Raw genomic sequence first — 109,436 nt, 5'->3', positions numbered from 1 at the left:
GGTGCTGCTCGGCGGCTTCCTTCATCTTCTGCAGGATGAAGGCCGAGACCTGCTGGGGCGAATAGTCCTTGCCATGGGCGCGAACCCAGGCGTCGCCGTTGCCGCCCTTGACGATCTCATAGGGCACCATGCCCTTGTCCTTCGCCACGACGGGGTCAGCGAAGTTGCGGCCGATGAGGCGCTTGATCGCGAAGAGGGTGTTGGTCGGGTTCGTGACGGCCTGGCGCTTGGCGGGCTGGCCCACCAGCTTCTCGCCGTCATCCATGAAAGCCACGACCGAAGGCGTAGTCCGCGCGCCTTCGGCGTTCTCGATCACTTTCGGCGTCTTGCCGTCCATGATGGCCACGCACGAGTTGGTCGTGCCGAGGTCAATGCCGATGATCTTGCTCATAGCCTAAGTCTTGCTCGCTCCATGTTGGCGGACGCCGCGGGTGGGCCTTCTAGAGAAGCGCCCGAGGAAAAGCGACGGCCCCGGTTCGATTAAGGTCCCGCTGCCGTTCCGCTTTCCGTTCACGGAACCCAGCAGTCGAGAGCCGATATGGGAGAAGTTGGGCCCGCTGCAAGGGTGAATGTCCGTAATCCCGGTGGGGACAAACCGTCACGGCGTGAACCACCAGCTCCTCAGGGCTTCATAGCGCTGCGAGGCGAACGGCGGTTTGCGCCCTGTCAAAAGCTCATCCTGCCGCTGCAGAACGAAGTGATGCTCGACCAGGCTGGCCTGCTGCTCGATGTTCATTTCGGGAAACGCCTGGCGGTCCAGATCGTAGCGATAGGCCGCCTCGCTGTCGCCGGCGCGCAGCTTGGCCAGCGGCAGGATCACGCCCCGTTGAGCCTGCCAGACGTGGGTCATCTCGTGGATAAAAGTGGCCTGATCGGACAGGCGCCCCTGCGAAAAGTCGGTCAACGACTGCGCCACTGGATAGACGATGCCGGCCGATCCCGGCGTGAAGGGGCGGGGAAAGACCGGCTGAGCCAGGATCCGCACCCGCTCGGGCCGGATCCCTGCGCCGAAGACCTGCCGCACAAGCGCCTGCTCAGCCGCCGTCAGCCATCTCAGCGCGAGTGGATTCATGCGTGCGGGAGGCATGGGCGGTTGACGTCCAGCGGCGCTGTGCTTCGGTTGCGGTCCACAACATCACCGCAACCGACGTCCGAGGAAACCGCCCATGGTCACCCTGACCCGCCCCGATGGCACCCAGCCGCAAGACCTGCACCTGTCGCGGCGCGGGCTGACCCTGGCGCTGACCGGCGGCTATGCGCTGGCCGCCTGGTCGGCCGAGGCCCAGCCGGTGAAGACCGACGGCGCCGGCCTCGTGACCGAGACGGTCCAGATCAAGGCGCCCGACCGCGAAATCCCAGCCTTCGTGGCCCGGCCGGCCAAGGCCGGGAAGCATCCCTGCGTCGTGCTGATCTCCGAGATCTTCGGCCTGCACGAATACATCCGCGACACGGCGCGCCGGCTGGCCAAGGCGGGCTACGTCACCATCGCCCCCGACTTCTTCGTCCGGGCCGGCGATCCGTCGACGATGACTGACTTCCCGGCGATCATGAAGATCGTCGCCACCGCAACCGACGCCCAGGTGACCGGCGACATCGGCGCCGCACTGGCCTGGCTGAAGGCTCAGAAGTTCGCGGACACCAAGCGCATCGCCATTACCGGCTACTGCTGGGGTGGAGCGGTGACCTGGGAGGGCGTGGCGCGGTTCGCGGAGTTCAAGTGCGGGGTGGCCTGGTACGGTCGCCTATCCGGCGGCATGTCGCCCAATGACGCCAGCAACAAGAACCCGCTGGACCTCGTCGGCGAGCTCAAGGCGCCGGTGCTCGGCCTTTATGCCGAGAAGGACAGCGGCATCCCGCTGAGCGACGTCGAGAAGATGCAGGCGGCGCTGAAGGCGGCCGGCAAGACGAAGAGCAGCATCACCGTCTACCCTGGCGCCCAGCATGGCTTCCACGCGGACTACCGCCCCTCATACAACAAGGAGGCTGCGACCGACGCCTGGGCCAAGATGCTGGCCTTCTTCAAGGCCAACGGGGTCTAGGACTGCCCTTCCCCCTGAGGGGGCAGGGCGCAGGATCAGAACACCGGCTCTTCCACCTTCGGCGGCGGGGGAGCCGGCGCCGCGGGCTCGACCTTGGCGGCGGCGGGCGGCGCGACCGGAACGATAGCTTCTGGGCCGGCCGGCGCCCCCTTGGCAGCCTCGGCCTTGGCCAACGCATCCGCCTCGGCCTTGGCCTTCTTCTCGGCTTCCAGCGCGGCTTTCTCTTCCTCAGTCAGCTCTTCCGGCTCGGGCGCGCCGGCAAGGCGCTCGTCGACCAACGGTGTGGCCTCGGTGGCCTCGAGGACCGCGGCGCTGGCGGCCTGCGGGCCTTCGCCCGGCAGCCGGCCTCGGGGCGGCGCGGTAAACGCGGCGAGCGCGAAGGCGCCCAGCCAGACCAAGCCCAGGCCGGTGGCGACAACCTGCAGGACGGGACGGGGCATGGACCAGTTCATGGGCGGAACCTAGTCGCCTATCGCGGCGCAAGGAAGGCTTCCCTCTCTTGAGGGGGCGCGGAAAAAATCACGGTAAACGCGGGATTAACGATCCCAAGGCCAGACATGTGGGGTTCGACAGGCGTGGGGTGATTTGGGTATGGCGCGGGTGGCGCGGAAAACCGGTGGGGAGCTGTTTCTCCACATCGCCAGGCTGACCTGGGGCCACCCGGCGACGGCCCGGCTGCGCGGCGGTGTGACGGCCGCCTTTGGTGTCGCGCTCGCCGCCGCCTTTGCTACATACAACGCCGCCGATCCCAGCCTGAACGCCGCCGGCCCGGGCGCACCGGCCAACGCCCTGGGCGGCGCCGGCGCCGTCATGGCAGATATCGGGATCCAGTCGCTGGGCGTCGTGGCCGGGCTGGCCGCCCTGCTGGTGGTGACCTGCGGCCTGGCCCGCGTAGCCGATCCCGAGCCGGATCAGAGCCGCGGTCGCCTGCGCCTGCGGGCCGCCATCGGAACGCTGGGCCTGCTGGCGCTGGCGGGCGCGCTGGCCTGGGCGCCGACGCCCGCCGCTTGGCCGCTGGCCAAGGGCCTGGGAGGCTTCTGGGGCGATGCGCTGCTGAACGGGTTCGCGGGGCTGATCGAATATGCCCGCCTGCCCAGCGGCACGCCGATCGCCGGCGCCGTGTTTTCCGTGGCCGGCGTGATCGCCTATGGCTACGGCCTGGGTCTGAGCCGCGTCGACGTCCGCGGTCTGGCCGACGGATTGACCCACGCGCTTGCCCCGAAGCCCAAGCTGAAAGCCGCCAAGCCCGAAACCAAAGCCGCCAAGGTGGCCCGCCGCGGCAAGACGCCGGACCCGGTGATTCCGGACGCCGCCCTGGACGATGACGCCGCCGCCGCCATGCCGGCGCCCATCATTTCGGCTGAGGCCCCGACGCTGCAGGTCAAAGCCCCCAAGGCCGCGCCGAAAGAGAGCGCCCGCGAGGCCAAGGAGAAACAGGGCGCGTTCGCCTTCGCCCAGGAGGGCGGCTTCCAGCTGCCCGAGCTGGCGATGCTGACCAAGGCGCCGCCGCGCGCGGCGCAGTACGATGAGGGCGCGCTGCGCCAGAACGCCCAGTTGCTGGAAAGCGTGCTGGCCGAGTTCGGCGTCCGCGGCCAGGTGGACCAGATCCGCCCGGGCCCCGTTGTCACCCTCTACGAACTCGTGCCCGCAGCCGGCGTGAAGTCGGCCCGCGTCGTGGCCCTGGCCGACGACATCGCGCGCTCCATGAGCGTGGCCTCGGCCCGCGTCTCGGTGGTGCCCGGCCGCAACGCCATCGGCATCGAGCTGCCCAATCAGCGGCGCGAGACCGTCTATCTGCGCGACCTGCTGGCCGCTTCCGAGTACGAGCGCGGCGGCCAGACCCTGCCCATGGCCCTGGGCGAGAGCATCGGCGGTGAGCCCTACATCGCCGACCTGGCCAAGATGCCCCACCTGCTGATCGCCGGCACCACCGGCTCGGGAAAGTCGGTGGGCGTGAACGCCATGATTCTCTCGATCCTCTACCGCCTGCCGCCCGAGCAGTGCCGGATGATCATGATCGACCCGAAGATGCTGGAGCTCAGCGTCTACGACGGCATCCCGCACCTGCTGGCGCCCGTCGTCACCGATCCGAAGAAGGCCATCGTCGCGCTCAAGTGGACCGTGCGCGAGATGGAGGACCGCTATCGCCGCATGTCGAAGATCGGGGTCCGCAACGTCGCCAGCTTCAACGAGCGCGCCCGCGAGGCCCTGGCCAAGGGCGAGCACTTCGAGCGGACCGTGCAGACCGGCTTCGACGAGGCCGGCCGCGCCACCTACGAGAGCGAGAAGATCCGGCCCGAGCCGATGCCCTACCTGGTGGTGATCATCGACGAGGTCGCCGACCTGATGATGGTGGCCGGCAAGGACATCGAGGGCGCCGTCCAGCGCCTGGCCCAGATGGCTCGCGCCGCCGGCATCCACCTGATCATGGCCACTCAGCGCCCGTCGGTGGACGTCATCACGGGCACCATCAAGGCCAACTTCCCGACCCGGATCAGCTTCCAGGTCACCTCGAAGATCGACAGCCGCACCATCCTGGGCGAGCAGGGCGCCGAGCAGCTGTTGGGCCAGGGCGACATGCTCTACATGGCCGGCGGCGGACGGATCACCCGCCTGCACGGCCCGTTCGTATCGGACGGCGAGGTCGAGGCGGTGGCCAAGTTCCTGCGCGACCAGGGCACGCCCAGCTACCTCGAAGAAGTCACCGCCGGCGGCGATGATGAGGACGGTGGCGGCGACGAGGGCGGCTTTGGCGGCGGAGACGAGAGCAACGACCTCTATGACCGCGCCGTCGCCGTGGTCACCCGCGACGGCAAGGCCTCCACCAGCTACATCCAGCGACGCCTGCAGATCGGCTACAACCGCGCCGCTTCGCTGATGGAGCGCATGGAGCAGGAAGGCGTGGTGGGCCCGGCCAACCACGCGGGGAAGCGCGAGATCCTGGTCAGCGCGGCGCCATGAGGCGCTATTTCGACCGACACCCGCCCGGCTTGTAGCCCGTCGTCATCGGGTCTGGTTTCTTCGGGAGCGGCTTGCCCGACCCCCTGTAGCGCTCCTGGCTCGAGCCCAGCCCCATCTTGCCCGGCGTCTGCTCCGTCAGGCCGCTCTCGCCGGAGCGGATGCGTGCGATCGAATCGCGCAGCAGGGCGGCGGTTTCGAAATCGCCGGCGTCGGCGGCTTCGCGCATGCGGCGCTCCAGATCGTCGATCATGGACATCGGAACGTCTCCCCAAGCTTCGGCGTTGCCCCGCCCTGTCTCAGCCCTATTGCCGCCGTTCAGGTGCGGTAGGGTATGCGCACGTTACGGAGACCTCATGACCCTATCCCGACGCAGCCTGACCCTCGCCCTCGCCGCCGCGTCCCTCGTCGCAACGCCGGCGTTGGCGCAAGCGCCTCTGAGCGCCGCCGACAAGGCGCTGGTCGATCGCGCCGTGGCCTATCTCGAAGGCCTGACCGAGGCCAAGGGGAGATTCATCCAGACCGATCACCGCGGCCGCGCCACGACCGGCACGCTCTACATGAAGCGGCCCGGCAAGGCGCGCTTCGCCTATGACGCGCCGTCGGGCCTGTTGGTGGTCTCGGACGGCGGCGTAGTGTCGGTGCAGGACAAGCGGCTGAAGACGTTCGATCAGTATCCGCTGGGCGCCACGCCGCTTTCGTTGTTCCTGGCCCGCACCATCCGGCTGGACCGCGGGGTCACCATCAGCCGCGTCCAGCGCCTGGCCGATGGCTTCACCATCACGGCCCGCGACGGCAAGAAGGAGACGGCCGGTCAGATCGCGCTGACGTTCACCGACGCCCCTCTTGCACTTACAGGCTGGACGGTTACTGATGCGCAAGGACGACCTACACGTGTGCAACTCCAGGGTCTGGAGCGGGCCGCGGGCCTCGACAAGTCGCTGTTCGTCCTGAAGGACCCCCGCCCGAAGAACCCCGGCCGCGGCAAAGTCTGACGCCGATCAGGTGTTGCCCTTGCGACACAGGCAATAGCTTACGCGAAATCCCTTTGACAAACTGTCGTAGTGTTGCGATATTGCCACTACGTCGACGACATACCGGTTATGTCGTCGAGTCCGTGCCGGAACCTATCCCCTCCCGGCGGCGGCATGAGAGACAACTTACACGGCCCGGGCGCACGCCAAGCGCCCGGGCTTTCTTTCGTTTAAGGAGGCGTCATGCGCCTTCGAATCTGCACCTGGAACGTCAACTCGGTCCGCCTGCGCGCCGAACAGGCCGCCCGCTTCGTCGCGGAACAGGCGCCTGATGTCCTGTGCCTCCAGGAGATCAAGTGCCGCGAGCACGAGTTTCCGGTGAACGCGTTCAAGGACATGGGCCTCCCCCATATCCGGATCGCGGGGCAGAAGGGCTGGCACGGCGTGGCGATCGCCTCACGCCTCCCGATCGAGGACGCTCAGCCCCTGGACGCCTGCCGCGAGGGCCACGCCCGCTGCGTGGCGGCGAAGGTGGCGGGCGTCGACATCCACAACTTCTACATCCCGGCCGGCGGCGACATTCCCGACCGAGAGGCCAATCCCAAGTTCGACCACAAGCTCGACTTCTACGAGAAGCTGACGGCAGGGCTGAAGACGCGCGACCCGAAGGCGCCGCTGGCCATAGTAGGCGACCTGAACGTGGCGCCCGGCGAGTTCGACGTCTGGAACCACAGGTACATGTCGAAGGTGGTCAGCCACACGCCGGCGGAGATCGAGGCGTTCCGCGCCATGGAGGCCTCGATCGGCCTGATCGATCTGACGCGAGCCACGTCGCCAGAGCCCACCAAGATCGCGTCGTGGTGGAGCTATCGCGCCAAGGATTTCCGTCAGTCAAACCGCGGCCTGCGGCTGGATCACATTCTGGTGTCTCCCGGCCTGCGGGAGGCGGCCTGGCGCCTGGGCGCGCCGGCCAGCCGGGTGCATGAGGATGTACGAGGCTGGGAACGGCCGAGCGACCACGCGCCGGTGTCGGCTGACCTGGCGCTGTAACCCCTCCGGGCGCTAAGGCGCCAGCTTGTACCCGCCGGCCTCGGTGAGGAGCAGGCGCGCGTTCGCGGGGTCGGGCTCGATCTTCTGACGCAGGCGGTAGACGTGGGTCTCGAGGGTGTGGGTGGTGACGCCGGCGTTGTAGCCCCACACCTCAGCCAGGAGCTCCTCTCGCGACACGGCCTTCTCGCCGGCGCGGTAGAGGTACTTCAGGATGTTGGTCTCTTTTTCGGTCAGCCGGATCTTCTTGGCCTTCTCGTCCACCAGCAGCTTGGCGGCGGGACGGAATTCATAGGCGCCCAGGCGGAACACCGCACCCTCGGAGTGTTCATAGTCGCGCAGCAAGGCGCGGATGCGGGCCAGCAGCACGGCGAACTTGTAGGGCTTGGTGACATAGTCGTTGGCGCCGCTGTCGAACCCCTTGATCTCGTCGGCGTCGGTATCGGCCGCCGTCAGCATGATGACCGGGGTCGCCACGCCGTCCTGGCGCATGCGCTTGCAGGCCTCGCGGCCGTCCATGTCAGGCAGGTCGACGTCCAGCAGGATCAGGTCAGGCTTGGCCTCGCGCGCCATGCGTACGCCCTCACCGGCGGTCTCGGCTTCCACCGTGTCGAAGTTCTCGGCCTGCAGTTGCTCGGCGATCGCGCCGCGAAGGTCCTGGTCGTCGTCGACGATGAGGAGGGTCTTGCGTTGAGCCATAAGCGGCAACAAACACCATGTGTTGGGTTCGCGGCAAAAGGTTTCGCCAAAATGCGGTTCGCTGGAACGTGATCTTCGTGGCGACGTCGGACGGCTGGCTGGATATCGGCGAGCGCCGCGTCCGCTGTGCGCTGGGCCCTGCGGGCGTCATTCCGGCCTCGGCGAAGCGCGAGGGCGACGGCGCCTCGCCCGCCGGAGTCTGGCCGATCCGCGAGGTCTGGTACCGGCCTGACCGAGGCCCCCCGCCCGCCTGCGAAGTTCGCGTCCACGCCATGACCCCCGACGACGGCTGGTGCGATGACCCCGCCGACCCGGCCTACAACACCCACGTCACGCTGCCCTATGCCGCCAGCCATGAGCGGCTGTGGCGCGAGGACGGAGTCTACGACATCGTGGTCGTGCTGGGTCACAACGACGATCCGCCCGTCCCGGGCCTGGGCTCGGCCATCTTCCTGCACATCTGCCGCCCGGGCTTCTCGCCGACAGAGGGCTGCGTCGCCATCGAACGGCCCGATCTGGAGGAGCTGCTCGACCGGGTCCGCCCCGGCGACGCGGTGGAGATCCGAAAGGTCGCGTGACCCATCCGCCGGCCCCCCAAACGTCCAGAACGGGGGCCGAGGCTGAACGCTCTAGCTGCGCGCGCCGAACACCGCCGAACCCACCCGCACGCTGGTGGCGCCGAAGCGGATGGCGGTCTCAAAGTCGCCGCTCATGCCCATCGAGAGCTTCGCAAGTCCGTTGCGCGCGGCGATCTTGCGCAGCAGGGCGAAGTGGGGCCCCGGCGGCTCGTCGGCGGGCGGGATGCACATCAGGCCCTCGATCGTCAGGCCGTACGTCGCGCGCGCCGCGGTGATGAAGGCGTCGGCGTCCATGGGAAGAATCCCGGCCTTCTGCGGCTCCTCGCCTGTATTCACCTGGACGTAGAGGCGCGGGGCGCGACCCTGCTTCTGGACCTCGTCGGCGAGACTGCGGGCCAGCTTCTCGCGATCCAGGCTTTCGATGACATCGAAGAAGGCGACGGCCTCCCGCGACTTGTTGCTCTGGAGCGGCCCGATCAGATGCAGCGTCAAGCCATCCGCCTTGCCGTCCCAGCGCGCCATAGCCTCCTGCACCCGGTTCTCGCCGAACACCCGCTGGCCTGCGGCCAGCACGGGCTCGATCGCGTCCCAGGGCTGGGTCTTGGAGACCGCGACCAGGGTCACATCGGCCGGATCGCGGCCGGCGGCTTGCGCGGCGCGGGTGATCCGGGCCACGACGTCGAGATAACCTTCGGCGGTGGGAGCGGCGGACATCTCGGCTTTCTGGACCCTGGAACGGACAGCCCGGCTCTTACCGGCGCGGCGGGGCCTACGGAAGGCCCTGCCCGCGCTGCTGTTCTTTACCGACCCGGTGCGCACGCCGGATCCAGAGGCCATCGCCGCGCGGCTGCCCGCAGGCTCGGCCATCGTCTATCGCCATTTCGGAGCGCCCGACGGCGAGGCCCGGGCCCGACGCCTGCTGGCCATCGCCCGTCAGCGGAAGTTGAAGCTGCTGATCGGCGCCGACGCGGCCCTGGCGGTGAAGGTCGGCGCCCACGGGGTGCACCTGCCCGAGCGCCAGGCCCATCGGGCGGGGCCGCTGAAGCGGGCGCACCCAGGGTGGATCGTCACCAGCGCGGCGCACGATCTGACTGCGGCGCGGCGCGGCGCGGCCGACGCGGTGGTGATCTCGGTCGTGTTTCCCTCGAAGAGCCCCTCGGCTGCCGGCGTGCGGGCCTTGGGTCCCGTCCGCCTGGCCGCCCTGGTCCGCGCTGCAGGACGGCCCGCCTATGCCCTGGGTGGCGTGGACAACAAAAAAGCCCGCCGCCTCATCGACGCGGGCCTGATCGGTCTGGCGGCCGTGGACGGCCTTAGAACTTGAAGCGGGTCTCGAGCCGCACCTTCGGCTGGTCGGCCGGGCGCGCGGCGTTGCGCTGGGGGGTCAGGTCCTGCTCGCCCAGCGAGACGGCGCCGCCGACCCGCACAGACGGCGTGATGCGGAAGTAGGCGCCGGCCGAGACGTCGTTGGGCATGACGGCGCGGCTGTCGGGCTGCTGCACGTCGAGGGTGAGGCCGAAGCGACCGCGGCTCGCATCCCACTTCATCGACCGGCCCGAGTTGGGCGCGGCGGCGGCAGGCTCGGAGCGAACGGTGAAATCGACGGACTTCGCGGGCTTATCAGCCGCCCAGGCGCCGCCGGCCGCCGCGCTGAGAAGCGCGGTCGCCAGGAGAACGACGCTGATGCGACGAGTGGACATCTCAGCCCTATATGGCCCCAACGGTCACCAATTGCGACCAAGCGTGAGTAAACGTGATCGCGATTGCCAGTCGATTAAGGCCCGCAAACTTCCCGGGTCAACGGGACTCTAGGGATACGGGTTCACGTTGTGACAAGTTGCGTGACGGGTGTGACCCGCCGGCCACGCGATTCCTGTTTGGCGACCAACACGGCGTTGTTATAGAGGCAACCGGCGCGGGGCGGCGCCGTGGCGCGTGCTCGTGTCGCGGATAACGATTTGAGAGGGTGTAGATGCCGTTTTTGCGCGGTAACCGGATGCGTGGCCTGATCCTCGCGGCCACGGCGGTCAGCGTCATGGGCCTGTCGGCCTGTGGCAGCATCCCCAACCCTCTGGGCGGCGGGAAGAACGCCAAGGTGCGAGCCTCGGGCGACAACGCTGCGGCCATCGGCGTCAACGGCTACCTGTGGCGCGCCACGCTGGACACGCTGTCGTTCATGCCGCTGCAGTCGGCCGACCCCTACGGCGGCGTCATCGTCACCGACTGGTACACCAACCCGGAAAAGCCCGACGAGCGCTTCAAGTGCACCGTCTACATCCTGGATTCGCGCCTGCGCGCCGACGGCCTGAACGTGGCCGTCTTCAAGCAGAGCCGCGACGGCTCCGGGAACTGGGTGGATGCGCCTACCGCCGGCCAGACCGAGACCGATATCGAGAACTCGATCCTGACCCGCGCGCGCCAGCTTCGACTTTCGAACATCAAGGGCTGATCCCAGCCACCTGTTCGTTTGTCGACGCGCCGTGTCGAGGCCGTTGACCGGAAGTCCAACTCCAGTCCAAAGGCCCCGATATGGCCCGCTACAATCCCAAAGAGACCGAACCCAAGTGGCGCGAGGCGTGGACCGCCGTCGACGCCTTCCACGCCGTCGCGGACAGGTCCAAGCCCAAGTACTACGTGCTGGAGATGTTCCCGTACCCGTCGGGACGCCTGCACATGGGCCACGTGCGCAACTACTCGATGGGCGACGTCATCGCCCGCTACAAGCGCGCCCGTGGCTTCTCGGTGCTGCATCCCATGGGCTGGGACGCCTTCGGCCTGCCCGCCGAGAACGCCGCCATGGAGCGCGGGGTCGATCCCAAGGCGTGGACCTACGAGAACATCGCCCGCATGCGGGACGAGCTGAAGCAGCTGGGCCTGTCGATCGACTGGTCCCGCGAGTTCGCCACCTGCGATGTGGAATACTATGGCAAGCAGCAGGCCTGGTTCCTGGACCTGTTCGAGCGCGGGCTGATCTACCGCAAGGAAAGCACCGTCAACTGGGACCCGGTCGACCAGACCGTGCTGGCCAACGAGCAGGTGGTCGACGGTCGTGGCTGGCGATCCGGCGCCCTGGTCGAGAAGCGCAAGCTGAACCAGTGGTCGATGCGCATCACCGACTACGCCGACCAGTTGACCGACGACCTGGCGACCCTGGCCCGCTGGCCCGACAAGGTCCGCGTGATGCAGGAGAACTGGATCGGCCGCTCCAAGGGGTTGAAGTTCCGGTTCCACTTCGCGAACACCCGCGCGGGCGAAGAAGTCGAGGACGCCCGGGCGGGCGGGCCCGCCGGCTTCTCCGACGGCCTGGAGGTCTACACCACGCGGCCAGACACCCTGTATGGCGCGAGCTTCGTAGGCGTGGCGGCCGACCACCCGCTGGCCCAGGCCGTCGCCGCCAAGGATCCGGCCGCCGCCGCCTTCATCGAGGAATGCCGCCGCGGCGCCGCCACCGAGGCTCAGATCGAGACGGCGGAGAAGAAGGGCTACGACACCGGCCTGAGGGTGAAGCACCCGTTCGATCCGAGCTGGGAGCTGCCGGTCTGGATCGCGAACTTCATCCTGATGGACTACGGCACGGGCGCCATCTTCGCCTGCCCGGCCCACGATCAGCGCGACCTGGACTTCTGCCGCAAGTACGATCTGCCGGTGAAGCCGGTGGTGCTGCCGCCCGGCGCCGATCCGGCGACCTTCGAGGTGGGCGATGAGGCCTACACGGGCCCCGGCGTGATCTACAATTCCCAGTTCCTGGACGGCCTGGACATCGAGGCGGCGAAAGCCGCGGCGATCGACAAGATCGAGGGTCAGGACGACGGCGAGGGCGCAACGGTGTTCCGCCTGCGCGACTGGGGGGTCTCGCGCCAGCGCGCCTGGGGCTGCCCTATCCCGGTGGTGCACTGCCCGACGGACGGCGTCGTTCCGTTGCCGAAAGCCGCCCTGCCGGTCGCTCACCCCGTCGACATCGAGTTCGGCAAGTCGGGCAACGCGCTGGAGCGCCACCCCACCTGGAAGCACACGACCTGTCCGAAGTGCGGCGGCCCGGCGACGCGCGAGACCGACACGCTGGACACCTTCGTGGACTCCAGCTGGTACTTCGCCCGCTTCGCCAACCCGTGGGCGGCTGAGCCGATCGACAAGGCCGACGCCGACTACTGGCTGCCGGTCGACCAGTACATTGGCGGCATCGAGCACGCGGTGCTGCACCTGCTGTACGCCCGCTTCATCACCAAGGCCCTGGCCGACACAGGCCAGCTGAGCGTCCGCGAGCCGTTCGCGGGTCTGTTCACCCAGGGGATGGTCACCCACGAGACCTATCGCCGGCAGAACGGTGAGTGGATCGAGCCCAAGGAAGTCGAGATCGTCACCGAGGGGAACACCCGCCGTGCGACGCTGGGCGCCAACGGCGAGCCGTTGGTGATCGGCGACATCGAGAAGATGTCGAAGTCCAAGAAGAACACCGTGGCGCCCGAGGAGATCTTCGACGTCTACGGCGTGGACGCCGCGCGCCTGTTCGTGCTGAGCGACAGCCCGGCCGAGCGCGACGTGCAGTGGACGACCGGCGGCGTGCAGGGTTCGTGGCGGTTCGTGAACCGTGTCTGGGACGAGTTCGACAGCCAGCCCGAGACGGCGAGCACGTCCGAGCCGGACGCCGAGCTGCGCCGCGCCACCCATAAGCTGATCAAGCAGGTGACCGAGGCCATCGACGGCTTCCGCTTCAACTCGGGCATCGCCCGTCTGTACGAGTTCCTGAACCTGCTGAAGGCGAACCCGGCCAAGGGCGCGGCGCCCGCCATTCTGGCCGCCCGCCAGGAAGCGCTGTCCGCGTTCGCGCGGCTGATCGCCCCCTTTACACCCCACCTGGCCGAGGAATGCTGGGCGCGAATCGGCGGCGAGGGGATGGTGGTGGCCGCGCCCTGGCCCAACTTCGATCCGGCCCTGACCGAGGACGCGACCAAGGTTCTGCCCGTGCAGGTCAACGGCAAGCGCCGCGGAGAGATTTCCGCTCCGGCCGGGGCCGAACCCGCCGACGTGGAGAAGCTGGTGATGGCCGATCCCGAGATCGCCGCGAAACTGGAAGGCCTGACGATCCGCAAGATCATTGTGGTCAAGGACCGGATCGTGAATATCGTGGCCGCATGAAGCGTCTGGTGATCCTCGCGGCGGCAGCGACCGCCCTGGCCCTCGGCGGCTGCGCGGGCTTCCAGCCCCTCTATGCCCAGCCCGAGGTGGTGAAGAACCTGGCCGCCATCCAGGTGAACGCGCCGTCGGGCCGCACCGGCTATCTGATCCGGCAGCACCTGGACGACGCTTTCGCCAAGGACCATGCGGCGACACCGGCCTACGCCATGGACCTCCAGCTTGGTGAGGCGCGCTACCCCCGTGGCGTGCGGATCGACAACGTCGCCACCCGCTACGAGTACGTTCTGACGGCCAACTACATCTTGAAATCCCTGCCGTCGGGCGCGCTGGCCAAGCGCGGCTCGGTGCGGGTCGAGCTCACCTACGATAGCGCCGACCAGCCCTACGCCTCGATCTCGGCCCAGCAGGACGCACAGGACCGCGCCGCCGACGAGGCGGCCCGCCGCATCGAGCTGGAGCTTGCCGTCTGGCTCGCGAACGGGGCCAAGGTCGCCCAGCGTTAGATGATCCTCAGCAAGCGCCCCGACATCGAGCGCTTCCTGGGCCGGCCTGATCCCGCGATCCGCGCCGTGCTGATCTATGGCCGCGACATCGGGGTGGTGCGCGACCGCGGCCATCAGCTGGCCGCCAAGATCGTCCCGAATCCCGACGATCCCTTCGACGTGGCCCTGCTGACCGAGCAGGATCTGGCCGACGACGGCGGCCGCCTGGAGGGTGAGCTGGCCGCCCAGTCGCTGATGGGCGGCCGTCGCCTGGTTCGGCTGCGGATGACCGCCGAGAAGCCCGCGGCCGACAAGTTGGCCGCCGAGGCCCTGGATCGCCACGCCAAGGGCGAGCTCAATCCCGACGCCTTCTTCCTCATCGAGGCCGGCAATCTGGGCCGCGAGTCGGCTATGCGGAAAGTGGCCGAGAAGGCCAACGCCGCCGCCGCCATCCCCTGCTACGAGGACGAACCCGGCGATGTGGCGCGCCTGGTGCGCGACCTGCTGGCGAAGGACGGCGTCTCGCTGAACGCCGATGCGCTGCAGGTGTTCGTCCAACGCCTGCCCAAGGAACGCGGTGTCGCGCGCCAGGAGATCGAGCGGCTGGCGCTGTACCTGGGCCCCGGCAGCGGCGCGACCGCGACCCCGGCTGACCTGGAGCCTTTCCTGGGCGTCGAGCCGGAGTCCTCGCTGTTCGACGCCGCATCCGACGCCTTCGGGGGTAAGCTGGGGGAGGCCCAGGCGGGATTGCGGCGCGCCGCTCAGGAAGGCGAGAGCGGCCCCGCCGCCGTGCGCGCCATCGGAATGCACCTTGGCAAGCTCCGCCGCACGCTGACTCTCATCAAGGCCGGCGCCGGGCCGCAGGAAGCGGCCAAGGCGTCGGGCGTGTTCTGGAAGCAGGAACGCGAGTTCCTGCGACAGATCCGCAGCTGGAGCCTGGAGGAGCTCGACCGCATCCAGCCTCAGGTTCTGGACGCCGACCGCGCGTGCAAAACCGCCGGTTCACCGGACCGCCTGATCGCGGAACGGCTGGCGCTGACGATCGCGAGCCGCGCCAGACGATTGGGGCTCTGACACCCGCCTTTCTTGTGGGCAGGGGTGACAGCGGGGCGCTTTGCGCTACGTTCCATACCCTAGCTTTGAATTCGCGCGCAGACGCGGGGTGGTGGTGGGAGGCGTCGAATGCTCAGGGCAATCTTTGCCGCTGTAGCGCTGATCGCAGCGCCGGCGGCGGCGGCCGATCAGGCCCCGCGGCCGGTCACGACCTACAAGGCGCCGCGCGCCGGCGACGGCCACGCGAGCCTCGAGGGCGTCTGGACGAACAGCTCGATGACCCGCCTTGAGCGTAATCCGCGGTTTGGGAAGGACCTGGCGCTGACCGAGGCCGACGTCGCCAGGATCGAAGGCCGCAACAGAAAGCTGATCGAACTGGGCGACAAGCCTACCGATCCCAACGCCAAGGTCACCGATCTGCCGGCTGATTGCTCGGGGGGCCGCGGCGTCGACTGCAACTACAACGCCGCCTGGACCGATCCCGGATCGACGGTGATGCGGGTCGCGGGCCAGCCCCGCAGTGGCTACATCACCTCGACGCCCGATGGCCGCGTCCCGATGCGCAAGGACATCGAGGTCAGCCCTTTCGGTCGCCGCCTGCCGCCCGGCCTGGAAATCAACGACAACCCCGAGAGTCGCTCCCCGGGCGAGCGCTGCCTTCTTTCGTTCGGCAACTCCTCGGGACCGGTCATGGTCCCGGGGCTGTACAACAACACCTACCAGTTCGTGCAGACGAAGGACGCGGTCGCGATCCTGGTCGAGATGGTTCACGACGTCCGCATCGTGCGGCTGAACGCCAAGCACCGCACCGATGGCGTCCGGCCCTGGTTGGGCGACTCGATCGGCTGGTGGGAGGGCGACACCCTGGTGGTGGAGACGACCGCGTATCACCCGCAGCAGATTTTCCGCGGCGCGTCGGAGAACCTCAAGGTGACCGAGCGGTTCACCCCGGTAGGGCCGGAACGCATGCACTACGGCTTCTGGGTCGAGGATCCGACAGTCTTCTCCCAGCCCTGGGGCGGCGAGTACGAGTTCAGCCGGATCAGCGGCCAGCTGTACGAATACGCCTGCCACGAAGGCAACTACGGGCTGGCCAACATCCTCTCCGGGGCTCGCGAGGAGGAACGCTCAGGCGTGAAGACGGCCCCCACCAACGTCGACCAACGCGCCGCGCAGGGCGGTGAGGAAGAAGAAGAGGGCAACTAGATCCCTGATCCCGACTCGAGTCGAAGCGGCCCAGGAGTCCGGGTCGTCCATCCACATATGTAGATTTAGCCGCGATTTGGGCTATAGAGCCGGCGATCCTTCGGCAGCTCGGAGCTGCAGCCGCTGTGGCGCTTGACGTGCTCGCGCTGGTAGCCCGCCGGCCTCGGTGAGGCGGATAGCCGCCGCGTTCCAGGTCTGGATGATCAGTCGCAGGCGGTGGTGCTCGCGCTGCGTGCACAGAAGCAGATCGCCGGATAACCGGTGACTCATGATACAAGACCGCGCTCAGCTCGGCCTTGTTGTGGACTTGGTCGCGATCCCCCGGCTCCGGGCGCTCGGTCGAACCGGGTAATACTTCATTCGGCCCGCCAACCGCCTCGCGACCCGATCAGGTCACAGGCGGGTCAGGCGCCGGCAGATCTCATCCAGCTGCTCCAGCGTGGCGTACTTGATCTTCACCTCGCCGACGCCGCCGCGATCGACAACCTCGACGCCCATTCCGAGCGCCTCCTCGAGATCGCCTTCCAGCGCCGCGGTGTCCGCATCCTTGGGCGGCCTCCGCGGACCGGACGCCTTCTTCGATGGCTTTCCGGGATTGTCGCGGGCCAGAGCTTCGGTCTCGCGAACCGACAGGCCCTCGGACACGACCCGGTCAGCCAAGGCGCCGGCGTCGTCGGTCGACAGCAGCGCGCGGGCGTGGCCAGCGGTCAGCCGTCCCGCAATCAGGTGCTCCTGAACGCTCTCGGGCAGCTGGGTCAGGCGCATCGTGTTGGCGACGTGACTGCGCGACTTGCCGACTCGCTTGGCCGCCTCGTCCTGGGTGATCTTCATCACGTTCATCAGCGAGGCGTAGGCGCGCGCCTCTTCGATGGCGTTCAGATCCTCGCGCTGGACATTCTCGATGATCGCGATCTCGAACGCCTCGGCGTCTTCAAGTTCGCGCACCAGCGCCGGCAGCGCCTTGAGCCCCGCCAGTTGCGAGGCGCGCCAGCGGCGCTCGCCGGCCACGATCTCGTACTCGCCCTCGCGGCGCGATGGGCGCAGCAGCACCGGCTGGAGCACGCCCTTGTCGCGGATCGACTCGGCCAGCTCGGCCAATTCCGCTTCGGCGAAATTGCGGCGCGGCTGGTCGGGGTTGGCATGGATCAGCTCGATCGGGATCTCGCGCACGCCCGTCGCCGGATCGCCCGCATGGGTGATCTCTTCGGCCTCGCCCAGGAGCGCCGACAGGCCGCGCCCGAGTCCTCTGCGGTTCTCCGCCATCAGTTCAATTCCAGCTGGCCGCGCGCCGCCGGAGCAGGGCGCGACTCCGTGCCCGACGCGCGGACTTGTTCAAGCATCATAGCAACGCCCCTTCGGGCGTTGAGGCGCGGCGTTTGCGTTCGCGCAGCACCACCTCGCGGGCCAGCTTCAGGTAGGCCTGACTGCCCGCGCACTTCAGATCGTAGACCAGGGCCGGCTTGCCGAACGACGGCGCCTCGGAGACGCGGACGTTGCGGGGGATCACTGTCTCGTAGACGGCCTCGCCGAAATGGCCGCGCACATCAGTGGCCACCTGGCCCGACAGGGCGTTGCGGCGATCGTACATGGTCAGCACCACGCCCTGCAGCTCCAGCGCCGGGTTCAGGCTGCCGCGCACCAGGTCGATGGTGCGCATGAGCTGGCTGAGACCTTCCAGGGCGAAGAACTCGCACTGCAGCGGCACCAGCACCGCATCGGCCGCGGCCATGGCGTTGACGGTGAGCAGGTTCAGCGACGGCGGGCAGTCGATGAGGACGTACGTATAGCTGCGGGCGTCCCGCAGGGGGCTCAGCGCATCGCGCAGCTTGAACGATCGGCGGGCCTGTTGGCCCAGCTCGAGTTCCACGCCCGAGAGGTCGGGGTCGGACGGCGTCAGATCGAGGCCTGGCACCGACGTCTTCACCACCGCGTCCAGCAGCGGCTTCTCGCCCATGAGGACGTCGTACAGGGTGTTCTTGCGCAGGGCCCGGCCGACGCCCAGGCCGGTGGAGGCATTGCCCTGCGGATCGGAGTCGATCAGCAGCACCTTCTCGCCGACCGCCGCCAGCGCGGTGCCCAGGTTGATGGCGGTCGTCGTCTTGCCGACCCCGCCCTTCTGGTTGGCGACGACGAGCACGCGTAGTCCGCGGTCAGACTTTACGGGCACGCCCCAGCCTCCTCACACGCACGATGCGACCTCGCTCGTCGCTGAGAGACGGAATGACGTCCGCCTCATACTCCCAATATCTTGCGGCCTCAGACATGTCAGCCACTACATCTTGTCCCTTCAGGAACAAGCCCTGCGCACCCGCCAACAAGTATGGCCGGGCATACCCCAACAGTCTGTGAAGAGGCGCGCAAGCCCGCGCGGTGACGATGTCCACAGTGAGCGAGAGGTTCTCCGCCCTTTCGTTGTGGACCGTGGCGGGCAGATCGAGTTCGGCGACCACATCAGCGAGGAAGCGGCAGCGCTTGGCCATGCTCTCGACGAGGTGGATGTGCACGCCGTCCCTGCCCTTGCCGAGGATCGCCAGCACCAGGCCGGGGAAGCCGGCGCCGGCGCCCAGGTCGGCCCAGGTCAGGGCGTTGGGGGCGAGGCGCAGCAGCTGGGCCGAGTCCCAGGCGTGGCGGTTCCAGAAGTCGGGGATGGTGGCGGGGCCGACGAGGTTCATGACCTCGTTGCCAGCCGTCAGCAACTCGAGGAAGCGGCCGAGGTCGGCCACCTGCTCGGGCGTGGCCTTGGCCGCCTTCGCGAAGCTCTGCGCGTCGGTGACCGCCACCTTCAGGCCGCGCGCCGGCGGACATGGGCGAGCAGGGCCGTGAGCGCGCCGGGGGTCACGCCCTCAATGCGGGCGGCCTGGCCCAGGGTGAGCGGGCGGACGGCGGCCAGCTTCTCCCGGACTTCGTTCGAGAGGCCACCGATGGCGGCGTAGTCGAGGCTCGCCGGCAGACGCAGGTCTTCGTCGCGGCGGAAGGCCTCGGCGTCGGCGGCCTGGCGGTCGAGGTAGCCTGCATACGAGGCGTCGATCTCGATCTGCTCACGCACGGCCGACGCCCAGTCGCCGATCCGGGGCCAGATGCGGGCGAGGTCGTCGAAGCTGATCGTGGGGTAGGCCAGCAGTTCGAGCACGTTGCGGCGCTGCCCGTCGGCCTTCACCGGCAGGCCGGCCTTCGCGGCGGCGGCGGGCGTAAGCGTCAGCGCGTGCGCCATGGCGCGGGCCTCGGCGAGTTGACCATGTTTGACTTGCCACACGTCCCGGCGTTTCGCGCCGACCACGCCGAGGTCGACGCCCTTGCCGGTCAGGCGCTGGTCGGCGTTGTCGGCGCGCAGCGTCAGGCGGAACTCGGCGCGGCTGGTGAACATTCGATAGGGCTCGGTGACGCCTCGGGTCACGAGGTCGTCGATGAGCACGCCGATGTAGGCTTCGTCGCGGGCGAACTGGGCCGGCTCGGCGCCCGAGGCCGCGCGGGCCGCGTTGAGGCCGGCGACCAGCCCCTGCGCCGCGGCCTCCTCGTAGCCGGTGGTGCCGTTGATCTGGCCGGCCAGGTAGAGGCCGGCGAGGCGCTTGATCTCAAGCGTCGGATAGAGCTCGCGCGGATCGACGTAGTCGTACTCGATCGCGTAGCCGTGGCGTTTCACGTGGACGTTCTCGAGCCCCGGGATTGTGCGCAGGAACAGGTCCTGGGTCTCGGCCGAGACCGAGGTGGAGATGCCGTTCGGATAGACCGTCGTGTCATCGAGGCCCTCGGGTTCGAGGAAGATCTGGTGACTGGTCTTGTCGGCGAAGCGGACGACCTTGTCCTCGATCGACGGGCAGTAGCGCGGGCCGCGACCCGTGGCGCGGCCGCCGTAGACGGCGCTCTCGCCCAGGCGCTCGGCGATGATCCGGTGGGTCTCGGCGGTGGTGTAGGTGATGCCGCAGGCGATCTGCGGGACGATGATACGGTCGGTCAGGAACGAGAACGGGATCGGCTCGGCGTCGGCGTCCTGCATCTCCAGGCGGTCCCAGGCGATGGTCGCGCCATCGAGGCGGGCCGGTGTGCCGGTCTTGAGGCGGCCCATCCTGGCGCCCAGGGCGTAGAGCCGGTCGGAGAGGCCGATGGCTGGGGCGTCCCCGATGCGGCCGGCGGGGATGCGCAGCTCGCCCTGATGGATTACGCCCTTCAGGAAGGTGCCGGTGGTCAGGACCACGCGGCCGGCGGCATAGGTCTCGCCGCTGGCGCCCACGACGCCGGTGACCCGGCCGTTGTCGACGTTGAGGTCCTCGACCGCCTCGGCCTTGATCGTGAGGTTCGCGGTGGCGGCGAGCTCGGCCTGCATGGCCTCGCGGTAGAGCCTGCGGTCGATCTGGCTGCGCGGTCCGCGCACCGCGGCGCCCTTCGAGCGGTTGAGCATGCGGAACTGGATGCCGGACACGTCGGCCAGGCGGCCCATGACGCCGTCGAGGGCGTCGATCTCGCGGACCAGGTGGCCCTTGCCCAGGCCGCCGATGGCCGGGTTGCAGCTCATCTCGCCGATGGTCTCGACCTTGTGGGTGAGCAGCAGGGTGCGCGCGCCGAACCGGGCCGAGGCCGCGGCGGCTTCACATCCGGCGTGTCCGCCGCCGATGACGATAACGTCCCAGGTGGTCATGGTGGGCGGCATATAGGGGAAATGGCCCGCGGTTTCACGTGAAACAGTTGGGGGTGTGTGGGCGGGGCGTCAGGCACGGTAGGAGCGGAGGCCCCCTCCACCGCTTCGCGGTCCCCCTCCCCCTGCGGGGGAGGAACTGGGCGATTTCCCTCCCCTTTATGGGGAGGGTGGCGAGGCGAAGCCGAGAAGGGTGGGGACGTCACGATCCTTCCCGACCTCAGCACTCCGGCCCCCACTTCCCCACCCTGGCCGCTGCGCGGCCTGTCCCTCCCCACAAGGGGGAGGGAAATCACTTGCCGATGCAGAAGGTGGAGAAGATGCGGCCGAGGACCTGCTCGGGGTCGATGCGGCCGGTGATGCGGTCGAGAGCGCGGGCGGCGAGGCGGACGTCTTCGGCGGCGAGTTCCAGGTGTTCGTCCTGCCCCAGCGCGTGGCGGAGGCGGTCGGCGGCCTCGCTGAGGAGTTCCTGGTGCCGCAGACGGGTGGCGGCGGGGGGCTCGGCGCCGGCCAGGGCGTCGACGACGCGTTCTTCCAGGGTCGATTTCAGCCAGGCCAGGTCGCCGGGGCCCTTGGAGGTCATCTCAGCCGTACCGAGGCCCAGGCGTCTTGCCTGCTGCGCGGCCCAGGCGCCTATCGCCCCGGACGGCAGGTCGCGCTTGGTGATCAGACAGAGGTCTCCAGCGCGAAGTTCCATCGGGACCTGAATGGCCGCGTCGCTGGAGCCGTCCACCAGCCAGAGCCGCAGGTCGGCGCCGGCGGCCCAGGCCCGGGCGCGACGCACGCCTTCGGCCTCGATCTCGTCGCCGGTCTCGCGCAGGCCGGCGGTGTCGGCGAGCAAGGCCTTGTAGCCGGCCAGCACCATCGGAACCTCGATGATGTCACGGGTGGTCCCCGGCGTGGCGGTGACGATGGCCGCCTCGCGCCCGGCGAGCGCGTTCAGCAGCGTGCTCTTGCCGGCGTTGGGCGCGCCAATCAGGGCGATCCGGTACCCCTCCCGCACGCGCTCGCCCCGCTCGGCGTCGGCCGCGGCCTGCTCGAGTTCGGCCACCAGTCGCTCCAGGGCGGGCCGTGCGCGGGCCGCGACGTCCTGCGGCACCTCCTCGTCGGGAAAGTCGACCGCGGCCTCCAGCATGGCCAGGGCCTCGACCAGCATGTCGCTCCACCGCGCATGGACCTGGGACAGGCGCCCGCCCAGCTGGTCCAGCGCCTGGCGCCGCTGGGCGTCGGTTTCGGCGTCGACCAGATCGGCGACGCCCTCGGCCTGGGCCAGGTCGAGCTTGCCATTCTCGAAGGCGCGCCGCGTGAACTCGCCGGGCTCGGCCAGCCGCAGCCCCTGCCCTGCCAGCGCGTTCAGCAGCGCCGTCATGACGGCCGCGCCGCCGTGCACGTGAAACTCGACCACGTCCTCGCCCGTGTAGCTCTCGGGCCCTTCGAAGAAGAGGATCAGGGCGCGGTCGATCTCATCGCCGCTCTCGTCCTGCAGGGCCCGCAGGGTCGCGCGTCGCGCGGGCGGAACGCCGCCGCACAGGGCGTCCAGCGCCTCGCGGGTCCTGGGCCCCGACACGCGCACCACCGCCACCGCCGCCCGGCCCGCCGCCGTGGCCGGCGCGTAGATGGTGTCGGTCATTTCCGGGTGGTGGTCGCCGCTTCCATGAACTTGCGGAACTGCTCCTGCGCCCCGGTCCCGAAGGACATCCAGTTCTTCATGAAGTCCTCGGGGTTGAGCATGTTGATGTTGGCGTCGATGCGCTTGGACATCTCGCTGACCAGGTGCTCGTTCAACCCGCTCACGTCCGGCAGACCCATGAACCGCCGGGCCTCCTCGGGGGTGCAATCCACCTCGATGGTCATCTTCATGACAAATGGCCCTTTCTATCGTGACCCACATATGGCCGTGACCCGGGCCATTGCGCTAGAGCGTTCGGCGACAGACATGGCGTAAGCGCCCCCTCTACCGCTTCGCGGCCCCCCTCCCCCCGCTGGCATGGGGGAGGACCTTGAGCGGTGGGGGCGGTTGCAGACCACAGCTAAGAGGATGGGATGATGGGCGAGCGTATCAGGATCCAGACGCCGGACGGCGAGTTCTCGGCCTATGTGGCGCGGCCCAAGGCCGAGAAGGCCCCCGCCGTGATCGTGATCCAGGAGATCTTCGGCGTGAACCAGGTGATGCGCGACATCACCGACGGGCTGGCCGCCCAGGGCTATCTGGCTGTCTGTCCCGACCTCTTCTGGCGGATCGAGCCCGACATCGACATCACCGACCAGTCCGAGGCCGAGTGGAAGCGGGCGTTCGAGCTGTTCAACGCCTTCGACACCGACCTGGGCGTGAAGGACATCCAGGCGACGATCAAGGCGGCCCGCGCCGACCGCCAGGCCAACGGCAAGGTGGGCGCCGTTGGCTTCTGTCTGGGCGGCAAGCTGGCCTACCTGACGGCGACCCGAACCGATGCGGACGCGGCGGTCTCGTACTATGGCGTGGGTATCGAGACCCTGACAGCCGAGGCCGAGAAGCTGACGCGGCCGCTTCTGATGCACATCGCGGAGGAGGATGCGTTCGTGCCGAAGGAGGCGCAGGCCATCATTCAGCAGGCGCTCAAGGATCATCCGCAGATCGAGATCCAAACGTATCCGGGCCGCGATCATGCCTTCGCCCGCGTGGGCGGTGAGCATTATCATGAGGCCGATGCGAAGCTGGCCGGCGGCCGGACCCTGCAATTCTTCCAGAGGACGATCGGCTGATGCGCGCGGTTCGGTTTGAGAAGACGGGCGGACCCGAGGTCCTCGAGGTCGTCGAGGTGGATACGCCCGAGCCGAAGGCTGGCCAGGTGCGGGTCCGCCACGAAGCCATTGGGCTCAACTTCATCGACACCTACCACCGCACCGGGCTCTACCCCGTGAAACTGCCCTGTATTCCGGGCGGCGAGGCGGCCGGTGTGGTCGAGGCGGTCGGCGATGGCGTGACCCGGCTGAAGGCCGGCGATCGTATCGCCTACACCGGCGGGTTCGGCGCTTATGCCGAGGCAAACGTGGTGCAGGCCGACCGGGCCGTGAAGCTGCCGGAGGGCATCGACACGCGGACGGCCGCGGCGATCCTGCTGAAGGGCATGACCACCGAGGCCCTGATCCGCCGGACCTATCCGGTGAAGGCGGGCGACACGGTGCTGGTGCACGCGGCTGTCGGCGGCGTGGGCCAGATCATGACCCAGTGGCTCAAGGCCCTGGGCGCCGAGGTGATCGCCACGGTGGGGTCCGAGGCCAAGGCGGCGAAGGCGCGCGAACTCGGCGCCGACCACGTCATCCTCTACCGCGACCAGGGCGTGGCCGCCGAGGTCCGCCGGATCACCGGCGGCAAGGGCGTGCCGGTGGCCTATGATGCGGTCGGCAAGGACACTTTCGAAGGGACGCTGAGCAGCCTGGCGCGGCGAGGCCTGTTCGTCAGCTTCGGCAACGCCTCGGGCCCGGTTCCGCCGTTCCCGCCCGCCCGGCTCGCGGCCGGGGGATCGCTGTACCTGACCCGTCCCACCCTGTTCGACTACATCGTCACGCCCGAGGAGCTGGACGCCTCGGCCGCCGCGGTGTTCGAGGTCGTGATGTCAGGCAAGGTGAAGATCGAGATCGGCCAGACCTTCACTTTGACCGACGCCCGGAAGGCGCACGAGGCGCTCGAGGGCCGCGCGACGGTTGGGGCGAGCTTGCTGATTCCGTAGGCCGTAGTTGCTGGGGTCGCGCGGCGGGGAGGAAGCCCCTCCACCACTTCGTGGTCCCCCTCCCCCTGCGGGGGAGGAACTCGGGGCGCAAACGGCAAGCGCCCGGCGAGCGGGTGTTTCACGTGAAACAGTGGAGCTAGTCATACCGGTAGAGCCGGTGATTCGTCCCCCCGGTATGGCCAAGTCAAGCTGCGGCGCGCCGTCGCACGGCGCCTCTGTCGCGCACGGGGACGGCCAAGGATACCGCCACCGCGGCTAAATTCGCGACAGGGCCAATTTCGGTTCTCCGCCACTGATTCTATTCAACTTTTTCGAGGCTGTAAGCACGCCGGTATGCGGGCCGCAGACGTAAGCCGTCGCGATAGGCCTTCACGCGCGCCGTCAGAAGGTCGCCCAAGCCTAGATGGCTCGACAAGGTGATGACGAACCCGATCGACAGGTCGGCGAGCGTGAAACGGTCCGCGACCAGGAATGCGCGGCCGTCGCCCAGGCGCCGCTCGATCACGTCCAGCCGATCGGCGAACTGCTGGCGCGCGTGTTCGAGGATCCACGGGTCGCGCGCTCCGAACCGCCGGGCCCAGGCCTGCGGCGGCTGTAGCGTCGCCTCGCCGAACTGGGCGATCTGAAGATAGTCCCAGTAGCCGGCATCGCCGGGGTCGAGGTGCAGGTCGCCGCCGAACGTGCGGCTGATGTACTCGCAGATGGCGAGGCTCTCGATCAGGCGGACATCGCCATGCTCGAGCAGCGGCACGGTGCCGGCCGGGTTCAGCTTGCGGAAGTCCGGATCGTCACCCGGCGGCCAGGGGATCTCGACCAGCCTGTAGGGCGCGCCCACCTCCTCGCAGGCCCACACCACCCGCTGATGCCGCGCCGCACCGGAGCCGTAGATGGTGAGCATGATGGTGGTCTCCCTGAGCGGGAGTGGGCGATGAGGGTGGCGGGGCGTCAATGGCCAGTTGGGGACGACTTCCCCACAATGGCTGTCATCCCGGTTTGGGCGCAGCCCAAGACCGGGACCCAACCCGCCCGTGCTCTACGCTGTCGGAAGCTGGCTCTTACCCCTGGCGCCCCCCACCAAAAGACGGAGCACCTGATGGTTGGGTCCCGGTCTTCGCCTGCGGCGAAACCGGGATGACAGCCTGTATTAAGCGTGACGCCTGCGAAGGCGTTACGTGTTCATCGACTGGAAGAAGTCGTCGTTGTTCTTCGACTGTCGCAGCTTATCCAGCAGGAACTCGATCGCGTCCTGGGCGCCCATCGGATTGAGAATCCGCCGCAGGATGTAGGTCTTCTGCAGGTTGGTCTTCTCGGTGATGAGCTCTTCCTTGCGGGTGCCGGACTTGAGCACGTCGATCGCGGGATAGATGCGCTTGTCGGCGACCTTGCGGTCGAGGACGATTTCCGAGTTACCGGTGCCCTTGAACTCTTCGAAGATGACTTCGTCCATCCGCGAGCCGGTATCGATCAGCGCCGTGGCGATGATGGTCAGCGAGCCTCCCTCCTCGATGTTCCGCGCCGCGCCGAAGAAGCGTTTGGGGCGCTGCAGGGCGTTGGCGTCGACACCGCCGGTCAGCACCTTGCCCGAAGACGGCACCACGGTGTTGTAGGCGCGGCCCAGGCGGGTGACCGAGTCCAAAAGGATCACGACGTCGCGCTTGTGCTCGACCAGGCGCTTGGCCTTTTCGATGACCATTTCGGCCACCTGCACGTGGCGGGTCGCCGGCTCGTCGAAGGTGGAGGAGATGACCTCGCCCTTCACGGTGCGCTGCATGTCGGTCACTTCTTCCGGGCGCTCGTCGATCAGCAGAACGATGAGGTAGCACTCGGGGTGGTTGGTCTCGATCGACTTGGCGATGTTCTGCAGCATCACCGTCTTGCCGACGCGCGGCGGGGCGGTGATCAGGCAGCGCTGGCCCTTGCCGAGCGGGGCGACGATGTCGATGACGCGGCCCGAGCGGTCCTTCAGCGTGGGATCCTGGATTTCCATCGTCAGGCGCTGGTCGGGATAGAGCGGCGTCAGGTTGTCGAACATCACCTTGTGGCGGACGTTCTCGGGCGCCTCGAAGTTGATCTGGCGCACGTTCACCAGGGCGAAGTAGCGCTCGCCCTCGCGCGGCGCGCGGACGGCGCCGACGACGGTGTCGCCGGTGCGCAGGCCGAACTTCCGGATCTGCGAGGGGCTGACGTAGACGTCGTCCGGGCCCGGCAGGTAGTTGGCTTCGGGCGAGCGCAGGAAGCCGAAGCCGTCCTGCACCACTTCCAGCGTGCCCGAGCCCTCGATCTCGACACCCTCTTCGGCGAGGGTCTTGAGGATCGCGAACATCATGTCCTGCTTGCGCATGGAGTTCGCGGATTCGACCTCCATCTGCTCGGCGAAGGCCAGCAGGTCGGCGGACGATTTGTCCTTCAGCTCCTGCAGCGACATGCGGGTGAGGCCCATGGCGGCGATCGCCTTGGCGGCCTGGCTGGGCTCTTCCGGCTCGTCGTCGCCCTCGGCGTCGGCGGTCGCGGCATCCTCGCCTTCAACCTCGACGACGCTGGTGTCGGGCGTCTCGGCTTCGGCCTCGGGGGTTTCGATGTCGTCGGCGGGGGTATCTTGGGTTTCGTCAGTCATTTGATTTCACTTGAGATTGACGCACGCCAAGACGGAGTCCCGGCGCGGTCTGGAAACGATGTGGGCGCTGGGCAGCGCCGATGTGGTTTCGTGGAGACCGGTGGATCTGCGGGCGAAGGCTGGCAGGACCGGTGAAAGGCGGGGCGCGCCGGAGCCCGACGCGTAGGTGAGGGGAACCACGGATGGGGGTGTGGGTCAAGCGATCCGACCCCGCTCCCTAGGGAAGGACCTATCGCGCCCAGAACTGGAGGGTGACGGCGAGCACAGCCACAACCGCGGCCAGGAACGGCAGCTCGTTGGTGGCGCGCCAGAACTTGGCGGTCTTGGGGCGCTGGCCGGCCAGGAACTTCTTATACGAGCCGGCGAGGAAGCCATGCCAGCCCGAGAGGAAGATCACCGCGGCAAGCTTCACCGACATCCACGGCTGGCCCAGGAACGCCCAGCCTTCGCTTGCGCCGTAGACGTGCCAGAGGATCAGGCTGACACCGAGGATCCAGGTGAGGATCATCGCCGGATTGATGATGATCTTCAGGAGCTTACGCTCCCAGACCAGGAAGTGGGCGTCGAATTCGCTGCCGGCCGGCGCGGTCTCGGTGTGGTAGGCGTAGAGCCGGGGCAGGTACATCATCCCCGCCATCCAGGCGATCACCGCGATGATGTGCAGCCCGCGCAGCAGGTCGAAGCTGAGGAATTCCGGCCAGCTCATTTCGCGCCCCCTTTGCACGGGCATTTGCCATGCGTCGCGGGACAGCGCCAAGCGCCGTGGGGCTGGACCCCCTCACGCGGCAGGGCCGCCGTCACGGCCTTGGCCAGCTCGCCAATGAAGGCCGGCTGCACGCCGGGGGTCCGGGCGCGGAGGTAGGGCGCGACGTTGTGAGTCTGGGCGAGCTCGGCGTACTCGTGGTCCAGCTCGACCAGGGTCTCCACATGCTCGGAGACGAAGGCGATGGGCGAGACGATCACCCCCTTGCCGTCGCGGCCTGCCGCCAGGATCGCGGTCTCGGTGGATGGCTCCAGCCACCTGAGGCGCCCCACCCGGCTCTGGAAGCAGACCTGCCAGTCGGCAAGCTCGGGCAGGCGGGCGGCGACCGCGGCGGCCGTAGCCTCGATCTGCGCCTGGTAGGGATCGCCACCGTCGACCACCTGCTGCGGCAGGCCGTGGGCCGAGAACAGCAGGCGCACATTGGCGGGCTTTCCGGCCGCTTCCCAGACCTTGCGGATCTCGGTGGCGTGGGCGTCGGCGACCCCGTCCGAGGTGGGGTAGCAGCAGACGGTGCGGGTGCGGCCGGGGCCGCTGTAGACCTCTTCCCACTCCTTCACCGACGAGCCGGTCGTGGTGGTGGAAAACTGTGGATACAGCGGCAGCAGGACAATCTCGTCCGGCGCGTAGGCGGCGACCTCGCGGGCCGTCTCGGCGGCGAACGGCTTCCAGTAACGCATGGCGATGAAGACGCGGGCCTCGTGGCCCTGGGCCTTGAGCTCCGCTTCCAGCGCTTTCGCTTGGGCCTCAGTCTCGGGCAGCAGCGGCGAACGGCCCCCCATGATGGCGTAGTTGGCCTGGGCGGGCTTGTTGCGGGTGGTCGAGATCAGGGCGGCCAGCGGGTAGCGGGCCAGCGCCGGCAGCTGGATGATCGCCGGGTCGCGGAACAGGTTGAACAGGAACGGCCGCACAGCCTTCAGGCTGTCGGGTCCGCCCAGGTTGAAGAGAACGACGGCGAGCTTCACGCGGCGGCCATCGCTGTGGCTTTCTTCCCCGTCACGCGCTCAACGACGCGGGCGATGTGCTCGATGGGGGTGTCGGGCATGACGCCGTGGCCCAGGTTGAAGATGTAGGGTCCGCCCGACCACTGCTCGAGCAGGGTGTCGACCCGAGCGTCTAGCGCCGGACCGCCCGCGAGCAGCAGCAGATTGTCGAGCGCGCCCTGGATCGCCTGGCCGCCGGCCTGGATCCTGCGGCCCAGCGCGGCGCTGGCCTGGGTGTCGAGGGCGACGGCCTGGACGGGGACCTCGGCGGCGTAGCGTTCCACCAGGGCGCCGGCGCTGCGGGGGAAGCCAATGAAGGGCGTGTCGACGCCGGCGGCGCGAACCTTCTCGATGATGCGCCGGTGCGGGCCGATCACGATGCGTTCGAAGACGTCCTCGGCCAGGTTGTCAGCCCAGCTCTCGAACAGCTTCAGCACCTGGGCGCCGGATTTCGACTGCATGACGAGGTAGCGGGCGGTCGCCTCGACCAGGACATCCAGCAGGGCGTCGAGCTCGTCGGCGTGACGGTAGGCGTAGGTGCGGGCGGCCTCGCGCTGGGAGCCGCGGCCCTCCAGCATGTAGGTGGCCACGGTCCAGGGGGCGCCGGCGAACCCGATCAGGGCGCGGTCGGGCTCCAACTCGGCGCGGACCCGGCTCAGGGTCTCGCCGATGTTGGACAGCTTGGCGGTAGACCCGTCGATGGCGTCCTGCAGATCGCCGATGCGGGGCAGCGGGCCCAGCCGGGGGCCTTCGCCGGCCTCGAACCAGACCTCCTGGCCCAGGGCCTGGGGGATCAGCAGGATGTCGGCGAAGACGATGGCTGCGTCCATCGGGAAGCGGCGCATGGGCTGCATCGTCGCCTCGGCCGCCTTCTCGGGATCGAAGCAGAACGAGATGAAGTCGCTGGTCGTCGCCCGCAGCGCCCGGTACTCGGGCAGCGACCGACCGGCTTGGCGCATGAACCACACCGGCGGGCGATCCAGGGTCTCTCCGGCCAGGGTGCGCAGGAGGCGGGGCGTCTCGGTCGTCATTGGCCCCTTAAAGCCCCTTGGCCCGCAAGGCTCAAGCCCGCCCGGGAAGACCTTCTTCTCTTCTAACCAAAAGGAATCTTGAAAGGATGGAAGCAGGAGAGGTTAGGCCTGCCGACAGTGGGGAAAAGATTGACAATCCCTTGACGGCCAACAGCTCGCCCACAGGCCGTCCCAGGTTTGCGACGTGGGTGTGAAAGGCCTGTGAGTCCCGGGGACAGACAGCTTGCAGGCTTGAAGCCATTGGATTTTGGCCGGGCCGGGGCGGGAACAGTCCCGGGCGCCGCCGGCGATGTCCCGGCATTCCCCGAGCGCGCCCGCGAAACGGCGCCCCGGCGGATCAGGCTGGGGGTTAATGAGAGGTTAACGCCACGAACTGTCCTCGTGTTTCCTTTGCGTCGCGCTCGACGGCCGGCGCGGCGCTCTCTATCCCCATCGCGAGACACAGCCGCTAAACAGACGTCCACAGGTTTCGTCCCCAAGGATATTTTCGGAGCCCGTCCGCTTGCCGAACTCAGCACCGCCCAGGCTCGCCACCTACTTCCATGTCCACCTGGTCTCGGACTCGACCGGTGAGACGCTGAACGCCATGGCGCGCGCCGTCTGCGCCCGGTTCGAGAACGTGCTGCCCATCGAGCACATCTACGCCCTCGTCCGCTCGCAGCGACAGCTGGACCGGGCTCTGGGCGACATCGAGGAGGCGCCGGGCATCGTTCTGCACACCATTGTGGACGACCAGCTGCGTGCAGCGCTGGAGGAGGGCTGCCGGCGGATGGACATGCCATGCTTGCCGGCCCTGGATCCGCTGGTAGCGGCGATGCAGCGCTACCTGGGGGCGGCCACGACCACCCGGGTGGGCGCGCACCTGCGGCTGGACAACGACTACTTCAACCGCATGGACGCCCTGAACTACGCCATTGGCCACGACGACGGCCAGGGCGGGCAGGATCTGGATCAGGCCGACGTGGTGCTGCTGGGCGTGTCGCGGACGTCGAAGACGCCGACCTGTATCTACCTGGCGCACCGGGGCATCCGGGCGGCGAACGTGCCGCTGGTGCCGGGCCGGCCGCTGCCGGAAAAGCTGATGACGCTTAAGAACGCGCTGATCGTGGGCCTGCTGATCTCGCCCGACCGGCTGATCCAGATCCGGCGCAACCGCCTGCTCAGCCTGAAAGAAAACCGCGATACCAGCTACACCGAGCAGGAAGCGGTGCGGGAAGAGATCATCGCGGCGCGGCGTCTGTACGAGCGCAACAACTGGCCCACCATCGATGTGACCCGCCGCTCGGTCGAGGAAACGGCCGCTGCGGTCTTGAACCTGCTGCACAAGGGGCACGGCCAGGTCGAGGTGCTGGGGTGAGCCTGATCCTGGCGTCGAAGAGCGCGGCCCGGCGCGCGGTGCTGGACGGCGCTGGCGTCCGCTACGAGGCGCGCGTGGCCGGTGTCGACGAGGATGCGGTGAAGACCTCGCTCCTCGCCGAGGGCGCTGGCCCCCGCGAGATCGCCGATGCGCTGGCCGAGCTGAAGGCGATCCGGGTGTCCGCGGGGCGGCCCGACTTCGTGATCGGCTCGGACCAGACGCTGGACCTGGACGGTCAGCTCTATGACAAGGCCGAGAGCGTGGAGGCGGCCCGCGAGCGCCTGAGGTTGCTGCGCGGCCGGACCCACAAGCTGCACTCGGCGGTGGTGGTGGCCAAAGAGGGCGCGCCGATCTGGCGCGAGATCGTCACCGCCAGCCTGACGATGCGCGACTTCTCCGACGCCTTCCTCGAGGAGTATCTGGCGCAGGAGGGGGAGCACGCGCTGGGGTCGGTGGGCTGCTACCGTCTGGAGGGTCCTGGCGCGCAACTGTTCTCGAAGATCGAGGGTGACTACTTCGCCATCCTGGGGCTGCCGCTCATGGGCCTGCTGGCTCTGCTGCGCCGCCATGGGGAGCTGGCGGAATGATCACCGGAAAGACGGTGGTCGCCGGCGTGGTCGGCCACCCGGTCAGCCACTCCATGTCGCCGCGCCTGCACAACGCCTGGCTCGCGGCCGCGGGGATCGACGGGGTCTATGTGCCGTTCGCGCCAGGCGCCCACGGATTTCAGCGGCTGGTCGAGGGCTTCCGCGGCGGGGCGATCCGGGGGGTGAACGTCACCCTGCCCTTCAAGGAGCAGGCGCTGAAACTGGCCGACCGGCGGACCGACCTGGCCGAGCGGGCGGCGGCGGCGAACCTGCTGCTGTTCGAACCCGACGGCCGCATCCTGGCGGACAACACCGACGGCGTGGGCTTGATGCGGGCCTTCGCGCTCCAGGCGCCGAAGTGGAGCGCCGATCGGGGACCGGTGACGGTGGTGGGCGCCGGCGGGGCGGCCCGGGGGGCGGTGGCGGCGCTGCTCGCGGCAGGGGCGCCCAAGGTGTTCGTGGTCAACCGGACGCTGGAGAAGGCCGAGGCCATCGCCCAGGCGCTGGGGCCGCAGGTGAAGCCGCTGCCGCTGCTGCACGCGGTGGGCGCGCTGCGGGACTCGACGGCGGTGATCAACGCCACGTCGGCCGGCGTGGGCGCCGGGACCGGGTTGGACCTGCCGCTGGAGGCGACGCCAGACGGCTGCGTGGTCATGGACATGTTCTACAAGCCGGTGGTGACGCCGTTCCTGGAACAGGCCCAGGGCCTGGGCCGGCCGATCGTCGACGGGCTGCAGATGCTGATCGGCCAGGCCGAGCCGTCGTTCGAGGCGTTTTTCGGAGCGTGGCCGCCGGCCGAAGTGGATGTGCGGGCGCTGGCGCTGGAGGCTATTGGGCAATGAAGATCATCGGCCTGACGGGCTCGATCGGGATGGGCAAGTCCACGACCGCGGCGATGTTCCGCGAGGCGGGGATCCCGGTCTATGACGCCGACGCCGAGGTGCATAAGGCCTACGACGTGGGCGGGGCGGCGGTGGAACCGGTGGGCGCGGCGTTCCCGGGCGTCGTGAAGGACGGCAAGGTCGACCGCGAGGAGCTGCGCAAGCGCGTGCTGGGCAATCCCGAAGCGCTGAAGGTGTTGAACGGCATCGTCCACCCCATCGTGGGCCGGGCGCGGGCGGCGGTGTTCGAGGAGGCCGAGAAGGCCGGGGCCGACATGGTGGTCCTGGACGTGCCGCTGATCTTCGAGACCGGCGGCGAGAAGAACATGCACAAGGTGATCGTGGTGTCAGCCCCGGCCGAGATGCAGCGGGCCCGCGTGCTGGCGCGGGAGGGCATGACGCCCGAACGCCTGGACGCGATCCTGGCCCAGCAGACGCCCGACGCCGAAAAGCGGGCGCGCGCCGATTATGTGGTCGACACGGGCCAGGGCCTGGACGCGGCGCGCGCGCAGGTGACGAAGATCATCGAGGACCTGCGGCGGACGTGAGCGGCCTGTAGTCCGCGCGTCAGGGCCCCAGCCTGAACGGCACCGTCCGGCGTTCGTGCTGCGGCACGCTGAGGCGGCGGTCCACCGGCGGGAAGGCGCGCTGGGCGCAGTTGTCGCGTTCGCAGATGCGGCAGCTGGTCCCGATCGGGGCCGCCGGACCCTTCAGGTCCAGGCCTTCGGAATAGACCAGCTCGTGGGCGTGCTCGATCTCGCAGCCGAAGCCCAGGACGTAGCGGCGGTCGGGCGTCAGGTAGCTTTCGGACCGCTTCACCACCGCGCGCGCCACGCACAGGTAGCGGACGTTGTCGGGCATGGCCGCCACCTGCACCAGGAACCGGTCAGGGGAGGCCACCGCGTCGTGGACGTTCCACAAGGGGCATGCGCCCCCGAAGCGGGCGAAGCGGAAGCGGGTGGCGCTGTGGCGCTTGGTGATGTTGCCGGCATAGTCCAGCCGCACGAAGTACATCGGCACGCCCCGCTGGCCGGGTCGCTGCAGGGTCGACAGCCGGTGGCACACCTGCTCGAGGCTGGCTCCGAACAGCGCGGCCAGCTGCTCCACGTCGTGGCGAAGCTCGCGCGCGGAAGCCGAAAAGCGGCGGTAGGGCGTGAGAAGCGCGCCGGCCGCATAGTTGCCCAGGCCCACGCGACAGACATCCACCGCCTCGCGGCTCTTGAACCTCGCCTGGCCGAGCTCGTGCTCGATAAGGTCGGACAGGTTGGCCACCGTCACGTGGAAGGCCATCTGGAATGCCCGGGTGGCCGCCGGCTGACTGGCGTTGATCCACAGCTCATGGGTGGCCGGGTCGTAGCGGCGCATCACGTCGCCCAGCGCCGCGTAGCGCACCCGCACGCCCAGGCGCTCGCGCAGGTACATCTCCATCAGCATGTCGGGCGAACCGGACGCGTCGAGGCCGATCTCCTGGGCCAGGTCCTCGGCCGCATGGTCCAGGCTGTCGACGTAGTTGTCCTTGAAGTGGAAGAAGTCGCGAACCTCTTCGTAGGGCAGGAGCGAGCTGGCGGCCGTGGCCTCGTCCAGCGACACGGCCTCTTCGGTCAGCTTCAGGCGCTCGCCCAGACGGTGGTTGGCGCGGTGCAGGTCCAGGAAGCGCCGGGCCAGGGCCGGCGACTGCTGGGCCACCTGGCGCAGCTCGGACAGGGGGATCGGGTCGTCCCCGGCCACGTCGGCCACCGCCTCGCGCAGGTCGGCGATCAGGCGCTGGTCGTCATCCGCTTCGAAGGTCGACGCAGGAACGCCGAACGTCTCGATCAGCCCCATCAGCACACGGTCGGTGACGGGCCGCTGGTTGGCCTCGATCTGCGAAAGATAGCTGACCGAGATGCCGAGCCGGCGGGCGCAGGACTCCAGCCGCCACCCGTGCCGCGCCCTCAGCGCCCGCACCTTCGGCCCCACAAATAGCTTGTAGCGCATTTTGCAATTTCACAAACGAGGGTCGGCGGGAGGCCAATTCTTCGCACGCTTTTCCTTGTCGCGCGAAGGAAAACGAGGCTCCCTCCCGGTCGCGCCTCACGGAACGTGATCCTTCTCAGCTCCACAACGCAACTTTGCGGACCTGTGGATGGATCGACCGGCGAAGGCGTGAGGAACGCTCCAACGGACAGGACCCATGACTGTCGAGAACATCCATCATCTGCCCCGCCTCGGCATGGCCGGCGCCATGCGCCTTTTCGGCCTGACGGCCCGCGCCCTGCGTTTCTATGAGGAGAAGGGACTGGTCGAGGCCCGCCGCGACCGGCTGAACGCCCGCTTCTATGACCCGGCGGCGCGCCGGCGGCTGGAGTGGATTTCGCGCCTGCGCAAGGCGGGCGTCTCGCTGCCCGATATCGAGGAAGTGCTGCACGCCGAGGACGAAGGCGCCAGCGGCCGCGAATGCGCCATGCGCAAGCTGGAGGCCCGCCGCGAGGCGCTGGCCGCCGAGATGGGCCGCCTGGACCAGGCGCTGACCGAGTTCAAGTCGGCCCCGGCCGCCCCCTCGGCCCCGCGCCGCCTGGGCGTGACGGCGCAAGCCTAGGCACACCACCGATTGTCATCCCGGTTTCGCCGCGAGGCGAAGACCGGGACCCAACCGTCGGGCGCTCTGCGTTTGCCAGGGCGCCCTCGGCGTTGGGCCACCTACTTCAACACCGAGCACGAGCAGGTTGGGTCCCGGTCTTTGGCTGCGCCAAAACCGGGATGACAGCGGTTGTGTGCGCCTAGACTAGTGGCGGAAGACGCGAACGCCGGTGAAGACCATGGCGATGCCGCGCTCGTCCGCCGCCTCGATCACCTTGTCGTCGCCGATGGAGCCGCCTGGCTGGATCACCGCCGTGCAACCGGCGTCGGCCGCCTGGATCAGCCCGTCCGGGAACGGGAAGAAAGCTTCCGACGCGCAGGCCGAGCCCTTCAGGTCCAGCCCGAAGTCCGCCGCCCGCAGCGCGGCGATCCGCGCCGAGTCCTTGCGGTTCATCTGGCCCGCGCCGACGCCCAGGGTCTGGCCGTCGCGGGCGTAGACGATGGCGTTCGACTTCACGTGCTTGGCGATCGTGAAGGCGAACAGCATGTCGCGGATCTCGGCCTCGGTGGGCGCGCGCTTGGTGACCACCTTGAGGTCTGCCGCAGTCAGGCGCGCCGTGTCGCGGCCCTGGACCAGGAAGCCGCCCGAGACCGACTTGAACGTCTCGCCGGGGGCCATGGGGTCGGGCAGGCCGCCGGTGACGAGAAGGCGCACGTTCTTCTTCTTGCGGAACAGCGCGATGGCGTCCTCGTCAGCCTCCGGCGCGATCACCACCTCGGTGAAGATCTCCAGCGCCTTGGCCGCGGTGGCCGCATCGAGGCGGCTGTTCAGCGCCACGATGCCGCCGAACGCGCTGGTGGGGTCGCAGGCCAGGGCCCGCTCGTAGGCTTCCAGCAGCGAGGCGCCGGTGGCCACGCCGCACGGGTTGGCGTGCTTGATGATGGCGCAGGCGGGGCCGGCGGTGGGATCGAACTCGGCGATCAGCTCGAAGGCGGCGTCGGTGTCGTTGATGTTGTTGTAGCTGAGCTCCTTGCCCTGCAGCTGGGTGGCCGTGGCCACGCCGATCCGCGGGTTGGGGAAGCGGTAGAAGCTGGCCGCCTGATGCGGGTTCTCGCCATAGCGCATGGTCTGAGCCAGCTCGCCGGCGATCGACTTGCGGGCCGGCGCGGTCTCGCCCAGCTGCTGGGCGAACCAGGCCGAGATGGCGGAATCGTACGAGGCCGTGCGTCCATAGGCGCGGGCGGCGAGGCGCTTGCGGAGCGCCAGCGAGGTGGCGCCGCCTTCCGCCAGTTCGGCCAGCACCTCGGCCATGTCGGCCGGATCGGTGCAGATGGCGACGTAGCCGTGGTTCTTGGCCGCTGAGCGGATCATCGCCGGGCCGCCGATGTCGATGTTCTCGACGCAGGCAGCGTAGTCGCCGCCCGCGGCCACCGTCGCCTCGAACGGGTAGAGGTTCACGTAGACCAGATCGATCGCGCCGATGCCGTGCTCGTCCATCGCCTGCTTGTGGGCCGGCGCGTCGCGCACGCCCAGCAGGCCGCCGTGGACGATGGGGTGCAGGGTCTTCACCCGCCCGTCCATCATCTCGGGGAAGCCGGTGAGGTCGGAGACGTCCTTCACCGGCAGGCCGGCGTCGGCGATGGCCTTGCGGGTGCCGCCGGTGGAGACCAGTTCGACGCCCAGGGCGGCGAGCTGCTTGGCGGCGTCGACCAGGCCGGTCTTGTCCGAGACCGACAGCAGGGCGCGGCGGACGATGACCTTGTCGGGGGCGGGCGGGAAATCGGGGGCTGCGGGCACGGCATTCTCCTCTGAAGTTCCAAGAGAAATGCCCAGGCGCGCGGCGGAGTATGGTCGCCGCGCTCCCCGGTGGTCGCCCACCTCTAGTCGCCAGTCACGCGGGATGGCGGCGGATTAGGCTGCAGCGGGCAGCGGGTCAATGTCCCGCCGCCTCTCCCGGCGGGAAAGGCTCAGACACTTGCGGGTTCAGCTACCCCTCGCCTCGCCAGATGGCTGGCGCGCAGGCGCAAGCTTCCATCGCACCCGGGCGCCGGAATCGGCCCGCCGTTGGCCCGTCATCACCAGCTGCGATCCGGGCCGACCGCGCCGCGCCAGGGGCTCCACGACGATGTCGAGCGCGTCGTTGCGCAGGATCCAGCCGTCGCTCACGCCCTCGACCCGCAGGAGCACGCTGCGCCGGTCCTGGCTGACCAGGGCGCGCACACCCGGCGCCAGGGGAAAGCGCACAGTATAGGGCACGAAGTGGCGGCCGTCGGGACCCTGGGCCTTGGCGGTCGGGGTCAGCCGATCCTCGCCGCGCAGCTCGCCGGCGCGTAGATCGAGATAGAGCCGGCGCTGATGCATCAGCCCGTGGCGACGCATCCAGCCGTGGTGTGCCAGATCCAGCCACAGCGCCTCCGGCGCCTCGTGGCGCTGGACATCGACGGCGGCGTCACAATCCACCAGGCGCGCGCCGAGGGCGCGCCCCGCAAAACCGCTCAGGAAACGACCGAGGCCGGCGTCACCCACCTCGACGGTGGCGCCGCCGGCCAGCGCCCGTCCCGTCCCGCTGATCAGGCGGTGGCCGGCCACCAGCACCTCGACGCCCAGCGGCTGGACCGCCGCGGTCTGCGACCAGGGCCCGGCCGGCGGCGGCGCGACATCCACCATCACCTGCAGCCCGCGCGAGTCCAGCCGCTGGACGCCGCCAAGTTCCGTGGGGGTAGGCCGGTCCCCGGTCTCGTCCTGGGCGCGGGCGGCGGCGACATAGGGCGCGGTGCGCGGACGACCGCCGTGGAAGGTGGCCAGGGCTCCGTCGGCCAGGGTGGCGAAGCGGACACCGGCGGCCAGCCGGTCGATCGCCCGCTGCACCGCATCGGGCGCGGCCTGGCCCTTCTGGATCAGCGCGTCATCCAGCGTCTGCAGGTCGAACAACAGGTCCAGCGCCAGGTCGGCCCGGCGGGTGGCGTGGCCGCCGTCCGGAAGGACAGAGACGTCCAGCGCGCGCGACAGGCGCGTCAGCGCGCGGGCGAGCAGCTTGCGCCCGGCCGGGCCGCGCAGCGCGGCGCCCGCCACGGCGGCGGCCACGCTGCGCTGGGCGCTCTCGGCCACGTCGCCGGGGAACAGGAGGTCGCGGGCCTGGCGGGCGAGGTCCGCCGCGAGCTGGGCCGTCTCGGCCTCGGACGCGCGGGCGGCCAGCAGCGGCCCGGCGCAGGCGAGATTGTAGACCCGACGCGCCATCACCTGCGGCGCCCAGGCGAAGCTGTTCCACTTGCCGAAGAGACGGCGCCATTCCAGCACCAGCCTCAACGCCTCGGCGGCGCCTTCGGGACCCGTGGCGATCAGATGCGGCAGCCAGTCGAACCGGTGCAGCGCCTCGGCGAAACCCCGGCTGGGACTGGGGCGGTCCCAGGGGTCGCCGCGCACGCCCACCGCCAGCGACTGGCCCGCCAGCACGAACGCGCCGGCCAGGATCGCCTCTCCGGTGTCGCGGTCGGCGGGGCGGTAGTCGCGGGCCTGGATGCCGAAGCCGTCAGGTCGCGGGCCGCCGGTCACCCATCGGTAGGGGCGCGAGGCGCGCCATTCCTCGGACAGGGCGCGGCCGGTCGCGACGGCGAGCGCCAGGGCCAGATGGCGTCCGGGCAGGCGCGGCGCTGGGAGCCCGGCCATCGCGGCGGTCAGCCCCGGAGGGCGGAGATATTGGCGGCGTAACGCTCGGGGCCGCCACGGAACACAGCGGTTCCGGCCACCAGCGCTGTGGCCCCGGCGGCGATACAGAGAGGCGCGGTCTCCGGGGTGACCCCGCCGTCCACCTCCAGCGGGATGTCGCGCCCTTCGGCGTCGATCATCTTGCGCAGCGCCTCGATCTTCCGGAGCTGGGAATGCATGAAGGTCTGGCCGCCGAAGCCGGGGTTGATCGACATGACGAGGATCAGGTCGATCTCGTCCATCATCCACTGGATCACACTGGGGTCGGTGGACGGGTTGAACACCACGCCCGCCTTGGCTCCCAGCTTGCGGATCTGCTTCAGCGTGCGGTTCAGGTGCGGCCCGGCTTCGGGGTGCACGCTGATGTAGTCGGCGCCGGCCGCCCGGAAGGCCTCGAGGTAGGGGTCGGCGGGGCTGATCATCAGGTGGACGTCGAAGGGAATCTTCGCGTGGGGACGCAGCGCCTTCACGATGTCGGGGCCCAGGGTGATGTTGGGCACGAAATGGCCGTCCATCACGTCGACGTGGACCCAGTCTGCGCCGGCCGCCTCGATGGCGGCGACCTCCTCGCCCAGCTTTGCGAAATCCGAGGCGAGGATGGACGGGGCGATGATCACAGGCTTGGCCATGTCTCCGCTTACCGTGATGCGGGGCCGACTGCCAATGTCGGGCGTCAGGCCTTGCGCAGTCTCGCCACGTAGAATCCGTCGGTCCCACCCTCGCGGTGGTGGGGCAGGATGCGGAGTGTCCCGTCGTCGCGCCGCGAGGCTTCGGGCGAGCCGCCCTCGCCGGCGACGATCGGGTTCAGCGCGAAGGCCTTGTGGCGCGCCAGGAAGTGGGCGACCTGGCCCTCGCCTTCCTCGTGCTCCAGCGAGCAGACGCAGTAGACGAGGCGCCCGCCGGACTTCACCCGCCGCGCCGCCGAGTCCAGCAGCTTCATCTGAACCTGGGCCAGCTTGGGAATGTCGGCGGGGCTCGCCACCCACAGCACGTCGGGATGGCGGCGGAAGGTGCCGGTGGCCGAACATGGCGCGTCCAGCAGCACCGCGTCGAATTCGCGGGTGTCGCGCCACTCGGCGGCGTCGGCCACGGCCACCTCGGCGCCCAGGCCGGTGCGGCTGAGGTTTTCCGAGACCCGCTTGATGCGGCCGGCCGAGCGGTCGAGGGCGACCACCCTGGCCCCCGCGGCCGCAAGTTGCAGCGTCTTGCCGCCGGGCGCGGCGCACATGTCGAGCGCGGTTTCGCCCCGCTGGACGTGCAGCAGGCGGGCGGGCACGGCGGCGGAGGCGTCCTGCACCCACCAGCGGCCGGCGTCGAAGCCGGGCCAGGTCGAGATCTCGCCCTTCAGGCCGGCGCGCAGCTGGCCCTCGGCCAGAATGGTCGCCTCGAGCTCGGCGGCCACCTCGGCGGCGTCGGCAGGGTCCTGCAGCGTGACGTCGGTCGCGGGCTCGGCGGCGACCATGGCGGCGATGGCGCGCGCCGCTTCTGGCCCGTAGGCGGCGCGCCAGCGGGCGGCCAGCCATGTGGGCAACATGAGCTCGGGCTCGTCGAGGTCGACGGGGTCACGGGTGAAGCCGCGCAGCACGGCGTTGACCAGGCCCTTGAACACCTCGCCGCCCTTCTGGGCCGCAGCCAGGTCGACCGTGGCGCCTACCGCCGCGTGCGCCGGGGTCTTCAGCACCAGAAGCTGGGCGGCGCCCAGGCGCAGCACGTTCACGATCCGCTCGGGCGGAGCCTTCTTGATCCGCGACTGCAGCGCCGTGTCGATCGGCCCCAGATGGCGCAAGGTCGCCATGACCAGGGCGCGGGCGAACGCGCGGTCGCGCGGCTCCAGCGCCGCCATGGCGGGATGGTTCAGGCCTTCGTCAAGGCCGGCGCGGCGCGACAGCGCCGTTCCCAGCAGATCGAGGGCGGCGGCGCGGGCCGGAAGGCCGCGGATGTCGTCGGTTTCGCTCACGGCGGGCGGCGTGCCCGCTTGGAGCCGGCGGCGCAAGGGATTAGATCAGGCGCATGGACGATCTTCCGCCCAACGCCGCGCCCGGCAAGGCGCTCTCCCCCGCCGCCCGCCGCGCGCTGGAGGAGGCCGCCGCCCGCCAGGCCGCCGAGGCTGACGCCGCCGCGCGCGAGCCCGAGCAGGGCGGCCCCAAGGGCCCTGAACCCACCCGCTTCGGCGACTGGGAGCGCAAGGGCCTGGCGATCGATTTCTAGGGCAGCGGCAGCTCGGTCGCGGGCGCCTGCAGCCGCGCCAGGGGGACCAGCGCGTCGCCCTCGCGGCGGTAGACCAGCACGAAATGGCTCGCGATGCGGTGGGTGACCGCGTCGTAGCGTAGGCGCGCCGCCCGCGCGTGGCTGTCCGGCGGACGAGCGAACGTGACCGAGACGACCATCACGGCGACGCCGTCGCGCGTGTCGGCCTCGGCTGCGGTCGCCTGCTTGCGCCACGTCCGTCCATCGGCGCCGACCACATCGACATGCCGCAGCACGTATTCGCCCGCATCCGCCGCGGGTCCATCGTCCGTGGCGGCCTTCAACTCCGAGATCGGCAGGTAGGCGACGAGGTCGAGACCGCCGGCCTTCAGCTGCGCCACGACCGTCGAGTTGGGCATGGCGTGCGACCACGCCTGGACGGGCGCAAGGACGGCCGACAGCGCCAGGCCGAGAAGGCCCCGCCGCCGCATCAACGGGCGAACGCGCCGCCGTAGTCGGCGAGCTTGTCGCGCCAGATGGTGTGGTAGTGGATCTGGGCCGGGTCCCTCGCCGCGGGCTGGACGATGAACTCGATCCAGATGCGCGGGCCGTCGATGCGGACGTAGGATCCGGGTTTGGACAGATCCGCCATGCCGGCAACGCCCACGTAGGTCTGCGCCAGGGCCGCGGCCGTCGAGTAGTCCGCCATCAGAGGCTTCGAGATCGCCCCGTTCGGCAGCTCGACCCAGCGGGCCATGGCCGCCCGGACCAGCGCCTGCTGGGCCGGCGGCAGGGCTGAGTAGGCGACCCCACGGCCGGTCGCGCCCTGCGGATAGGTGATGGGGAAGTTGGTGTCTCCGTCAGGCGTCGAGCCGCGCGTCACATCGCGGAACTCACCCGCGAGCTTCGCAGAGGGCGTCGCGGACAGGGCGGTCGCCAGGGCCCGCATCGCGCCGGCCTGTGGCGCCAGGGGCTCGTAGGCGCGTTCGCCCACCTTGAACTCCACCGGTTCTATCCCGTCGAACAGCGGCGTCGCGCTGACGTGGGCTGCGTTGAAGGTGAGGTTGAGCGCGATGTGGTGGCCGTCGACCTTCAGGCTCCACGGCTTGTCAGCCGACGGCTCGCCGATGAACGCCACGAAGTAGTTGGCCGGGTCCCACCCGATGCCCCGATTGTCGAGGGGCTTCAGGACGCCGTCGGCGGCGCGGACGCCATCCAGCAGCTCGATCCCGCAGCTGCTGAGCGTGCTCTGCAGCAGCGCCTTGGCCGCCGCGGTCTGGGCTTCGTTGAGGTCGCCCAGGCGGACCCCGACCCGCGGCGCAAGCGCGATCGGAAGGTTGGACCAGCGGATGGCGGCGCTCTTGTTGTAGGTGCGCACGGCCGTCGCGCGCTGGATCGGCGCGAGGCTGTCCAGGAAGGCTCTCGCGGCCGCCTGGGCCGGCCCCGAGCCGCCCGGCGCACTGGCGCAGACGCGATCCTCGTGCGCCGAGGCGGCCGTGGCGACAAGAGTCGCTGCAAATGAAAGCCCGGCCAGAAGCCGTGCGCGCCGTTTTGTCATGGTTGTGCCCCCGTCCCAGGGCGCGACCTTAGGCCGTTCGACGAACGGCGCAATCAACCTGGGCTAGACGCCGCTCATCTCGTTCGCGACGCGACGCGCGGCGGCGTGCGGGTCGTTGGCCGCGGTGATCGGGCGGCCGCAGACGATGTGGCTGGCCCCGGCCTTGAGCGCGTCGAGCGGCGTGGCGGCGCGGGCCTGGTCGTTCTTGGCCGCCCAGTCGGGCCGCACGCCCGGCGTCACCACCAGGAAGTCCCGGCCGCCCAGGGCCCGGGCCAGCGCGGCCTCGTGGGGGCTGGAGATCACGCCGTCGCAGCCTGCCGCGATCGCCTGATGGATGCGCCGCTCGACCAGCGCGCGGGCGGTCTCGTGGTAGCCGGTCTCGATGAGGTCCTCGTCCGAAAGGCTGGTCAGCACCGTCACGGCCAGGATCTTGAGGTTCGAGCCGCCCTTGCCCCGCACCGCCGCCGCCATCACCTGCGGCTCGCCGTGGACGGTGAGGAAATCGCAGCCTGACTGGGCCAGCACCGAGGTCGCGCGCTGCACCGTCGTACCGATGTCGTGCAGCTTCCAGTCCAGGAACACCTGCTTGCCGGCCGTCTTCAGGTCGCGCGCCAGCGCCATGCCGTCCGAGGCGAACAGCTCGAGGCCCACCTTGTAGAAGCTGACCGAGTCCCCCAGCGTCTCGACCATCGCCCGGGCCTCGTCGACCGTGGGCAGGTCCAGCGGCACGATCAAACGCGGGTCGGGTTTGACGGCGGGGTGCGCGAGCGCGGCTTCGGCGGCCATGGCGAGGGGCTCCGGAGGGCGGGGTGTTCCGCCTTAATGAATCTGGGCTAAGACCGGGGAATGAGCCAGGCCGAGTTCGCGGTCAACTTCTTCGTCGCGCTGTTTGCCCTGATCGATCCGATCGGCAACGTGCCGCTGTTCGCCGCCTCGACCGCGGGCGCCAAGTCGCGGGATCGGGCGTGGATCGCGCTCTACATTTCGCTCTTCGTCCTGGGCTTCCTGACGTTCTTCTACTTCTCGGGCCTCAGCCTGCTGGAGTTCTTCGGCATCTCGCTGCCGGCCTTCCGGATCGCCGGCGGCGTCATCCTGTTCCTGCTGGGCCTCGAAATGGCCCGCGACGACTTCACCGCGACCTACGCCGAGGCGGCCGACGCCCCGGTGGGCTCGGGCCGCGCCTTCGCCCGCAAGCGGTTCGAGCGGATGATCGTGCCGTTCGCCATGCCGCTGCTGATCGGGCCGGGCGCCATCTCGACGGTGGTGATCTACGCCAGCCAGGCGCGGGCCTACGGCCTGCAGGGGGCCGCGGTGGGCGTGGGCGTGATCGGGGCGGTGGCTCTGGCGACCCTGCTGTCGTTCCTGGCCACGCCGATCATCAGCCGAATCCTGGGCCGCATCGGCCTGACCATCGTGGTCCGCGTCCTGGGCCTGATCCTCTGCGCGCTGGCCGTCCAGTTCATTCTGGCGGGGTTCGCCGACAGCACCACGGGCTTCATCCGCCCCGGCGTCGCGAACCCCTACGGGCACTAACTACGTCTTCCGCACCCGTCCGCCCTGGCTGGCCATCAGCTTGAGGGCCAGGGCCTCGGGGATCAGCCGCGCGAGGCTGGTGGCGACCTTGTAGGCCGCGCCCGGGACACATACCGGGCGGTTGGCCTCGACCGCCCGCCATCCGGCGTCCGCCACGTCGTCGGCCGACATCCAGATCCACTTCGGCGTCGAGCTGGCGGCGCGCTCGCGCGTGCCGTTCGCATCGTGGAATTCGGTGTAGGTGAAGCCGGGGCAGAGCGCGCTGACGTGGACGCCGTCCTGGGCGGTCTCCAGGTGGAGGCTCTGGGAGAAGCGGACCAGGAAGGCCTTCGACGCGGCATAGAGCGTGTGCCCCGCGGCTGGCGGAACGAGGCCCGCCACCGAGGCGACGTTGACGATCCGGCCGAACCGCCGCGCCCGCATCCCGTCCAGCACGCCGTGGGCCAGCTCGCATGGCGCGGTCACCATCACCTGCACGAACGCCGCCTGATCGGCCCAAGCCGTCTCAGCATAGACCCCCGGGAGCCCATAGCCGGCATTGTTGATCAGAGCATCCACCTGACGGCCCTGGTCGGCGATGGCGCCGAGCAGCGCCTTCGGGGCCTCGGGCCGCGCGAGATCGGCGGCGACCGTGAGCACATTCACGCCGTGGGCGGCTCGGAGTTCGGCGGCCAGCGCCTCCAGCCGCGCCGCCCGCCGCGCCGTCAGCGCCAGGTCGTAACCGCGGCGGGCCAGACTGTGCGCGAAGGCGGCGCCGATGCCTGCCGAGGCGCCCGTGACCAAAGCCAGCCTGCGATCCATTCCTGCTCCTTGCGCTCGCCTCGAAACTAGGGCCGGTAGAGATCTGTTCAAAGCTGCGGTTGCATGCCGCTCCCGCGACAGGGACCGCAACATTGAACGTCGTCAGGATCGGGTGTATTGGCGCCCGCCGCGACGGCATCGGGCCGCCTTGGGAGCCGCAATCGGCCTCCCGGAGAATTTGGATGGCTGATCCGGCCGTCGACGCCAAAGCGTCCGAAGACACGTCGCACGCCAACGGGCACGGCAACGGGCATCGCAAGGAGGGCTTCTGGGCCCTCGCGCTGGGGTCCGTGGGCGTCGTGTTCGGCGATATCGGGACCAGCCCGCTTTACGCCATGCGCGAGGCGCTGGGTCATGCCCGCGGCGGCGGGGGCGGCGAGGCCGCCGTCCTGGGCGTCGTGTCGCTGGTGACCTGGGCGCTGATCCTGATCGTCACCGTCAAATACGTCGTCTTCCTCATGCGGGCCGACAACAAGGGCGAAGGCGGCACGCTGGCCCTGATGGCGCTGGCCCAGCGGGTCAGCCCCGGCGGCCGCTCGCTGGTCATCTTCCTGCTGGGCATGTTCGGCGCCGCCCTGTTCTACGCCGACGGCATCATCACTCCTGCCGTCTCGGTTCTGGGCTCCATGGAAGGGATGAAGGAAATCCCGGGCATCGGGGACCAGCTGGGCAAGTTCGTGCTGCCCGGCGCGGCGGCTATTCTGGTCGCCCTGTTCCTGATCCAGTCGCGGGGCACCGCCAGCGTGGCGCGGCTGTTCGGGCCGATCACCGCGCTCTGGTTCGTGACACTGGGGGTCCTGGGCCTGATCCATATCGGCGACGACCTGTCGATCTTCCGCGCGCTGTCGCCGCACTACGGCGTGATGTTCCTGCTCGACAACGGGTTCCTGGGCTTCATCATCCTGGGCAGCGTGTTCCTCGCCGTCACCGGGGCCGAGGCGCTGTATGCCGACATGGGCCACTTCGGGAAGAAGCCGATCCAGATGGCCTGGGTAGCGCTGGTGCTGCCCTCGCTGGTGCTGAACTACCTGGGCCAGGGCGCGCTGGTGCTGGCCAATCCCGAGGCTCGCGCCAACCCGTTCTTCCTCATGATCCCCGAGATCGCCTACTGGCCGGTCTGGCTGCTGTCGATCGCCGCCACCGTCATCGCCAGCCAGGCGGTGATCACGGGGGCCTTCTCGATGACCCAGCAGGCGGTCCAGCTGGGCCTGTTCCCGCGCATCGACATCCGCCGCACCTCCGAGACCCAGGCGGGGCAGATCTATGTCCCGCTGGTCAATACCGTGCTGCTGGTCGGCGTGCTGGTGCTGCTGGTGATGTTCCGCACCTCGTCGAACCTGGCCGCGGCCTATGGCATCGCGGTGACCGGTGCGATGTTCGTCGACACGCTGCTGTTCTTCTACATCATCCGCTACATGTGGAAGCGGCCGCTGTGGCAGGCGGTGTGCGCCTGCACCGCCTTCGGCTTCCTCGACCTGGTGTTCATCTCGTCCAACCTGCTGAAGATCCCGCAGGGCGCCTGGCTGCCGCTGGTGCTGGGCGCGGCCCTGGTGGTGATGATGTGGACCTGGAACCGCGGCGCCCAGATCCTGTCGGAAAAGACCCGCCGCGACTCGGTCTCACTGGTGGAGCTGGCCGACATCCTGAAGGCGCGCGCTCCGCATAGGGCGCCCGGGACGGCGATCTTCCTGACCTCCGACCCCGACACCGCCCCCGTCGCGCTGATGCACAACCTCAAGCACAACAAGGTGCTGCACGAGAAGAACATCATCCTGACGATCCACACCGCCGAGACGCCGCGCGTTCGCGAGGAGGACCGGGTTCGGATCGAGCCGGTGAACGACGACTTCAAGAAGGTGATCATCGGCTACGGCTTCATGGAAAGCCCGAACGTGCCGAAGGCGCTGGGGCTGTGCCGCAAGCTGGGCCTGAAGTTCGACATCATGGCGACCTCGTTCTTCCTCGGCCGCCGCTCGGTGGTGCCTTCGGCGCAATCGGGCATGCCGCTTTGGCAGGACAAGTTGTTCATCTTCCTGATGAAGAACGCCGCCAACCCCACCGACTTCTACAAGATCCCGCCCGGCCGCGTGGTCGAGATGGGGACGCAGGTCACCGTCTGACATGCTGACTGTCCTGCATTACGTCGCCGACGCCATGTGGATCCTGGCGATGGCCCTGATCGCCTCCACCAGCCACGGGGCGCTGAAGCGCGTGCCGGCGTCGGTGAAGATGCCGATGTGGGGCGGCGTGCGCCTGGCCCGCAACCTGGCGCTGGGGATCATGTTCGGCGCCCCGCTGCTGATCGGCCTGGGTCTCTCGGCCACGTCGTCGGCGGGCGGTCTGGACGGCCAGGGCGCGCTGATCCTGTTCCTGCTCCGGGTGACGTTGGCGGGCGCGTTCGCCACGGTTTGCCTGACCTGGCTCCGAGGCAGCCTGCGAACCCTCGAGGACGAAGGCGCGGTTAGCGTCTGAACCGCCCTTTCTTCTTGAACGGGGGCCTCGCGTGCCCTTTAAGGCGCGCGACTTCCGACACTCCTACCTGAAGGCTCCCATCGACATGGCCGACAAGCCCAAGAAGGTCGTCCTCGCCTATTCCGGCGGCCTCGACAGCTCCACCATCGTGAAGTGGCTGCAGACTGAGCTGGGCGCCGAAGTGGCGACCTTCACGGCCGACCTGGGCCAGGGCGAGGAGATCGAGCCCGCGCGCCGCAAGGCCATGACCCTGGGCGTCAAGGAAGAGTACGCCTTCGTCGAGGACGTGCGCGAGGAGTTCGTCCGCGACTACGTCTTCCCGATGTTCCGCGCCAACACAGTCTACGAGGGCCAGTACCTGCTGGGCACCTCGATCGCGCGGCCGCTGATCGCCAAGAAGCAGATCGAGATCGCCCGCAAGATCGGCGCGGACGCGGTCGCCCACGGCGCCACCGGCAAGGGCAACGACCAGGTCCGCTTCGAGATCGCCTACTACGCGCTCGAGCCCGACATCCAGGTCGTGGCCCCCTGGCGCGAGTGGGACTTCAAGAGCCGCGAGGCGCTGCTGGAGTTCGCCGAGCAGCACCAGATCCCGATCACCAAGGACAAGCGCAACGAGGCGCCCTTCAGCGTCGACGCCAACCTGCTGCACTCCTCGTCCGAGGGGAAGGTGCTGGAAGACCCTGCGGTCGAGGCCCCCGAGTACGTGCACATGCGCACGATCAGCCCCGAGGCGGCGCCCGACAAGCCGACCGTCTTCACCATGGACTTCGAGAACGGCGACCCCGTGGCCATCGACGGCCAGAAGCTGTCGCCCGCCGCCCTGCTGACCAAGCTGAACCAGCTGGGCCACGACAACGGCGTCGGCCGCCTCGACCTGGTGGAAAATCGCTACGTCGGGATGAAGTCGCGCGGCGTCTACGAGACCCCGGGCGGCACGATCCTGCTGCACGCCCACCGCGGCATGGAGTCGATCACGTTGGACCGCGGGGCCATGCACCTGAAGGACGAGCTGATGCCGAAGTATGCGTCGCTCATCTACAACGGCTTTTGGTTCGCCCCTGAGCGCGAGATGCTGCAAGCGGCGATCGACCACAGCCAGAAGAAGGTGACCGGCCAGGTCCGGGTGAAGCTCTACAAGGGCAACGTCACCGTCATCGGCCGCACCTCGCCCTACTCGCTGTACGACCAGGAGCTGGTCACCTTCGAGGAAGGCAAGGTCGCCTACGACCACCGCGACGCGGCGGGCTTCATCAAGCTCAATGCGCTGCGCCTCCGGGTGGCGGCCAAGCGCGACAAGCGGGGCTAGAGCGCGTTGCCCTAGGGCTCAGGCGCCCAGGCGGTTGTAGGGGTACTGGTCCCGGATCTCGTCCTGGAAGAAGCCGCCCTTCGACGGCGCCTCCATGAAGGATCGGCAGACCTCGACGGGAACGCCGACATAGACATAGCGCTCTCCGCTGACGAAGCGGATGAGCAGCTTTGCCCGCTCGGTGTCGTAGTCGATCGTCTGGATGGCGGTCGAGTCCACGTCCATGCGCGTCCTCCCAACGTCTGACGTATGAAGAGCGCAGCCCGAGCCGGCAGGTTCCCCTGCCGCGCGGAAGGCGCCAAGGTCACGCGAACTACGGCCGCGGTTGTCGAACGGCCGATCGGGGGAACCATACCATGCCTTCTCACGCCTATGTCGCCATCGTCACGCTGCTGGCGCTGCTGACCTACTTCTGGATGGGCCTGCAGGTGGGCCGGGCGCGCGCCAAGAGCGGCATTGCCGCGCCGGCCATGACGGGCGATCCCGTGCTCGAGCGCACCATTCGCGCTCACTACAACACCCTGGAATGGCTGCCGCTGTTCCTGGTCCCGCTGTGGCTGTTCGCGATCTACTGGAGCGATATGGTCGCCGCGATCGTGGGGCTGGTCTGGATCGTGGGGCGCGTGCTCTATCAACTGGGCTATGTGGCTGACCCCAAGAAGCGGGAAGCGGGCTTTATGATCCAGGCGTTGGCCGTGGCCGTACTTCTGTTCGGGTCTCTGGGCCGGCTGATCTATGTGCTGGCCGTCACCGGGGCCTGACACGCGGCAACCACAATTGCGGCGAAGTGTTGTGAAACATACGTTCCCAACAGGGGACGTCGAGTTCGAGACCGTCAGATGTTCAGAAAGTTCATGACCTTCGCCGCGGCGGCCGCGCTCAGCGCCGGCCTTGCCGCGTGCGCCACGCCCACGCCGTACCAGCCCAACCTGAAGGGCCAGGGCGCGGCGGGCGGCTATTCCGAGATCCGCGTCGAACCCAACCGCTTCCGGGTCAACTTCGCCGGCAACTCGCTGACCACACGCGAGACCGTCGAAGGCTACCTGCTGTTCCGGGCGGCCGAGCTGACCGTGCAGAACGGCTACGACTGGTTCACGGTCGTCGATCGCGACACCGACAAGCAGAGCCGCACCTACGTCGAGCCCGATCCGTTCTACCGCCCGTGGTACGGCTCTTACGGATTCTGGCGTCCGTCCTGGCGCTACTACGGGCGCGGCTACGGCTGGCGCGGCTGGGATCCCTTCTGGGGCGACCCCTTCTGGGCCGACCGCGTCGACGTGCGCACCATCGAGCGGTACGAGGCCTCGGCCGAGATCGTCATGCAGAAGGGCCCCAAGCCCGAAGCCGATCCGAAGGCCTTCGACGCCCGCGCGGTGATCGACAACCTCCGGCCCCGGGTCCAGTACCCGCAACCGAAGAACTAGGCGCCGCGGGCGCTCGCCGTCGCACGCTGGGCGGGGGCGGTATCGGCCTCGTCGTCGGCGACGCTGACGGCGTCGGCGAGCGCCTGATACAGCCGGCCCGCGTCGATGGGCTTGGCGACGTGGCCGTCGAAGCCGACGGCCAGGTACTCGGCGACCTGATGCGCCATCGCGTTGGCGGTGAGGGCCAAGATCGGCGTGCGCGGCCGGCCCTCTGCGGCCTCTGCGGCGCGGATGGCGCGAACCGCCTCGACGCCGTCCATGACCGGCATCTGCACGTCCATCAGGATCACGTCCCACGCGCCGTCGCGCCAGGCCGCCACAGCCGCAGCGCCGTCGCCGACCACGTCCGGCGCCACGCCCACCTGGCCCAGGAGGGTGGTGAGCACCAGCTGGTTCACGGGGTTGTCCTCCGCCGCCAGCACCTGCAGCGACACATCGCTGTCGGCCAGGCCGGCGTCCAGGGTGTCGGCCGCTGGGGCGGCGGGCGCCCGCTCGACCCGCGGGAGCGGCAGGGTGACGATGAAACGGCTGCCCTTGCCCGTCTGGCTCTCCACCGTCACCGAGCCGCCCATCAGCTCGGCCAGCTCGCGGCAGATCGACAGGCCCAGGCCGCTGCCCCCGTAGCGACGGGTGGTGGACGAATCCACCTGCTGGAAGCGGCTGAACAGGCGCGCGAGGTCGGCCGGGGCGATGCCGATGCCGCTGTCGGTCACGACCACGGTGAGCACATCGTTGGGCGCCGTGACCGTCAGGCTGATCTCGCCCGCCTCGGTGAACTTCACGGCGTTGGACAGCAGGTTGTAGAGGATCTGGCGAACCCGCGTCGGGTCGCCCCGGAAGGCGCCGCGCGCGGAGGCGTCGAGGTGCAGGCGGAACACCAGGCCCTTGGCGGCCGCCTGGGGCGCGAAGGTTTCCTGGGCTCCGCGCACCGTGGCCTCGAGGTCGAAGGCGATCTCCTCCAGCTCGAGGCGTCCCGCCTCCACCTTCGACAGGTCGAGCACGTCGTTGAGGATGGTCAGCAGGCTCTGGCCTGACTGGCGGATCACCGACAGGCTCTGGCGGTGACCAGGCTGCAGGTCGGGCTCGGCCGACAGCGCCTGGGCCATGCCCAGCACGCCGTTCAGGGGCGTACGGATCTCGTGGCTCATCCGCGCCAGGAACTCGCTCTTGGCCAGGCTGGCGGCCTGCATGGCGAACTGCGCCTCCTGCAGCGCCTGGGACTTCGTCAGGCTGACCCACATGCAGAGCAGGGCGTGGCTGGAGACCGCGGCCATCGCGATGCAGACGATCAGCTGATCGGTCCCCGTGAAGTGCGGCATCGCGATCGGCGTCAGCATCGGGACGACCACCGACGGCAGGGTCGGCAGCGCCGCGCCCGGCGAGTGGGCGTGCAGCGCCTGGATGTAGAGCAGGTGGCCGGCGAAGAAGCTTGCGCCCGCGAGCTGGCACGCAGCGCTGTTGTCGGCCCACAGCAGCACCCCGGCCAGGCTCCAGATCGGCACCGCGATGGCGTAGACCGCGACGCAGGCGGCGATCTGACCCGGCGACGGCGTCTTGGCGCGAGCCAAGCTGCGGGTGACGATCAGCATCCCCGCTTCGCTGAACAGGGCCGCCGACGCCCAGAAGATGGCGGGCAGCCAGCCCACGCCCAGGCCGACGAAGCCGAAGACAAAGGCGCACATGAGCAGGCGCACGGGCGCGTAAGCGAAGATGCCCGCCGCGGCCGCCTTGAATCTCTCGTCGAACAGTCGCCCCAGCACGACGGCGACGCCCCCCTGTCTTGTCGTTCCCCAACGGTAGCCCCTACAGGCACAATGTAGAGTTAACGCCCGGACGAAGCTTGACTATTCCGCGAGTGGCTCCGGCATTCCGCGGCCGTGCCTGGAACTTGCCTTGGGCGCGCGTCCAAGCCGGCGCGGGTGACGAATAGGTATGTGTCGGAACTCTGCCTGATCCGACCTTTGCGGTGTCGTCTGGCGTTTTTGGAGTATCATGCCGTGCAAGTGCTGGAGGGTGTGCGCATGCGTCGGGTGGATCGGGCCCACCAATGGCGTAGAGGGTGGACGGCGATCGCCGTCGCCGTTGCGGTCAATGTGTCGTTCGCCGGCGGCGCGTGGGCGGCCCAGCGCGTCGCGTTGATCATCGGCGTCTCGAAGTACGACAAGGTGCCGCCGCTGGTGAACCCGGCCAAGGACGCCAAGCTGGTGCAGACGACGCTGCAGAAGCTGGGCTTCCAGGTGACCACGCTGACCGATCCCAACCGGATCCAGCTGCTCGAGGGCCTGGGCGCCTTCGAAGAGGCCGCCAAGGGCTCTGAGGCCGCGGTGATCTACTACGCCGGGCACGGCGCGATGATCGACGGCGTGAACTACCTGCTGCCCAAGGACGCCGTCTCCACCAGCAAGACGACCCTGACCGCCAGCTCGCTGGAATCCGCCAGCCTGGGCCAGGCCCTGTCGGGCGCGAAGTCGGTGCGGCTGATCATCCTCGACGCCTGCCGCAACAACCCGACCGCCACCCGCAGCCTGGGCGGCAACACCCGCGGCCTGGCGCGCGAGACCGGCCCGACCAGCGTCTCGGTCGTCACCCTGATGGCCGCCGCACCCGGCCAGGTGGCCCAGGACGGGGTGGCGGGCGCCGCCAACAGCCCCTTCGCCATCGCCTTGACCCAGGGCATGACGCGCCCCGGCGCCACGGTCGGCGAGCTGCCCGGCTATGTGCAGGCCGAGGTCGAGCGGATGACCGAGGGCGAGCAGACGCCCGACCTGCAGGGCATCTGGCGCAACGTGAACTGGACGTTCGACCCCAACGGCCCGCCCAAGCAGGTCGCCGCCGCCGCGCCGGGCGCCGACCCCACGAAGATCAAGTGGGAGAAGGACCAGGTCTTCTGGACGTCGATCAAGGACTCCGACGATCCCGCCGACTTCCGGGCCTATCTGGAGGCCCAGGATCGGGGCGAGATCACCGGCTCGTTCCGCAAGCTGGCGTTCAACCGGATCAAGGCGCTCGAGAAGCTCCCGGCCGGCTCGTTCCAGGTGGCCTCGCGCTCGGCGACGCCGGGGCAGGACCTGGTCACCACGGCGCGCGACGCGTTTGCCCGCGGGGACTACGCCAGCGCGGCGCGCGACTGGAACGCGGCGGCGAAGCTGGGCAACGGCGCGGCCATGTACAATCTCGGCGTCATGTCGCTGACCGGCAAGGGCGCGCCCAAGGACGTGGCCGCCGCCGCGCGCTGGTTCAAGGCGTCGGCCGACGCCGGCCACTCGGGCGGGATGGTCAACTGGGCGCTCTGCCGCCTGAACGGCTTCGGAACCGCCAAGGACGAGGCCGACGGCTTCCGCATCCTGCAACAGGCGGCCAACAAGGGCTCGGCCACGGCCATGGGCATGCTGGCCGAGGCCTACCTGCGCGGCCGCGGCGCTCCCGCCGACGCGCGCCAGGCGGCCGGCTGGCTGCAGAAGGCGGTGGATGCGGGCGATGGACCGTCGATCGCCCAGCTGGCCGACCTCTACGAGCAGGGCCAGGGCGTCCCCCGCGACGCGCGCCGCGCGTTCAACCTCTACCAGCGCGCCGCCACGGCCGGCGACACCGACGCCATGGTGCGCCTGGGCTATGCCTATGAAGACGGCGAGGCGGTGATGAAGGACGAGGTGCAGGCCGCCACCTGGTACCAGCGCGCCGCCGAACTCGGGAACTCCGAGGGCATGTCCAGCCTGGCGGTGATGCTGGAGACCGGGACGGGCCTGCCGCAGGACTATGCGCGGGCCGCGGAATACTACCGGGCCGCCGCGAACGCCGGAGACGCCCGCGGCTATCTGGGCCTCGGCAGCATGACCGCGCGCGGCGCAGGCGTGCGCCAGAACCCGGTCGAGGCCGTTCGTCTCTTCCAGGCCGCCGCCGACCGCGGCAGCCCGCTGGCCATGCGCAATCTGGCCATCATGTACGAGAGCGGTCAGGGTGTCCGGGCCGACCGCAAGAAGGCGATCGAGTGGTACCGCAAGGCCGCGCAGGGCGGCGATGAAGCTTCGCGTGACGAGCTGGCGCGGCTCGGAGCGCAGTAGGCGATGGGGGTTAGGATGCTCAAGTCTCGACGGTTCCGCGCAACGGTCAGCGCCATCGCGCTGCTCGGCCTCAACGTCCAGCCGCTCTGGGCCCAGAGCAAGGGCGGCAAGGATTCGGTCCTCAACGCCTGCGAGGCCCAGCGGGCCCCGCTGGTGAAGCTCGACAAGGAATACGAAGACCTCAAGAAGTCGAAGATGAGCGCCGCCATCGGCGAGGGCCTCAAGACCGGCGCCATGGTGCTGGCCAAGGGTGTGATGAGCGGCGGCATCGGCGGACGGGGCGGCAGCGCGTTCGGCGGCATGGGCGGCATGAGCAGCCTGATGGGCGGCGTCGCCAACATGGCCATGCAGAGCGCGGCCCAGCAGCAGACCGCGCAGGCCGGCGGCGCCCAGCCCGCCCCGTCGGCGGCTCTGTTCGGACCCGACATGCTGTCGGGCGCCATGGGCCTGAACGTGCCGGGCGTCAGCAACGTCGGCTTTGGCGGCGGCGACAACATGAAGGCCTACGCCGCCCTGGCGGTCCTAGTGGCCATCGTCGCGACGGCCGACGCCTATGCGAAGCTCAAGGAGCAGGAGGCCGGCGGCGACCTGAAGAAGGCCTCGTTCAACATCGACCAGGACGCCGGCCGTCAGCTGGCCGTCAGCCGCTCGATCGTGGAGAGCGGCAACGCGCTGGTGGAATGCCGCGCCGCCCAGCTCACCGACATCAACACGCGGCTGGCCAGCGCCAGCACGGACAAGGACCGCAAGGCGATCCGCCGCGAGCGCACCGACCTCCTGGGCGCCCTGAAGAAGGATATCGACGTCACCGGCGGCGTGGTCGACCAGCACACGGGCATGAGCAAGACCTTCACCCAGGGCCGCGCCATGACCGACGGCTCCTCGGAAGCCGAGGTGCTGGGCGATCAGGCCCCGGCCTACGCAACGGCCGCCAACACCACCAAGCTGGCCATGCCCAAGGCGGGTCAGCAGGCCCAGGTGCAGCAGGTCAACAACCCGCAGCCACAGGCCGCGCCGCCGCCCAGCGACATGGTGGCCATCCGCGCCACCGCGGTGCGCTCGGCGCCCGTGGCCTCGGCCGCGGCGGTGACGAACCTGCCGGTGGGTCGTGCGATTACGCCCAAGTCGGGCCCGGACGGCGGCTGGTACGAGGTGGAGGTGGGCGGCGCCACGGGCTACGTCCGCGCCGCCGACCTGGGACCGCCGGGATCGGTCCCCGCCGCCCCTGCCCCGACCGGCAAGGCCGCCGCAGCCGGTCGTGGCAAGGGCGCGCCGGCCAAGGCGGCGCCCCCGCCGCCGGCCGTCCAGGGCCCCACGAACATCCGCGCCTACAACCAGTCGGTCATCGCCGCCCGCGACAACGGCAAGGGCCGGCTGTCGGCCCTGATGACCGACATCCAGGCGGCGCAGCGCAAGGAGACCGTCTTCTACGCGCTGTTGGAACGCATCGGGCTCGGGTAGGCCGGATACTCGATCCCGTCCTTGCCGACGGGGTCGCCGCATTCCGAGCAGACCACCAGCGGCTGGAAGTCGTGGCCGCAGGCCTTGTGGCGGCGGCGCAGGGGTCTGGCGCCCGCCTTGGGTCGCCAGGTCTCGCCCCACTGGGCCATCAGCATCACCACCAGACCCAACGCCCGACCCTGGTCGGTGAGGCGGTAGTCGTGGCGCGGAGGGCGCGTCTGATAGGGCTGGGCCTGCAGCACGCCCTCCTCCACCAGATGCGCGAGGCGCCGCGCGATCAGCGTGCGGCTGCACCCCAGCCGCTCATGGAACACGTCGAAGCGGCTCACGCCCCGGAGCGCATCGCGCAGGATCAGGATCGTCCAGCGATCACCCAGCACCGCCTGGGCCCGCGCCACCGGGCAATCGTCGCTCTCCAGCTCGTTCCACCGCATGGGTTGGCTTGCGCCGCCTTCGCTCGTTGACGTCCCTGAACCGGATGTCGATAGTGGGTCCATAAAGTGGACTCGTGCAAGAGGTCCAGGGGGATGAGACATGGCGAAATGGGCGCGGCATGCCGCCTCCGGACTGGTGCTGGCCTGGATCGCCGCCGGCGCGGCGTGGGCCCAGGAGGCGCCGGCGGCGGCCGGGCCGGACGGCGCAGCGACCTTTCCGGCCGCCTTCTTCGCCCCCTACAATCCCGTCACCGCCGCCGACATGGTGGCCCGCGTCCCGGGCTTCGAGCTGCGCGACGGCGATGAGCGGCGCGGGTTCGCCTCGGCCGGCAACCTGCTGATCAACGGCGAGCGCCCCAGCTCGAAGACGTCCGCCGCCGAGCTCCTGAAGCGGATCCCGGCCAACACCGTCACCCGCATCGAGCTGCTCTCGGGCGCCCAGGCCGGCCTCGACGTGCGGGGCCAGTCGCAGCTGGTGAACGTCATCGTCGCCCGTTCGGCGCAGCGGACGGCGGCGACCACCTATTCGCTGGGCCTGCGCCACCTTCAGTATTCGAACCGCGTGGGATGGCTGGTGCAGGCCTCGCGCAGCTTCCAGATCGCGCCTAACGCCGACCTGGCCGTCGACGTGCAGTTCCCGAACCTTCTGGGCCGCGGCGACAGCCGCGACGTGCTGCTGAGCAACACCGGCGCGGTGACCGGCGCACGGCGCGTGCTGGGCAAGCCCGAGAACATCGGCGTCCAGGCCTCGGCCAGCCTGCGCTGGCGGCCTGGCCCCGACGACCGGGTCAACGCCAACATCCAGCTGGCGCCGAACTTCAACCTGCTGGAAACGGTCCAGGCCGAGGTGACCGGCGCAGGCGCGCCGCGCAGCCTGCTGGTCGGGCACACCGACTACGACAACAACTACACCGCCGAGCTCGGCGCCGACTGGGATCACCAGGTCTCGCGCACGATGTCGCTCAAGCTGGTGGGCCTGCTGTCCAACGGCAGTGTCGACCAGCGCGACGTTTTCGAGATCCAGACCTTCCCATCCAGCTTCCTCACCCGCACCCAGACCCGCGAGACCCGCAACGGCGAGCGAATCCTGCGGGCGCGACTGAAATGGACCGCCAGTTCGGCGCATACCCTGGAGTTCGGGGCCGAGGGCGCCTTCAACTATCGCGACACCACCCTGGACATCGTCAACCAGCCCCGCGGCGGCGCGCTGGTTCGCGTCCCGCTGGCGGTGTCGAACGCGCGGGTGGAAGAGACGCGCGGCGAGGTGTTCGCCAGCGACATCTGGACCCTCTCGCCCGCCTGGACCCTGGAGTACGGCCTGAACGTCGAGGCCTCGCGCATCACCCAGTCGGGAGACCAGCGCAAGGAACGCAGCTTCCGGTATGTGAAGCCGCGCGCCACGGCCACCCACGTGCTGAGCCCGAGCAGCACGCTGCGGTTCAGCCTGACGCGCGACGTGGCCCAGCTGGACTTCGCCGAGTTCTCGAGCACCGTCGATTTCATCAACGCCGCCACCACCCAGGGCAATCCGAACCTCGTGCCGGAAAAGGCCTGGAAGGCGCGCGCGGAGTGGGAACAGCGCCTGGCGCCGCGCACGGCGCTCACGATCGCCGCCTTCGCCGACCGGGTGGACGACGTGCATGATCTGGTCGAGATCGCCGGCCAGGACGCTTTCGGCAACATCGGCCGTGGCCGGCGTCTCGGGGTCGAGGTGCGGGGCGCGACGCCGCTGACCGTGCTGGGCCTGCCGAACGCCGAGCTGCGGGTGACCGCGCTCTGGCAGCAGACCCGGGTGACCGATCCGATCACCGGCGACAAGCGCAGCTTCTCCGTGCCCCTCGAACGCCAGGGCACGCCGGGCGGCTCGCCCACCTTCAACACCGGAAACAAGGACTGGGCCTATGTGGTCACCTATCGCCACAACCTGCCCGAGCTGAAGGCGTCGTGGGGCGCCAGCGTGGTGGGATGGTCGGGCCGCGAGGAGTATCGCCGGGTCGAGGCGATCACCTACCGTCGCCCGGCCCCGCGCCTGGACCTGTTCGTCGAGACGACCCAGATCAAGCCGGTGACGGCGCGCCTGTTCGTGAACAACCTGCTTTCGCCCGACGAGACGCGCACGCGGACCTTCTACCAGGGCAGCCGCGCATCGGGCGCCGTCCAGCGGGTCGAGGTGCGCGACGCCCGGGGCGGACCCGAGGGCGTGCGAACCGTCGGTTTCCAGGTCTCCGGGCGCTTCTAGGCGGCCGCCCGCTCGTGGTCGCGACGCCGGCGCAGCAGTTCGGCGGCGCAGGCGTAGGTGCGGGTGTTGTCCACGTCGATGGCATGGGCGCCGTCGGCGAGGATCACCGGCGCGACCGTCAGGCGGAACCGCCGCCCCAGCCGCGCCAGGGCGCCGCGCAGGGTCAGTTTGCCGAGCAGCAGGAGCGCGAGGTTGATCGGGCCCAGGTGGACGATCATGCGCAGCGGCTTCTTGGCGAACTGGCCGCCGCTGCGGAAGCTTTCGGCCGCCCGCGTCGCCGCCGTTCCCGACAGCGCATACAGATTGCAGTTCGAATAGGCGTCGTCGGCGAAGCGGTAGAAGCGCCGCTGGCCGTCGGGATGGGCCGCCTTCACCGAGGCCTCGGTCGCCAAGGCCAGGGCGACGTCGGCGCCGTCAGACAGCGCCTGCAGCGTCTCGGTAACCGCCGCCGGCGTCAGCAGGACATTGTCCGACGTGGTGATCAGCATCGGCTCGGACACACCCTGGGCCGCCGCGTAGACGCTGTCGGCGAGGTTGTCGGCGGCCGGTACGAACTCGAACGGCGCGCGCAGCACCCCGCGGAGCGCAGCCTCGGCCTCGGGTTCGGCCACGATGCGCAGGCGCGCGAGGCCGGGCGTCGCGGCCAGGGCGTCCACCACGTGGCGGATCAGCGGGACGCCGCCGATCTGGACGAGGCTCTTGTTGGCGACGCCGTGCGCGTCGGCCAGCGGATCCGTGCGGCCGGCGCGCTGGGCGGCCAGGACGATGGCGCAGAAGGGACGATCAGGCCGCAACGTCGATCTCCTCGCGGGTCAGCAGGCCCTGGCGGGCGAGGCTCTCGGTCAGAATGGTCTCGATCAGGTCGCGGTGACTCCAGCCGATCTGGGCGGCGGCCATTGCGATCGTCTTGCGGGACCAAAGATTGCAGTTGAGGTTCACTTCCAGGAACAGGACCTCGCCCGTCCGCACGTCGAGGCGGAACTCGAAGCGGCCGTAGTCAAACGGCATGTACTCGCGCATCACCTCCCGAGCGCGCGCTTCGGCGAGGGCCAGTTCGCGGCCCGCCGCCATCGGCCGGATCTCATAGCCCTGGGCGGTGATCAGGTTACGCTTCTCGGCGTAGGTCCGCAGGCTGCCAGGATCGGCCTGCTCGACGATCTGCGTCGGCAGGATCAGCGGCTCGCCGCGCAGGGTAACCACCGAAACCTCGATGTCGTGGCCCACGATGAAGGGCTCGACGATCGCGTCGTGACCCTCGTCGTGCAGCTGGATGACGGCGTTGCGCACGCCCGTCCAGTCGCCGGCCTCGCTGACGCCCCAGCTGGCCGAGCTGGCGTTGGGCTTGATCACATAGTGGGCGGCCTTGGGACACACGGTCGGGTCGAGCGCCGCGCCGCGCCGGTAGACCGTCCAGGGCGCCGTCGGCACGCCACGGGCGGCGGCCGCGAGCTTCGCCAGGTGCTTGTCGTCGGCCAGGCCCCGCAGGATGGGCGAGGCGCCCAGGTAGGGCAGCCCCAGCCGATTGCACAGCAGCGGCAGCAGCATCTCGGAGTTCAGGAACCCGCCCCGGTTCAGCAGCGGGAACACGAAGTCGGCGCAGGGGCGTTCGAACAGCACCCGGTAGTCGTTGGCGATCTCAAGGTTGAGGCCGATCTCTTCCAGCACGCCGCGCATCTCGCGGTGGTAGACCGCGTGGGTGCCGTCCTCGGGATGGACCCCGCCCTCCCATCGCGCGTGTTTGGCGACGAACAGGATGCGCAGCGCGAGGCGGGCGGCGGCGGACAGCCGACGCGGGGCCTTGGAACCGGCCATGGTGGTCTCTCCCCTTGAGCCGGCCGGAGAGTTAGCTGCGTCGCGTGACGGCCCCGCTACGCTTTGGTGGCAAGATGATGAGCCAGCAGCTCGCCGTAGCGGCCCCCGCCCAGCCCGCGCCGCGCGGCCCGTTGGGGCATCAGAACGCCGGGCTTGCCGTTGCCCTCGATCAGCAGGGGCCCCTCGGGCGTCATGGCGATGTCCCAGCCGATCAGCACGTAGTCGCCGAACGCCCCGGCGTGTGCGCGTACGGCCAGCGCCTTCACCTGAAGCCAGCCCGGCAGCTCACGGCCGACGATCGTCGCGCCCGTCGCGGGATGGGCGGCGTGATCGTCGCCACCGTACCCCTTGCACGCGACGCCCAGGGCCCCCGTCGCCAGGTCGACGGCGGCGATCAGGCCGCCGGCCTTCATGTTGTCGACGGCGGCGTGCTCGACCGAGGCGAAGCGGAACGTCGCGCTCACCACCTCGGGCCGGCCGACCTCGTCCAGGATGGTCACCACACGCACCGTAGGCAGGGCGTTCAGCGCGATGTCGGCGAGATCGGGGTGCGTCGCAATGCGCGGCTGCACCACCAGCGTCCCCCGCCGTCCGGCCAGCGCCCGGGCGATCGCCTGCGTATCGCAGCAGGTCCCCAGCAGCAGGACGCCGTCGCCGCCCTCGCCATCGGTCGGCTTGGCCACGAGTTCGCGCCCGGCCGGGTCGGCGTGGGACGTCAGCCGGCCATCGGTAGACACCGCCACGGTTTGCGGGTGGGGCAGGTCGGCGGCGGCGCATCGGTCATAGAAGGCCGCCTTGTCGGCGAGGGCGCAGCCGCGGGTCCAGCCCCGCGGGTTGATCTGCTTGTTCAGGCCGGCGTCCTCGAAGCGCCGGATGTAGCCGTCGAGGTCGGCGGCGGTCTGGATCCGGAAGAGCGCGATATCCTGCGGGTCTGCGAACCGGGCCCGGGCGATCGACACCGCCTGCCGCCGCCACGCGTCGTCCAGGCCGAACTTGCGCTGCACCTTGGCGGCGCGAAACGGGATCCAGGCGTGGAAGCCCAGGCCCACCAGCGCGTCCAGCGCCGCGCGCAGAGGTCCGCGCCGCGCCCGGCGCCGCGCATAGTGGGCGGCCAGGAAGGGGCCCGACGCGGGCGCGACAACGCCCGGATAAAGGGCGTAGGCCTTCTTGGCGAAGTAGAACCAGTCGTAGCCCATGGCGCGGCGATCCGTTGCGACGCGCCCGCCTAGCACCGGATTGTTACAGTCCGTCGTGCTCAGACGCCCGAGCCCGGCCCGGAGGGGCCGTTGAACGCCTGGATTGTCTGAAAATTGGAGCGGGCGAAGAGATTCGAACTCTCGACCCCAACCTTGGCAAGGTTGTGCTCTACCACTGAGCTACGCCCGCGCTCCGTAGGGGTTTTTGACGCCCCCAAATGCGAGAGGCGGCCTTATGGCAGACCGCTTTCGGCTTTGCAAGCGGGCTGCGGCGCTTGATTCAGCGACCGATGCGCGGGGCCTTCAGCCGGCGCTTGTTGACGTGGCCCTCGGGGGCCGCGGCGCCGGCCTCTTCGGGGAACTCGCCCTTGAAGTAGTAGCGCTGCCAGGCCTCCTTGGTGGCCTCGGGATCGCCCCGGAAGATCTTCTTGTTGAACTCCGAGCGGTGCTTTTCCCAGACGTCGTACTGGTGGCGAAGCTCGGGGTTGGAATCGAGCTGGCGGATCACCGGCTGGATCTCGTGAAGGGGGTGGTCCTGCAGCAAGGTGATGAAACAGAAGGGCTCGCCCTTCTCGAACCGCACCTTGCCGGGACGGGTGAAGAGCCAGTTCATCGTGAAGGGGAACGGCAGCCAGTCGGTCTCCACCACGCCGGCCAGGGGCTGGATGCCGTCCTTGACGTGGTTGGGCGTGCCCATGGCCATCATCGACCAGCCGGGCGGGGTGCGGAACATGTAGCCCACGTGGAACGTCAGCACACCGTGGCTGAAATGGCTGGAGACGTAGTGGTGGAAGTGCGGGTGCGGCCGATCGGGCGTGAGCTTGATGTCCTCCTGCATCAGCCCGCCGTTCCACTCGGCCGTGAAGCTGACGGGGCAGAGGATCTCCCAGCCCGAGGTGTTGGCCATGTTCAGCGGCAGGCACCGATAGGGGTGGCGGGCCAGGAAGTTGTCCATCCACGCGCGCGGCTGGCGGCCCGGAACGATCTCGGGCGGCGTCACGTCGCGGCTGACGGTCGGGTAGCATTCCAGTTCCATCGGGTCTCGCTCGGCTGGCCTCTGCGCCAAGACCCTTACGCGCCCGGCCCCGGACATGAAAAGGCCCCGCCTGCGTTTGCAGCCGGGGCCCTTCCGTTCAGCTATTGCTTGGATGTCGCCAGATCAGGCGGCGACCAGCCGGCGGCGCGAGCGCAGCATCGCGCCGGCCGCGCCGAAGCCCAGGATCATCATGGCCCAGGTGCCCGGTTCCGGAACCGCGGCCACGTTGCCCGCGAGTCCGTCGAACTCGAACGCGTCCGAACCGGACTGGAAGGTGATGGACGACACCTTGGCGCCGTTGAAGTCGTAGTAGACGCGGAAGCCCTTGGTGCGGTCGCCGTTGCCGAGCACGCCGTTGCCGCCCCAGATCGCATCGCCGGAGAACACCTGCGAACCGCCGTTGAGCAGGTGGAAGGTCACCTTATTGTAGCTGTCGGGCGAGCCCATGTAGAAGTTGAAGCTCTTCAGCACGTACCCGGGCGCAACCGAGAACGTCGACAGCCCGGACCCCTGCACGGACGCGTAGCGGGTCGGGTCGCCTTCATAGGTGTTGCCGCCCTGGCAGCAGACCGTGATCGAGCCGCCGCCCGTGTAGGGAGGCGGAGCGCTGTTGGAAACGTCGAAGTCGCCATCACCGTTTTCGGTGAACGGGCCCACGACATTGCCGGTGAACGTGGTGAGCGGGCTGTCGATGGCGTCGAAATCTTCGAGGATCACGCCCTCGTTGGTCGTGTAGAGCTGGTTGCTCACCGCCGACGAGACCACAATGGCGGCATTGGCGGCCGAGGCGGCGGCAAGCAGGCCGACGGCGGCCGACGCCGCGAAAAGCGTACGAAGCGTCATGTTCATCCCCGATAGCAAAACAGGCCCCGCACCCCGGGGACCTTCCCGTTAATGGTGTTAACCATACCTTCACCATTGTGGGTCGCCGAACCGGATTCGCCTGAAACGTGTTTTCTGGTAATTCCTCGTTATTCTTCAATAAGTTGATGCTTCCGAGAATCGCCGCAAGCTGTGCAGACTCTTCGCGTCGGTCACCATCTTGAGTATGGCGAGGCATGCAGACCCGCGCCGACCTCTTCGCCCTGCTCAACCGGCTGGGCGTGCCCCACCAGACCCTGGACCACCCCGCCGTGTTCACGGTCGGCGAGGGCGAGGACATCAAGGCGCGGATCCCGGGCGCTCACACCAAGAACCTGTTCCTCAAGGACGCCAAGGGCCAGCTGTGGCTGATCTCGGCGGAGGGCCACGCCCAGATCGACCTGAAGCGGCTGCACACCGTCATCGGCTCGGCGCGGCTGTCGTTCGGAAACGCCGAGCTGATGGCCGAGACCCTGGGCGTGACGCCGGGCTCGGTGACGGCGTTCGGCCTGATCAACGATGCTGAGCGGCGGGTGCGCTTTGTCCTGGATCGCACCCTGGCCGAGGCCGAGCTGGTGAACTTCCACCCCCTGACCAACACCGCCACCACCACGGTGACCCGTGAGGGGTTCCGGACGTTCCTGTCGGGCATCGGCGTGACGCCGATGGTGGTCGATTTCGCCGCAATGCGGGTCGTGAACTAGCGCCAGGCCTCGACGGCGCCCATTTTTGGCGCGAGTAGATTGAACGCTTCGACACAAGGATTTCCGGGCATGACCCTGATCGGGGGAACCCAAGGCCAGCCGGCCGCAACCCACGCCGGCGACCTCATCAAGGATACCACGGACGCCAGCTTCATGGCCGACGTGGTCGAGGCGTCGAAGGAGGTCCCGGTCATCGTGGACTTCTGGGCCCCCTGGTGCGGCCCATGCCGCCAGCTGGGGCCGGCGCTGGAGAAGGCCGTGGCCGCCGCCAAGGGCGCGGTGAAGCTGGTGAAGATCGATATCGACAAGAACCCCGCCTATGCGGGCCAGCTGCGGGTGCAGTCGATCCCGGCGGTCTTCGCCTTCGTCGACGGCCGCCCCGTGGACGGCTTCATGGGCGCGCTGCCCGACAGCCAGGTGAAGCAGTTCGTCGATCGCCTCGCCAAGCAAGGCGCCGGCGTCTCGCCCGCCGATGAGCTCCTGGCCATGGCCAAGGAGTCGCTCGAACTGGGCGATCCCGGCGGCGCGGCCCAGGCCTACGCCCAGGTGCTGCAGATGGACCCCACGAACGTGAAGGCCATCGGCGGCATGGCGCGGGTGCTGCAGCAGGCCGGCGACCTGGAGCAGGCGCGCGAGGTGCTGGAGCTCGCGCCCCCGGACGCCAAGGACCCCGACATCGACGCCGTGCGCGCGGCCCTGGCGCTGGCCGCCGAAGCGCCCTCGGAAACCGCCGAGTTCGAGCAGCGGCTGGCCCGGGACGCCGACGATCATGAGGCTCGCCTGGAACTCGCCAAGGCCTTGGCCGCTTCGGGCAAGATGCACGAAGCCGTCGACGAACTCATTGAAAGCATCGGGCGTGACCGCGAGTGGAACGATCAGGCCGCCCGCAAGCAGCTGCTGACCATTTTCGAGGCGGCCGGACCGATGTCCGACGTCGCCAAGCAAGGCCGTCGCAAGCTGTCATCCATCCTGTTCAGTTAGTCCTTAAGAAGGGGCTCCATGGCGCCCTACCGCACAGTGTCCGAACTGCCGCAGCTGATCCCGGTCTTCCCGCTGGACGGCGCCCTGCTGCTGCCGGGCGGCGAGCTGCCGCTGCAGATCTTCGAGCCGCGCTACCTCAACATGGTCGACGACGCGATGGCGGGCGACCGGGTGATCGGCATGCTGCAGACCCGGGGCGGGTCGCGCGCGCGGCCGATCCTGTCGCCCGTCGGGTGCCTGGGCCGGATCACCAGCTATGCCGAGACCTCGGACGGCCGCTACCTGATCACCCTCACCGGCCTCTGCCGTTTCGATACGGGTGAGGAGCTGGATCTTCGCCTGCCCTATCGCCAGGTCCGGGCGAAGTACGAGCGGTTCGGAGACGACCTGGGCGAGGACTCGGAGGCCGAGGTGAGCGCCGCCGCCCGCAGCCGCTTCGCCACGGCGCTCAAGCGCTATCTCAATCACCGCGAACTCGACATCGACTGGGCGACGGCCAACGACGCGCCGCTGGAGGCCCTGGTGAACAGCCTGTGCATGGGCCTGCCGTTCGAGCCGGCCGAGAAACAGGCGTTCCTGGAGGCGCCCGACCTGGCCGGCCGTTTCGAGGTGCTGACCACGCTGCTCGAGATCGACGCGTCCGATCCGGATGACGAGCACAACTCGCTGCAGTAGAGGGAGCCCATGAGCGAACCCGCACCCCTGCTTGCCGACGTCGATCCGCGCCTGCTGGAAGTCCTGATCTGCCCGGTGACCCACGGGCCGCTGACCTACGACCGCGACAAGGCTGAGCTGGTCAGCAAGGGCGCCCGCCTCGCCTACCCCATCCGCGACGGTGTGCCGATCATGCTGCCCGAAGAGGCCCGCGAGCTGGGCGAGGGGGAGTAGGGCGGAGGCCCGTCCCTCGCCTCGGGGAGGGAAACTAAAGCGCTTCGCCTCGCAGCAGCCGGGGCAGGTCGCCCACCGCGCCGCCAGCCTCCTGCATGAAGAACCGCCGGGCCGGGCCGATGCGATTGACCGCCGCCATGCCGATGCCGCGGACGGTGCGCAGCAGCGGGTGGTCGTTGGAGAACAGGCGGACGAACAGGTCCATGCCGGCGGAGAGCGTCACGGTGTCGAACCGCCGCCAGGCCGCATAGCGCTCCAGCACCACCTCCGAGCCGATGTCCTCGCCCACGCGCAGGGCGTCGACCAGCACCTCGGCGAGCGCCGCGGCGCCCTTGAGGCCCAGGTTCAGGCCCTGGCCCGCGATCGGGTGGACGCCATGGGCCGCGTCGCCCAGGAGGGCCGCGCGCGGCGCGACGAAGCGTTCGGCCAGCTGCAGGCTGAGCGGGTAGGTGAAGATCGGTCCCTCGACACGGATCTCGCCCAGGAAGTCGCCGAACCGGCGCTCGAGGTGGGCCTGGAAGATCTGCGGCCGCGCGGTCTTCAACGCCGCGCCGTTCGCCGGGCTCTCGGTCCAGACGAGGCTGGCGCGGTTGTCGGTCAGCGGCAGGATGGCGAACGGGCCGTCGGGCAGGAAGTGCTCGTAAGCGACGCCCTGGTGGCTCTGGTCCAGGCGCACGGTCGCCACCACGCCCACCTGAGGATAGTCCCAGCCGATGGCCCCGATCCCCGCAGCCTGGCGGATCACCGAGCCCCGGCCTTCGGCGCCGACGGCCAGCGGCGCGCGGAGCACCCGGCCGTCCTCCAGCGTCACCTGGGCCTCGCGCGGGGTGAACGCGGCCTTGGCCACCCGGGCGGGCGCCAGCACCTCGATCCCCGCCTCGGCGATGGCCGCGGCCAGGGCGGCGCGGACGTGGCGGTTCTCCAGCAGATAGCCCAGCGGTTCGCCGTCGGACCGGTCGGCGATCTCGTCGGAATCGAAGCGCAGGAAGAACGGTGGCGATCCGCCGGCGGCGGCGCCGGGCGTGGTGTTGTCGGTGACCAGGATCTGCTCGATGCGCTGGGCGTGCGGCTCCAGCGCCGGGGCGAGGCCCAGCGCCTTCCACTGGCGGAACGCGGCGTAGGCGATCGCCCAGGCGCGGCCGTCGAACGTCGGGGCCAGCTGGACGTCGAACGGCATCGGGTCGACCAGCACCGGCGTCAGCCCGGCCCGGGAGAGCGAGAGCGCCAGCGTGGCGCCTGCCACGCCCGCGCCGGCGATGATGACGTCAACGTCCTGGCTCATGCGGCGGATAGGCCATGAACCCGGCGCGCCGTCCAGCACGATGACAGGCCTCTGCGGATAAAATGGACGAGTTCGTCCATTCTTCACTTGTCGGTAACAGGACCTGCGCCTATTTCGGGTTTGTCGATGGACGGTGGCGTCCAATTTTCCCGAGTGGGGCATTCATGGCCGGTATTCCGAAGGGCCGTCTGGTTCCGATCGCGGCGGGCGGCGTGGCCGCTGTGGCCGTCGCCGTGGGCGGCGGCATGTGGTGGATCGATCGCCAGAGGTACGAGACCACGGACAACGCCTTCGTCGGCGCCGACAAGGTGACAGTGGCGCCGCTGGTCGACGGTTACGTCGCCGAGGTGCTGGTCGACGACAACCAGGCCGTCCGCCCTGGCCAGGTCCTGGTGCGCATCGACCCGGCCACGCTCAAGGCCCGCCTGGCCCAGGCCGAGGCGAACGCCCAGGCCCTCGAGGCCGCGGTCTCGGCCGTGGACGACAAGGCGCGCCTCGAACAGGCGATGATCGCCCAACGGGCGGCGGCCGTGGAGAGCGCCCACGCCCAGGCCAGCTGGGCCGACGGCGAGCTGAAGCGCTATGGCGCGCTGGCCCAGCAGGGCTGGGTGTCGCCGCAGCGCGCGCAGACCGCCCGCAACGCCCAGGAGCAGGCCCAGGCTGGCGTCTCCCAGGCCCGCGCGGCCCTGGAGGCCGAGCGCCGGGCCGCCCAGTCGCTGGGCTCGGCCCGGGAGCAGAGCCTGGCCCAAGCCGCCGCCGCCCGCGCCGCCGCCGAACAGACCCGCATCGACCTCTCCCGGACCGAGATCCGCGCTCCGGTCGCCGGCGTCGTCGGCGCGCGCGCCGTGCGCGTGGGCCAGTACGTGCGGCCGGGCGGGGCCCTGATGAGCATCGTGCCCCTGGCCGACGCCTACGTGGTGGCCAATTTCAAAGAGACCCAGGTCTCGCGCCTGCGCATCGGCCAGCCGGTGGAGATCCACGCCGACGCCTTCGGCAAGGAGTCGATCAGGGGTCACGTGGCCAGCTTCGCGCCGGCCACGGGCGCCGAGTTCGCGCTGATCCCGGTGGAGAACGCCGTCGGCAACTTCACCAAGATCACCCAGCGCTTGCCGGTGCGCATCGCCATCGACAAGGACCAGAAGCTGGCCGGCGGCCTGCGACCGGGGCTGTCCCTGAAGGTGAAGGTGGACGTGACCCGCGACACCGGCCCCTCGTTCGCCGAGGCGGGCGCGACCGCGGCCCCCGCGCAGTACGCACGCCGGGGCGCGGCGCAGTAGTCCCGTGACCGACGCGGTTCTTCATCCCGAAACCACGCGGGCGCGAACGCCCGACGCGCCCGCGATGCTGGGCGCCGACGGCAGCACCGTCGATTGGGTCAAGGTGTTCCTGGGCTTCGGCGGGATGGTCATCGGCCAGTTCATGGCCATGCTCGACATCCAGATCGTGGCCAGCTCGCTGGTCCAGATCCAGTCGGGGATCGGCGCCACGGCCGACGAGATCAGCTGGGTTCAGACCATCTACCTGCTGGCCGAAGTCGTGGTCATGCCCCTGACCGCCTATCTGACCAAGATGTGGGGCACGCGGTCGTTCTACGTGGTCGCGGTGGTCGGGTTCATCTTCACCTCGGCGGCGGTCGGGCTCTCGTCGTCGGTGACGGCGATGATCTTCTTCCGGGCCCTGCAGGGCCTGTTCGCCGGGGCTATGATCCCGCCGGTCTTCGCCACCGCCATGACCGTCTTCCCGCCCGAGCGCCGGGTGACGGCCAACGTGATCGTGGGCCTGATCGTCACGCTGTCGTCGACCATTGGCCCGACGCTGGGCGGCCACCTGACCGACCTCCTCAGCTGGCGCTGGCTGTTCTTCATCAACATACCGGTGGGCGCGCTGGTGATCTTCCTGGTCGGCCGCTACGCCAACTTCGACAAGGGCGACCCCAGCCTTTCCAGGGGCATCGACTGGTGGGGGCTGGGCCTGATGGCGGTGTTCCTGCTGTCGATGCAGTACTGCCTGGAGGAGGGGAACTCCGAAGGCTGGTTCGACGATCCGGTCATCCTCTGGCTGACCGTCACCGCCGCGCTGACAGGCGTCGCCTTCATCTGGCGCCAGCTCGTCTACTGGCAGCCGATCGTCTCGCTGGCGCCGTTCCGCGACCGCAACTTCTCGCTGGGCATCGTCATGACCTTCGTGACGGGGGTCAGCCTGTTCGGCGGCACCTTCCTGATGCCGATCTTCCTGGGACAGGTGCGTGGCTTCTCGTCGGCCGAGGTGGGCAACACCATGCTGGTCACCGGCGCCACCATGTTCCTCTCGGCCCCCATCGCGGGGCGGCTGGTGCGTCTCATGGATCCGCGCGTCGCGATGATCATGGGGTTCTCGCTTGCCGCGTGGGGAATCCAGCAGGGCGTGCGGGTCACGGACCAGTGGGGCTTCGCCGAGTTCTTCCTCCTGCAGGTCGCCCGCGGCCTTGGCACCATGGTGGCCATGATCGCCGCCCAGCAGATGAGCGTCGCCTCGCTGCCGGTCACGATGATGAAGGACGCCTCGGGCCTGATAAACCTGGTGCGCAACGTGGCCGGGGCGATCGGTCTGGCGGTGCTGAGCACCATCCTCAGCCACCAGGGCGCGGTCCACTACATGGACCTCGCCAGCGCCGCCTCGATGGACAACGCCGCCAGCGCCGGCCTGATGGACGGGCTTACCCAGATGATGGGCGCCAGCGGCGCGCCCGACCCCGACGGCATGGCGGCCAAGGCCATGAGCCTGATGATGCGCCGTCAGGCCTCGGTGTTGAGCTTCGGGGACGCGTTCGCCGCGCTGGCGATGGGCTGCTGGTTCGCGGTAGGGCTGGCCTTCTTCGTGAAGCCGGTGTCGATCGACCCGGCCAAGCAACAGGGCGGGGGCCACTGATGCCGCGCGTGGCGGGCCAGATCGACGTCTCGAAGAACGAGGCGATCCTCGACGCTGCGATCGAGGTGATGGCCGAGCGCGGCTTGAGCGCTTCGCTGGAGGAGATCGCGCGGCGCGCCGGGGTCTCGAAGCAGACGATCTACAATCACTATGGCGGGAAGGCCGAACTGGCGCGCGCGATGTCGGAACGTCGGGCCCACGAGATTGGCGAGGTGCTGGCTGCCCCGGGAGCGGTGGAGGCGCCGGAGGAGACGCTGGCCGCCTATGGGCGCATCCTGCTGAACGCGGTGCTCAACGCCCGCGGCATGGCGATCTACCGGATGGCGATGCTGGCCTCCACGACCATGCCGGACGTGGCCCACGCCATCTACGAGGCCGGCCCCAGGGCCAGCCGCCGCAGCCTGGCCGACTTCCTGCGCCTGGAGAACGCGGCCGGGCGCCTGTCGTGTCCCGACCCGCTGGAGGCGGCGGAGTTCTTCGGGGGCATGGTGCTGGGCCGGTTCCAGACCGCGGCCCTGTTGGGCCAGCCGGTCGACCTGACCGACGCCGAGATCGAGCGCGTCGCGTTGGAAGCCGCCACGCGCTTCATGCGAGCCTACGCGCCCTAGACGAGCCTCCCCCGCTTCGGGTGGTTCCGGTCGCCCTAGGCTTCGCTCTCTTCGTCGTCGGAGAAGCCCATGATGTGGAAGCCGGCATCGACGTGGACGACTTCGCCGGTGGTCGACCTGCCCAGGTCGGACAGCAGCCAAAGCGCCGCGCCGGCGACGCCTTCCATCGACGTGTCTTCCTTCATGGCCGACAGCGAGCGGCCCTTGGCCAGCATGCCACGACCGCCAGAGATGCCCGCCAGCGACAGCGTCTTCATGGCCCCCGGCGACAGCGCGTTCACGCGGATGCCCTTCGGCCCCAGGTCGCGCGCCGCATAGCGGGTGGCGGCCTCCAGCGCGGCCTTGGCCACGCCCATCGTGTTGTAGTTCGGGATCGCCCGCTCCGAGCCCATGTAGGTGAGAGTCACGATCGAGCCGCCGGTCTCGGGCATCAGGGCCGCCGCCCGCCGGGCGCAGTCGACGAAGCTGAACGCCGAGATGTTCATCGCCCGCAGGAAGCCCTCGCGGGTGGTGTTGTCGACAAAGCTGCCCTTCAGCTCGTCCTTGTTGGCGAAGGCGATGGCGTGGAGGAAGAAGTCGATCTGGCCGAAGGTGTCGGCCACCTTGCCGAAGGCCTCGTCCATGGCCGCGTCGTCGGTGACGTCGGCGGGCGCGATCAGCTTCGCGTTCACGCTCTCGGCCAGCGGCGTCACGCGCCGCTCCATCCCCGGCAGGTGCAGGAAGGCGAGCTCGGCGCCCTGGGCGGCTAGCTGGCTGGCGATGCCCCAGGCGATGGACTGGTGGTTGGCGACCCCGGTGATGACGCCCTTCTTGCCCTTCATCAGGGTCCCGGTCGGCATCTGATAATCGTCGGCCACGTCGTGGTTCTCCCTCGTTCGTTTCCCTCCCTTAATGGGGCGGGAGAGGCTGCGCCAGCGGCCAGCATGCTTCCGGCTAGGGGGAGGGAAAGCGCTTCAGCACTTCCTTTGGATCGTGCCCCAGCGCCTCGACGCGCTGTTCCCAGCGCTCGAGGGCGTCGTAGTAGTAGTCGAAGATGCACGGGCAGCAGCCGCGCTTGCAGCACTCGTAGTCCTGCGGCTTGTCGGGCGGCCGCGGGATCTCCCCCGCCACTAGGCCCGCGCCATCACCAGGCAGCCGTTCGTGCCGCCGAATCCGAAGCTGTTGCTCATCACCGTTTCCAGCGGTTTGTCGATGCGCTGTCGGACGATCGGCATGTCGGCGAACGCCGGGTCCAGGTTCTCGATGTGGGCGCTCTCGGCTGCGAAGCCGTTGTTCAGCATGAGCAGCGAGTAGATCGCCTCCTGCGCGCCAGCGGCGCCCAGGCTGTGGCCGGTCAGCGACTTGGTCGACGAGATCAGCGGGGCCTTGTCGCCGAACACGGCCCGGACCGCCTCCATCTCCTTCACGTCGCCCACCGGGGTGCCGGTGCCGTGCGGGTTCAGGTAGTCGATCGTGCGGTTGTCGGGGTTGGCCAGGCGCATGCAGCGCGCGGCGCCCTCGCCCGACGGGGCCACCATGTCGAAGCCGTCCGAGTTGGCGGCGTAACCCACGATCTCACCGTAGATCTTGGCCCCGCGCGCCTTGGCGCGTTCGTACTCTTCCAGCACGACGATCCCGGCGCCGCCGGCGATCACGAAGCCGTCGCGATCGGCGTCATAAGCGCGGCTGGCGACCTCCGGCCGGTCGTTGAACTTCGACGCCATGGCGCCCATCGCGTCGAACAGCACCGACAGCGTCCAATCCAGCTCTTCCGTGCCGCCGGCGAACACCACGTCCTGCTTGCCCATCAGGATCTGCTCGTAGGCCGAGCCGATGCAGTGGGTGGAGGTGGCGCAGGCCGAGCTGATCGAGAAGTTCAGGCCGCGGATCTTGAACCAGGTGGCCAGGGTGGCCGACGGGCCCGAGCTCATCGCCTTGGGCACCGCGAACGGACCCACGCGCTTGGGGCCGCGGGTCTTCGCGGTCTCGGCCGCCTCGATGATCGAGCGGGTGGACGGGCCGCCCGAGCCCACGATCAGGCCTGTGCGCTCGTGGGAGACTTCGGCCTCTTCCAGGCCCGAGTCCGCGATCGCCTGTTCCATGGCGATGTGGCTGAAGCCAGTGCCCTGGGCCAGGAACCGGGCGGCGCGACGGTCGACCATCGCCTCCCAGTCGATGCGCGGCGGCGCATGCACCTGGCAGCGGAAACCCAGGTCGGCGTACTCGGGCGCGGCGGTCACGCCCGACTTCGCCTCGCGCAGGGAAGCCAGGACCTCATTGGTGTTGTTGCCGATGGACGAGACAATGCCCATCCCGGTCACGACGACGCGGCGCATCAGTCCGTCTCCTCCAATCAGACCCGTTCGCTGGGCTTGAAGAGGCCCACGCGAAGGTCCTTGGCCTCATAGATGGGCTTTCCGTCGGCGAGGAGAACCCCGTCGCCGATCCCCATAACCAGTCGACGCAGGATCACGCGCTTCATCTCGATCTTGTAGGTGACCTTCTTGATGTCAGGCGTCACCTCGCCGAAGAACCGGACCTCGCCCGATCCCAGGGCGCGACCGCGGCCCGGCGCGCCGTTCCAGCCCAGGAAGAAGCCGACCAGCTGCCACATGGCGTCCAGGCCCAGGCAGCCCGGCATCACCGGGTCGTTGATGAAGTGGCAGGCGAAGAACCAGAGGTCGGGATGGATATCCAGCTCGGCCTCGACGTAACCCTTGCCGTGGGGGCCGCCGTCCGCGTTGATCGTGGTGATGCGGTCGAACATCAGCATCGGAGGCGCCGGCAGCTGGGCGTTGCCCGGGCCGAACAGCTCTCCGCGCCCGCTGGCGAGCAGTTCCTCGTAGCTGTACTGGCCCTTGGGCTGGAAGGCGGTCATCAACGATTGTCCTGCGGTCCGACAGAGGGGGCGGGCCTAGCACGCCCGAGCGCGTTCCGCAAAAGCGGCCGCCGGCTCGGCAAAGAGAGCGCGCTCAAGTCTTTGAACTAAAACCCAATTTCTTTGGGAATCGGGAGCGGTCGCGTCACCGGCACTGCGGCGGGTCGGCGGTTCCCCAGAGGGCGCCCTGGCGGGACCAGCCCGAGGCGCCGTCGGCCTTGACCTTGCACCAGCCCTTCTCGCAGCGGTCCAGAGCGGCCATCGCCCGGACGTTGAGGAACGCCGCAGCTTCCGCCCCCGCCTTGGGCTTCCGGTAGAGGGGCGCGGGACGGTTCTGAAGGTTGATCACCGCGCGCCGGCCGTCGGTCACGCGCTTGTGCACCCAGGCCAACCCGCCTTCGGGATCGCACACACGCCGCCACTCGCTGGTCTCGGCCACCACCTGCACCGGCAGGCCCTTGGTGCGATAGACCCACAGCAGGCGATGGTCGTCGCCGGGGCCGGCGCGGGCGTTCACCTTGCCGAACTTCAGCGTCACATAGCGCGGCACCGCATAGCCGGATGGTGTCGGCCGGTCGGCCGCCTGGGTCGCGGCGGGCCCCGCGAGGATCATCGCGGCCAGCACCCCGCTCGTCAGCGCCCTTGCCCTAGAGGTACTCAACCCGTCGCCTCGCCTTGGCCGTGCGTGGCCCCCCTGCTAAGGGTTCCGCAATTCAGCGCGCCGCGCCCCTCAGATCGAGGCGGACGTCGCCCGACCTTTTTCCCGTAGGCACATGCCGACCCGCAAGCCGAAAGTCATCGTCACCCGCAAACTGCCGGATCCGGTCGAGACCCGGATGCGGGAGCTTTTCGACACCGAACTCAACATCTCCGACGAGCCGATGAGCCGAAAGAACCTCATCGATGCGGTCGGGCGCTGCGACGTTCTGTCGTCCACGATCACCGACAAGATCGACGCCGGCCTGATCGAGAAGGCCGGCGAGCGGCTCAAGCTGATCGCCAACTTCGGCGCGGGCGTGGATCACATCGACGTGGCCGCCGCCAACGCCAGGGGCATCATCGTCACCAACACGCCGGGCGTGCTGACCGAGGACACCGCCGACCTGACCATGACCCTGATCATGGCGACGCTGCGGCGGGTGATCGAGGGCGCCAACGCCGTGCAGTCGGGCGAGTTCACCGGCTGGGCGCCCACCTGGATGCTGGGCCGCCGGATCACGGGAAAGCGGCTGGGGATCATCGGAATGGGCCGGATCGGCGCCTCGGTGGCGCGCCGCGCCAAGGCGTTCGGCCTGCAGATCCACTACCACAACCGCAAGCCCGTCAGCCACGTGGTCTCGGACGAGCTCGAGGCGACGTACTGGGACAGCCTGGACCAGATGCTGGCCCGGGTGGACATCGTCTCGGTGCATACGCCGGCCACGCCCTCCAGCTACCACCTGTTGTCCGCCCGTCGGCTCAGACTGCTGCAGCCCCACGCCGTGGTGATCAACACCGCCCGCGGCTCCATCATCGACGAACAGGCGCTGGCCGACCTGCTGGCCGAGGGCAAGATCGCGGGCTGCGGCCTCGACGTCTTCGAACAGGAGCCGCGGATCAATCCCAAGCTGCTCAAGCTGCCCCAGGCTGTGCTGCTGCCGCACATGGGCTCGGCCACGGTCGAAGCGCGCGTCGACATGGGCGAGAAGGTGATCATCAACATCAAGACCTGGATGGACGGCCACCGCCCGCCCGACCGCGTCCTGCCGCAGATGCTCTGACGGCGCGCCGTTCGTCGCGCCTCAGGCTCCGACAGATTGACGTTCGCCCGCTGCCAGAGACTATTCCGTAACCGAGTTACGGGGCTTCCCGCCGCCTTATGCTGACCCGCCGTTCGATGATCGCCGTCGGAGCCGCCGCGCCCGCGCTGGCGTCGGCGGCGGCGCGCGCGCAGGGCGCCGAACCTACGCCCCCCAGCATCGACGAGCTGCTCCAGGCGCCCCACGTCCACGACGCGGCCATCTCGCCCGACGGCGAACAGCTGGCGATCCTGCGGACCCAGGTGAAGGACGGCAAGACCACCGCCTATGTGGCGCTATCGAAGATGTCGGATCTCGCGGCCCAGCCGGCGATCGCACTGATCGGCGAGCAGGACGTGCGCCAGATCGAGTGGGCCAACGACGAGCGCCTGCTGATCTGGATCACCTTCTACCGCGACGAGAAGGGCGCGCCCTACGGGGTCTGGTTCTACAACACCTTCGTGCCGATCCCCGTGCGCCGCGTGATCTCGGTCGATCTCAAAGGCCAGGACTCGGTGATCATGTTCGCGGGCGCCAAGGGCCTGCTGAAGCAGGGCTTCGACACCAGCCACGTCGTCGACTTCCTCAAGGACGACCCGCGCGCGATCCTGATGCAGGCCTGGAACGACAGCCGCGGCAGCTACGGGCTCTACAAGGTCGACGTCTACACGGGCGAGGCGACGCTGATGGAACAGGGCGGGGTCGCGACCCAGTCGTGGCTCACCCAGGGCGGCGTGCCGATGCTGCGGATGGACGCCAACGCCCGCGGCACCATCGGCTGGGTCTATGGCCGCGCGCCAGGCGAGACCGAGTGGAAGCTGATCCGCAAGTCGCGGCTCAACGAGATGAAGAAGCTGCCGGATTTCGACGTCGTGGCGCCCACCCAGAAGGCCGGCGTGTTCCTGGTCTGCCAGCGGATGGACGGCAAGGACACCAGCGTCATCCGCACCTTCGACATAGCCAGCCTCGACTTCGGCGAGGTGATCGCCGAGCGGCCCGGCCGCGACCTGCAGACCGCCTTCGTGGACGAGAGCCTGCGCTACGTAGGCGGCGCCTACTGGGACGACCGGCTGAACTACCAGTTCAACGACCCGTCGCTGGGCGCGCATTTCCGGGCGATCAACAGGGCGCTCAAGGACAGCTGCAACGTCGAGCTCTACGACATCGATCTCGACCACAAGCGCCTGCTGCTCAAGGTCAGCGGGCCAACGGAGCCGGGGTCGTTCCAGGTCTATGACCGCCAGACGCGGGCGCTGGAGTACGTGGGCCACGCCAAGCCCTGGCTGCGGCCGGAACGCCTGGCGAGCACCGAGGCCATCCGGGTCAAGACCCGCGACGGCGCCGAGATCACCAGCTACCTGACCACGCCGATCGGCGTCGCCAAGGGTCCGCGCCCGATGGTGGTGTTGCCGCACGGCGGGCCTGAGATCCGCGACTACCTGGACTACGACGTCACGGTGCAGGCGCTGGCGGCCCGGGGTTGGCTGGTCCTGCAACCCAACTTCCGCGGCTCGGGCGGCTACGGCAAGGCGTTCGCCGAGCTGGGCCGCCGCCAGTGGGCCGACCGCATGCAGGACGACGTCGAGGACGCGGTGGCCCAGGTCATCGCCTCGGGCCGCGCCGATCCGAAGCGGCTGGCGATCTGCGGGGCCAGCTACGGCGGCTATGCGGCGCTGATGGGCGCCGTGCGCCAGCCGTCGATGTACAAGGCTGTGGTCTCGATCGCCGGCGACGCCGACCTGATCGAGGCGCTGGCTTTCTCCCGGCGCGAGGACGGCGCGGACAGCCCGGCCTACGCTTACTGGTGCGGCTCGATGGGCCACCCCAAGACCGACCAGGACCTGCTGGTGCGCGCCTCGCCCGCCCGCCGCGCCGCCGAGATCACCGCGCCGGTGCTGCTGATCCACGGGACCGAAGACACCATCGTCGACCCCCGCCAGTCGCGCCTGATGGCCAAGGCCCTCAAGGCCGCCGGCAAGACCTGCGAACACCTCGAGATCAAGGGCGAAGGCCACCGCAACTGGTCAGACGAGACCTGGAAGACGATCCTCACCCAGATGACCGGGTGGGTGGGGAAGTACATCTAGGTGTCGCCAGTCGACGCCCTGCGCCGCGCGCGGATGTGAGTATCTAGTGGGCGCTCCCGCACACCGGACACTCCGGATCGCCAGCCACGCGCACCGTCCGGGTCTCGGCGGAGAGGGCGTCGTAGATCAGCAGCCGCCCGGCCAGCGGCTCGCCGGCGCCGGTGATCAGTTTCACGGCCTCCAGGGCCATCATCGAGCCGACCACGCCCGCCAGCGCGCCCACCACGCCCACGGCGGTGCAGGTCTCCGCGTCGGGCGGGATCTCGGGCACAAGGCAGCGGTAGCAGGGCTTCCGGCCGAACACGCCCACCTGCCCCGTCCAGCGGCCGATGGCGCCCGACACCAGGGTCTTGCCGTGGCGCACGCAGGCCTCGTTCACGCAGAACCGCACGCCGAAGTCGTCGGTGCCGTCCAGGACCAGGTCGACGCCCTCGACCAGCTCGTCGGCCGTCCCGGCGCTGAACGCGCCGTTGAAGCCCGCCACGAACACATGCGGGTTCAGCGCGTGGAGCCGGTCGGCGGCGGCCTCCACCTTGGGCCGCCCCAGGTCGTCGGACTGGTAGATCACCTGCCGCTGCAGGTTCGAGACATCCACCTCGTCAGGATCGGCCAGGAGGATCGTGCCGACGCCCGCGGCCGCCAGGTACAGCGCCGCCGGAGCGCCCAGCCCGCCCGCGCCCACGATCAGCACGCTGGCGGCCTTGAGCTTCTGCTGGCCCGGACCGCCCACCTCGCGCAGCACGAGGTGCCGCGCGTAGCGTTCGATCTCGTCATCCGTGAAGCTCATTTGCGCAAAGACCTCGCAGGGGCGGGCACTTGACCTCACCGGGCAGTGTCCTCACATCGGCCCGGATGGCAGATAACTCAAGCTTTCCAGACTGGCACGGCACCACGATCCTGGCGGTGCGCAAGGGCGGCAAGACCGTCGTGGCCGGCGACGGCCAGGTCTCCATGGGCCCCACCATCGTCAAAGGCACGGCGAAGAAGGTGCGCACGTTGGCCGGCGGCCGGGTGATCGCGGGCTTCGCGGGCTCCACCGCCGACGCCTTCACGCTCATCGAGCGGCTGGAGGCCAAGCTGGAGCAGTATCCCGAGCAGCTGGCGCGCGCCTGCGTCGATCTTGCGAAGGACTGGCGCACGGATCGTTACCTGCGCCGCCTGGAGGCCATGCTGATCGTGGCCGACAAGGATCAGATTCTCACCGTCACCGGGGTCGGCGACGTGCTGGAGCCCGAACACGGCGTGGCCGCCATCGGCTCGGGCGGCAACTATGCGCTGGCCGCCGCCCGGGCCCTGGTGGACGTCGAGGGCCTGGACGCCGAGGAGGTCGCCCGCAAGGCCATGGCGATCGCCGCCGACATCTGCGTCTACACCAATGGGAGCCTGACGGTTGAGGTGCTCTGAGCGTTCCAGCGCCCCCTCCACCCCTTCGGGGTCCCCCTCCCCCATTGCATGGGGGAGGAACTCGAGCGGATCGATCGCTCCTAGTTCCTCACCCGCTTGCGGGGGAGGGGGACCCCGAAGGGGTGGAGGGGGCGTTGCGGTCGCACTGAGCCTTGCTCTCCTCGCCTCCCCGGCGCTCGCCGCCGAGATCACGCCCGCCCCTGTGGTCGCCGCCGAGCGGGCCTTCGCGGCGGACGGGCTCGAGCTGGGCGTGCAGGCCAGCTTCTTCAAGCATTCGGCGCCCGACGGCATCGTCTTCGGCCCAGAGCCGATCCTGGCCAGGGCGGCGTTCGGCGAGCCGCGGCCCAAGGGCAAGCCCCTCGTGTGGTGGCCGCTCTGGGCGGGGATCGCGCGCTCGGGCGACCTGGGTTTCACCACCGGGCCCTACACCTTCGACGGACAGCCGCGCGGCTACTACTTCACCGTCTGGGGCAAGCAGCCGGATGGCTCGTGGAAGTGGCTCTACGACGGCGGCCCGCCCAGCGACACGACCGGCGCCGCGCCCAAGGACTCGCCCACCGCCTACGCCAAACTCTCGACCCGCCGGGCCGGCTCGCCCGCCAAGGCGATGGCCGAGGTCGCCGCCGCCGAGCGGGCGCTGCACGACGCGGCGAAGACCGACGTGAAGGCCGCCTACCTGGCCGTCGTCGCCGAGGACGGCCGGATCGTGGGCTCCCGCGCCAAACCGCCCGCCAACCGCGCCGAGATCGAGACCGAGCTGGCCACGCGCGCCGCATCCATCGCGTTCTCGCCGCTGGGCGGCTCGGCCTCCAGCGCCGGCGACCTGGCCTGGACCTACGGCGCCGCGGCGTGGACGGCGCAGGACGGCTCGGCGCAGCGCGCGCACTACGTCCGCGTCTGGCGCGACGACAAGGCGGGCTGGCGGTTGCTCTACGACGTGCTGCTGCCCGCGCCGCCCCTGAAGACGCCGCCTGTCGCAGCCCCCGCCTCGTGACTATCTGACTGGGTACATGACCGAATTTTCCCCCCGCGAGATCGTCTCCGAACTCGACCGCTACATCGTCGGCCAGAACGAGGCCAAGAAGGCGGTCGCCGTGGCCCTGCGCAACCGCTGGCGTCGCCGCCGCGTGCCTGATGACCTGCGCGACGAGGTGACGCCCAAGAACATCCTGATGATCGGCCCCACCGGCGTCGGGAAGACCGAGATTGCGCGCCGGCTGGCCAAGCTGGCCCAGGCGCCCTTCCTGAAGGTCGAGGCCACCAAGTTCACCGAGGTCGGCTACGTCGGCCGTGACGTGGACCAGATCGTCCGCGACCTGGTCGAGAGCGCCATCGCCATGGTCCGCGACAAGCGCCGCGCCGGCGTGCGCGCCCGCGCCGAAGCCGCCGCCGAGGAGCGCATCCTGGACGCCCTCACCGGCCCTGGCTCCACTGCCGCCCGCGAGAGCTTCCGCAAGAAGCTGCGCGCAGGCGAGCTGGACGACAAGGAGGTCGAGCTGCAGCTCGCCGAGAGCGCGCCGTCGCTGCCCATGATGGACATCCCGGGCCAGCCCAACATGGGCATGCTCAACCTCGGCGACATGCTGGGCAAGGCGTTCGGCGGGCGCACCAAGACCCACAAGACCACCGTCTCCGGGGCCTGGGCCCCGCTGATCGCCGAGGAAAGCGACAAGCTGGTCGACCAGGAGGCGCTGACCACCGAGGCTCTGGCGTTGGCTGAGAACGAGGGTATCGTCTTCCTGGACGAGATCGACAAGGTGGCCAGCCGCCAGGATCGGGCGGGCGCCGACGTTTCCCGGGAGGGCGTGCAGCGCGACCTGCTGCCGCTGATCGAGGGCACCACCGTCTCGACCAAGCATGGCCCGGTGAAGACCGACCACATCCTGTTCATCGCCTCGGGCGCGTTCCACGTGGCCAAGCCGTCCGACCTGCTGCCCGAACTGCAGGGCCGCCTCCCGATCCGGGTGGAGCTGAAGGCGCTGACCCGCAGCGACCTGCGGCGCATCCTGGTCGAGCCCGAGGCCAACCTGATCCGCCAGCACCAGGCCCTGCTGGCCACCGAGGGCGTGACGCTCGCCTTCACAGAGGACGCCTACGACGCCCTGGCCGACGCCGCCGTGGCCGTGAACGGCGCCGTGGAAAACATCGGCGCGCGCCGGCTGCAGACCGTGCTCGAGCGGGTGATGGAGGACATCAGCTTCACCGCTGCGGACCGCACAGGCGAGACCATCACGGTCGACGCGGCCTATGTGGAAAGCCGCATCGGCGAGCTGTCGAAGAACGCCGACCTGTCGAAGTTCATCCTCTGATGTGCGGGCGCTGCTTTTCCCGGCGGGGGTTCATGGCGGCGCTGGGCGCGGCCGGCCTCGCGGGCTGCAGCGAGAACGCCGCGACAGGGCGGCGCCAACTGGTGTTGGTGGACGACGCCCAGCTGGTGAGCTTCGCCGACCAGACGTGGAACGAGGTGGTGGCCAAGGTCCCGCCCGTGGCCGATCCCGCGGCCCACGCCCGGCTGGCCCGGATCGGCGCGCCGCTGGTGAAGGCGGCGGGGCGGGACGATCTCGACTGGTCGTTCAAGGTCCTGGACAGCCCCGAACTCAACGCCTTCGTCCTGCCGAACGGCAAGGTGGGGTTCTTCCGCGGCCTGCTGGAGCTGGCCGGCAGCGACGACGAGGTGGCCTCGGTCCTGGGTCACGAGGTGGGCCATGTGATCGCCCGACATTCGGCCGAGCGGATGAGCCAGGAGGTCGCGGTGAAGGCCGGCGTCGCCGTCGCCCAGATGCTGATCGCCCAGGAGGCGGGCGAGTGGACCGACGAGATCGGCGCCGCGCTGGGGGTTGGCGCCACCCTGGGCGTGATCCTGCCCTACTCCCGCAAGCACGAACTGGAGGCCGACCGCGTGGGCGTCGATCTCATGCGCAAGGCCGGTAAGGACCCGGCGGCGGCGATCCGCTTCTGGGAGCGGATGATCGCGCGCGCCGACGACGCGGCGAAGCCTCCGGAAGTGATGTCGACCCACCCCGCCGACGATCGCCGCCTGGAGGCGTTGAAGATCGCCGTCGGCGCCTAATCCCGCGCCGCATCCAGCACCCGGCGCACATGCTGCAAGGTCGGCAGCACGGCGGCGAGCATCTCCAGGTCCACCTCGCGGAGCAGGTCTCCGAACAACGGGCCCAGGTTGGCGATGGCCGCCTCGCGCACCGCTTTGCCTGCTGGGGTAACCGTCACGGTCTTGCCGCGTCCGTCATCGGGATCGGGGTCGACACGGATCCAGCCGCCGGCCTCCAGCCGCTTCAACGTGCCGGTCATGGCGCCCTTGGTGACCTGGACCGCGTTGGCGATCTGCGCCGGGGCCCGCCGCTCGTGACCCAGCCGGACCATGTGGTTCAGCACCGTGAATCCGGCCAGCGACAGGCCCTCCGGCAACACGCGCTCGGCGGCGGTTCGCGACAGATGCTCGATGATCGCGACCTCGTTGAAGAAGACGAAGGCCGTGGGGTCGTTCGGCGGCGTCATGCCCGGATGTGCTGGGCGAGGCCCCGACGCGGCGCGGGCTCCACGGGCTTGGCCTTGCCGATCCGGACCAGCATCTGCAGCGGCGCCTGCGGGCTCGCGCCCAGGGCGGCCTGGGTCTCGCGATACAGCTCGGCCATCTCGGGGAACTCCTGCAGCGTCATGCTCCAAGGCTGCATCGACAGGCCCAGCGCGGTCGCCGTCAAGTGCATCCGCGCATAGGCCCGGCCGCTCGCGATCTGAGTCGCGCGGCTGTTGTCGGGCCCCTTCAGCCACACGAAGGCGGGGGTCGCGGCGATGGTCTTGCCGAACATGTCGATGGCGCTGCGGGTGGCGAACGATGTCGGGTCGCCCATCGTCTCGCGCGTCAGCAGGCCGATCGCCGCCATGCCCTCCAGGAACGGCCCCTTGAGCGCGATGCCATCCCGGTGGCGGGCGATCTCAGCGGGCCCGATGCGGGTGAGCCGCGCCGATTCCTGCGCCGCGGCGGCGGTGGTCATCTCGCGGGCGAAGCCGCGCGAGCCGATGTCGATGAGGCGTTCGACCCCGGTCTTGTCGGTGACCGCCGCGGCGGTGAGGGGTGACGGGGCCGCCGCGACCACGCGGGCGAGGTCATTCGCGGCGGGCGGCGACGCGAGATCGTAGGGCTCGCGACTGGTGTGCCGGGCGGTGATCTGGCGGAAAAGCGGATCGGGCTGCACTGCGCCGTCGGCGACCAGGCGCACGTGCGCCACGGGCCGCGCGTCCAGGACCGGCTGCGGCTCGCCCTGGGGCCAGAGCGTGATATCGGCCCGCAGGCCGCGTTCGCGCGCCGCCAGGTCGAGAAGCTCGAGGAACGCGCCGCAGCCGAGGGTGATCTGGCGGTTCGGCGGATCGGTGGCCGGCAGCAGGCGGGTGGTGTCGGCATAGAAGACGATTTCGTCCGTCCCGGGCAGGTCGACCAGCCAGGGCTGGCGATTGTGCGGATTGGGCGCGAGGATCGCATGCGCCAGCGCCCAGCGGCGCGGATCGCGCTCGCCCGCGCCAGGATTGCGCCAGGCCGCGGCAGGATCGGGCCCCCCGCTGGAGGCGCAGCCTGCGGCGGCCAGGGCGCCGCCCCCCATCAGGACTTCCAGGATCGTTCGGCGTGTCGGCATCGCACCACTCCGTTTAGCACTAAACTATATGTAGCTTAGGACTAAACGACTTTCAATGGGCGTCGATCAGTCTCGGTGACGGCGGGCGCGCCAGATGGCGTCTTCCAGGGCCTTGGCGAACTCACCCCGCTCGCCGGGGCTCAGGGCCGCGGCCACCGGGGTCTCGCGGCCCGACAGCGCCAGATGCAGCGCCATGACCCGGTCTTCCTCGTCCTTTTCGACGGTGATGCGCGTGAAGGCGGTGGGGCTCTCCCAGACGACGCGGCTGTCGCGGGGGCCCTCCCAGGTGACGCGCACCGCGCCGGGGCTGACCTGGATCCGCTCGATGATCCGGCCTGACCGGTAGCTGGCGATGAACGCCACAACGATCGCCAGCACGTCGATACCCAGGAACGGCAGGACCCAGTGGGCGCCCATGCGCACGAACACAGCGGCCGACGCCACGTTCGCCGCGGTGATGACCGAGATCAGGATGATGAAGCCCCGCTCCGACAGCGAGCGGTTCGGCTTGATCTCCGCATCCATGTAGAGCGCGCCGTGCGTCATGCGGGCGGACGTTAAGACCCTCTCCGCCGCCAAGTCCACAGGCTGCGAACTGGCTCTGCGCCGCGCACGCCCCCTGCCCCACATCGGGCGTCCGATCGGGACCGGGCTGGAGGGATGCGCATGAAGATCGCAATGGTGGCGTTCGAGGGGTTCACCGACGTGGACCTCTTCATGCCCTGGGACCTGTTCTACCGCGTCAAGGACCCGACCTACGCCGCCTATGCGGGCGAATGGGACGTGCGCATTTGCGCCGACGCGCCGCGCATCACCTCGTACTCGGGTCTGGCCATCGACCGCCACGAGCCGCTGGGTTGGGCGGCTGACGCCGACGCCGTCTTCATCGTCAGCGGCCCCGGCAGCCGCGTGAAGATCAAGGACCCGGCGTTCCTGGGCGCGCTCCGGCTGGACCCCTCGCGGCAGCTGATCGCGGCCATCGACTCCGGCGTCCTGATCCTGGCGGCGCTGCGCCTGCTGGACGGCCTCAGCGCAACCACCTATCCCAGCGTCTTCGCCGAGCTTGAGGCCATGGGCGTCCGGACCGAGCGGCGTCCCTTCGTGGTTCACGGCAACCTCGCCACGGGCGGCGGCTGTCTGGCCACCCAGGACCTCGCGGCCTGGATCGTCGAACGGCTGATCGGGCGGGAGGCGGCGATGGCGATCGTGGATTCAGTGGCGAAGGTCGGATGATGGCGGACAACTGGGCGGAGGGCCGGATCGCCCTCGTGACGGGCGCGACCTCGGGGTTTGGCGAGGCGATGGCTCGCCGGCTGCTGGCCGCTGGCGGCCATGTGATCGCGACCGGCCGCCGCACCGAGCGGTTGGAGAACCTGGCGAAGGCGCTGGCGACGGAGCGCCTGCTGACCCGCGAGCTGGACGTCACCTCCGAGGCGTCCATCGCCGCCCTGCTGCCCAGCCTGCCGTCCGCCTTCGAGGCCATCGACATCCTCTATAACAACGCGGGCCTCGCCCTGGGCCTGGGCAAGGCCCACGAGGCCTCGCTCAGCGACTGGGAGACGATGATCGCCACCAACGTCACCGGGCTGGTGCGCATCACCCGCGCGGTCCTCCCCGGCATGGTGGCCCGCAACCGCGGCGACGTGCTGAACCTCTCGTCGGTGGCGGCGAGCTATCCCTACCCGGGCGGCAATGTGTACGGCGCCACCAAGGCGTTCGTACGCCAGTTCTCGCTGAACCTGCGCGCCGACCTCATCGGCACGAAGGTGCGGGTGACCTCCATCGAACCCGGCATGGCCGAGACCGAGTTCTCGGTGGTCCGCTTCGCCGGCGACCAGGAGAAGGCCGACAACGTCTACAAGGGCGTCCACGCCATGAGCGCCGACGACGTCGCCCTGGTCTGCGAGAGCGTGCTGAAGCTGCCGGCCCACATCAACGTCAACACGCTGGAGCTGATGCCGGTCCAGCAGGCCTTCGGGCCGTTCGCCGTGGATCGCGGGTAACCCAGCGCCCCCTCCACCGCTTCGCGGTCCCCCTCCCCCGCGAGCGGGTGAGGAACTGTGGCCGACCGTTCCGCTCTCGTTCCTCCCCCATGCCAATGGGGGAGGGGGACCACGAAGTGGTGGAGGGGGCGCTACCGCCGCACGGCGCTTGAACCCGCGCCCAGACGCACAGCATCTTCGCGCCATGGCCAAGCCCGCCCCCAGGAAAAAGCTCAAGCCCGCCGAGCAGGCGCGGATCGCCGAGCTGTTCGAGCGGTTCGAGAGCCAGGAGAGCGACCCTCGCACCGAGCTGGATTACGCCAGCCCCTATGAGCTGGTGGTCGCCGTGGCGCTGTCGGCGCAGGCTACCGACGTATCAGTCAACAAGGCCACCGCCAGGCTCTTCAAGGTCGCCGACACGCCGCAGAAGATGCTGGCGCTGGGCGAGGACGGGCTGAAGTCCTTCATCAGCTCGATCGGCCTCTACAACATGAAGGCCAAGAACGTGATCCGGATGGCCGAGATCCTGATCGAGAGCCACGGCGGCGAGGTGCCGCTGGTGCGCGAGCAGCTCCAGGCCCTGCCCGGCGTCGGCCGCAAGACCGCCTCGGTGGTGCTGAACGAGCTGCGCATCGAGCCTGCCATCGCCGTCGACACCCACGTCTTCCGCGTCAGCCACCGCCTGGGCCTCTCCACCGGCAAGACGCCCGACAAGGTCGAGGCCGACCTGATGGCCATCGTTCCCGAGCCGGCCCTGACCCGCGCGCACCACTGGCTGATCCTGCACGGCCGCTATGTCTGCGTGGCGCGGAAGCCCAAGTGCGGCGAGTGCCCGGTCGCCGACCTCTGCCCGTCGAAGCACCTGTTCGTGAAATGAGCCGTCTGCCGCTCACCGCGCTGCGGGTGTTCGAGGCGGCCGCGCGGCACGAGAGTTTCCTGCAGGCCGCCGAGGAACTGGCGATCACCCCCGGCGCGGTCAGCCGGCAGATCAAGGCGCTGGAGACCGAACTGGCCGTGCGGCTGTTCGAGCGCTTCAACCGCGCCGTCCGCCTGACCGAGACCGGCCGGCGGCTGGCCACCGGCGTCCGCCAGGGGCTCAGCCGGATCGAGGAGGCCGTCGCCGAGGTGCGCGCCGAGCGGCAGGGCGTGTTGGCCGTCACCGCCATGCACTCGTTCGCCGCCCGCTGGCTGGTGCCGCGGCTCCACCTGTTCAACGAGCGCCATCCCGATATCCAGGTGCTGGTTTCGGCGTCGGATCAGGCGGTCGATCTCGTGCGCGAGCGCTACGATGTGGCGATCCGCTTTGGCCGGGGTCCCTTTCCAGGCTTCCACGCGCGCAAGCTGGTGTCGCTGTTCATGTTCCCGGTGTGCAGCCCGCGCCTGCTGGAGCAGACCCGGCTGGATTCCCCGCACGACCTGGCGAACGCCCAACTGCTGGCCGACGTCTACCTGGCCCAGGGCGAGCCGCACTGGGGCGACTGGCTGGCGCTGGCCGGGGCGCCCGAGGTGGACTGGCGCGGCGGCCAGCAGTTCTCGAACGTCTACCTGGCCATCGAGGCGGCCATCGCCGGGCGTGGCGTGGCGCTGGGCGAGCGGGCCCTCGTGCTCGACGAACTGGCCACCGGGCGGCTGGTGAAGCCCTTCGACGTCGAGCTGCTCAGCCCCTTCAGCCAGTGGATCCTGACCCTGCCCGAAAAGGCGGATCGACCCGACATCCGCAAGTTCCGCAACTGGCTCATCGCCCAGGCCGACGCCGACGGCCTGCAGCGCTTCGAGTGACTTCAGATCACCTGAACTGCGCACTTCTCCTTTGTCGCCGTGCAGCGTTCGACGTCTAGTCCGGTCATCCGAAACCTCCGCTCCCCAGGAGAACCCCGATGACCACCGACTGCTGCCACCCCACGGCCGCCCCGACCCGCCTGCATGATGCGATCCTGGGCTTGGCCGTGACCGTGATCTTCATCGTCCCAGCGACCCTGGCTCTGTTCACCGTCCTCTAGGATGACGTGTTCGAAGCCCGCACGGGTCATTCCCCGCGCGTCGCCGATCATCGCCCGGCTGACGCATTGGCGACGGCGGGGTTTTCTGGACGAGCCGGCGGTCGCTCACGGACCGCGCTGAAATCAGCCCAGGATCACGTGCGGCACGAACCGCGACAGGTTCTTGGTCACGCGGCTCCGGTCCTCGCGGATCCCGACGCCAGCCGGCTCGTCGCCCACGATCCACGCGCCGATCACCGGGTAGTTTCCGTCGAAGGCGGTGATCGTGTGCAGCGCCTGGCGGATGTGGCCTTCCTCGCCGTAGCCCTGGTCCAGCACCGTCGCGCGGCGGCCTTCGTCGACCAGCTCGATGTTCGCGCCTTCCCGGCTGAACAGCGGCTTCCTCACATATGAATTGCCCAGTTCGGCGATCCTCGGGTCGTCCTCGAAGAAGGCCGGCAACAGGTTGGGGTGCCCCGCATGGCGCTCCCACAGCAGCGGCAGCAGGCCCTTGTTCGACAGGATCGCCTTCCAGGCCGGTTCGATGAACTGGGTGCGGGAGCCGGCGATCTTGCCGGCGTAGTCCTCGCGGAACATCTCCTCCCACGGGTACAGCTTGAAGATCGCCTGGACGATGTAGTTGTCCTCGTCCACGAACCGGCCGTCAGCGTCCAGCCCGATGCTCTCGATGGGGACGAACTTGGGCTCGAGCCCCGCCTGGGCGGCGATGTCCTCAAGGTACTTCACCGTCTGGCGATCCTCGATCGAGTCGGGATCGCTGGTGAAGTGGACGAAGCCGCCGCCCGGGAAGATCGCCTTGAACCGTCGCTCAAGCTTCTCGTGCAGGCTGTTGAACTGGTCGGCCTCCGGCGGCAGGGCGCCCGAGGCGATCATGTCCTCCAGCCACACCCACTGGAACGTGCCGGTCTCGTAGATGCTGGTGGGCGTGTCGGCGTTGTACTCGAACAGCTTGGCCGGTCCCTCGCCGTCGTAGGCGAAGTCGAAGCGGCCATAGAGCGATGGCTGCTTCATCGCCCAGCTGTCGGCCACGTCGTCGCGCGAGTCCGGCGGGATCGCCAGCTTGCCCATCAGCTCCTCGCTGCGGACCACCTCGTCCACCAGCGACAGGCACATCTGGTGCAGCTCGCGCGCCGGCTCCTCGATGCCGTCGTCCACCTCGGAGAGCGTGAACTGGTAGTAGGCCCGCTCATCCCAGTACCGGGCGCCGTCCAGATGGCGCCAGGTGAAGCCCAGCGCCTCGGCCTTCTCGTCCCAGCCCGGGCGTTCGGTGGTTTGGATGCGTTCCATGGTGCGCTCCTGCGCTTCCTCTCCCCCGCGAAGCGGAGAGGGGGAGGATGAAGAGAGGCTGGCTGGGAGCTTCCAGCGTCCGGGCGGCGATCACCTCATCGCCAGGCGAGGGGTCCGCGCCGCGCTCTCCCGACCGTCTCCCTCTCGTCGCGCCGGAGGCGGCGCGTGGGGAGAGGAGACTACGCCTCGTTCTTGCGATCCGCCGGCACGGGCTGAGCCTCGATCTGAAGGCGCGGGGCCTCCAGTTGCAGGGGCTCTTCCTTGGGCGCCTTCAGGCGGGCCAGCACGTCGTTGGCCGACGCGTGGCCGGGCAGGATGCCGGCCGCCTTCAGCTTGGCGTCGAGGTCGGCGCCGGTGCGGCGGTCTTCCAGCTCGCCGGCGGCCTTGAACTTCTCCTCGGCGATCGCCTGGCGCTCCTTGATGCGCTTGAGGCTGTCGGCGGCCGAGCCCAGGCGGGACGCGGCGCCCGCGCCCTGGGACGCCACCGCGGCCTGGGCCTTCTGGACGCTGTCGTTGACCTTCACCACGTCGATCTCGCGGCGCAGGTTCTCGACGCGCTGCTGGGTCGTGGCGATGGTCTGGTGCATGCGCTCCTCGGCGTTGCGCATGTCGGCCAGCTGGGGCGTCTTCAGGTCGATCTCGGATTCCAGCTCGGAGATCCGCGTGGCGACTTCCAGCGCCAGGGTCTCGTCGCCCTTGCTGAGCGCGGCGCGTGCCGAACCCTCGTAGCGGACCGACTGGTCCTTCAGGTTCTGCAGTTCCTTCTCAAGCATGCGCCGCTTGGCGACCAGCGTCGCCAGGTCGTCGCGGGCGCGGCCGAGGGCGTTGTCGGCGTCGCGGATTTCCTGGTCCAGGATGCGCAGGGCGTTGGCGTCGACCACGGCGGCGCCGGCTTCGTGCGCGGTGCCGCGGAAGAGGGTGATCAGCTTCGTGAAGATGGACATGCGGGCTCTCTCAGGCGGCCGACGCGAAGGTTTCCCGCAGCTCATCGGCGGCGCGGATGGCGTTCTCGGCCAGCATGCGCAGCTCGATGATCACGGTCTGCAGGGTGGTCTTGCAGGCGAGCTCGCCGAAGATCTCGTAGTAGTCTCGGCCAGCCACGGTGGTGATGCCGAAATTCGACAGCGGCACCAGCTTCTGCGCCTTCAGCAGGAAGACGTTGAAGGCGGCCTGGTCCTTTTGCTCGTCGACGGGCCACATCAGGGCGCTCACGACGATCTGCTCGGCGCCGACGGACAGATAGATCGGCAGATCGCCGAACTCGTGCATGGTGATCTGCAGGACAGGCTCCGAGCCTTCCAGCACGCGCGCGGTCAGCTCACCGTCGCGCAGCAGCCGGGTCTCGGTCAGCGCTGCGGCTAGACTCTTCACCGACCAGTCGGTGTCGATGACATGGTCCATCTGGAATGATCCCTGCGGAGGGTCTGGGTTTCTCAGCAGCGCCGGTCCGCGGCTCGACGCTGTGATAATGGCTCGGGCGGCGGCCTGGATGTCGGCCTTGGCGCCGGGAGGCACCCAGAGCTCGAGCTTCACGAGGCCCAGCCGCTGGCGCTCGGCGCGCCACAGACGAGTCCGTTCTGCGGGGCTCAAGCTCATGCTATCCGCGGTCCGTCGCATTCATGGTATACATACGCGTATATTTGACACTTCGCAAGATGGGTCTATGCTTGGGGCATAACAAGGGCTGACGACGTGGTCTTCCGCAAACTGTTTGGCGGCGGCAAACAACAGGACGCCGAACCGGCGATTCCGGTGGTGCGCAACGTCACGATCGGGCGAACCGTAAGGCTCGATCCCCTGGCATGGCGGCGGCTGGGTTCTGACGCGCTGTTCAAGATGGACACCGACACCCTCGAGATCGTGGCCCAGGGCTCCATCGACCTGGGCGTCGATGGCTGGGTCCACCGGTTCTATACCGAAGACGACGTCATGCTGCAGATGGTGTCACCCGATCCGCAAGGCCTGGAGGCTGAGGATTTCACCGTCTTCCGCCCCTGGTCGTCCGCCTATCCCCCCGACGGCCACGCGCGTCGCGACTGGGCTGACCGCCTGCGCGCGCCGGCGTTCACCCAGCCAGGGCTCGACGTCTACCGCCGCTTCTGGTTCGGCGACACCGACGCGCGGCAGGAGCCGGTCAGCTTCTGGGAGAACGTCTACGACGACCGCTCAGGGCGCAACGCCCGGCGGATCTATCAGACCTGCATGCTGTTCTCGCGCGACCTGCCGGGCGAGGGTAGTGAACTGTTGCTCGCCATCGAGATGGAGCCGCAGGGCGGCGATCTCACGCACGAGATCATGATCGGCATCCCGCTGGATGTCGGTGAGTTTGAGGCCTAGAGCATCCGCCGCCCGGCGGAGTCTCTAACTCTGGCTAGGGAATGGACGCCGGACTGGGCGTTCGGAACTGAAGGGGCTGCGATGATTGTCTTCGATCCTTACGCGTTCGGGTCCGGCGCGCTGAGCTTCGCGCTCGCCTTCCTCGCCGCGGGCGGCTTCGCACTGATCTTCAAGGCGGTCTATCGTTGGGTCACGCCGCACGACGAGGGTGCGCTGATCCGGGCCGGAAACACGGCGGCCGCGGTGACCCTGGGCGGCGCCCTGCTGGGCTATGTGATCCCGCTGGCCTCGGCCCTGACCCAGACCCATTCGCTGCCCGAGTTCGTGGCCTGGGCGCTGCTGGCCGGCGTGATCCAGATCGTCACCTTCGTCGCGGTGCGCCGCATCGCGCTGCCCGATGTCTCGGCCCGCATCGAGCGCGGCGAGATGTCGACGGCGCTGTACCTGCTCTTCATCTCGCTGGCGGTGGGCATCCTGAACGCCGCCTGCATGACGGCCTGAGGGCCCCAAGGGGGTACGGGACCATGAAACGCACGCGCAAACTGACGCTCACCACCCTGATGGCCGCCGGCGGCGTGTCGCTGACCGCCTGTGGCGACAACCCGGCCGACAACGTCCGCATCGAGAACCCCGGCAAGTCGGTGGACGCCTGGGCTTATGCGTCCCTGCAGGAGTGCAAGGACAAGAACGAGGTGCCGGACGACGCCTGCGTGAAGGCCGACGCCGCCGCCAAGGAAGACGAGGCCAAGAGCCCGAAGTACGACCAGCAGGCCACCTGCGAAGAGGTCTACGGACCCGGCCAGTGCGTCCCGCGCAGCCAGGCGAACGGCGGCGGCTCGTTCTGGGGCCCGCTCATGACCGGCTTCATCGTCGGCCAGATGCTGGACGGCGGCTGGGGCGGCCGGGGCATGTACCGCGACTGGCGCGACGGCGGCTTCTACACCTCGAGCGGCGGACGGGTCTGGACCGACTATTCCAGCGGCCGCACCCGCGTCGGCAGCCGCGGCTTCGACGCCCCCGACGTCTACAACGCCCCGCAGAAGGTCCGCACCCGTAGCTCGGTCATCTCCCGCGGCGGCTTCGGCGGCCGCATGTCGGCCCGCAGCTCGGGCGGCAGCCGCGGCTGGGGCGGTTAGCGTCCGTCCGCTCTATGTCGAAGGCTTCGGCGGGGTCTCGACCGGCGCGGCGACCAGCGTCATGCCGCAGGCGGGGTCCGAGCAGACGCCGGGCTTGTCGAACACCTTGCCGTCATTGCCGCAGCCGCAGGGCGGACAGACGAACCTGGGCGCCGCGTCGGGGGCCTGCGCCAGGTCGGCGGCAGGCAGGCACGCGCATGCGGCGAACGCCGCGAATGCGCGGCGTGTCAGAAGAGCCATCCTCTTGCGTCCTCCTGATGTCTCCCCCGGGAAACTAGGCCGAAACGCCGACGCGTCCATGCGGTCTGCGCCACCACGACGCCGTCGCAGCGCCGGCGTCCGGACCTAGCGCCGCCACCGCTTTCGCTGTAAGCCCCGCCCTCCAAGCCGAACGGAATTCCGCCAGCAATGCCAGAGCTCTACGACGTCGCCGCCATCGGCAACGCCATCGTCGACGTGATCGCCCCCTGCAGCGACGCCTTCCTCTCGGAGAACGGGCTGACCAAGGGCGCCATGATGCTGGTCGATCCCGAGGCCAGCGCCGCGCTCTATTCCAGGATGCAGCAGGCCGTGGAGGCCTCGGGCGGCTCGGCGGCCAACACCATCGCGGGCCTCGCCAGCTTCGGCGGCAAGGGCGCCTTCATGGGCAAGGTGGCCGACGACCATCTGGGCCGGATCTTCGCCCACGACATGCGGGCCATGGGCGCGCGCTTCGAGAACACGCCCCTGGTCGGCGGCCCCGCCACCGCGGTCTCGATGATCAACGTGACGCCCGACGCCCAGCGCACGATGTGCACCTTCCTGGGCGCGTCGGTGGAGTTCACCGACAGCGACGTGGAGAAGGACGTCGTCGAGGCGGCCAGGATCGTCTACCTCGAAGGCTATCTTTTCGACGCCGAAGCGGCCCGGAAGGCCTTCGCCAAGGCCGCGGCCCTGGCGCACGGCGCCGGCCGCATGATCGCGCTGACCCTCTCCGACAGCTTCGTCGTGGAGCGTCACCGCAAGGCGCTGCTGGGGTTCATCGAGGGTCAGGTCGATCTGCTCTTCGCCAACGAGGCGGAACTGAAGGCGCTGTTCGAGACAGAGCGCTTCGACGACGCCCTGCACCAGCTGCGACCGCACGTGAAGATCGCGGCCATCACCCGCAGCGAAAAAGGCTCGGTGATCCTCGACTATGGTCAGCGGCTGACGGTCGACGCCGAGCCGGTGGAGAAAGTCGTGGACACGACCGGCGCGGGCGACCAATACGCAGCCGGTTTCATGTTCGGCCTTTCCCGGGGGCGGCCGCTGCACCAGTGCGGCAAGCTGGCCAGCCTGGCGGCGGCCGAGGTGATCTCGCACTACGGCCCGCGTCCGGCGGTGTCGCTGAAGGAACTGGCCGAGTCGAAGGGGTACTGACGCGATGAGCCGGAAGGCCGAAGTCGTCCGCAATACCAAGGAGACCCAGATCCGCGTCGCCGTGGACCTGGACGGAACCGGCGTGTCCAAGGTGACCACTGGGATCGGCTTCTTCGACCACATGCTGGACAGCTTCGCCCGCCATGGCGGAATCGACATCGAGGTCGAGACCAAGGGCGACCTGCACATCGACATGCACCACACGGTGGAAGACACCGGGATCGTGCTGGGTCAGGCCATCAAGGATGCGCTGGACGGCTTCAAGGGCATCCGCCGCTTCGGCCATGCCTACATCCCGATGGACGAGACCCTGTCGCGTTGCGCCATCGACCTGTCGAACCGGCCCTACCTGATCTGGAACGTCGAGTTCCGGACGCCCAAGGTGGGCGACATGGACACCGAGCTGTTCAAGGAATTCCACCACGCGTTCGCGATGAACCTGGGCGCCTGCGTGCACCTGGATCTGCTGCGCGGGACCAACAGCCACCACATCGCCGAGAGCGGGTTCAAGGCGCTGGCGCGGGCCCTGCGCCAGGCCGTCGAGCTCGATCCAAAGACCCACGGCCACGCCCCCTCCACCAAGGGCGTGCTCTAGGAAACCCATCCTGATGAAGAGCGTCGCCCTGATCGACTATGGGTCGGGCAACCTCCGCTCGGCCGAAAAGGCTCTCGTCCGCGCCGCGGCCGGGACCGCCCGCATCGTGGTCACCAACGATCCCGAGACCGTCCGCGCTGCCGACGCCGTCGTCCTGCCCGGCGTGGGCGCCTTCGCCGCCTGCATGGCCGCGCTCAGCGAGCGGACCGGGGTGATCGAAGCCATGAACGAAGCGGTCGGCGGACGTGGCGTTCCGTTCCTGGGCATCTGCGTCGGCATGCAGCTGATGGCGACGAGAGGCCTGGAGTTCGGCGTCACCCCGGGCTTGGGCTGGATCGAGGCCGACGTGCGCCGGATCGAGCCCGCCGACCCTTCGCTGAAGGTGCCGCACATGGGCTGGAACAGCCTGGAGGTCGTCACCGACCTCCCGATCCTGGCCGGCCTGAAGGGCGGCGCCCCCGTCTATTTCACCCATTCCTTCGCCATGTTCCCGGAAGACTCCGCGCACGTGGCGGCCTATGTGGACCACGGCGGCCGTTTCCCGGCGGCCGTCGCTCGCGACAACCTCGCCGGGGTGCAGTTCCACCCCGAAAAATCCCAAGCGGCAGGCCTCCGGCTCCTCGCCGACTTCCTGGAGTGGCGCCCGTGATCCTCTACCCGGCGATCGACCTGAAGGACGGCCAGTGCGTGCGCGTCCTGCACGGCGATCTCTCCACCGCCACGGTCTTCAACACCGATCCCGGCGCTCAGGCCCGCGCGTTCGTCGACGCGGGCTTCCATTGGATCCACGTGGTCGACCTGAACGGGGCGACCCAGGGCAAGGCCGTCAACGGCGCGGCCGTCGAGAAGATCCTGTCCACCGTGTCGGTGCCGGTGCAGCTGGGCGGCGGCATCCGCACCCTGGCCGACATCGAGCGCTGGATCGAGGCGGGCGTCAGCCGCGTGATCCTGGGCACGGTGGCGGTGAAGGAGCCCAAGGTCGTGCTCGACGCCGCCCGCAAATGGCCCGAGCAGATCGCGGTCAGCGTCGACGTCCGCGCCGGCAAGGTGGCCGTCGAGGGCTGGACCGCCGACTCGGACCTGGACGCGATCACCGTGGCGAAGCGCTTCGAAGACGCCGGCGTCGCCGCACTGATCGTCACCGACATCGACCGCGACGGCACGGTCATGGGCTTCAACGTCGAGGCGTTCGGCGCCATGGCCGACGCGGTTTCGATCCCCGTCATCGCCGCCGGGGGCCTTGCCAGCGTGGACGACATCATCAAGCTGAAGGCTCGCAAAGGCGTGCCGGTGGCCGGCGCTGTGCTGGGCCGCGCGCTCTATAACGGCGCGATCAACCCGGCCCAGGCCCTGGAGATCGCGGCGTGAGCCTGAAGGTGCGCCTGATCCCCTGCCTGGACGTCAAGGACGGCCGGGTGGTGAAGGGCGTGCAGTTCGTGAACCTGGTGGACGCCGGCGACCCCGTCGAACAGGCCCAGGCCTACGACGCGGCCGGCGCCGACGAGCTGATGTTCCTCGACATCACCGCCAGCCACGAGAACCGCGGCATCATCCTCGACGTGGTGGCTCGCACCGCCGACGTCTGTTTCATGCCCCTCAGCGTGGGCGGCGGGATCCGCAGCGTGGAGGATGGGCGTCGCCTGCTGCTCGCGGGCGCCGATAAGATCTCGATCATGACAGCCGCCGTAACCGACCGTGACGTGGTCAGCCGCTGCGCCGACGCCTTCGGCTCCCAGGCCGTGGTCGTGTCCGTCGACGCCAAGCGGACCGCCGATGGCCGCTGGGAAGTCTTCACGCATGGGGGGCGCAACCCCACCGGGCTGGACGCGATCGACTATGCGGTCGAGGTCGTCGCCAAGGGCGCGGGCGAGATCATGCTCACGTCGATGGACCGCGACGGCGCCAAGACCGGCTACGACCTGGAGCTGGTGCGGCGCGTGAGCTCGGCCGTGACGGTGCCGGTGATCGCCTCGGGCGGCGCGGGCAACACCCAGCATCTGGTCGACGCCGTGCTGGCCGGCGCCGATGCGGTGCTGGCCGCCTCGATCTTCCACTTCGGCGAGGTCTCGATCGGCGAGGCCAAGGCCGCGATGGCCGCTGCCGGCGTGCCCGTGCGTCTCACGGAGAAGGCCGCATGACCCGCTTCGCCAACGTCATCGACCGCCTGGCCGCCACCATCGAGAGCCGCAGGGGCGGCGACACCTCCAAGTCCTACACCGCCCAGCTGCTGGGCGACATGGACCGCGCCGCCAAGAAGATGGGCGAGGAGGCGGTCGAGACCGTCATCGCCGCCGCTCAGGGCGACCGCGACGCGCTGACCGCCGAGAGCGCCGACCTGATCTACCACTGGCTGGTCCTGATCGCGGCCGCCGGCGTCAGCCTGGAGGAAGTGGCCGAACGCCTGGAAGCCCGCGAGGGAACCTCGGGCCTCGCGGAGAAGGCGGCGCGGGGCTGATCCCGGCGGGCCTCGGCTCCACCGCTCGTCCCAACCGGTCCTCCGTCCGCCCCAGCAGAGCTGTCCGCCCTTCCAGGTGTGTGGATGATATCGGCCATGACCCAGCGCCTTTTCCTCGCCGCCGCCTCGGCCCTCGCACTCGCCGCCTGCGCCCAGCCTGTCCCCAGGGCTGCCCCCGCGCCGGACGTGGACTGGGCCCACTACGGCGGCGACGCCGGCGGCCAGCGGTTCTCGCCCGCCGCCCAGATCACGCCCGCCAATGTCCGGGGCCTGAAGGTGGCCTGGACCTATTCCACGGGCGAACTCGCCAGGCATCCTGACGCCAGCGACCGCGCCGCGTTCGAGGTCACGCCGATTCTGGCCGGCGGCCGGCTGATGATCTGCACGCCCTTCAACGACGTCAGCGCCCACGACCCGCAGACCGGAAAGCGGCTCTGGCGCTACGACGCCCGGATCGACGACACGCTGCACTATCCCAACAGCTACAACTGCCGCGGCGTCGCCTACTGGCGCGACCCAGCCGCGCCGGCGGGCGCCCCCTGCGCCGAGCGGGTGTTCATGGCCACCAACGACCGGCGCCTGATCGCGCTGGACGCGGCCACCGGCAAGACCTGCGCCGGCTTCGGCCGGGACGGCCAGGTCGACGCCATGCCGGGCGCGAAGCTGGCCCGTCCGGCTGGCGCCCAGATCACCTCGGCCCCGGTCGTGGTGGACGGCGTCGTGATCACCGGCTCGTCCATCGACGACAACCAGCGTGTCCACGAGACCTCGGGCGCGGTCCACGCCTTCGACGCCGTCACCGGCCGTCTGCGCTGGGCCTACGATCCGCTGGCCGCGGCCAAACCGGCCGTCGCGGCCGGCGCCGCCAACGTCTGGGCGCCGATGTCGGTGGACGTGGAGCGCGGCCTGGTCTTCCTGCCCACCTCCAGCCCCAGCCCCGATTTCTACGGCGCCGCCCGGCCCGGCAACGCCGGCCACGCCAACTCGGTGGTCGCGGTGAAGGCCGCCACAGGCGAGGTCGCCTGGGCGTTCCAGACCGTGCACCACGACGTCTGGGACTACGACGTCCCGGCCCAGCCGACCCTGGGCATGGTGAGTTACAAGGGCGGCCCACCCCGCCCGGCGGTGATCCAGACCACCAAGCAGGGCCTGCTCTTCACCCTCGATCGCGAGACCGGCCAGCCGATCATTCCCGTCGAGGAACGTCCCGTCCCGCAAGGCGGGGCCTTGGGCGAGACTCTGTCGCCGACCCAGCCGTTCCCGGTGGCGCCAGAGGCGCTGGCCCCCAACCGCATCAAACCCGACGACGCCTTCGGCCTGACGCCCTGGGACCGCGCCGCCTGCCGGAAGAAGCTGGCCGGCGCGCGGGCCGAGGGGCTCTACACCCCGCCCATGACGGGCGGCGGCACGATCATGTACCCTTTCACCGGCGGCGGCTCGAACTGGGGCGGCATCGCCTACGACGCCAGAGCCGGCGTCGCCTACGTCAACACCAGTTCGGCGCTGCACCACATCACCCTGATCCCCAAGGACAAGGTCAGGGCCGCTCAGGACGCCGAACCCGACGTCGAGATCAGTCCGCAGGAGGGCGCCGCCTATGGCATGCGTCGCGACCTGTTGCGCTCGCCTCTGGGACTGCCCTGCAATCCGCCGCCCTGGGGAACGCTGGCCGCGGTCAGCCTGAAGGACGGCCGCGTCATCTGGCGGGTCGTCCTGGGGACCACCCGCGACCTCGCACCCGGCAGCCACCTGTTCATGAAGAACCTCGGCACGCCCAACTTCGGCGGGCCGATCGTCACGGGCGGCGGCCTGGTCTTCATCGGCGCGGCGATGGACAACTACCTGCGCGCCTTCGACGCCGCCTCGGGCAAGGAACTCTGGAAGGGGCGGCTTCCGGCCGGGGGCCAGGCCACGCCCATGACCTATGTCTGGAAGGGCCGCCAGTATGTCGTCATCGCCGCTGGCGGCCACGCCAAGAGCGACACGCGGCGGGGCGACCAGCTGGTGGCCTTCGCGCTGCCGATGTGAGCTCTTCTCCCTCTCCGCTTCGCGGGGGCAGGGGAGATCACGTGCGGGGCTTCCGTTTCAGCGCCACATAAAGCGCCCCGGCCCCGCCGTGGTGACGGGCGGCCTCGGAGATCCCGGCCACGATGTGGGTCAGGTGGGCCTCGCCCAGCCATTCGGGGACGCGCTTTCTCAGCACGCCGTCGCCCTGGACGCCCTTGCCGGTGATCACCAGCACCGCGCGCCAGCCGTCGTCGAAGGCGCGGTGGAGAAACCCCTCGAGCGCCGCCTTGGCCCGGTCCTGCGTCAGGCCGTGCAGGTCGATGCGCGCGCCGATCTCCTCGCGCTCCTTGGCGATGCGGTGGCGGCGGTTGGGCTCGATGCCCTCCAGCGCCTCACGCAGGCGCTGCTTGGCTTCCTGGGCGCGGCTGGGCTCAATGCGGGCCGCGGCGTCCAGGGTCTGCGGCCGCGGCGTCTTCGGCGCGAACCGGCTGGGCAGGGGATGCACCGTCGCCGCCACCATGGACCAAAGCCGCTGCTCCTCGGGCTTCAAGGGCCGCTTCATGACCGCGGAACGAGCCGCCACATCTTCAGCGTATGCCGCACGCGGCCCGCCTCGGCTCCGGCCGCAGCGCCTTCGCCCAGGTAGAGGTCGGCGCGCACGTCGCCCTTGATCGCCCCCCCGGTGTCCAGCGCCGTCACCAGCCGCCGGTAGGTCGGGAAGGCGCCCGCCAGCATCGGCGCCTCGCCGTCGATCCACAGCAGCTCGCCCACGGCGTGGAAGGCCGGGTCCACCGCCACCGCCCGGCCGCGGGGCAGGGGGATGTTGGCCGCGCCGACCGGCGGCTTTCCGTCGTCGGGGGCCAGGCGGAAGAAGGCGTAGCGGGGGTTGAGCCGCATGATCTCGTCGGCCTCGTAGCCGCGATGCGCGGCCAGCCAGCCGCGGATCGCATCGCCCGAGGTATTGTCGCGCGCCAGCAGGCCCCGGTCCCGCATCGGGTTGGCGATACCCACGAACGGGTGGCCGTTGTGCGCCGCATACAGCGCCTTCATCCGCGTACCGTCTTCCAGCACCAGCACGCCCGAGCCCTGCACCTGCAGGAAGAACAGTTCCTCGGGCCGCATCCAGGCCAGCGCGCCGGCGTTCGAGCTGGTCTCGATGGTCAGGCGGTCGGGGTAGGGGACCTCGCTGCCGTCTGGCAGCACCTGCACGACCGTCGCCGCGTCGACGGCCTTCAGGTCGGCGGGCCGGGGCCGCACGGGGGCGGTGAACTCGGAAGTGGGCGTGCGTCGCGCGTCGTACACCGGCGCGAAATAGGCGGTGAGCACGCCCTCGCCGTCGCCCACGCGCTGGGCCTGGAAAGCCCGCTCCAGGAACGTGCGGCCATCGCCTGGGGATATCGGCCCCGCCGAGCGGGCGCGGGCGCAGAGGTCGGCCAGACCCGGGTCGCGGCTCGCATGGCAGGTGGCGCGCCAGGCCTCGAAGGCGCTGTCATGGTCCTCGGCGGACCAGCCCGGCAGCTGCGACAGCTCGATACGGGCGGGCGCCTCGGGCGCCCGGGGTTGAGGGGTCGGTCGCGCCGGGGGCGCCGAAGGCGTTGGAAAGCCCGGCGGCGTCGGGCCGTGTTCCGAGGGCGTGGCGCAGGCCGCAAGACTGAGCGCGGCGAGGATCGCCGCGAGGACGCCCCGTCGCATGCCCGGTTAGGCCTCGGCGGCGTCGACGTTGACGAGCAGCCAGTTCGGGTCGCGGCTCTTCAGCCGGCGTTCGAAGGTCCACAGTTCGGCGGTGCGGCGGTCGTCGACGCCCTCGCCCTCGGGGCCCTTGGTGCGGCTGCGGAACTCCGCCAGGAAGCGCACGGTCACCTGCGCCAGATCGCCATCGCGAACGTCGGCGCGCTCCAGGTCGGCGCGCGGGCTCTGGTAGAATTCCACCGCCTCGGTCCGGCCCTGAGCTTCGCGGGCGTCGATCGCCGCTTCGAAACTGGCCAGGACCTGGGGCGCCAGCAGGTTCTTCAGCGTCTCGCGGTCGCCTTCGGCAAACGCCTTCACGATCATCTCGTAGGCGCTCTTGGCCCCGGACAGGAACCGGCTGACGTCGAACGTCGGGTCCTTCGCGCGGACGGCGGCCAATCCGGTCAGCTCGACGCCGTCATCGACGGTCTCGCCGCTCTGCAGCGGGGCGGGCGCGCGCCGTTCCACCGCCTCGACGGTCTGGCGATCCTCAGGTTGCAGACCCTTGCGCCGGCCCAGCACGGAATAGAGCTGGTACAGCACGATGGCGGCGAGACCTGCGAGGATGATCAGCTGAAGGACTTGCAACGGCGGGCTTTCGGTGGTGGCGGCGCTTCTGACGAACGTTATACGCCGAATACACCTATATAGTCCGCAGGAACGCTGCCGTCAGGGGCGGCGTTGCATCGATTGGGGCGCCATGTTAGCCGCTCGCCCCGAAAGCACGCGATCTCCGCGTCCGAACGAAGAGATTTCCGAGACATCATGAGCGAAATCGACGCTGGCGCTGGCGCGCCTCCGGCCCAGGGCGGCGAGCCCGGCATCCGTATCCTCGCCCAGTTCATCCGCGACCTGTCGATGGAGAACCCCCGGGCGCCCGACGCCCTGCGTCCCAGCCAGGACCAGCCGCAGATCGACCTGAACGTCGAGATGAACGCCCGCGGTCGCGAAGACGGCCTGTTCGAGGTGGACCTGAAGCTCTCGGCCCGCGCCGCGCGGCCGGACGGCCCGCTGTTCCATGTCGAGCTGCTGTACGGCGGCGTGTTCGCCATCGGCGGCGTGCCGCCCGAGGAGATGGAGCCGGTGCTGCTCATCGAGTGCCCGCGCTACCTGTTCCCGTTCGCGCGCCGGATCATCGCCGAGGTCACGGCCGAAGGCGGTTTCCCGCCCTTCCTGCTGGACCCCATCGATTTCGCCGGCGTCTACGCGGCCCGCAAGGCCCAGGAACCCCAGGTCGGCCACGCCTGATGTCGTTCCCTCCCCCTGGGGAGGGACAGCTCGCCTGCGGCGAGCCCGGTGGGGACGTGTGGGCCGGAGTGCTGACGTCGGGGAGGATCGATCCTCCCCCACCCGTCTCGCTGCGCTCGCCATCCTCCCCAAAGGGGAGGGAGAGTTGGCGCTAGGCCGCCTTTTCTTCCGCCTCGACCAGACCTTCCAGCCCGAACGGCGCCCAGAGCGCCTCACCCTTCACCTTGTCGCGGATGAAGGCGGCGTGGATCGCCCGCTCGGCGTCGGTCGAGCGCGGCGCCAGCGCCCGCGGCCGCGGGCCATAGTCCACCCGCACCGTCATCGACACCGAGGTCGAAGTGGTCTCGGCGGATAGCTCAAGGCGCCGCTCACGGCCGCCCTTGAGCTCGAGATAGACCGCCGCCAGCAACTTGGCGTCGATCAGCGCCCCGTGCTTCTCGCGCTCGCTCAGCGAGATCTTGAAGCGCTTGCATAGGGCGTCCAGCGAGTTGTGCATGCCCGGGAAGCGGTGCTTGGCCAGGGCCAGGGTGTCGATCCACTGCGCTTCATGGATCTCGGCGCGCCCGCAGTTGGCGAGCTCCCAGTTCACGAAGGCGCGGTCGAAGGCGGCGTTGTGCGCGATGATCGGCGCATCGCCGACGAACTCCAGGAACGCGTCCACCACCTCGGCGCTGTCGAACCGCGGCTTGCCCCGCAGGAACGCCGATGACAGCCCGTGCACCTTCTCGGCCTCGGCGGGCATGTCGCGCAGGGGGTCGATGTAGACGTGGAAGCTGCGCCCGGTGGGCACGAAGCTCTCGATCTCCAGCGCCGCCAATTCGACGAGCCGGTCGCCGGTCAGGGGATCGAACCCCGTGGTCTCAGTGTCGAGAACGATCTCACGCGCCATGCCTTCTGATGCCTTGCGTCGCCCTGGGCGCGCAACGGGGCGGGACGCAGATGTCCCCAGCGTTCGGCGATGCTCCACAAGCGAAGACATGGTTGCGAACATAGCAGGAACATTCCGGCTCCACCATCCTCGCCGCTCCCGGCCTCGCCCTAGGACGCCCGCCGCTTCCGGCCGCTCGCCGCTTCGGCGGCCAGTTCGCGCAGGGCGGCGTTCGCGATGGTCAGCTTCGCGAAGGTCCAGCCGCCGCCGCCCGCTTCGATCTCCTCCACGGTGCGGGTGGCCGCCTGCGCCAGGTCGGGACGCAGCGCCGCCCAGGCCGAGACCGCATTCCGCGCCGAGACCGCATCGTCGCCGGCCTGCGAGCCGCCGGCGAAGGCCATGATCGCCCGGGTCAGCTGGGTCTGTTCGCTCAGCAGGTCCTCGATCAGCCGCCGCAGCGCGGTGCGTTCGAAGATGTCGCCCGCCCGGAACTCGCCGGCCGCCGCGCGCACCCGGTCGAAGGCGAAGGCCGCGCCCGTGGCGTAGTAGAGCCGCGCCACATTGGGCAGGCTCCAGCTGGACGCTTCTGCGAGGTCCACCAGGTCAACGGCGTTGGCCAGCGGACCCAGCACCGCGGCCGCCTCGGCCATCTTCAGCGGCGCGCCGGCCTCGACCAGCCGGGCGACGTGGGCGTCCACCTGCGCCCGCTCGGCCTTTGGCAAAATCTCGGGCAGCAGGCTGTGCAGGCTCTTGAAGCCCGGGGCGTAGCGCGCCGTCAGCTCGGCGACCGTCAGGCCCTCGCGGCCGCTGCGACGCGCCAGCCAGAATGTGGCGCCGCGCAGACCCGAGACCAGCCGCCGGAACAGCGCCAGCTGGCCCGCCGACGGGATCTTGAGGTCCATCGCCTCGACCTGGCCCCAGAGGGTCTCGAAATCGAGCGCCTGCTTGGCCGCCTCGTAGCCGGCGGTCAGGGCCACCACGTCGCAGCCGGCCGACGTCATCGTCCGCGACGGGAACGAGGGCCCGCAGCGGTTGATCATGTCGTTCGCGATGACCGTGGCGATGATGTCGGGCCGCAGGCGGTGGCCGCGGATCGCGTCCTTGTACTTGCGCAGCAGCTTCGGGAAGTAGGTCTCCAGGCGACCTTCGAAGAACGGATCCTCGGTCGCGTCGCTGGCGGCGATCAGGCGCTTCAGCTCCAGCTTGCCGTAGGCCAGCAGCACGGCCAGCTCGGGCCGGTACAGGCCCTTGCCCGCCTTGGTCCGCTCGGCGACCTCCAGTGCGTCGGGCAGGCCCTCTACGGCGCGGTCCAGCCGTCCCGCGTGCTCCAGCTCGCTCATGAACCGGGCGTGCGGCGCCAGCTCGCCCACGGTGTCCAGCTCCAGCAGCGAGAGGGCCAGGGTCTGGTCGTAGTTGTGGACCAGCACGTGGGTCGCCACGTCGTCGGTCATCTGCGGCAGCAGCTTGTTGCGCTGGGCCCGCGTCAGCTTGCCCTGCCGCTCCAGCATGCCGGTGGTGATCTTGATGTTCACCTCGTGGTCCGAGGAGTCGACGCCCGCCGAGTTGTCGATGGCGTCGGTCTCGACCCGGCCGCCCTTCATGGCGAACTCGATGCGCCCGGCCTGGGTCAGGCCCAGGTTGGCGCCTTCGCCCACCACCTGGACCCGCAGGTCCTCGCCGTTCACGCGCACGGCGTCGTTGGCCTTGTCGCCCACGTCGAGGTGGCTCTCGCCCTTGGCCTTCACATAGGTGCCGATGCCGCCCAGGTAGAGCAGCTCGGCCGGCGCCTTGAGGATCAAGTTGATGACCTCGGTCGGCGCCAGGGTCTCGGCCTCGGTGCCCAGGAACGCACGGATCTGCGGCGACAGCGGGATCGACTTGGCCGACCGCGAGAACACGCCGCCGCCCTTGCTGATCTTCTTCTTGTCGTAGTCCTGCCAGGACGAGCGGGGCAGGGCGAACATCCGCTCGCGCTCGGCATAGCTCTTCACAGGGTCCGGATCGGGATCGATGAAGATGTCGCGGTGGTCGAACGCGGCCTGCAGGCGGGTGAACCGCGACAGCAGCATGCCGTTGCCGAACACGTCGCCCGACATGTCGCCGCAACCAACGACCGTGAACGGCTCGGACTGGATGTCCTTGCCCATCTCGCGGAAGTGCCGCTTCACGGCCTCCCACGCGCCGCGGGCGGTGATGCCCATCACCTTGTGGTCGTAGCCCACCGACCCGCCCGAGGCGAAGGCGTCGCCCAGCCAGAAGCCGTAGGACTCGGCCACCCCGTTGGCGATGTCGGAGAAGGTGGCGGTTCCCTTGTCGGCCGCCACGACCAGGTACGGATCGTCGCCGTCATGGACGACCACGCCCTGCGGCGGGATCACCTTGCCCTTGGCGTCCAGGTTGTCGGTGATGTCCAGCAGGCCCGACAGGAACACCTTGTAGGCCGCGATCGCCTCGGCGCGCACGGCGTCGGGCGAGCCGCCCTTGGGCAGCTGCTTGGGATAGAAGCCGCCCTTCGAGCCTACGGGCACGATCACGGCGTTCTTGACCTGCTGGGCCTTCACCAGCCCCAGGACCTCGGTGCGGAAGTCATCGCGCCGGTCCGACCAGCGCAGGCCGCCCCGGGCCACGGGGCCGAACCGGCAGTGAACGCCCTCGACCTGGGTCGAGGAGACGAAGATCTCGCGGTACGGCTTGGGCGCGGGCAGATCGGCCAGCTGGCCGCTGGCCACCTTGAACGAGATGTAGGACTTCACCGCCCCGTCCGCGGTCCGCTGATAGAAGTTGGTCCGCTGGATCGCGCCGACCAGCAGCGCCAGGCGGCGCAGCACGCGGTCGTCGTCCAGGCTCTCGACCAGCTGCAGCGCCTCGTTGACCTCGTCCATGACCGCGGCGGCCTGCTCCTGACGCACGGCGACGTCGGCGGCGATGGCGGGGTCGAACTTTATGCGGAAGAGATCGAGGATCAGCCGCGCCACGCCGGGATGATTCGACAGCGCCTCTTCCTGCACGCGCTGGGAGGGGTCCAGGCCCGACTGCTGCCGGTAGCGCGCGAGCGCCCGCATCAGGGCCGCGTCGCGCCAGGGGATGGACAGCTCCATCACCAGCCGGTTGAAGCCGTCATTCTCGGTGCGGCCGCTCCAGACGGCCACGACGGCGTCCTCGAACGCGTCCTTGATCTCGGCGAACACCAGGTCGGCGCCGCGGGGGTCCTCGATCTCGAAGTCGTGGATCCAGACCGCGTCGCGGCCTTCCGGCGTGATGGCGAACCCGGCCTCGGCCAGCGCCTTCAGGCCCATGTTCTCCAGGATCGGCAGCACGTCGGCGAGCGCGGCCGGGACGATCCGGCGATAGAGCTTGAAGCGGAAATGCAGCGGCCCGTCGGCGTCGGTGCGATAGGCCCGCACGCAGATCTGCTGGTCGCTGGAGAAGCCGTCGATCACGGCCACGTCGTCCAGCGCCTCGGCGGCGCTGAAGCGGTCGCGATAGCCGGCGGGGAAAGCTTCGCGGTACCGGGCGACCACGTCGCCCACCGCTCCGGCCTCGCGGCCGCTGGCGCGCACCTCGGCGTCGAACCGATCTTCCCAGGTTCGGGCCGCCTCGGTGATCTCGGCCTCCAGCCGGCGCAGGTCGGGGAGCCGATGCTGGCCCGGCGTGAACCCGATGATGAAGTGGACGCGCGCCAGCGGGCTGTCGCTGAAGCTGGGGTAGTAGGCCGACAGTCGACCGCCGTAGGCCTCGGTCAGGATGTCGCCGGCCTTCTTGCGCAGGTCGGAATCGTAGCGATCGCGCGGCACGAACAGCAGCACCGAGGCGAACCGGTCGAACGGGTCCTTGCGTTCGAACAGCTTCACCCGCGGTCGGTCGGACAGATGCAGGATGCCGAGCGCGATCTCCAGCAGCTCGTCTTCGCTGATCTGGAAGAGCTCGTCGCGGGGGTGGTTCTCGACGATGTTCTTGAGGCGCTTCTCGTTGTAGCTGCCGGGCGCGGCGCCGGCGCGGGCGAGCACACGCGACACCTTCTCGCGGACCAGCGGCACGACGCCGGCGGGCTGGTCGTAGGCCTCCGCGGTGAACAGGCCGACGAAGCGCACCTCGCCCGAGGGGCGGCCGTCGTCGCCGTACCGCTTGATGCCGACGTAATCCATGTAGCCGCGCCGATGCACGCGGCTCCGCACGTTCGACTTGGCGATGGTCACCGCCGGATCGCGGACGATGCGGTCCTTCATGGCCGCCATCAGCACGGCCGGCTCGTTGGCGCGCCGCAGCACGGTGCGCTCGGGATCGCGCAGCACGCCAAGGCCATCCTTCGCCTGGTAGAGCGGCTCTTCGGCGGCGTATTCGCCCGACTTCAGCCGAGGGTATTCGTAGACGCGGGCGCCCAGGAACACGAAGTGCTCGGCCCGCAGCCACTTCAGGAATTCCACCTCGTCGGGGCGCGCGCGGCCCGAGGCGTCCAGTTCGGCGACGGTCCGTCCCATCAGCTCCAGCATCGCCGGGAAGTCCTCGACGGCCTGACGCACGTCGGACAGCGTGGCCTTGACCCCCTCGACGAGGGTCTTCTCCCGGTCGCGGCCCACCGGATCGAGCAGGACCTGGATCATCGACTCGCGGCGCGGCGCGCCGGTCTCGGCGCGGTCGCCGGAGCGGTCGCGCTTCACCTCGACGATGGGATGGAACAGCGCGCGGACCTGCAGGCCCTGGTCGGCGATCTCGCCCATCACGCTGTCGACGAGGAAGGGCGCGTCGTCCTGCACGATCTCAAGCCGGTCGAGCTCGGCGTTCAACGCCGGCGCGATGCGGATCTGCGCGCCGCGTCCGCGCCGGCGTTCGGCGAAGCGCCAGAAGTCGGCGAGGTTGCGGGCGAGGCCCTGGGCGCCCAGCTGGTCGATCTCTTCAGGCTGGGCGTCGGCCGCGGCCTGCCTGGCGAAGGCCTTGGCGCCGTCGACGGCCGCGTCGTCCTTGAGTTCGGCCTGCAGGGCGCGGGCGAGCCCGGCGGCGGCCCCTTTGCCGGGAGAGCGGGGCGCGCGGGTCATCGGGCCGCCTCGTCAATGCGGGTAGAGGCCGTCGAAATGAGATGGGACCGGAACGCGAGGACGCCGCCGGAGGAGAGTGTCCGGCGGCGTGTGGTTTCGCCGAGGGGGACCGGCGAAACACCTGGTGCTCGCTGCGCCCGTGGGGTTGGGAAACGGACGCACCTGCTGGAGGTTTGGGTCGTCCAGCCAACAATAGATAGGGAGGCGTGCATCGGAGTTTAAGTCCCGGATGGCAAGTTCTTCGAGCGCCGCTTCGGCGCAGAGGTCTTTGTCGATTTGGCGGGGCCGCCGGGCGATGGCGGCGCGACGCCGCCCTGGCGCAGCTCGCCCGGATTGCCGTCGGCGGACAGGATCACGGCGATCCAGTATGTGCCCCGGAACTGGGCCAGGATCACCATCATCACGGTCGTGAGCGGCGTCGACAGGAACGCGCCGGGCAGCCCCCAGACGACGCTCCAGAACGCCAGCGCCAGCAGCAGGACGATGGGGTCGATGTTCAGGCTGCGACCCTGCATCCGCGGCTGGACCACGTTGCCGACGAACATGCCGATCGCCTGCAGCACGCCGAACAGGACCAGCGGCTGCACGATTCCCTCGAACTGGACGAAGGCGAAGATCGGCGGCAGCGCCACGGCCACGATGCCGCCCACCACGGGGATGTACGACGCCATGAAGATGAGGATCGCCCAGAAGAGGGCGTTGTCCAGGCCGATGGCCACCATCGCCAGCCAGGAAGCGACCGCGATCATCAGGCCGGTGACGGTCTGGACCCAGAGGTACTGCTCGACGCCGTTGCGGATGCGCAGGAACGCGGCCACGGCTTCCTGCCGCTCCTCGCGGTCGCCGAACAGGCTCACCGCCTTGCGCTCCCATCCGCGGCGCGAGGCCAGAATGAAGCCCAGGTAGACCAGCACGAACGCAGCGGCCGCCACGAAAGTCTGCAGCCCGCGCGCCACCTGGCCCAGGTAGCTGGTCGGATTCAGCTGCTGGACCAGCTGGGTGAGGGACGGCGGGGCCTCGACGCCCAGCTGGCCGGCGATGCGCGCGATCAGGCCGTTGAGCTTGGGGGTGTCGGCCACCAGCTGCGTGGCGAACGCGCTGGCGTTGTCGGCGATGAAGAACGCCGCGCCCCCGAAGATCGCCACCGACAGAACGATCGCCGCGGGCATGGCCAGGCGCTTGCTGACGATCGGCACGCGGGCTTCCAGCACCCGCGCAAAGCCGTCGATCATCACGGCCAGGAACAGCGCCAGCGCCAGGGGCGTCATGATGTCGCCCAGCACGTAGAGAACGGTCCCGGCGGCGATCGTCGCCAGGATCACCAGCGCGTTGCGCGAGACGGGATCGACGGCCGGCGTGGGTCTTTCGACGGGCATGCGCGCTTTCAGAGAAGGCTCGGGGCAATGTCGGCGTGGTCGGCTACGCCGTCAAATCGGGCGTGCTCTACCCCGCTTTGGCGCGGTTTGGCAGTGTCTTTGCCCTCATTGTCCCGATTTTCGGCATGAACTGTCGCCGAACTGACGCGTTCGGGGCGCGTCGGCGCCCCATTTGATTCAACCACAGAAAACACAGAAGAACACAGAAGGGCTGTGGTTCGGCCGGTGACACGGACCCCTTCTGTGTTTTCTGTGTCGTCTGTGGTTTCAAGAGGCCGCGCCTGCTGCGCGTGCCGAGCTGGAGAGTAGCGTATGGCCGACAACGGCGTTCTGATCGGGTTCTCGGGCCAGCCGGAACACCTGCTGCTGCATCGGGCCAACCGCCACGGGCTGGTGGCCGGGGCGACCGGAACGGGCAAGACCGTGACGCTGCAGATCCTGGCCCAGGGCCTTTCGGACGCTGGCGTCCC

Annotated in this window: 113 protein-coding genes, 1 tRNA gene and 1 riboswitch (1 of these 115 running past the window's edge); of the genes, 58 read left to right on the top strand and 56 right to left on the bottom strand. The window is 69.5% G+C overall.

The window, feature by feature from the left end; genetic code table 11:
* A protein-coding gene (gene dnaK / locus EPN98_RS05195) for a molecular chaperone DnaK (RefSeq protein WP_293361204.1) crosses the window boundary here: on the bottom strand, positions 1–391 show its beginning. Its footprint begins 1,526 nt before the window's first position; only the first 391 of its 1,917 coding nucleotides appear in the window; the start codon lies at positions 389–391; the stop codon falls past the left edge of the window.
* A 207-nt stretch (positions 392–598) separates the two neighbouring features.
* Positions 599–1,087, bottom strand: coding sequence for a hypothetical protein (locus EPN98_RS05190; protein ID WP_293361202.1), 489 nt, complete (start codon positions 1,085–1,087; stop codon positions 599–601).
* A 79-nt stretch (positions 1,088–1,166) separates the two neighbouring features.
* Here EPN98_RS05190 and EPN98_RS05185 point away from each other — a divergent pair, with 79 nt between their 5' ends.
* Positions 1,167–2,039, top strand: a complete 873-nt coding sequence (locus tag EPN98_RS05185; protein ID WP_293361200.1) for a dienelactone hydrolase family protein — start codon at positions 1,167–1,169, stop codon at positions 2,037–2,039.
* A 35-nt stretch (positions 2,040–2,074) separates the two neighbouring features.
* Here EPN98_RS05185 and EPN98_RS05180 read toward each other — a convergent pair whose 3' ends face one another.
* Complete coding sequence (locus EPN98_RS05180; protein WP_293361198.1) at positions 2,075–2,479, bottom strand: hypothetical protein; 405 nt, start codon at positions 2,477–2,479, stop codon at positions 2,075–2,077.
* 151 nt (positions 2,480–2,630) lie between these two features.
* Here EPN98_RS05180 and EPN98_RS05175 point away from each other — a divergent pair, with 151 nt between their 5' ends.
* A complete protein-coding gene (locus EPN98_RS05175) occupies positions 2,631–5,000 on the top strand; it encodes a DNA translocase FtsK (protein WP_293361196.1) in 2,370 nt (789 codons plus the stop codon).
* Between the two features lie 4 nt (positions 5,001–5,004).
* On the opposite strand, the gene EPN98_RS05170 is transcribed toward EPN98_RS05175, so the two are convergent.
* Positions 5,005–5,250, bottom strand: coding sequence for a UvrB/UvrC motif-containing protein (locus tag EPN98_RS05170; protein ID WP_293361194.1), 246 nt, complete (start codon positions 5,248–5,250; stop codon positions 5,005–5,007).
* Between the two features lie 103 nt (positions 5,251–5,353).
* Between EPN98_RS05170 and EPN98_RS05165 the strand changes: the two genes are divergently transcribed.
* Positions 5,354–5,992: an outer-membrane lipoprotein carrier protein LolA gene (locus EPN98_RS05165; protein ID WP_293361192.1), complete on the top strand. Its 639-nt coding sequence runs from the start codon at positions 5,354–5,356 to the stop codon at positions 5,990–5,992.
* A gap of 222 nt (positions 5,993–6,214) precedes the next feature.
* Positions 6,215–7,021, top strand: a complete 807-nt coding sequence (gene xth / locus EPN98_RS05160; protein WP_293361190.1) for an exodeoxyribonuclease III — start codon at positions 6,215–6,217, stop codon at positions 7,019–7,021.
* Between the two features lie 12 nt (positions 7,022–7,033).
* Here xth and EPN98_RS05155 read toward each other — a convergent pair whose 3' ends face one another.
* Positions 7,034–7,717 (bottom strand): response regulator transcription factor, encoded by a 684-nt coding sequence (locus EPN98_RS05155; protein WP_293361188.1) that lies wholly within the window; start codon positions 7,715–7,717, stop codon positions 7,034–7,036.
* A 68-nt stretch (positions 7,718–7,785) separates the two neighbouring features.
* Between EPN98_RS05155 and EPN98_RS05150 the strand changes: the two genes are divergently transcribed.
* Positions 7,786–8,295, top strand: coding sequence for a L,D-transpeptidase family protein (locus tag EPN98_RS05150; RefSeq protein ID WP_293361186.1), 510 nt, complete (start codon positions 7,786–7,788; stop codon positions 8,293–8,295).
* 51 nt (positions 8,296–8,346) lie between these two features.
* On the opposite strand, the gene EPN98_RS05145 is transcribed toward EPN98_RS05150, so the two are convergent.
* Positions 8,347–9,009 carry a YggS family pyridoxal phosphate-dependent enzyme gene (locus EPN98_RS05145; protein WP_293361184.1) on the bottom strand — a complete coding sequence of 221 codons (663 nt, stop codon included), beginning with the start codon at positions 9,007–9,009 and terminating at the stop codon, positions 8,347–8,349.
* Here EPN98_RS05145 and EPN98_RS05140 point away from each other — a divergent pair.
* Positions 8,993–9,616 carry a thiamine phosphate synthase gene (locus tag EPN98_RS05140; RefSeq protein ID WP_293361182.1) on the top strand — a complete coding sequence of 208 codons (624 nt, stop codon included), beginning with the start codon at positions 8,993–8,995 and terminating at the stop codon, positions 9,614–9,616. The two genes, EPN98_RS05145 and EPN98_RS05140, sit on opposite strands and share 17 nt — an antisense overlap.
* On the opposite strand, the gene EPN98_RS05135 is transcribed toward EPN98_RS05140, so the two are convergent.
* On the bottom strand, positions 9,606–9,992 hold the full coding sequence (locus EPN98_RS05135) for an NtrZ family periplasmic regulatory protein (protein WP_293361180.1): 387 nt from the start codon (positions 9,990–9,992) through the stop codon (positions 9,606–9,608). The two genes, EPN98_RS05140 and EPN98_RS05135, sit on opposite strands and share 11 nt — an antisense overlap.
* A 272-nt stretch (positions 9,993–10,264) precedes the next feature.
* Here EPN98_RS05135 and EPN98_RS05130 point away from each other — a divergent pair, with 272 nt between their 5' ends.
* The 5 genes from EPN98_RS05130 to EPN98_RS05110 all read left to right on the top strand — a co-directional run bounded on the left by EPN98_RS05130 (position 10,265) and on the right by EPN98_RS05110 (position 16,169).
* Positions 10,265–10,741 (top strand): DUF3576 domain-containing protein, encoded by a 477-nt coding sequence (locus EPN98_RS05130; RefSeq protein WP_293361178.1) that lies wholly within the window; start codon positions 10,265–10,267, stop codon positions 10,739–10,741.
* A gap of 80 nt (positions 10,742–10,821) precedes the next feature.
* Positions 10,822–13,428 (top strand): leucine--tRNA ligase, encoded by a 2,607-nt coding sequence (gene leuS, locus EPN98_RS05125; RefSeq protein ID WP_293361176.1) that lies wholly within the window; start codon positions 10,822–10,824, stop codon positions 13,426–13,428.
* On the top strand, positions 13,425–13,931 hold the full coding sequence (lptE, locus tag EPN98_RS05120) for an LPS assembly lipoprotein LptE (protein ID WP_293361174.1): 507 nt from the start codon (positions 13,425–13,427) through the stop codon (positions 13,929–13,931). Before leuS ends, lptE begins: the two co-directional genes overlap by 4 nt.
* Positions 13,932–14,984, top strand: coding sequence for a DNA polymerase III subunit delta (gene holA, locus EPN98_RS05115; RefSeq protein WP_293361172.1), 1,053 nt, complete (start codon positions 13,932–13,934; stop codon positions 14,982–14,984).
* A 108-nt stretch (positions 14,985–15,092) separates the two neighbouring features.
* Entirely contained in the window at positions 15,093–16,169 is a 1,077-nt protein-coding gene (locus EPN98_RS05110; protein ID WP_293361170.1) for a hypothetical protein, read from the top strand.
* A gap of 393 nt (positions 16,170–16,562) precedes the next feature.
* Here the strand turns inward: EPN98_RS05110 and EPN98_RS05105 are convergent, their stop codons facing one another.
* From EPN98_RS05105 to EPN98_RS05080, 6 genes are all read right to left on the bottom strand, one after another.
* Positions 16,563–17,432 carry a ParB/RepB/Spo0J family partition protein gene (locus tag EPN98_RS05105; protein ID WP_293361168.1) on the bottom strand — a complete coding sequence of 290 codons (870 nt, stop codon included), beginning with the start codon at positions 17,430–17,432 and terminating at the stop codon, positions 16,563–16,565.
* A gap of 76 nt (positions 17,433–17,508) precedes the next feature.
* A complete protein-coding gene (locus EPN98_RS05100) occupies positions 17,509–18,336 on the bottom strand; it encodes a ParA family protein (protein WP_293361166.1) in 828 nt (275 codons plus the stop codon).
* Positions 18,320–18,949 (bottom strand): 16S rRNA (guanine(527)-N(7))-methyltransferase RsmG, encoded by a 630-nt coding sequence (gene rsmG, locus EPN98_RS05095; RefSeq protein WP_293361164.1) that lies wholly within the window; start codon positions 18,947–18,949, stop codon positions 18,320–18,322. The genes EPN98_RS05100 and rsmG overlap by 17 nt, the downstream gene beginning before the upstream one ends.
* 2 nt (positions 18,950–18,951) lie before the next feature.
* Positions 18,952–20,802 (bottom strand): tRNA uridine-5-carboxymethylaminomethyl(34) synthesis enzyme MnmG, encoded by a 1,851-nt coding sequence (gene mnmG, locus EPN98_RS05090; RefSeq protein ID WP_293361162.1) that lies wholly within the window; start codon positions 20,800–20,802, stop codon positions 18,952–18,954.
* A gap of 289 nt (positions 20,803–21,091) precedes the next feature.
* The gene (gene mnmE, locus EPN98_RS05085; protein WP_293361160.1) at positions 21,092–22,429 is read right to left on the bottom strand and encodes a tRNA uridine-5-carboxymethylaminomethyl(34) synthesis GTPase MnmE; all 1,338 of its coding nucleotides are present in this window, start codon (positions 22,427–22,429) and stop codon (positions 21,092–21,094) included.
* Positions 22,426–22,659, bottom strand: a complete 234-nt coding sequence (locus EPN98_RS05080) for a DUF6489 family protein (protein ID WP_293361158.1) — start codon at positions 22,657–22,659, stop codon at positions 22,426–22,428. Before EPN98_RS05080 ends, mnmE begins: the two co-directional genes overlap by 4 nt.
* Positions 22,660–22,845: 186 nt before the next feature.
* Here EPN98_RS05080 and EPN98_RS05075 point away from each other — a divergent pair, with 186 nt between their 5' ends.
* Positions 22,846–23,541, top strand: coding sequence for a dienelactone hydrolase family protein (locus EPN98_RS05075; protein ID WP_293361156.1), 696 nt, complete (start codon positions 22,846–22,848; stop codon positions 23,539–23,541).
* Positions 23,541–24,509 carry a quinone oxidoreductase gene (locus EPN98_RS05070; protein ID WP_293361154.1) on the top strand — a complete coding sequence of 323 codons (969 nt, stop codon included), beginning with the start codon at positions 23,541–23,543 and terminating at the stop codon, positions 24,507–24,509. Before EPN98_RS05075 ends, EPN98_RS05070 begins: the two co-directional genes overlap by 1 nt.
* A 298-nt stretch (positions 24,510–24,807) precedes the next feature.
* Here EPN98_RS05070 and EPN98_RS05065 read toward each other — a convergent pair whose 3' ends face one another.
* From EPN98_RS05065 to hemE, 5 genes are all read right to left on the bottom strand, one after another.
* The gene (locus EPN98_RS05065) at positions 24,808–25,407 is read right to left on the bottom strand and encodes a glutathione S-transferase family protein (protein WP_293361152.1); all 600 of its coding nucleotides are present in this window, start codon (positions 25,405–25,407) and stop codon (positions 24,808–24,810) included.
* A 270-nt stretch (positions 25,408–25,677) separates the two neighbouring features.
* Positions 25,678–27,123, bottom strand: a complete 1,446-nt coding sequence (gene rho / locus EPN98_RS05060; protein ID WP_293361150.1) for a transcription termination factor Rho — start codon at positions 27,121–27,123, stop codon at positions 25,678–25,680.
* A gap of 229 nt (positions 27,124–27,352) precedes the next feature.
* Entirely contained in the window at positions 27,353–27,829 is a 477-nt protein-coding gene (locus tag EPN98_RS05055; protein ID WP_293361148.1) for a CopD family protein, read from the bottom strand.
* Complete coding sequence (hemH, locus tag EPN98_RS05050) at positions 27,826–28,848, bottom strand: ferrochelatase (RefSeq protein ID WP_293361146.1); 1,023 nt, start codon at positions 28,846–28,848, stop codon at positions 27,826–27,828. Before hemH ends, EPN98_RS05055 begins: the two co-directional genes overlap by 4 nt.
* Positions 28,845–29,897, bottom strand: a complete 1,053-nt coding sequence (gene hemE / locus EPN98_RS05045; protein ID WP_293361144.1) for a uroporphyrinogen decarboxylase — start codon at positions 29,895–29,897, stop codon at positions 28,845–28,847. Before hemE ends, hemH begins: the two co-directional genes overlap by 4 nt.
* A 481-nt stretch (positions 29,898–30,378) precedes the next feature.
* Here hemE and EPN98_RS05040 point away from each other — a divergent pair, with 481 nt between their 5' ends.
* Genes EPN98_RS05040 through coaE form a run of 4 tightly spaced genes read left to right on the top strand, consistent with a single transcriptional unit; the run spans position 30,379 to position 33,270 of the window.
* A complete protein-coding gene (locus EPN98_RS05040) occupies positions 30,379–31,254 on the top strand; it encodes a pyruvate, water dikinase regulatory protein (protein ID WP_293361220.1) in 876 nt (291 codons plus the stop codon).
* The gene (locus EPN98_RS05035; RefSeq protein ID WP_293361142.1) at positions 31,251–31,841 is read left to right on the top strand and encodes a Maf family protein; all 591 of its coding nucleotides are present in this window, start codon (positions 31,251–31,253) and stop codon (positions 31,839–31,841) included. The genes EPN98_RS05040 and EPN98_RS05035 overlap by 4 nt, the downstream gene beginning before the upstream one ends.
* Complete coding sequence (locus EPN98_RS05030; protein WP_293361140.1) at positions 31,838–32,683, top strand: shikimate dehydrogenase; 846 nt, start codon at positions 31,838–31,840, stop codon at positions 32,681–32,683. Before EPN98_RS05035 ends, EPN98_RS05030 begins: the two co-directional genes overlap by 4 nt.
* Complete coding sequence (gene coaE / locus EPN98_RS05025) at positions 32,680–33,270, top strand: dephospho-CoA kinase (protein WP_293361138.1); 591 nt, start codon at positions 32,680–32,682, stop codon at positions 33,268–33,270. The genes EPN98_RS05030 and coaE overlap by 4 nt, the downstream gene beginning before the upstream one ends.
* Positions 33,271–33,289: 19 nt before the next feature.
* Here coaE and EPN98_RS05020 read toward each other — a convergent pair whose 3' ends face one another.
* Positions 33,290–34,699: a short-chain fatty acyl-CoA regulator family protein gene (locus EPN98_RS05020; protein WP_293361137.1), complete on the bottom strand. Its 1,410-nt coding sequence runs from the start codon at positions 34,697–34,699 to the stop codon at positions 33,290–33,292.
* A 196-nt stretch (positions 34,700–34,895) separates the two neighbouring features.
* Between EPN98_RS05020 and EPN98_RS05015 the strand changes: the two genes are divergently transcribed.
* Complete coding sequence (locus EPN98_RS05015) at positions 34,896–35,300, top strand: MerR family transcriptional regulator (protein WP_293361135.1); 405 nt, start codon at positions 34,896–34,898, stop codon at positions 35,298–35,300.
* A 186-nt stretch (positions 35,301–35,486) separates the two neighbouring features.
* On the opposite strand, the gene purH is transcribed toward EPN98_RS05015, so the two are convergent.
* From purH to EPN98_RS04995, 4 genes are all read right to left on the bottom strand, one after another.
* On the bottom strand, positions 35,487–37,079 hold the full coding sequence (gene purH / locus EPN98_RS05010) for a bifunctional phosphoribosylaminoimidazolecarboxamide formyltransferase/IMP cyclohydrolase (RefSeq protein ID WP_293361133.1): 1,593 nt from the start codon (positions 37,077–37,079) through the stop codon (positions 35,487–35,489).
* A 23-nt stretch (positions 37,080–37,102) separates the two neighbouring features.
* Positions 37,103–37,187, bottom strand: a riboswitch (ZMP/ZTP riboswitch).
* Between the two features lie 78 nt (positions 37,188–37,265).
* Complete coding sequence (locus EPN98_RS05005; RefSeq protein WP_293361131.1) at positions 37,266–38,948, bottom strand: heparinase II/III family protein; 1,683 nt, start codon at positions 38,946–38,948, stop codon at positions 37,266–37,268.
* An 8-nt stretch (positions 38,949–38,956) separates the two neighbouring features.
* Positions 38,957–39,616 carry a ribulose-phosphate 3-epimerase gene (gene rpe, locus EPN98_RS05000; RefSeq protein WP_293361129.1) on the bottom strand — a complete coding sequence of 220 codons (660 nt, stop codon included), beginning with the start codon at positions 39,614–39,616 and terminating at the stop codon, positions 38,957–38,959.
* Between the two features lie 44 nt (positions 39,617–39,660).
* Positions 39,661–40,944: an RsmB/NOP family class I SAM-dependent RNA methyltransferase gene (locus EPN98_RS04995; RefSeq protein ID WP_293361127.1), complete on the bottom strand. Its 1,284-nt coding sequence runs from the start codon at positions 40,942–40,944 to the stop codon at positions 39,661–39,663.
* Positions 40,945–40,997: 53 nt separating this feature from the next.
* Here EPN98_RS04995 and EPN98_RS04990 point away from each other — a divergent pair, with 53 nt between their 5' ends.
* Positions 40,998–41,195 carry a DUF1674 domain-containing protein gene (locus EPN98_RS04990; RefSeq protein ID WP_293361125.1) on the top strand — a complete coding sequence of 66 codons (198 nt, stop codon included), beginning with the start codon at positions 40,998–41,000 and terminating at the stop codon, positions 41,193–41,195.
* On the opposite strand, the gene EPN98_RS04985 is transcribed toward EPN98_RS04990, so the two are convergent.
* From EPN98_RS04985 to pyrF, 3 genes are all read right to left on the bottom strand, one after another.
* Positions 41,192–41,665 (bottom strand): hypothetical protein, encoded by a 474-nt coding sequence (locus EPN98_RS04985; protein ID WP_293361123.1) that lies wholly within the window; start codon positions 41,663–41,665, stop codon positions 41,192–41,194. The genes EPN98_RS04990 and EPN98_RS04985 overlap by 4 nt on opposite strands.
* Entirely contained in the window at positions 41,665–42,732 is a 1,068-nt protein-coding gene (locus EPN98_RS04980; RefSeq protein ID WP_293361121.1) for a DUF3500 domain-containing protein, read from the bottom strand. The genes EPN98_RS04985 and EPN98_RS04980 overlap by 1 nt, the downstream gene beginning before the upstream one ends.
* A gap of 63 nt (positions 42,733–42,795) precedes the next feature.
* Positions 42,796–43,518, bottom strand: a complete 723-nt coding sequence (gene pyrF, locus EPN98_RS04975) for an orotidine-5'-phosphate decarboxylase (RefSeq protein ID WP_293361119.1) — start codon at positions 43,516–43,518, stop codon at positions 42,796–42,798.
* Between the two features lie 60 nt (positions 43,519–43,578).
* Here pyrF and EPN98_RS04970 point away from each other — a divergent pair, with 60 nt between their 5' ends.
* Positions 43,579–44,265 carry a MarC family protein gene (locus EPN98_RS04970; protein ID WP_293361117.1) on the top strand — a complete coding sequence of 229 codons (687 nt, stop codon included), beginning with the start codon at positions 43,579–43,581 and terminating at the stop codon, positions 44,263–44,265.
* Here the strand turns inward: EPN98_RS04970 and EPN98_RS04965 are convergent, their stop codons facing one another.
* On the bottom strand, positions 44,266–45,066 hold the full coding sequence (locus EPN98_RS04965; RefSeq protein ID WP_293361115.1) for an SDR family oxidoreductase: 801 nt from the start codon (positions 45,064–45,066) through the stop codon (positions 44,266–44,268).
* Positions 45,067–45,248: 182 nt separating this feature from the next.
* On the opposite strand from EPN98_RS04965, the gene EPN98_RS04960 reads away from it, so the two are divergent.
* From EPN98_RS04960 to EPN98_RS04950, 3 genes are all read left to right on the top strand, one after another.
* Entirely contained in the window at positions 45,249–47,186 is a 1,938-nt protein-coding gene (locus EPN98_RS04960; protein WP_293361113.1) for a potassium transporter Kup, read from the top strand.
* A 1-nt stretch (position 47,187) separates the two neighbouring features.
* Positions 47,188–47,538 (top strand): hypothetical protein, encoded by a 351-nt coding sequence (locus EPN98_RS04955; RefSeq protein ID WP_293361111.1) that lies wholly within the window; start codon positions 47,188–47,190, stop codon positions 47,536–47,538.
* Positions 47,539–47,623: 85 nt separating this feature from the next.
* Positions 47,624–48,847, top strand: a complete 1,224-nt coding sequence (locus tag EPN98_RS04950) for an argininosuccinate synthase (RefSeq protein ID WP_293361218.1) — start codon at positions 47,624–47,626, stop codon at positions 48,845–48,847.
* Between the two features lie 18 nt (positions 48,848–48,865).
* Here EPN98_RS04950 and EPN98_RS04945 read toward each other — a convergent pair whose 3' ends face one another.
* Entirely contained in the window at positions 48,866–49,072 is a 207-nt protein-coding gene (locus tag EPN98_RS04945; RefSeq protein ID WP_293361109.1) for a KTSC domain-containing protein, read from the bottom strand.
* Positions 49,073–49,203: 131 nt separating this feature from the next.
* On the opposite strand from EPN98_RS04945, the gene EPN98_RS04940 reads away from it, so the two are divergent.
* Positions 49,204–49,608: an MAPEG family protein gene (locus tag EPN98_RS04940; RefSeq protein ID WP_293361107.1), complete on the top strand. Its 405-nt coding sequence runs from the start codon at positions 49,204–49,206 to the stop codon at positions 49,606–49,608.
* A gap of 78 nt (positions 49,609–49,686) precedes the next feature.
* Complete coding sequence (locus tag EPN98_RS04935; protein ID WP_293361105.1) at positions 49,687–50,271, top strand: hypothetical protein; 585 nt, start codon at positions 49,687–49,689, stop codon at positions 50,269–50,271.
* Here the strand turns inward: EPN98_RS04935 and EPN98_RS04930 are convergent.
* Positions 50,268–52,031, bottom strand: a complete 1,764-nt coding sequence (locus EPN98_RS04930; RefSeq protein WP_293361103.1) for an ATP-binding protein — start codon at positions 52,029–52,031, stop codon at positions 50,268–50,270. The genes EPN98_RS04935 and EPN98_RS04930 overlap by 4 nt on opposite strands.
* A gap of 237 nt (positions 52,032–52,268) precedes the next feature.
* Here EPN98_RS04930 and EPN98_RS04925 point away from each other — a divergent pair, with 237 nt between their 5' ends.
* Positions 52,269–54,332, top strand: a complete 2,064-nt coding sequence (locus tag EPN98_RS04925) for a caspase family protein (protein ID WP_293361101.1) — start codon at positions 52,269–52,271, stop codon at positions 54,330–54,332.
* Positions 54,333–54,347: 15 nt separating this feature from the next.
* Positions 54,348–55,793, top strand: coding sequence for an SH3 domain-containing protein (locus tag EPN98_RS04920; protein ID WP_293361099.1), 1,446 nt, complete (start codon positions 54,348–54,350; stop codon positions 55,791–55,793).
* On the opposite strand, the gene EPN98_RS04915 is transcribed toward EPN98_RS04920, so the two are convergent.
* Positions 55,760–56,227, bottom strand: a complete 468-nt coding sequence (locus tag EPN98_RS04915; RefSeq protein WP_293361097.1) for a helix-turn-helix domain-containing protein — start codon at positions 56,225–56,227, stop codon at positions 55,760–55,762. The genes EPN98_RS04920 and EPN98_RS04915 overlap by 34 nt on opposite strands.
* Positions 56,228–56,327: 100 nt before the next feature.
* On the opposite strand from EPN98_RS04915, the gene EPN98_RS04910 reads away from it, so the two are divergent.
* Positions 56,328–58,466: a TonB-dependent receptor gene (locus EPN98_RS04910; protein WP_293361095.1), complete on the top strand. Its 2,139-nt coding sequence runs from the start codon at positions 56,328–56,330 to the stop codon at positions 58,464–58,466.
* Here the strand turns inward: EPN98_RS04910 and EPN98_RS04905 are convergent.
* From EPN98_RS04905 to EPN98_RS04880, 6 genes are all read right to left on the bottom strand, one after another.
* The gene (locus EPN98_RS04905) at positions 58,463–59,260 is read right to left on the bottom strand and encodes an NTP transferase domain-containing protein (protein WP_293361093.1); all 798 of its coding nucleotides are present in this window, start codon (positions 59,258–59,260) and stop codon (positions 58,463–58,465) included. The two genes, EPN98_RS04910 and EPN98_RS04905, sit on opposite strands and share 4 nt — an antisense overlap.
* On the bottom strand, positions 59,250–60,278 hold the full coding sequence (locus EPN98_RS04900; protein ID WP_293361091.1) for a hypothetical protein: 1,029 nt from the start codon (positions 60,276–60,278) through the stop codon (positions 59,250–59,252). Before EPN98_RS04900 ends, EPN98_RS04905 begins: the two co-directional genes overlap by 11 nt.
* Positions 60,279–60,334: 56 nt before the next feature.
* A complete protein-coding gene (locus tag EPN98_RS04895) occupies positions 60,335–61,474 on the bottom strand; it encodes a sugar-transfer associated ATP-grasp domain-containing protein (protein ID WP_293361089.1) in 1,140 nt (379 codons plus the stop codon).
* Between the two features lie 115 nt (positions 61,475–61,589).
* Positions 61,590–61,664 (bottom strand) — tRNA-Gly (locus EPN98_RS04890).
* 90 nt (positions 61,665–61,754) lie between these two features.
* A complete protein-coding gene (locus EPN98_RS04885; RefSeq protein ID WP_293361087.1) occupies positions 61,755–62,510 on the bottom strand; it encodes a DUF6065 family protein in 756 nt (251 codons plus the stop codon).
* 123 nt (positions 62,511–62,633) lie between these two features.
* Positions 62,634–63,353 (bottom strand): PEPxxWA-CTERM sorting domain-containing protein, encoded by a 720-nt coding sequence (locus tag EPN98_RS04880; RefSeq protein ID WP_293361085.1) that lies wholly within the window; start codon positions 63,351–63,353, stop codon positions 62,634–62,636.
* A gap of 215 nt (positions 63,354–63,568) precedes the next feature.
* Here EPN98_RS04880 and EPN98_RS04875 point away from each other — a divergent pair, with 215 nt between their 5' ends.
* The 4 genes from EPN98_RS04875 to EPN98_RS04860 all read left to right on the top strand — a co-directional run bounded on the left by EPN98_RS04875 (position 63,569) and on the right by EPN98_RS04860 (position 65,944).
* Complete coding sequence (locus EPN98_RS04875) at positions 63,569–64,075, top strand: YbaK/EbsC family protein (RefSeq protein WP_293361083.1); 507 nt, start codon at positions 63,569–63,571, stop codon at positions 64,073–64,075.
* Positions 64,076–64,144: 69 nt separating this feature from the next.
* Entirely contained in the window at positions 64,145–65,056 is a 912-nt protein-coding gene (locus EPN98_RS04870; protein WP_293361081.1) for a co-chaperone YbbN, read from the top strand.
* Positions 65,057–65,074: 18 nt separating this feature from the next.
* Entirely contained in the window at positions 65,075–65,731 is a 657-nt protein-coding gene (locus EPN98_RS04865) for an LON peptidase substrate-binding domain-containing protein (protein WP_293361079.1), read from the top strand.
* Between the two features lie 9 nt (positions 65,732–65,740).
* Positions 65,741–65,944 (top strand): Trm112 family protein, encoded by a 204-nt coding sequence (locus tag EPN98_RS04860; protein WP_293361077.1) that lies wholly within the window; start codon positions 65,741–65,743, stop codon positions 65,942–65,944.
* Between the two features lie 34 nt (positions 65,945–65,978).
* On the opposite strand, the gene EPN98_RS04855 is transcribed toward EPN98_RS04860, so the two are convergent.
* The gene (locus EPN98_RS04855; RefSeq protein ID WP_293361075.1) at positions 65,979–67,226 is read right to left on the bottom strand and encodes a UbiH/UbiF/VisC/COQ6 family ubiquinone biosynthesis hydroxylase; all 1,248 of its coding nucleotides are present in this window, start codon (positions 67,224–67,226) and stop codon (positions 65,979–65,981) included.
* A 164-nt stretch (positions 67,227–67,390) separates the two neighbouring features.
* Here EPN98_RS04855 and EPN98_RS04850 point away from each other — a divergent pair, with 164 nt between their 5' ends.
* The 3 genes from EPN98_RS04850 to EPN98_RS04840 are packed head-to-tail and all read left to right on the top strand — an operon-like array spanning position 67,391 to position 70,741.
* A complete protein-coding gene (locus tag EPN98_RS04850) occupies positions 67,391–68,503 on the top strand; it encodes an HlyD family secretion protein (protein WP_293361073.1) in 1,113 nt (370 codons plus the stop codon).
* 4 nt (positions 68,504–68,507) lie between these two features.
* On the top strand, positions 68,508–70,133 hold the full coding sequence (locus EPN98_RS04845; RefSeq protein WP_293361071.1) for a DHA2 family efflux MFS transporter permease subunit: 1,626 nt from the start codon (positions 68,508–68,510) through the stop codon (positions 70,131–70,133).
* On the top strand, positions 70,133–70,741 hold the full coding sequence (locus tag EPN98_RS04840; RefSeq protein ID WP_293361069.1) for a TetR/AcrR family transcriptional regulator: 609 nt from the start codon (positions 70,133–70,135) through the stop codon (positions 70,739–70,741). Before EPN98_RS04845 ends, EPN98_RS04840 begins: the two co-directional genes overlap by 1 nt.
* A 35-nt stretch (positions 70,742–70,776) precedes the next feature.
* On the opposite strand, the gene EPN98_RS04835 is transcribed toward EPN98_RS04840, so the two are convergent.
* The 5 genes from EPN98_RS04835 to EPN98_RS04815 all read right to left on the bottom strand — a co-directional run bounded on the left by EPN98_RS04835 (position 70,777) and on the right by EPN98_RS04815 (position 74,211).
* On the bottom strand, positions 70,777–71,598 hold the full coding sequence (locus EPN98_RS04835) for an enoyl-ACP reductase (RefSeq protein ID WP_293361067.1): 822 nt from the start codon (positions 71,596–71,598) through the stop codon (positions 70,777–70,779).
* A gap of 76 nt (positions 71,599–71,674) precedes the next feature.
* Positions 71,675–71,851 (bottom strand): oxidoreductase-like domain-containing protein, encoded by a 177-nt coding sequence (locus EPN98_RS04830; protein ID WP_293361065.1) that lies wholly within the window; start codon positions 71,849–71,851, stop codon positions 71,675–71,677.
* Entirely contained in the window at positions 71,851–73,056 is a 1,206-nt protein-coding gene (gene fabB / locus EPN98_RS04825; RefSeq protein WP_293361063.1) for a beta-ketoacyl-ACP synthase I, read from the bottom strand. The genes EPN98_RS04830 and fabB overlap by 1 nt, the downstream gene beginning before the upstream one ends.
* A gap of 17 nt (positions 73,057–73,073) precedes the next feature.
* The gene (gene fabA / locus EPN98_RS04820; RefSeq protein WP_293361061.1) at positions 73,074–73,598 is read right to left on the bottom strand and encodes a 3-hydroxyacyl-[acyl-carrier-protein] dehydratase FabA; all 525 of its coding nucleotides are present in this window, start codon (positions 73,596–73,598) and stop codon (positions 73,074–73,076) included.
* A 145-nt stretch (positions 73,599–73,743) separates the two neighbouring features.
* The gene (locus tag EPN98_RS04815; protein ID WP_293361216.1) at positions 73,744–74,211 is read right to left on the bottom strand and encodes an SH3 domain-containing protein; all 468 of its coding nucleotides are present in this window, start codon (positions 74,209–74,211) and stop codon (positions 73,744–73,746) included.
* A 160-nt stretch (positions 74,212–74,371) separates the two neighbouring features.
* Here EPN98_RS04815 and EPN98_RS04810 point away from each other — a divergent pair, with 160 nt between their 5' ends.
* Together EPN98_RS04810 and EPN98_RS04805 are read left to right on the top strand one after the other, a co-directional pair.
* Positions 74,372–75,358, top strand: coding sequence for a D-glycerate dehydrogenase (locus tag EPN98_RS04810; protein WP_293361059.1), 987 nt, complete (start codon positions 74,372–74,374; stop codon positions 75,356–75,358).
* A gap of 98 nt (positions 75,359–75,456) precedes the next feature.
* The gene (locus EPN98_RS04805; protein ID WP_293361057.1) at positions 75,457–77,463 is read left to right on the top strand and encodes a S9 family peptidase; all 2,007 of its coding nucleotides are present in this window, start codon (positions 75,457–75,459) and stop codon (positions 77,461–77,463) included.
* A 43-nt stretch (positions 77,464–77,506) separates the two neighbouring features.
* On the opposite strand, the gene moeB is transcribed toward EPN98_RS04805, so the two are convergent.
* Positions 77,507–78,250 carry a molybdopterin-synthase adenylyltransferase MoeB gene (gene moeB / locus EPN98_RS04800; RefSeq protein ID WP_293361055.1) on the bottom strand — a complete coding sequence of 248 codons (744 nt, stop codon included), beginning with the start codon at positions 78,248–78,250 and terminating at the stop codon, positions 77,507–77,509.
* A 65-nt stretch (positions 78,251–78,315) separates the two neighbouring features.
* Between moeB and hslV the strand changes: the two genes are divergently transcribed.
* From hslV to EPN98_RS04780, 4 genes are all read left to right on the top strand, one after another.
* Complete coding sequence (gene hslV / locus EPN98_RS04795) at positions 78,316–78,867, top strand: ATP-dependent protease subunit HslV (RefSeq protein WP_293361053.1); 552 nt, start codon at positions 78,316–78,318, stop codon at positions 78,865–78,867.
* A gap of 202 nt (positions 78,868–79,069) precedes the next feature.
* Positions 79,070–79,861: a DUF4440 domain-containing protein gene (locus EPN98_RS04790; protein ID WP_293361051.1), complete on the top strand. Its 792-nt coding sequence runs from the start codon at positions 79,070–79,072 to the stop codon at positions 79,859–79,861.
* Between the two features lie 16 nt (positions 79,862–79,877).
* The gene (hslU, locus tag EPN98_RS04785) at positions 79,878–81,176 is read left to right on the top strand and encodes an ATP-dependent protease ATPase subunit HslU (RefSeq protein WP_293361049.1); all 1,299 of its coding nucleotides are present in this window, start codon (positions 79,878–79,880) and stop codon (positions 81,174–81,176) included.
* A 32-nt stretch (positions 81,177–81,208) separates the two neighbouring features.
* On the top strand, positions 81,209–81,937 hold the full coding sequence (locus tag EPN98_RS04780) for a M48 family metallopeptidase (RefSeq protein ID WP_293361047.1): 729 nt from the start codon (positions 81,209–81,211) through the stop codon (positions 81,935–81,937).
* Here EPN98_RS04780 and EPN98_RS04775 read toward each other — a convergent pair.
* The 3 genes from EPN98_RS04775 to EPN98_RS04765 all read right to left on the bottom strand — a co-directional run bounded on the left by EPN98_RS04775 (position 81,934) and on the right by EPN98_RS04765 (position 84,062).
* Positions 81,934–82,383, bottom strand: a complete 450-nt coding sequence (locus tag EPN98_RS04775) for a MarR family transcriptional regulator (protein ID WP_293361045.1) — start codon at positions 82,381–82,383, stop codon at positions 81,934–81,936. The two genes, EPN98_RS04780 and EPN98_RS04775, sit on opposite strands and share 4 nt — an antisense overlap.
* Complete coding sequence (locus EPN98_RS04770; RefSeq protein ID WP_293361043.1) at positions 82,380–83,516, bottom strand: hypothetical protein; 1,137 nt, start codon at positions 83,514–83,516, stop codon at positions 82,380–82,382. The genes EPN98_RS04775 and EPN98_RS04770 overlap by 4 nt, the downstream gene beginning before the upstream one ends.
* 66 nt (positions 83,517–83,582) lie before the next feature.
* Positions 83,583–84,062 carry a DUF2244 domain-containing protein gene (locus EPN98_RS04765; protein WP_293361041.1) on the bottom strand — a complete coding sequence of 160 codons (480 nt, stop codon included), beginning with the start codon at positions 84,060–84,062 and terminating at the stop codon, positions 83,583–83,585.
* A gap of 120 nt (positions 84,063–84,182) precedes the next feature.
* On the opposite strand from EPN98_RS04765, the gene EPN98_RS04760 reads away from it, so the two are divergent.
* From EPN98_RS04760 to EPN98_RS04740, 5 genes are all read left to right on the top strand, one after another.
* A complete protein-coding gene (locus EPN98_RS04760) occupies positions 84,183–84,749 on the top strand; it encodes a DJ-1/PfpI family protein (RefSeq protein ID WP_293361039.1) in 567 nt (188 codons plus the stop codon).
* Positions 84,749–85,519: an SDR family NAD(P)-dependent oxidoreductase gene (locus tag EPN98_RS04755; RefSeq protein ID WP_293361037.1), complete on the top strand. Its 771-nt coding sequence runs from the start codon at positions 84,749–84,751 to the stop codon at positions 85,517–85,519. The genes EPN98_RS04760 and EPN98_RS04755 overlap by 1 nt, the downstream gene beginning before the upstream one ends.
* Before the next feature lie 184 nt (positions 85,520–85,703).
* Positions 85,704–86,375 (top strand): endonuclease III, encoded by a 672-nt coding sequence (gene nth / locus EPN98_RS04750; RefSeq protein WP_293361035.1) that lies wholly within the window; start codon positions 85,704–85,706, stop codon positions 86,373–86,375.
* On the top strand, positions 86,372–87,277 hold the full coding sequence (gcvA, locus tag EPN98_RS04745) for a transcriptional regulator GcvA (protein ID WP_293361033.1): 906 nt from the start codon (positions 86,372–86,374) through the stop codon (positions 87,275–87,277). The genes nth and gcvA overlap by 4 nt, the downstream gene beginning before the upstream one ends.
* A gap of 98 nt (positions 87,278–87,375) precedes the next feature.
* The gene (locus EPN98_RS04740; RefSeq protein ID WP_293361031.1) at positions 87,376–87,498 is read left to right on the top strand and encodes a hypothetical protein; all 123 of its coding nucleotides are present in this window, start codon (positions 87,376–87,378) and stop codon (positions 87,496–87,498) included.
* A gap of 123 nt (positions 87,499–87,621) precedes the next feature.
* On the opposite strand, the gene EPN98_RS04735 is transcribed toward EPN98_RS04740, so the two are convergent.
* From EPN98_RS04735 to EPN98_RS04725, 3 genes are all read right to left on the bottom strand, one after another.
* Entirely contained in the window at positions 87,622–88,785 is a 1,164-nt protein-coding gene (locus EPN98_RS04735) for a glutathionylspermidine synthase family protein (RefSeq protein ID WP_293361029.1), read from the bottom strand.
* A 179-nt stretch (positions 88,786–88,964) separates the two neighbouring features.
* The gene (locus EPN98_RS04730) at positions 88,965–89,729 is read right to left on the bottom strand and encodes a PspA/IM30 family protein (RefSeq protein WP_293361027.1); all 765 of its coding nucleotides are present in this window, start codon (positions 89,727–89,729) and stop codon (positions 88,965–88,967) included.
* Positions 89,730–89,739: 10 nt separating this feature from the next.
* Positions 89,740–90,381: a DUF2170 family protein gene (locus EPN98_RS04725; protein WP_293361025.1), complete on the bottom strand. Its 642-nt coding sequence runs from the start codon at positions 90,379–90,381 to the stop codon at positions 89,740–89,742.
* Positions 90,382–90,477: 96 nt separating this feature from the next.
* Between EPN98_RS04725 and EPN98_RS04720 the strand changes: the two genes are divergently transcribed.
* From EPN98_RS04720 to EPN98_RS04710, 3 genes are all read left to right on the top strand, one after another.
* The gene (locus tag EPN98_RS04720; protein ID WP_293361023.1) at positions 90,478–91,122 is read left to right on the top strand and encodes a DUF2491 family protein; all 645 of its coding nucleotides are present in this window, start codon (positions 90,478–90,480) and stop codon (positions 91,120–91,122) included.
* Positions 91,123–91,203: 81 nt separating this feature from the next.
* Complete coding sequence (locus EPN98_RS04715) at positions 91,204–91,623, top strand: DUF350 domain-containing protein (protein WP_293361021.1); 420 nt, start codon at positions 91,204–91,206, stop codon at positions 91,621–91,623.
* Positions 91,624–91,646: 23 nt separating this feature from the next.
* A complete protein-coding gene (locus EPN98_RS04710; RefSeq protein ID WP_293361019.1) occupies positions 91,647–92,258 on the top strand; it encodes a DUF1190 domain-containing protein in 612 nt (203 codons plus the stop codon).
* A 12-nt stretch (positions 92,259–92,270) separates the two neighbouring features.
* Here the strand turns inward: EPN98_RS04710 and EPN98_RS04705 are convergent, their stop codons facing one another.
* Entirely contained in the window at positions 92,271–92,498 is a 228-nt protein-coding gene (locus EPN98_RS04705) for a hypothetical protein (protein ID WP_293361017.1), read from the bottom strand.
* A 168-nt stretch (positions 92,499–92,666) separates the two neighbouring features.
* Between EPN98_RS04705 and EPN98_RS04700 the strand changes: the two genes are divergently transcribed.
* The 7 genes from EPN98_RS04700 to EPN98_RS04670 all read left to right on the top strand — a co-directional run bounded on the left by EPN98_RS04700 (position 92,667) and on the right by EPN98_RS04670 (position 98,734).
* On the top strand, positions 92,667–93,656 hold the full coding sequence (locus EPN98_RS04700; RefSeq protein WP_293361015.1) for an adenosine kinase: 990 nt from the start codon (positions 92,667–92,669) through the stop codon (positions 93,654–93,656).
* Positions 93,657–93,660: 4 nt separating this feature from the next.
* A complete protein-coding gene (hisB, locus tag EPN98_RS04695; protein WP_293361013.1) occupies positions 93,661–94,251 on the top strand; it encodes an imidazoleglycerol-phosphate dehydratase HisB in 591 nt (196 codons plus the stop codon).
* Between the two features lie 13 nt (positions 94,252–94,264).
* A complete protein-coding gene (hisH, locus tag EPN98_RS04690; RefSeq protein ID WP_293361011.1) occupies positions 94,265–94,900 on the top strand; it encodes an imidazole glycerol phosphate synthase subunit HisH in 636 nt (211 codons plus the stop codon).
* Positions 94,897–95,619 (top strand): 1-(5-phosphoribosyl)-5-[(5-phosphoribosylamino)methylideneamino]imidazole-4-carboxamide isomerase, encoded by a 723-nt coding sequence (gene hisA / locus EPN98_RS04685; protein ID WP_293361009.1) that lies wholly within the window; start codon positions 94,897–94,899, stop codon positions 95,617–95,619. Before hisH ends, hisA begins: the two co-directional genes overlap by 4 nt.
* On the top strand, positions 95,616–96,389 hold the full coding sequence (gene hisF / locus EPN98_RS04680) for an imidazole glycerol phosphate synthase subunit HisF (RefSeq protein ID WP_293361007.1): 774 nt from the start codon (positions 95,616–95,618) through the stop codon (positions 96,387–96,389). The genes hisA and hisF overlap by 4 nt, the downstream gene beginning before the upstream one ends.
* Positions 96,386–96,706, top strand: a complete 321-nt coding sequence (locus EPN98_RS04675) for a phosphoribosyl-ATP diphosphatase (RefSeq protein WP_293361005.1) — start codon at positions 96,386–96,388, stop codon at positions 96,704–96,706. Before hisF ends, EPN98_RS04675 begins: the two co-directional genes overlap by 4 nt.
* Before the next feature lie 96 nt (positions 96,707–96,802).
* A complete protein-coding gene (locus tag EPN98_RS04670; protein WP_293361003.1) occupies positions 96,803–98,734 on the top strand; it encodes a pyrroloquinoline quinone-dependent dehydrogenase in 1,932 nt (643 codons plus the stop codon).
* A gap of 37 nt (positions 98,735–98,771) precedes the next feature.
* On the opposite strand, the gene EPN98_RS04665 is transcribed toward EPN98_RS04670, so the two are convergent.
* From EPN98_RS04665 to timA, 3 genes are read right to left on the bottom strand one after another with little or no spacing between them, the layout of a single operon-like run.
* Positions 98,772–99,263: a Smr/MutS family protein gene (locus tag EPN98_RS04665; protein WP_366558458.1), complete on the bottom strand. Its 492-nt coding sequence runs from the start codon at positions 99,261–99,263 to the stop codon at positions 98,772–98,774.
* An 8-nt stretch (positions 99,264–99,271) separates the two neighbouring features.
* Positions 99,272–100,405, bottom strand: coding sequence for an MltA domain-containing protein (locus EPN98_RS04660; RefSeq protein ID WP_293360999.1), 1,134 nt, complete (start codon positions 100,403–100,405; stop codon positions 99,272–99,274).
* A gap of 6 nt (positions 100,406–100,411) precedes the next feature.
* Positions 100,412–101,029 (bottom strand): TIM44-related membrane protein TimA, encoded by a 618-nt coding sequence (gene timA / locus EPN98_RS04655; RefSeq protein ID WP_293360997.1) that lies wholly within the window; start codon positions 101,027–101,029, stop codon positions 100,412–100,414.
* Between the two features lie 177 nt (positions 101,030–101,206).
* Between timA and secB the strand changes: the two genes are divergently transcribed.
* Entirely contained in the window at positions 101,207–101,689 is a 483-nt protein-coding gene (gene secB / locus EPN98_RS04650) for a protein-export chaperone SecB (RefSeq protein ID WP_293360995.1), read from the top strand.
* Between the two features lie 151 nt (positions 101,690–101,840).
* Here secB and dnaQ read toward each other — a convergent pair whose 3' ends face one another.
* From dnaQ to EPN98_RS04635, 3 genes are all read right to left on the bottom strand, one after another.
* On the bottom strand, positions 101,841–102,578 hold the full coding sequence (dnaQ, locus tag EPN98_RS04645; protein ID WP_293360993.1) for a DNA polymerase III subunit epsilon: 738 nt from the start codon (positions 102,576–102,578) through the stop codon (positions 101,841–101,843).
* 149 nt (positions 102,579–102,727) lie between these two features.
* Positions 102,728–107,590, bottom strand: coding sequence for an NAD-glutamate dehydrogenase (locus EPN98_RS04640; RefSeq protein WP_293360991.1), 4,863 nt, complete (start codon positions 107,588–107,590; stop codon positions 102,728–102,730).
* A 218-nt stretch (positions 107,591–107,808) separates the two neighbouring features.
* Complete coding sequence (locus tag EPN98_RS04635; protein ID WP_293360989.1) at positions 107,809–108,966, bottom strand: AI-2E family transporter; 1,158 nt, start codon at positions 108,964–108,966, stop codon at positions 107,809–107,811.
* Positions 108,967–109,278: 312 nt separating this feature from the next.
* Here EPN98_RS04635 and EPN98_RS04630 point away from each other — a divergent pair.
* Positions 109,279–109,436: helicase HerA-like domain-containing protein (locus EPN98_RS04630; protein ID WP_293361214.1), on the top strand; the 158-nt coding region annotated here is incomplete at its 3' end.

The sequence above is a fragment of the Phenylobacterium sp. genome, from assembly GCF_004299445.1.
In the GTDB taxonomy this organism is placed as follows: domain Bacteria; phylum Pseudomonadota; class Alphaproteobacteria; order Caulobacterales; family Caulobacteraceae; genus Phenylobacterium.
Note: the sequence above shows the minus strand (reverse complement) of the source record. Positions and strands in the feature narration are given on the sequence as shown.

Excerpts from the sequence above, each read along its gene's own strand:
- EPN98_RS04880 (WP_293361085.1), bottom strand. The coding sequence starts at position 63,353 with ATGACGCTTCGTACGCTTTTCGCGGCGTCGGCCGCCGTCGGCCTGCTT.
- secB (WP_293360995.1), top strand. The coding sequence starts at position 101,207 with ATGAGCGAAATCGACGCTGGCGCTGGCGCGCCTCCGGCCCAGGGCGGC.
- pyrF (WP_293361119.1), bottom strand. The coding sequence starts at position 43,518 with ATGGCCGCCGAAGCCGCGCTCGCGCACCCCGCCGTCAAACCCGACCCG.
- rho (WP_293361150.1), bottom strand. The coding sequence starts at position 27,123 with ATGACTGACGAAACCCAAGATACCCCCGCCGACGACATCGAAACCCCC.
- EPN98_RS04765 (WP_293361041.1), bottom strand. The coding sequence starts at position 84,062 with ATGACGCACGGCGCGCTCTACATGGATGCGGAGATCAAGCCGAACCGC.
- EPN98_RS04710 (WP_293361019.1), top strand. The coding sequence starts at position 91,647 with ATGAAACGCACGCGCAAACTGACGCTCACCACCCTGATGGCCGCCGGC.
- EPN98_RS04900 (WP_293361091.1), bottom strand. The coding sequence starts at position 60,278 with ATGGCCGGTTCCAAGGCCCCGCGTCGGCTGTCCGCCGCCGCCCGCCTC.
- EPN98_RS05005 (WP_293361131.1), bottom strand. The coding sequence starts at position 38,948 with ATGGCCGGGCTCCCAGCGCCGCGCCTGCCCGGACGCCATCTGGCCCTG.
- EPN98_RS04775 (WP_293361045.1), bottom strand. The coding sequence starts at position 82,383 with ATGACGCCGCCGAACGACCCCACGGCCTTCGTCTTCTTCAACGAGGTC.
- EPN98_RS05165 (WP_293361192.1), top strand. The coding sequence starts at position 5,354 with ATGACCCTATCCCGACGCAGCCTGACCCTCGCCCTCGCCGCCGCGTCC.
- EPN98_RS05080 (WP_293361158.1), bottom strand. The coding sequence starts at position 22,659 with ATGAAGATGACCATCGAGGTGGATTGCACCCCCGAGGAGGCCCGGCGG.
- xth (WP_293361190.1), top strand. The coding sequence starts at position 6,215 with ATGCGCCTTCGAATCTGCACCTGGAACGTCAACTCGGTCCGCCTGCGC.
- EPN98_RS05105 (WP_293361168.1), bottom strand. The coding sequence starts at position 17,432 with ATGGCGGAGAACCGCAGAGGACTCGGGCGCGGCCTGTCGGCGCTCCTG.
- EPN98_RS04980 (WP_293361121.1), bottom strand. The coding sequence starts at position 42,732 with ATGACAAAACGGCGCGCACGGCTTCTGGCCGGGCTTTCATTTGCAGCG.
- hslV (WP_293361053.1), top strand. The coding sequence starts at position 78,316 with ATGGCAGATAACTCAAGCTTTCCAGACTGGCACGGCACCACGATCCTG.
- EPN98_RS04730 (WP_293361027.1), bottom strand. The coding sequence starts at position 89,729 with ATGTCCATCTTCACGAAGCTGATCACCCTCTTCCGCGGCACCGCGCAC.
- EPN98_RS04960 (WP_293361113.1), top strand. The coding sequence starts at position 45,249 with ATGGCTGATCCGGCCGTCGACGCCAAAGCGTCCGAAGACACGTCGCAC.
- EPN98_RS04895 (WP_293361089.1), bottom strand. The coding sequence starts at position 61,474 with ATGGGCTACGACTGGTTCTACTTCGCCAAGAAGGCCTACGCCCTTTAT.
- EPN98_RS04855 (WP_293361075.1), bottom strand. The coding sequence starts at position 67,226 with ATGAGCCAGGACGTTGACGTCATCATCGCCGGCGCGGGCGTGGCAGGC.
- rpe (WP_293361129.1), bottom strand. The coding sequence starts at position 39,616 with ATGGCCAAGCCTGTGATCATCGCCCCGTCCATCCTCGCCTCGGATTTC.
- hemE (WP_293361144.1), bottom strand. The coding sequence starts at position 29,897 with ATGACGACCGAGACGCCCCGCCTCCTGCGCACCCTGGCCGGAGAGACC.
- EPN98_RS04670 (WP_293361003.1), top strand. The coding sequence starts at position 96,803 with ATGACCCAGCGCCTTTTCCTCGCCGCCGCCTCGGCCCTCGCACTCGCC.
- EPN98_RS04755 (WP_293361037.1), top strand. The coding sequence starts at position 84,749 with ATGGCGGACAACTGGGCGGAGGGCCGGATCGCCCTCGTGACGGGCGCG.
- EPN98_RS04955 (WP_293361111.1), top strand. The coding sequence starts at position 47,188 with ATGCTGACTGTCCTGCATTACGTCGCCGACGCCATGTGGATCCTGGCG.
- dnaQ (WP_293360993.1), bottom strand. The coding sequence starts at position 102,578 with ATGGCGCGTGAGATCGTTCTCGACACTGAGACCACGGGGTTCGATCCC.
- EPN98_RS04985 (WP_293361123.1), bottom strand. The coding sequence starts at position 41,665 with ATGCGGCGGCGGGGCCTTCTCGGCCTGGCGCTGTCGGCCGTCCTTGCG.
- EPN98_RS05130 (WP_293361178.1), top strand. The coding sequence starts at position 10,265 with ATGCCGTTTTTGCGCGGTAACCGGATGCGTGGCCTGATCCTCGCGGCC.
- EPN98_RS04635 (WP_293360989.1), bottom strand. The coding sequence starts at position 108,966 with ATGCCCGTCGAAAGACCCACGCCGGCCGTCGATCCCGTCTCGCGCAAC.
- hisH (WP_293361011.1), top strand. The coding sequence starts at position 94,265 with ATGAAGAGCGTCGCCCTGATCGACTATGGGTCGGGCAACCTCCGCTCG.
- EPN98_RS04640 (WP_293360991.1), bottom strand. The coding sequence starts at position 107,590 with ATGACCCGCGCGCCCCGCTCTCCCGGCAAAGGGGCCGCCGCCGGGCTC.
- EPN98_RS04920 (WP_293361099.1), top strand. The coding sequence starts at position 54,348 with ATGCTCAAGTCTCGACGGTTCCGCGCAACGGTCAGCGCCATCGCGCTG.
- EPN98_RS05055 (WP_293361148.1), bottom strand. The coding sequence starts at position 27,829 with ATGAGCTGGCCGGAATTCCTCAGCTTCGACCTGCTGCGCGGGCTGCAC.
- EPN98_RS04715 (WP_293361021.1), top strand. The coding sequence starts at position 91,204 with ATGATTGTCTTCGATCCTTACGCGTTCGGGTCCGGCGCGCTGAGCTTC.
- EPN98_RS05015 (WP_293361135.1), top strand. The coding sequence starts at position 34,896 with ATGACTGTCGAGAACATCCATCATCTGCCCCGCCTCGGCATGGCCGGC.
- EPN98_RS04850 (WP_293361073.1), top strand. The coding sequence starts at position 67,391 with ATGGCCGGTATTCCGAAGGGCCGTCTGGTTCCGATCGCGGCGGGCGGC.
- EPN98_RS04770 (WP_293361043.1), bottom strand. The coding sequence starts at position 83,516 with ATGCCGACACGCCGAACGATCCTGGAAGTCCTGATGGGGGGCGGCGCC.
- EPN98_RS05020 (WP_293361137.1), bottom strand. The coding sequence starts at position 34,699 with ATGCGCTACAAGCTATTTGTGGGGCCGAAGGTGCGGGCGCTGAGGGCG.
- EPN98_RS04740 (WP_293361031.1), top strand. The coding sequence starts at position 87,376 with ATGACCACCGACTGCTGCCACCCCACGGCCGCCCCGACCCGCCTGCAT.
- hslU (WP_293361049.1), top strand. The coding sequence starts at position 79,878 with ATGACCGAATTTTCCCCCCGCGAGATCGTCTCCGAACTCGACCGCTAC.
- EPN98_RS05135 (WP_293361180.1), bottom strand. The coding sequence starts at position 9,992 with ATGTCCACTCGTCGCATCAGCGTCGTTCTCCTGGCGACCGCGCTTCTC.
- EPN98_RS04675 (WP_293361005.1), top strand. The coding sequence starts at position 96,386 with ATGACCCGCTTCGCCAACGTCATCGACCGCCTGGCCGCCACCATCGAG.
- EPN98_RS04950 (WP_293361218.1), top strand. The coding sequence starts at position 47,624 with ATGGCCGACAAGCCCAAGAAGGTCGTCCTCGCCTATTCCGGCGGCCTC.
- holA (WP_293361172.1), top strand. The coding sequence starts at position 13,932 with ATGATCCTCAGCAAGCGCCCCGACATCGAGCGCTTCCTGGGCCGGCCT.
- coaE (WP_293361138.1), top strand. The coding sequence starts at position 32,680 with ATGAAGATCATCGGCCTGACGGGCTCGATCGGGATGGGCAAGTCCACG.
- EPN98_RS04840 (WP_293361069.1), top strand. The coding sequence starts at position 70,133 with ATGCCGCGCGTGGCGGGCCAGATCGACGTCTCGAAGAACGAGGCGATC.
- fabB (WP_293361063.1), bottom strand. The coding sequence starts at position 73,056 with ATGCGCCGCGTCGTCGTGACCGGGATGGGCATTGTCTCGTCCATCGGC.
- lptE (WP_293361174.1), top strand. The coding sequence starts at position 13,425 with ATGAAGCGTCTGGTGATCCTCGCGGCGGCAGCGACCGCCCTGGCCCTC.
- EPN98_RS04700 (WP_293361015.1), top strand. The coding sequence starts at position 92,667 with ATGCCAGAGCTCTACGACGTCGCCGCCATCGGCAACGCCATCGTCGAC.
- EPN98_RS05110 (WP_293361170.1), top strand. The coding sequence starts at position 15,093 with ATGCTCAGGGCAATCTTTGCCGCTGTAGCGCTGATCGCAGCGCCGGCG.
- EPN98_RS04935 (WP_293361105.1), top strand. The coding sequence starts at position 49,687 with ATGTTCAGAAAGTTCATGACCTTCGCCGCGGCGGCCGCGCTCAGCGCC.
- EPN98_RS04860 (WP_293361077.1), top strand. The coding sequence starts at position 65,741 with ATGAGCGAACCCGCACCCCTGCTTGCCGACGTCGATCCGCGCCTGCTG.
- EPN98_RS04760 (WP_293361039.1), top strand. The coding sequence starts at position 84,183 with ATGAAGATCGCAATGGTGGCGTTCGAGGGGTTCACCGACGTGGACCTC.
- mnmE (WP_293361160.1), bottom strand. The coding sequence starts at position 22,429 with ATGACCGACACCATCTACGCGCCGGCCACGGCGGCGGGCCGGGCGGCG.
- EPN98_RS04705 (WP_293361017.1), bottom strand. The coding sequence starts at position 92,498 with ATGGCTCTTCTGACACGCCGCGCATTCGCGGCGTTCGCCGCATGCGCG.
- mnmG (WP_293361162.1), bottom strand. The coding sequence starts at position 20,802 with ATGACCACCTGGGACGTTATCGTCATCGGCGGCGGACACGCCGGATGT.
- EPN98_RS04910 (WP_293361095.1), top strand. The coding sequence starts at position 56,328 with ATGGCGAAATGGGCGCGGCATGCCGCCTCCGGACTGGTGCTGGCCTGG.
- EPN98_RS05145 (WP_293361184.1), bottom strand. The coding sequence starts at position 9,009 with ATGTCCGCCGCTCCCACCGCCGAAGGTTATCTCGACGTCGTGGCCCGG.
- EPN98_RS05190 (WP_293361202.1), bottom strand. The coding sequence starts at position 1,087 with ATGCCTCCCGCACGCATGAATCCACTCGCGCTGAGATGGCTGACGGCG.
- EPN98_RS05185 (WP_293361200.1), top strand. The coding sequence starts at position 1,167 with ATGGTCACCCTGACCCGCCCCGATGGCACCCAGCCGCAAGACCTGCAC.
- EPN98_RS05075 (WP_293361156.1), top strand. The coding sequence starts at position 22,846 with ATGGGCGAGCGTATCAGGATCCAGACGCCGGACGGCGAGTTCTCGGCC.
- gcvA (WP_293361033.1), top strand. The coding sequence starts at position 86,372 with ATGAGCCGTCTGCCGCTCACCGCGCTGCGGGTGTTCGAGGCGGCCGCG.
- EPN98_RS05070 (WP_293361154.1), top strand. The coding sequence starts at position 23,541 with ATGCGCGCGGTTCGGTTTGAGAAGACGGGCGGACCCGAGGTCCTCGAG.
- leuS (WP_293361176.1), top strand. The coding sequence starts at position 10,822 with ATGGCCCGCTACAATCCCAAAGAGACCGAACCCAAGTGGCGCGAGGCG.
- EPN98_RS04815 (WP_293361216.1), bottom strand. The coding sequence starts at position 74,211 with ATGATCCTCGCGGGGCCCGCCGCGACCCAGGCGGCCGACCGGCCGACA.
- EPN98_RS04870 (WP_293361081.1), top strand. The coding sequence starts at position 64,145 with ATGACCCTGATCGGGGGAACCCAAGGCCAGCCGGCCGCAACCCACGCC.
- nth (WP_293361035.1), top strand. The coding sequence starts at position 85,704 with ATGGCCAAGCCCGCCCCCAGGAAAAAGCTCAAGCCCGCCGAGCAGGCG.
- EPN98_RS04660 (WP_293360999.1), bottom strand. The coding sequence starts at position 100,405 with ATGCGACGGGGCGTCCTCGCGGCGATCCTCGCCGCGCTCAGTCTTGCG.
- EPN98_RS05170 (WP_293361194.1), bottom strand. The coding sequence starts at position 5,250 with ATGATCGACGATCTGGAGCGCCGCATGCGCGAAGCCGCCGACGCCGGC.
- hisB (WP_293361013.1), top strand. The coding sequence starts at position 93,661 with ATGAGCCGGAAGGCCGAAGTCGTCCGCAATACCAAGGAGACCCAGATC.
- EPN98_RS04805 (WP_293361057.1), top strand. The coding sequence starts at position 75,457 with ATGCTGACCCGCCGTTCGATGATCGCCGTCGGAGCCGCCGCGCCCGCG.
- moeB (WP_293361055.1), bottom strand. The coding sequence starts at position 78,250 with ATGAGCTTCACGGATGACGAGATCGAACGCTACGCGCGGCACCTCGTG.
- EPN98_RS04885 (WP_293361087.1), bottom strand. The coding sequence starts at position 62,510 with ATGGAACTGGAATGCTACCCGACCGTCAGCCGCGACGTGACGCCGCCC.
- EPN98_RS04940 (WP_293361107.1), top strand. The coding sequence starts at position 49,204 with ATGCCTTCTCACGCCTATGTCGCCATCGTCACGCTGCTGGCGCTGCTG.
- EPN98_RS04965 (WP_293361115.1), bottom strand. The coding sequence starts at position 45,066 with ATGGATCGCAGGCTGGCTTTGGTCACGGGCGCCTCGGCAGGCATCGGC.
- EPN98_RS05155 (WP_293361188.1), bottom strand. The coding sequence starts at position 7,717 with ATGGCTCAACGCAAGACCCTCCTCATCGTCGACGACGACCAGGACCTT.
- EPN98_RS04810 (WP_293361059.1), top strand. The coding sequence starts at position 74,372 with ATGCCGACCCGCAAGCCGAAAGTCATCGTCACCCGCAAACTGCCGGAT.
- EPN98_RS04725 (WP_293361025.1), bottom strand. The coding sequence starts at position 90,381 with ATGAGCTTGAGCCCCGCAGAACGGACTCGTCTGTGGCGCGCCGAGCGC.
- EPN98_RS05175 (WP_293361196.1), top strand. The coding sequence starts at position 2,631 with ATGGCGCGGGTGGCGCGGAAAACCGGTGGGGAGCTGTTTCTCCACATC.
- EPN98_RS04875 (WP_293361083.1), top strand. The coding sequence starts at position 63,569 with ATGCAGACCCGCGCCGACCTCTTCGCCCTGCTCAACCGGCTGGGCGTG.
- EPN98_RS04915 (WP_293361097.1), bottom strand. The coding sequence starts at position 56,227 with ATGCGGTGGAACGAGCTGGAGAGCGACGATTGCCCGGTGGCGCGGGCC.
- EPN98_RS05065 (WP_293361152.1), bottom strand. The coding sequence starts at position 25,407 with ATGCTCACCATCTACGGCTCCGGTGCGGCGCGGCATCAGCGGGTGGTG.
- EPN98_RS04945 (WP_293361109.1), bottom strand. The coding sequence starts at position 49,072 with ATGGACGTGGACTCGACCGCCATCCAGACGATCGACTACGACACCGAG.
- EPN98_RS04970 (WP_293361117.1), top strand. The coding sequence starts at position 43,579 with ATGAGCCAGGCCGAGTTCGCGGTCAACTTCTTCGTCGCGCTGTTTGCC.
- fabA (WP_293361061.1), bottom strand. The coding sequence starts at position 73,598 with ATGACCGCCTTCCAGCCCAAGGGCCAGTACAGCTACGAGGAACTGCTC.
- EPN98_RS05030 (WP_293361140.1), top strand. The coding sequence starts at position 31,838 with ATGATCACCGGAAAGACGGTGGTCGCCGGCGTGGTCGGCCACCCGGTC.
- EPN98_RS04865 (WP_293361079.1), top strand. The coding sequence starts at position 65,075 with ATGGCGCCCTACCGCACAGTGTCCGAACTGCCGCAGCTGATCCCGGTC.
- EPN98_RS04780 (WP_293361047.1), top strand. The coding sequence starts at position 81,209 with ATGGCGGCGCTGGGCGCGGCCGGCCTCGCGGGCTGCAGCGAGAACGCC.
- EPN98_RS05180 (WP_293361198.1), bottom strand. The coding sequence starts at position 2,479 with ATGCCCCGTCCCGTCCTGCAGGTTGTCGCCACCGGCCTGGGCTTGGTC.
- EPN98_RS04735 (WP_293361029.1), bottom strand. The coding sequence starts at position 88,785 with ATGGAACGCATCCAAACCACCGAACGCCCGGGCTGGGACGAGAAGGCC.
- EPN98_RS04990 (WP_293361125.1), top strand. The coding sequence starts at position 40,998 with ATGGACGATCTTCCGCCCAACGCCGCGCCCGGCAAGGCGCTCTCCCCC.